The following is a 101,639-nucleotide window of genomic DNA, read 5'->3' on the forward strand; positions in this document are numbered from 1 at the left end:
CGGACCGACGCCGCGGACGCGGCCGGAGACGACAGCGCAGGCCGCGCGGAGCGGACGACGGAGGAGCCGGACGGCCCGGACGCCGCCGGTGCGGCTGCGCGCGGCGCGGGGGGCGCCCCCGGGGCGCTGCGCGGCCTGCTGCCCGTGGTGGAGTCGGCCGCGCTGGCCGCGGCGGTGACGCTGGTCGGGCTGCTGGTGCCGGTGCCCACCGACGCGGACGACCACGTGAACATCGCCGTGGTGCAGGGCAACGTGCAAAAGCCCGGCATGGACTTCCTGGGCCGCCCGATGAAGATCCTCAACAACCACGTCAACGCGACCCTGCGGCTGGCCGAGGACGTGAAGGCGGGCCGCGCGCCCAAGCCCGACCTGGTGATCTGGCCGGAAAACGCCTCCGACCTCGACCCGTACAAGCACCGCGAGGCGTACGCCCGCATCGACCTGGCGGTGAAGACGATCGGCGTGCCCGTCCTGGTGGGCGCCCTGGTCGACCATCCGACCAAGGTCGGGTACGTGGAGAACCAGGGCATCGTCTGGGACCCCGAGACCGGCCCCGGCGCCTCGTACACCAAGCAGCACCCGGTGCCGTTCGGCGAGTACGTGCCCTTCCGCGAGCAGCTCAGCAAGGTCATCTCGCGGCTCGACCGGGTCCCGCGCGACTTCTACCCCGGCGACCACTCCGGGGTCATGCAGGTCGGTCCGGCCAAGCTGGGCGACGTGATCTGCTTCGAGGTCGCCTACGACGCGATCGTGCGCGACACCGTCAAGGCCGGCGCCCGCGCCCTGGTGATCCAGACGAACAACGCCACCTACGGCCGCACCGGCCAGCCCGAGCAGCAGTTGGTGATGTCCAAGCTGCGGGCCATCGAGCACGGGCGGGCCGTGGTCACCGCGGCCCCCAGCGGGATTAGCGCTGTGGTCGCCCCCGATGGGACCATTGAACAGCGCACCAAGGAATTCACCCAGGACGTGCTCAGCGCGCGAATTCCCCTGCGCGATGACACCACCGTCGCCGACCGGCTCGGCGCTGTGCCCGAGTGGGTGCTCGCTATGGTGGGAGTTCTGTCCTGCGCCGCTGCGATCATGGTGGGCCGGCGAGGACGTACGGACGAGAAGGGGATGCAGTGAACGACGGCGTAGACGTTGCGCGTGGCGAGACTCAGGGGAGGAAGTACGGTCCGCTCGGTACGACGCTGGTGATCATTCCGACCTACAACGAGGCGGAGAACATCAAGCTGATCGTCGACCGGGTGCGCAAGGCCGTCCCCGATGCGCACGTGCTCATCGCCGACGACAACAGCCCCGACGGCACCGGCAAGATCGCCGATGAGCTCGTCGCCGCCGACGAGCAGGTGCACGTGCTGCACCGCAAGGGCAAGGAGGGGCTCGGCGCCGCCTACCTCGCCGGTTTCCGCTGGGGCATCGAGCACGACTACGGCGTGCTCGTCGAGATGGACGCGGACGGCTCCCACCAGCCCGAGGAACTGCCCCGGCTGCTGACCGCGCTGGGCGGTGCCGACCTCGTCCTCGGCTCCCGCTGGGTGCCCGGCGGTCGCGTGGTGAACTGGCCCAAGTTCCGCGAGTACATCTCCCGCGGCGGCAGCACGTACTCACGGCTGCTGCTCGACGTGCCGATCCGCGACGTCACCGGCGGTTTCCGGGCCTTCCGCAAGGAGACCCTGGAGGGCCTCGGCATGGACGCGGTGGCCTCGCAGGGCTACTGCTTCCAGGTGGACCTGGCCTGGCGCGCGGTGAAGGCCGGCTTCCACGTCGTGGAGGTGCCGATCACCTTCGTCGACCGGGAGCTCGGCGACAGCAAGATGAGCCGCGACATCCTCGTCGAGGCACTGTGGCGGGTCACGGCCTGGGGCGTGGGGTCCCGGGTCAACCGGATCACCGGCCGCAAGCACACCTAGAACAGGCACACTGGAGACATGAGCTTCGGCGCATCGCACACCCCCCAGCCGTCCGGGCGACGTTCGCGCTTCCGTCGGTTCGCCCCGCTGTCCGTCGCCGCCTGGCTGGTCCTGGAGATCTGGCTGCTGGTGGTGGTCGCTGAGGCCACCAATGCCCTGACGGTGCTGGCGCTGCTGGTGGCCGGCGCCGTACTGGGCGGCTATGTGATCAAGCGGGCGGGGCGTCGGGCCTGGCAGTCGCTGACCACCGGGCTGCGCCCCGGCGCGGGCCCCGCGAACGACGACCCGACGGCCGGCCTCGGCAACGGCCTGGTCATGCTCGGCGGACTGCTGCTGATGCTGCCCGGCCTGGTCTCCGACGCGCTGGCGCTGGTGTGCCTCTTCCCGCCGACCCGGGCGCTGCTCGGCCGCCGGGCCGAGCGCGGCCTCTCGCGCCGCATGGGGTACGCGACGAGTTCCCTGGGCGAGGCGTTCCAGCAGGCGAGCCGGGGCGGCCCGGGCCACTCCGGGGACGGCAAGGTCGTCCAGGGCGAGGTCATCCGCGACGACGTGCCGCCGACGCGGGGTGGCCAGCCCGAAGACCGGAACCCGGGGCACCAGGACCCACCGCTGCCCCGCTGACCCCGGGCCACGACCGCCCTGGCCTCCGCCTCCGCCGGCGTGCTGCCGGGGGCCGCTCGCCGTACGGGAGGGCGGGGGCAGCGCTGGCCCGGCGGGCGTGGGCCCGGCGGGGAACGAGACGTATGCGGGCGAGATCTAGACGCACGAGGGCCGGGGTCACTGCGGAACAGTGACCCCGGCCCTCGATGTGCTGCTGTGTCACCGGGCGGGCCCGGCGCTAACGCGTCCGTCAGGCGGACTTGCGGTTGTCCCGCGGATGCACGGCGATGTTCATGGCGCCGGAACGCAGGACGGCCAGCCGCTCGGCCAGCACCTCCTCCAACTCCTCGCGGGTGCGTCGCTCCATGAGCATGTCCCAGTGCGTGCGCGCAGGCTTGCCCTTCTTCTCCTCAGGCCCCTCGCCGTCCACCAGGAGCGCCTGGGCGCCGCACGCCTTGCACTCCCACTCCGGCGGAATCTCCGCCTCTACCGAGAAGGGCATCTCAAATCGATGTCCGTTCTGGCATGCGTACTCCACCGCCTGGCGCGGGGCCAGATCGATGCCGCGGTCGGTCTCGTAGCTGGTCACCACGAGTCGCGTGCCGCGGAGAGCTCGCTCACTCATGAATCGTGCCTCCCGGGCTTTGTCGCCCACAGGACAGGTGTCGCTGTCGTCGTCATCCGTTCAACGTCCGGTCGGCGGTGAAGATTCCCGTAGAGGGACATGCGTCGCCCGTCGTGCCGCCCCGTTGTTCTACCCACCGGCGCCCGGTTTGTCACATCTGACAGTAGATGTCACCCAGCGTTTGCCGTTCTTTAGCGCGCAGTAACGGTCCGCCTAGTGGGTCGAGGGCGTACACTACTCGCCCTCATGCGTCTGCTCTAAATCCGGTCCACTCTACGGTCAAAAAGTGGCGTTCTTCGATCGCGGACCTAGCTCCTTCGTACCCTAGTGCGCCCTGCTCGTATTCCTGGACGCGGCAAGTCGCTTGAAGGTTGCGCTCGCGATCGGCCCCGTTCCGCTTCGCAAGGCGTCGCCCCGCCCCGAGGGCGCCCCCCGAGGCCGCCCCGCCCCGGAGCCGTCGCATCCCGGCTGCCGCATTCCGTCGCCGGCGGCCACGGACCGGCGCGGGCCCGGCGGCTACTCGCTCGGCTGGGGTGCCGGCCGCCGCGCCGGCTGCTCGGGCACGGCCCCGGCGCCCTCCTCGCTCGCCCCGTGCGGCCGGCCCGAACTGCCGGCGACGACGCCGCGCTGCGCTTCCTCCAGGCCGGCGATGGCGAAGAGCTTCAGGAAGAACTGCGACAGCGGGCCGATCGCGACCGCGTACAGGGCCGTCCCCACGCCCACCGCGCCGCCGAGGGCGAAACCGGTGCCGAGCACGACCACCTCGATGCCGGTGCGCACCAGGCGGATCGAGCGGCCGGTGCGCCGGTGCAGGCCAGTCATCAGGCCGTCGCGCGGTCCGGGGCCGAACCGGGCGGCGATGTAGAGGCCGGTGGCCGCGCCGTTGAGCACGATGGCGAACAGCAGGAGCGGAATGCGCACCGCCAGCGGGCTCGGCTCGGGCGTGAGCGCCAAGGTGGCGTCCATCACCAGGCCGATCACCACGACGTTGGAGATGGTGCCGAGCCCCGGGCGCTGGCGGAGCGGAATCCACAGCGCCAGCACCGCGGCCCCGGCCAGGATCGTCACCGTGCCGATGGACAGCCCGACGTGCTCCGCGACCCCCTGGTGGAAGACGTCCCACGGGTCGAGCCCGAGTCCCGCTCGCAGTTGCAGGCCCATGCTGACGCCGTACAGCGTCAGGCCCACGTACAACTGCGTGAGACGGCGGACGAGGTGGGCCCCCCTTGGTATCGGCACGGTCTGCTCCTTCGTGTGGTGGCTTCTGCCGGGCGGTCGCCGTGGGCGCGCCCGGGCGGGCCGGGCGCCCACCGGTCAGGTGCCCCAGGCGGCGGGCGCCGGCCCGCGCAGCGGGGGCCGACTGGTGGCAGTGGCCCGTCTCGTGCCACTCTGTGGCCCGGGAGTAGGCCACTTCCAGTGCCAATTTCGGGAAGGTGGACTGGAGATCATGAGTGAGTGGACCTCCGCGGTGGGAGCCCCGCAGTTGGCCCGGCTGCTCGGTTCGCAGCGTGCCACGGACGCCGTGCCCGCGCCTGCTGGGCGCCGGGTGGCCGCCTACCGGGCGCTGGCCGACGGCATCCGGCTGCTGATCCTGGAGGGCCGGGTGCCGGTGGCCGCCCGGGTGCCGGCCGAGCGCGAGCTGGCCGCCGCCCTGGCCGTCAGCCGGACCACCGTCGCCGCCGCGTACGAGGCGCTGCGCGGCGAGGGGTTCCTCGCCTCCCGCCGCGGCTCGGGCAGTTGGACCGCGGTCCCGGCCGGCAACCCGTTGCCCACCCGCGGCCTGGAACCGCTGCCGCCCGAGGCCGCCGGCTCGGTCATCGACCTGGGCTGTGCGGCCCTGCCGGCGCCCGAGCCGTGGCTCACCCGCGCGGTGGCCGGCGCCATGGAGGCCCTGCCGCCGTACGCCCACACCCACGGCGACTACCCGGCCGGGCTGCCCGCGCTACGTCAGGCGCTGGCCGACCGCTACAGCGCACGCGGCATCCCCACCAGGCCCGAACAGATCATGGTCACCACCGGCGCCATGGGCGCGGTCGCGGCCATCTGCCGGCTGATGGTCAGGCCCGGCGAGCGGGTGGCCGTCGAATCGCCCTCGTACGCGAACGTCCTGCAACTGATGCGGGAGGCGGGCACCCGACTGGTGCCGGTGGCCATGGCCGACGGGCTGCGGGGGTGGGACATCGCCGGCTGGCGGCAGGTGCTGCGGGACGCGGCGCCCCGCATGGCCTACGTCGTCGCCGACTTCCACAACCCCACCGGCGCGCTCGCCCCCGACGAACAGCGCCGCGAACTGGTGGCCGCGGCCCGCTCGGCCGGCACCGTGCTCGTCGTCGACGAGACCATGGCCGACCTGCCGCTGGAGCCGGGGGCTTCGATGCCCGCGCCGGTGTGCTCCCACGACCCGGCCGGCAGCTCCGTGATCACCCTGGGCAGCGCCAGCAAGGCGTTCTGGGGCGGGCTGCGCATCGGCTGGGTACGGGCCACCCCCGATGTGATCCGCAGCCTGGTCGCCGCCCGCGCCTACGCCGACCTCGGCACCCCCGTGATCGACCAGCTCGCGGTGAACTGGCTGCTGGGCAACGGCGGCTGGGAGGAGGCGGTGGCGCTGCGCCGGGCCAGCGCGCTGGAGAACCGGGACGCCCTGGTGGCCGCGGTGCAACGACACCTGCCCGACTGGGAGTTCACCGTACCCCGCGGCGGCCTGACGCTGTGGGTGCGCACCGGCGGGCTCTCCGGGTCCCGCATCGCGCAGGCGGGGGAGCGGCTCGGCGTACGGGTCCCTTCGGGGCCGCGGTTCGGCATCGACGGGGCCTTCGAGGGTTACGTACGGCTGCCGTTCACGGTGCGCGGCGCGGTCGCCGAGGAGGCCGCCGCCCGGCTCGCGGCGGCGGCCCGCCTGGTGGCGGACGGGGTCGGCGCCGAGGTCGAGGTGCCGCGGCTGTTCGTGGCGTAGCGGCCGTTCGCGGGTTAGCCGCTCGGTGCGCGACGAGCCAGCCGCTCGGCGCGTGTCGGCCGCTCGACGCGTGTCGGCCGTCCGGCGCACGGTGGCCGGTCGGCGCTGGTGGCCGGTCAGAGCGCGGTGGCCGGGCGCTGGCCGGTGGCCCGTTCCCCGGTGTCGGGATTCGGCTCGGCCGGCGGCGCGCCGCGGCCGGGCACCGCTTCGGTCGGCGTGCCGGCCCGGCCGCCGTCGGGCAGCAGCGCGAGCACCGCCCGCCGCTCGTCCTCGCTGGTCACCTCGTCGTACGGGTCGGGAGTGGCGGGCACCTGGAGGCGCTGTACGGGGCCGTCGCCGAGGCGGGCGAAGCCGCGCCCGGGAGGCACCGCGGGCATCGGCGACGTGGGCTGCGGCGCCCCCAGCCCCCGGTGCACCACCTGTGGCGGGAGCGGGCCGAGCACCACCCGGGCGCGGGTGTGGGCCAGCACGTCGGGGCCGAGCGTTGCCAGTGCGCCGGGCTGTTCGGCGATGGCGAGCGTCAGGTGGGCGGGCCTGCCGTGCCGCAGCGGGACGCGCAGCAACTCCGCCGCACCCGGCCGGCCGTCGGTGGCCGGCCGGCCGAGCGCCGACGGCCGGTCCACCACGATCCACAGCGGCCTGAGCACGTCGCCCGGGGTCTGCCGCCCCTGCCGCCGGGCCTCGTGGGCCCGCATGAGCCGCCGCTCGGTCTCGTGCGCCACCCACTCCAGCGCGGCCCGGGCGCCCGTCGGGTCGCTCTCCACAGCGAGGACGCCACTGCGGCCGTGCAGCCACCCGTACCCACCGCTGCCCGCCGCGTCCACGACCAGCACGTCGGCCTCCGGCAGCGCCTGGAGCAGCAGCGAGCGCAGCAGGGTGGTGGTGCCGCTGCCCGGTCCGCCGAGCGCGAGCAGATGCGGTTCGGTGGACCTGGCCCCGGTGCGCCACAGCACCGGGGGCGCGTCCCCGGCGGGCCGGCCGGCCAGGTCGACCACCGGCAGGGTGCGGGGGACGGACTCCGGGTCGGTGAAGCCGAGCACCCGCTCGCCGGGCGCGGTCACGAAGCGCTGGGCGCAGCGGGTGGTGGGCAGCGGTGGCAGGGCGTGCAGAGCGAGCCGGCCGGCCTCCTCGTCCCAGTCGAAGCGGTACTCCCGGCCCCGCCCGCACTTCGCGGCCAGCAGCCACTCGACCTGGCCGCGCGCCGTGGCGTCACCGTCGGCGAAGTAGGCGGGGTAACGCAGGACGAGGCGGACCGGGCGCCCGTCGGGTGCGAAGCGGTACTCGTCGAACGCCCGCTGCCACTGCCCGTCGTACGCGTACAGCGGCTCGGGTGCGCCGGCCGCGCCGAAGTGCGGGACCAGCGCCTCGTAGAGGGTGCGCAGCCGCTCGGCCTCGTCGGTGGTGGGCGCCGGGGGCGTCGCAGCCCCGGCCCGACCCGCCCAGGCCGCCGCGGCCATCAGGGTCAGCAGCGCCAACAGCGGCCCGTACGGTGCGAGGCCGACCAGCAGGGCGCCGACCGCCAGCAGGAGCAGGGTGGGGCCGCGCCGCTCCTTGGGGGTCTGGGCCCAGTGTTGGCGGCCGATGGCGGTGAGGGCGCGCCCGCCGCGCAGGAGGAACAGGACCGGGTGGAGGACGTCGGAGGCGCCGCGGGCCGCCGTGCGCACGAGTGCGCGGCCCCGGGCGAGGCGGCCCTTGGAGGTGCGGACGAGGGGGCGGAGCGGGCGGGCCACGACGGTCTCCCGGGCTGGTGGGCGGTCAGATCCTGATGTCACCCAGCAGGTCGGCGAGGCTGGCACTGCCCGCCTGGATGCTGGGGGCGATGGCGGTGCCCGCCAGGTAGAAGCCGAACAGGGCGCAGACGATGGCGTGCGACGCCTTCAGGCCGTCCTTGCGGAAGAAGAGAAAGACGATCACGCCGAGCAGAACGACACCGGAGATGGACAGGATCATGATGGGCCTCCTGGGGGGTGGGGGCGATCACCGTATGTGGCTTAAGACTCACAGAAAGCACTAAAGGGGGAAAGTTGCGAATGGGTGATTTATCGGTCAAATCGCCCAGCATGTCGAAGGTGATCCGTCCGTAGGGTGGGGGACGGCGCGGATGCGGCCGGGTGCGTCCGGCGCGGCGATCGGCGGCCCACCCCGGACCGGGGCGGGCCCGACGGACCTGAGTGGAGGACGGTTTCCATGAGCGAACACGGCGAACACGGTGGACACGGAGAGCGGTCGGCTGGGGGCGCGCTCGGGCACGAGGGCGGCTCGACGGACGCGCCGGGCGCCGCCCAAGTGGCCGCACCCGACGGCACGCTGGGGCAGCCGGCCCCACCGGCCGACGCCGAGCCGGCGCACGACCCCGAAGTGCTGCAACTGGCGGGCAAGGTCTTCGATCTGGCCCGGCACGGCGACACCGACACGCTGGCGGCCTACGTGGACGCCGGAGTCCCGGTCAACCTCACCAACGACCGGGGCGACTCACTCCTCATGCTCGCGGCCTACCACGGCCACGCACGGTCGGTCGAGGCCCTGCTCACCCGGGGCGCCGACGCGGACCGGGCCAACGACCGGGGCCAGACGCCGCTGGCCGGCGCGGTCTTCAAGGGCGAGGACGAGGTGGTGCGCCTGCTCGTCCGACACGGCGCCGACCCCGCCGCCGGAACGCCGTCAGCGGTCGAAGCGGCCCAGGTCTTCGGCCGGCCCGACCTGTTGAAGTTGTTCGCCGAAGGGTGACGCCGGCGGGTGGGGCGGGCCCGTGGTGGGCTCGTGGGTGGTTGGTCGGGTGAGTGGGTTGTTCGTACGGTGGTGTGGGTGGGGTGCTTCGGGGGCTCGCGCTGGCGGGCGGTGACGGGTTGGGGTCGGGGCCCGTCACCCGTGGCGCGGGTCGTGCTCCGCCCCGGCTCCGCAGGGGCCGGTGGTTAACCTGTCGGCCATGGCAGACAGCGAAGAGTTGATCAGGCGTCGGCCGCTGGCGGCCGAGGCCGAGGCGCTGCGTTCGGGCAGGTGGGACCTGCTCGCCCAGATCGGTGAGACCTGCGAACGGATCGATGCGCTCGACGGTCGGATACGTGCGTTCGTCGACGAACCCGATCGGCGCGGGCGGCTATGGGCCGAGGTCGCGGCGACCCGTGCCCGCTGGCCCGAGCCCGCCACCCGGCCCGCGCTGTACGGCGTACCGGTGGGGATCAAGGACATCGTGCACGCCGACGGCCTGGCCACCGGCGGCGGATCGGCGGTGCCGGCCGCCGAGTTGACGGGGCCGCAGGCGACGGTGGTCACCCGGCTGCGGGCGGCCGGCGCGCTGGTCGCGGGCAAGACGGTGACCGCCGAGTTCGCCGTCACCGCCCCCGGCCCGACGCGCAACCCGCACCACCTGGACCACACACCGGGCGGTTCGAGCAGCGGTTCGGCCGCGGCCGTCGCCGCCGGCCTGGTGCCGCTGGCGATCGGCACCCAGACGGTGGGCTCGATGATCCGCCCGGCCGCCTACTGCGGCGTGGTCGGCTTCAAGCCCGGCTACGGCCGCATCCCGGTGGACGGCGTGATCGCCAACGCGCCCAGCCTGGACGCCCTCGGCATCTTCGCCTCCGACGTCGCCGGCGTGCTCCGTACCGCCGCGGTGCTCTGCGACGACTGGCGGCCGGAGCGGGCCACCGCCGGCCGCGCGCTGCCCGTGCTCGGCGTGCCCACGGGCCCCTACCTGGAGCGCGCGGACGAGGCCGCCCGTACGGCGTTCGACGTACAGGTCGAGCGGCTGCGGCGGGCCGGCTACCCGGTGCGCGACGTGCCGCGGCTGCTGCCGGACTTCGACACCGTCTACACCCAGCAGTTCGTGGTCAACCGGTACGAGGTGGCCCGTACGCACGCCGACTGGTTCCCCCGCTTCGGGGAGCTGTACCGGGCCCAGACGGTCGCCGCCATCCGGCAGGGCCACGAGGTCAGCGAGGCGGACTACACCGCCGCGCGCGCATACCAGCGTGACTTCCGCGACCGGGTGCACGGCACCATGGCGGACGAGCAGGTCGACCTGTGGATCACCCCGGCCGCGACCGGCACGGCGCCCCACGGCCTCACCACCACCGGCAATTCGGTGATGTGCCTGCCCTGGTCGTACGCCGGGCTGCCGGCGCTCACCGTGCCCGCCGGCAGCCTGCCGCCCGGGCTGCCGCTCGGCCTCCAGTGCGTGGCACCGTTCGGCGCCGACGAACGGCTGCTGGGGTGGGCGTCGGCGATCGAGGCGGTGCTCGCCGACACGGCCTGACCCGCGACCACCCCGGTCGACACCACAACCGACCGCGCCCTTTTTGTACGTCGCTCCCGGGCCATGGGCGCGTACGGGAGGGAGGTTGGTTCAGCCGGAGTCGTGGGGTGCTCCGGCCGCCAGCAGGACCACGTCCAGGGTGCGCGGCCCGTGGACGCCCTCCACCCGGCTGAGTTCGATGTCGCTGGTGGCCGAAGGCCCGGAGATCCAGGTCAACGGTCTGAGCGGGGACAGGAGTTCCATGGCCTGCGGCAGCGAATCCACCACCTGCTCCGGCACCCGCACGACGCACACGTGGTGGTCGGGCACCAGGGTGAGTCGGCGTCGGCCCTGGCCGGGACCGGTGTCCAGGACGAGGGTGCCGGTCTCGGCGATGGCCAGCGCGCAACCGGTGACGACGCTGTCCACCGAGTCCAGCGCGCCCGCCGACAGGTCGGGCGCGTCCGGGACGCGGCGGGCGTCCGTCGCCGACAGCCAGTCCGCCGGCAGGCCGTCGGGCACCGCGACGCTGCGCGCGCCGCGCTCGGCGAGCAACCCCGCGATGACGGCGGGCAACCCGGCCCCGTCGGCGTGGTGCACCCGGGCTCGGTAGTCCGCCAGGTGCTCGGCGAGCAGCGCGACCCGTTCGGCGGCCGTGCGCTGGCCGTGGACGCGCAGGTAGGTGCGGGCCACGGCGGTCTCAAGTCCTGCCGTACCGGGGGCAGTTCGGTCATCGGACAGTGCTCGGCGCACCCGGCCCAGGACCCGTGCCCTGCTGCTCGTACCGCCGGGGCCGGTCATGAGGTCCTCCCGTGGTCTGCCTCCGCGCCCGGCCCTGCACCTGGGGCTGTGTCCTGGCCCTGCGTGCGCTGCCACCAGTCGCGGAAGGACTCGGGTGGCACCTGTGGCAGTTCGCGGCTGCGGGTCCAGGCGCGCCCGGGGCCCGGCAGCCGGCTGGGGTGCAGCCGCCGGGTGCGGGTGAGCAGCCGCTGTCCGGCACGGAGCGCACCGGGGTGGTCGAAGGCCCAGCGCGCGGCGCGCATCGCGGCCCGCTCGGCGGCGTGTCCACGGGCCGGCCGGATCACGGCCCGGGTGCCGCGCACCGTCACCTCGCCGCCCTCCACCACCCGTTCCCTGAGTCTGACCAGCACCTCGGGAATGTCGATGGCGACCGGACACACCTCGTAACAGGCACCGCACAGCGAGGATGCGTACGGCAGGGACGCGTCGAGCGCGCTCACCGTGCCGCGCAGTTGGGGGGTGAGGATGGCGCCGATCGGGCCGGGATAGGCCGAACCGTAGGCGTGGCCGCCGGCCCGCTCGTAGACGGGGCACACGTTGAGACAGGCCGAGCAGCGGATGCAGCGCAGGGCCTGGCGGCCCACCCGGTCGGCGAGCGCGTCGGTGCGGCCGTTGTCGAGCAGCACCAGGTGGAAGGCGGCCGGGCCGTCCCCTTCGGTGGTGCCGGTCCACGTCGAGGTGTACGGGTTCATCCGCTCGGCGGTCGAGGACCGGGGCAGCAGTTGCAGGAACACCTCCAGGTCCTGCCAGCGCGGGATGACCTTCTCGATGCCGACGACGGAGATCAGCGTCTCTGGCAGGGTCAGGCACATCCGGCCGTTGCCCTCGGACTCGACGACCACCAGCGTGCCGGTCTCGGCGACCAGGAAGTTGGCGCCGGAGACGGCGACCTTGGCGGTCAGGAACTTCTCCCGCAGGTGCAGCCGCGCCGCCTCGGCCAACTCGGCCGGATCGTCGGTCAGGTCCGCCGGCGCCGGGCGGCCCGCGCGCCCCATCCGGTCCCGGAAGATGTCGCGGATCTCGGCCCGGTTGCGGTGGATGGCCGGCACCAGGATGTGGGACGGCAGGTCGTCGCCGAGCTGCACGATCAGCTCGGCCAGGTCCGTCTCGTACGCGGTGATCCCGGCCGCGGCCAGCGCCTCGTTCAGCCCGATCTCCTGGGTGGCCATCGACTTGACCTTCACCACCTCGCGCTCGCCGGTCTCCCGCACCAGCCGGGTGACGATCGCATGGGCCTCGGCGGCGTCGGCCGCCCAGTGCACCTGGCCGCCGGCCGCCGTCACCGCGGCCTCCGCCTGTTCCAGGTAGTGGTCCAGATGGTGCAGGGTGTGGTCCTTGATGGCCGCGCCCGCGGCGCGCAGTTCGGCCCAGTCGGAGAGTTCAGCGACGGCCGCGGCACGCTTGGCGCGGATGGTGTGGGTCGCGTGCCGCAGGTTCTGCCGCAGGGTGGCGTTGCGCGTCGACCGCTCGGCCGCGGCCGGGAAGGTGGGCGCCGGGCCCGGGAACGTCGGCGCGGTGCCGGCCGCGTCCGGCACCGCGCTTCCGGCCCCAGCTCCAGCCCCGCCTCGCCGCCGGCGCCCCGCCGGGTGTCTGCCCTGCTCACCACACGTCTCCTTCCGTGCTGGCCAGGATCTCCGCGAGGTGCACGGGCCGCACCGGGGAGCCCTGCCGGGCCAGGGTGCCGCCGATGTGCAACTGGCAGGAGTTGTCGACGGTGCACACCGCTTCGGCCCCGGTCGCCGTGATGGCGCGGGCCTTGTCGGCGCCCATGGCGGCGGATACGGCGGGGTTCTTGACGGCGAAGGTGCCGCCGAACCCGCAACACTCGTCGGCCCCGGCCAACTCCACCAACTCCAACCCGCGCACCTGCCGCAACAGGGCGCGCGGACGCTCACCGAGCCGCAGCATCCGCAGCCCGTGGCAGGTGGGGTGGTAAGTGACGGTGTGCGGGTAGTACGCGCCGACGTCGGTCACCCCGAGCACGTCCACCAGGAACTCCGTCAGTTCGCGCGTCCGCGGCACCACCTCGGCCGCCGCCGCGGCCAACGCGCTGCCTCGCCCGTCCGCCACGGCCCCCGCTCCCAGCCGCGGGTAGTTGTCCCGCACCATGGCGGCGCAGGAACCCGACGGCGTCACGATGTGGTCGTAACCCCGGAAGGCGTCGGCGAAGCGGCGCAGCAGCGGCTCCGTCTCGCGCCGGTACCCGGTGTTGTACTGCGGCTGGCCGCAACAGGTCTGCGCGACGGGGAAGTCGACGGCGACCCCCAGCCGTCTGAGGAGGGTGACGACGGCCCGCCCGGTGCGCGGATAGAGGGTGTCGTTGACACAGGTGACGAAGAGGGCGACACGCACGGTGCTCCTTCCGGCCCGCTCGGTCCCGGCGGGCCCGTGCGGCCCCGGCCTGACGCACCGGCCGGCTGCACCGAGCACCGCCCGCGGTGATCCACCACGCGCCATCCTGCCCCAGCCGCGCGGCCCTGGGAAGGACGACCCGGCCACACGGCACCCGACCCGGCCAGCCGTGTTCCCCCGGTCGGCGGGGCGCCGGGATCGGCCCGGCCGGCTCAGACGCCGGCCGGCGAAGGCTGCCCGAGCAACTGGTGGATCTCCCGGACCGCCGCGCCGCCGGCCCGGTTGGCGCCGATGGTGCTCGCCGACGGGCCGTACCCGACCAGGTGCACCCGTGCGTCGCGGACGGCGCGGGTGCCGTCCAGGGCGATGCCGCCGCCCTCCTCGCGCAGCCGCAGCGGGGCCAGGTGGTCGATGACGGGGCGGAAGCCGGTCGCCCACAGCACCACGTCGGCCCCGACCGTGCGGCCGTCGTCCCAGGCCACCCCGTCGGGGGTGAGGCGGTCGAACATCGGCAGCCGCTCCAGCACGCCCGCCGCGCGGGCCCGCTCCATCGCCTCCGTCATCGGCAGCCCGGTCACCGACACCACGCTGCGCGGCGGCAGCCCCTGCCGCACCCGCTCCTCGACCAGAGCCACCGCGGCCCGCCCCACCTCGGGGCTGAAGGGGCCGGTGCGGAACACCGGCGGGCGCCGGGTGACCCAGGTGGTGGCCGCCGCGACCTCGGCGACCTCCAGCAGGTGCTGCACAGCCGAGGTGCCGCCGCCGACCACGACCACCCGCTGGCCGGTGAACGGCGCGGGCCCCGGGTACTGCGCCGTGTGCAGTTGCCGGCCGGTGAACGTCTGCTGCCCCGGATAGCTGGGCCAGAACGGGCGGTCCCAGGTGCCGGTCGCATTGATCACGGCCCGCGCCGACCAGTCCCCGGCGGACGTCTGCACCAGCAGCCGGTCCCCTTCGCCCGCGCGCACCGCGACCACGTCCACGGGACGGTGCACCGGCAGCGCGAAGGACCGTTCGTAGTCCGCGAAGTACGCCCCGATGACCTCGGACGAGGGTCGCTCCGGGTCCGCCCCGACCAACTCCTTGCCGGGCAGTGCGTGCATGCCGTGCACCTTGCCGTACGTCAGGGTGGGCCAGCGGAACTGCCAGGCGCCGCCCGGCGCGGGGGAGTGGTCGAGCACCACGAACCCGTCCCCGGGCAGATAGCCGCGCCGCCGCAGGTGGTACGCGCTGGAAAGACCGGCCTGACCAGCACCGATGACCACGACGTCGACGGGGCGCGGGCCTGCTTGGCGGCCTGCCGCGGGCCCGGCGGGTGAGCCTGCCGCGGGCTGCGCGGCCGTATCCGCCGGCTGCGCAGCCCTACCCACCGGCTGCCCCGGCCGTATCGTCCGATCCTGCACCGTCGCCGCAATATCGTTCACGTTTCTACTAACCGGTGGCGTGGTGCGATTTCTTCCCGCCCGGTCTCTTCCCGGCCGGTGGTGGGAGCGCGCGGCACCGGGGGCGGGGCCCGGGCGGCCGGGATCAGCCCCCCGTCGGCTGACAGGCTCAGCCGTCAGCCGTCAGCCGTCAGCCGTCAGCCGTCAGCCGTCAGCCGTCAGCCGTCAGCCGTCGGTGTCGGGAGAGCCCGTCCGGCCCCGCTCGCGCGGGCGGGGCCGGACGGGGGCACCGCTGCCCCTCACCGCCCCCCGGCGATCAGCAGCGGTGCGCCGCCCGGCGCGGACGCCGGGCGGCCGTTGGTGGTCGGCGAGGTGTCCGGGCCCGCCACCGGCGCGAGCAACCCGCGCGCCGCGAGTTCGGGGCGCACGCCTTCACCGAACCAGTAGACCTCCTCCAGGTGCGGGTAGCCCGACAGCACGAAGTGGTCGATGCCCAGCGCGTGGTACTCCTCGATCCGGTCGGCGACCTGCGCATGGCTGCCCACCAGGGCGGTACCGGCACCGCCGCGCACCAGGCCGACGCCCGCCCACAGGTTGGGCGCGATCTCCAGCCCGTCCCGTGAACCGCCGTGCAGCGCGAGCATCCGCTGCTGGCCCACCGACTCGCTGCGCCCGAGCGCCTGCTGCGCTGCGGCCACCGTGTCCGCGTCCAGGTCGTCGAGCAGCCGCTCGGCGGTGGCCCACGCCTCCTTGGCCGAGTCCCGCGAGATGGTGTGCAGCCGGATGCCGAACCGCACCGTACGTCCCTCCGCGGCAGCCAACCCCCTGATCCACTCGACCTTCTCGCGCACCTGCGCGGGCGGCTCGCCCCAGGTCAGATAGACGTCCGCGTGCCGGGCCGCCACCGGCCCGGCAGCCGCCGACGAACCACCGAAGAAGACCTGCGGCAGCGGGTCGGGCGGCAGCGCGGTCAACCCACCCTCGATGCGGAAGTGCTCACCGGCGAAGTCGTACGGCTGCCCACCCCAGACGCCGCGGACCACCGAAAGGAACTCGGCCGTCCGCGCGTACCGCTGGTCGTGGTCCAGGTGGTCGCCGAACCTGCGCTGCTCCACCCCGTCCCCGCCGGTCACCACGTTCAGCAGCAGCCGACCGCGGGTGATCCGCTGGTAGGTGGCCGCCATCTGCGCGGCCAGCACCGGCGAGATCACCCCGGGCCGGAAGGCCACCAGGAACTTCAGCCGCTCGGTGTGCTGGGCCAGGGCGACCGTCGTCAGCCAGGCGTCCTCGCACCAGGTGCCGGTGGGCGTCAACACGGCCTCGAAGCCGAGCAGTTCGGCGGCCTTGGCAATCTGCGCCAGATAGTCGACATCGGGTGCGCGCACCCCGCTGACCGGCGCGATGCGCGAGCGCCGCACGCCGCCGTCGGTGTAGGCGTGCCGGTCCACCAGGGTACGGCCGTCGCCGCCGGTGGGCAGGAACCAGTGCAGGTGGACGGACATCAACGGCCCTTTCGGTAGGAACGCGGTGCGGTGCTTGAGGGCGGCAGGTCGCCGTTGAACCGGGTGTCCACCAGGTCCGCGAAGGAGAACCTGCGCGGGGTCAGCCCCAGGTCGGCGAAGGTGTCGGCGATCTGCTGCTCGGAGGCGACCGCCTGGTCGTCCACGGCCACCGCCACCCGGGTGCCGTGCGAGCGCCGCACCGAGTCGAGCGCCGTCTCGTACGGCAGCCCGGTCTCCTTCGACCACACCTTCGCCCACTCCTCGGGGTGCTTGAAGACCCAGTCCTGGGCCCGCCGCAACCGCCGCAGGTAGTCCCCGATCACCTTGGACTTGGCGTCGTCCGCGAGCGCGGCCGGCGCCGCGACCTGGAAGCCGAGCCCGTTGACCACTCCCTGCCCGGTGGTCAGCACCCGGGCGTCCGCCTGCCGCAGCGCCTGCGAGGTGTACGGGTCCCAGATCGCCCAGGCGTCCACCTTGCCCCGGGTGAAGGCGGCCAGCGCGTCGGCCGGCTGGAGCAGCGAGACCCGCACGTCGTTGATGGACAGGCCGGCCTTGGCCAACGACGAGGCCAACTGGTAGTGCGCCGAACTGCCCTGGGCCACCGCGACCGACTTGCCCTTCAGATCGCTGACGGTCCGCAGGTCGGAGCCCTTCTTGACCACGATGGCCTCGCCGTACGAGGTGCCGTGCGTCGCCGCCACGATCTTGATCTTGGATTTCGCGGCGCCGGCGAACACCGGCGGGGTGTTGCCCACCGCCCCGATGTCGATCGCCTTGGCGTTCACGGCCTCAAGGAGGGGCGGCCCTGAGGTGAAGGTGGACCACCGGATCTTGTACGGCAGGTCGTCCAACTCCCCGGCGGCCCGCAACACCGCCTCCGAACCCCCCTTCTGGTCACCGACGTTCAGCGTCACCGAACCCTTTCCGTCGGTGTTGCCCCCGCCTCCCGAACTGTTGGCGGACGAGGTCCCCGAGCAGCCGGCCGCCAACAGGGCCAGCGGAAGCAGCAGGGCCGAGAGGGCCGTGGTCGTGCGCGCTCTCATCGCAGCGAGTCCCCTTCTGGGAGGTGGGTGACGGTGGGTCGCGGACGGGTGGGTGGTGCGGAGCGGGTGTGCCCTGCGGTGTTCGGTGTGTTCGGTGCGTTCCGCGGGCACGACGGGTGCGGAGTGTGCGAGGTGGGTGACGGTTCCACGGGCTCAACCGTCCTTCTGGGTTACGGGGCCGGAGGCCGGGGTGGCGACCCCGAGCCGGTCGAGCAGTTCGGTGCGGAGCGCGGCGAACGCCGGGTCACCTATGTCACGCGGCCGGTCGAGCGCCACCTGCGTCTCGTACGCGATCACGCCACCGTCCATCACCAGCACCCGATCGGCCAGCAACAGTGCCTCGTCCACGTCGTGCGTCACCAGCAGCACCGCGCAGCCGCGCCGCTGCCAGACGTCGGCCACCAGCCGCTGGGCCGTGATCCGGGTCAGCGCGTCCAGCGCGCCGAACGGTTCGTCGAGCAGCAACAGGTCCGGATGGCGCACCAACGCTCTTGCCAGCGAGGCGCGTTGAGCCTCGCCGCCGGAGAGTGTCTTGGGCCAGGCGCCGGCCCGCTCGGCGAGCCCCACCTCGGCCAGCGCCCGTTCCGCGGTGGCCCGGTCAGGCCGCCCCGGCAGGCCGAGCAGCACATTGCGCCACACCCGCTTCCAGGGCATCAGCCGCGGCGCCTGGAAGGCGACGGCCCGCTGCTTCGGGACCCACACCTGGCCCTCGATCTCCCGGTCGAGCCCGGCGAGCACCCGTAGCAACGTCGACTTCCCGCAGCCGCTGCGCCCGAGCAGGGCGACGAACTCGCCGGCGCGTACGGTGAGTTGGAGGTCGTTGATCACCCGGCGCCCGTCGAAGGACCGGCTGAGCCCGACGACCCGGACGGCCGCGCCGTCTCGTGCGTCGGCCCGTGCGTCGGCCCGTGTGCTGGCCCGGGTGTCGGCCGGGGCTGCGGCACCGGTGCCGGCTGGGGCGGTGGCCGGTGATGCGGCAGTGGCCGCAGGTCCGCCCTCGGTCGCCTTCTCCAACGGACCTATGCGCCCGTGAACGTCGGTCGCCATTGCAGCAACAGCCTTTCGAGAGTGCGGACGATGAAGTCGGCGAGCAACCCGAGGACCGCGTAGACGAGCAGGCAGACCACGATCACATCGGTCTGGAAGAACTCGCGGGCCCGGTTGAGCAGGAAGCCGATCCCTTCGTCGGCGTTGATCGTCTCGCCGAAGACCAGCGCCAACCAGGCGGTGGCCAGCGAGTACCGCAACCCGGTCATCGCCCCGGGCAGCGCGCCCGGCAACACCACGTGCCGCACCAGCCCCCACCGACCGAGCCCGAGCGCGGTGCCGGCCTCGATGAGCTGGGCGTCCACACCGCGGATGCCCGCGTAGACGTTGAGGTAGAGGTGGAAGGCGACGCCGAGGGCGATCAGCGCGATCTTCGGGGCCTCGCCGATGCCCAGCCAGATGATGAAGAGCGGAATCATCCCGACCCAGGGGATGCTGCGCAACATCTGCACGGTGGCGTCGATCAGGTCCTCACCCAGTCGCGACAACCCGGACAACAACGCGAGCGCAACCCCGACCACCCCACCGAACAACAACCCGACGAGCACCCGCTGTACGGACACCGCCATGGCGTCGGGCAGGGTGCCGTCCCCGATCATGTCGGCGGCGGTACGGGCGATGGTGCCGGGCGAGGCCAGGGTGTCGGGACTGAGCGTTCCGGTGGCACTGGAGACCTGCCACAGGACGAGGAGGGCGAGCGGACCAGTAGTACGACGCAACCAGCGCGGCACGGACCGCCGACGAGCGGACAACGGAACAACCGGTTCCAGGACCGGAGACATGGGGGCTCCACGGAAGTGGGTGGGCCCGGCCGACCCCCGTACGCACGACACGACATGCGCACGGAAGGACCGGGCGAGCGGGGGCGGGGAAGCGGTGAGGCGAAGAGGTGGGGAGCGGCGAGCGGGTTGGTGACCGTGCCACCACGGGTGCTGGTGCGGCTGGCGCCGCGGCATGGCGAGGCGGAGGGGCAGGTACGACGTCGGAGCGGCCGAGGGGGAGACCACCCCGACCACCGAACGGCGAACGAGCCCGAACGGGCCGAAGAAGTCAACGGGGTGAGCTGGACCGACTGGGCTGATCAGACTGAATCGGACCCAACCCAACCCGACCCGCCCCAACCCAGCCGGTCCTAGCAGGAGCGGGAGCGAAGGTCAGCGCGAGGGGACGTACGAGCGCGAGCGCGCGAGGCGACGAACCGTCAGCAGCCGCGACAACAGGCGGCGGAGACCACCCGCAGCAGGTCGATGTGACCGCGCGTGGTGAGCAAGGCTGACGTAGACATGCGCTCGAACGTAGCGACGCATTCCACAACGGTCAACGCCCCGTCTCGCCCACCGGACCTTTGTTGCGGGGGCTTTGCGCCGACGCGTCGTGTACCGGTACGTCTGTGTGCCTGCGTGCCCGTACGCTCGTGTGTCTCCGTGCGCACGGAGGATACGGAGGGCACGGACGATGCGCGCACGGGACCGGTGACGGCACCCACGGACGCGACTCGTACGCGGAGGGGCCGTGCACCGTGCCACCGCCTCCCGGGCCCCGGGCGGCGACCCGCGTCCGACGGAGGGAACCGGCCCCACCCGGGGGACCGCTCCCCGGAGGTCGACGCGCGACAAGCCGCCGCGACCCGTCAGGATGGACCCCATGACCCCCGCCTTCGCCACCCACGTACTCGACCTGACGACCGGCTCCCGAGAGACGGTGACCGACCTGACCTCGGCCTGCGCCGACTTCCTGCGCCGGGAGACCGCCGGGCGCGACGGCCTGCTGAACGTCTTCGTCCCCCATGCGACAGCAGGCGTAGCCATCCTGGAAACCGGCGCCGGCAGCGACGACGACCTCCTAGCCACCCTCCGCGACCTCCTCCCCCCAGACAACCGCTGGCACCACCGCCACGGCACCCCCGGCCACGGCCGAGACCACGTCCTCCCCGCTCTCATCGCCCCTCACGCGACGCTGCCGGTGATCGGTGGGGAACTGGCCCTGGGGACTTGGCAGTCGGTGTGTTTGGTGGACACGAATGTCGACAACCCCAACCGTCAGGTTCGACTGAGCTTCCTGGGTTGATCAGGATCACCTTGGGCGTGGCCGTCCGATCTCCGTACTCTGCGTCTTTGACCACGCAGGTCGCGGTGGCCATGGCGAGGAGCATGGGCAGGCCCCGGTCGAGCAACCCCGTGCGTCCGGCTTTGCGGGCGGTGGCCCGCTTGGCGTGGCCGGCGAGCAGCGAACGACGCGCAGGCGCGGTTCGCGGCGGCGCTGGGAACGAACGACGCCGCGCCGCGCGGCACGGGCCGGATCGAAGTCGACTCCCACAAGTCCCTGCCGGTCTTCGTCGGCATCGAGCGCGCCAGCCGGCTCCGCGCACACATGACTCCGAGCGCGGACGACCAGTGGCTGGAGTCCTGCTCCGCCTGCAACGCCCGCTGCGACTGGCTTCTGATCAACCACCGCCGCAACAACCAGTGGCTCGAACCGGAGACCACCCGCGCCGACTTCGACGCCCTGATCGCCGTACCCGATAGCACCGTTTACCCCAGTGTCGAGCAGGACCTCGTTGCGCTCGGCTTTGAGGGGGTCTTGGCGGGCGCCTACCTGGGCTGATCGGCGCTGAGGGCGCAAGACGAAGGGGGGCGGAGGGACTGGTCGAAACACGATCGGTTTTCCTCTGCCCTCGATCGCGCTCCATGAGGGCGAGTGGCCCTGGGTTCTGCCTGTGATGGGGCACGCGATGCGTACCCGCGTTCTCACTGGGCGCCCCCGATGCGCGTCGCCCGACCGCTGGGCAGGCGTAACGGGCTGGAGTGTGGCTCGGGCATGCTTCCGGTTCGTTCGGCAGATCATGGCGGAACTTCGCCCTCCCATATCCCTGGGGCATACGCGCTTGAAAACTTCCCGTCAGACAAATAAGTGGAGATAGCCGCAGTGTGGACCTCCGGATTCAACTGGTCCGCTTTGCTGGCTTGGCATGACATCTCTTCACATTCAGGCCGTAGTCGGATGATGGTGTTGCGCGCCCGTTCGGGCCGTTGTTGTATATGGCGCAGATCGAACGACCAAAGACCCTTGAAGGGAGAGGATGCTGCTTATGGCGACGATCAAGATAAATCCCGCTCGATACAGCCAGTTCGGTTCGGCGGAAGGTAGTGTATTCTGCTTGATCACGAACCAGGAGATCGTAGGCGAACTGGAGATCGTCAAGGAGGCTCCGTACGTCGAGTACCGGACCATCCTCATCGGGCAGGGTGACGACTTCGAGGCTATGCTCGCCGCCGGAACCATCCCTCAACAGTCACATTCCTTGGTCATCTCGCCTTACAGGTTCTTTGAGTCGCCTTCGGAAGAGGCTCTCGGCCCGAATCGCAAGCTGATGGGAATGGCCTGTAATTCCACCCCTGCCGATCTCGATATCATCCGCCACTTCATCGGCGTGATCGAGAAGACCTCGGCCAAGGAGCAGGGGGAGTTCAGTGACCGCTTCTTCGAGCTCGCCGAGTCCACCGAGCATCTGATCTACGTCGACGAGCGGCACGGCACGCGCGCCACCCTCGACCACCTCGCCGACGGCTTGATCTGGAACCAGCAGGCCGGCCCCCTTGAGTGGGGTGAGCAGCAGATTGTTCCCTCCGGCGAGATCAGTGTGCTACCGATGCAGATCGTCGAGTTCGACGAGAAGCTGCATCTTCCACTGGAAGGCAGCATCGCGTTCCGTGGGTACCCCATCCTGCATAGTGGTACACCGTCGTTCATCCGCAAGGACCAGGCCCGCCTTTCCGGGAAACTTGCCGGACTGGAACACGAAGCGGTTGTCTGCGATGTCAGTAAGGGGACGATCACCTCGCTGCGTCCTTTCCGCAAGGAAGGCGCGGAGGTCGCCAAAGTCTTCGAGGCCATGTTCGAGATCGACTCGCGGTACACGCTGGTCTGGGAGATCGGACACGCCCTCAATACCAGCCTGGACATTCTTCCGGGCAACCATGCCATGAACGAGGTGTACGGAGGCGAACGCGGCTGCCTGCATTGGGGGTTGGGCCTCACTCCCTTCACCCAGTATCACCTCGACATTATCTCGCCCGACACCACCGTTCACACCGAGAGCGGCGAAGTCGTCTTGGGCGACAAAGGCGGCGCTTCCAGCGTTCGCATGGCTGCCAGTAGCTGACCGGCCAATAGCGAATGGGGCGAGCGCAGAATCCAAAAAGAAGGGAGGTGACGGCCGTGAAGAAGACCATCAAGGTTCGCAAGAACAGCAACTACCTCGGCACCCTGCTGGGCTGAGTGGGGTAGCAGGGCCGCGATGTGAGTCCTGTTGTTTGTCGGATCGAGTCTCAGCGAGGAGGTGACAGTCGTGAAGAAGACCATCAAGGTTCGCAAGAACAGCAACTACCTCGGCACCCTGCTGGGCTGAGTGGGGTAGCAGGGCCGCGATGTGAGTCCTGTTGTTTGTCGGATCGAGTCTCAGCGAGGAGGTGACGGCCGTGAAGAAGACCATCAAGGTTCGCAAGAACAGCAACTACCTCGGCACCCTGCTGGGCTGAGTGGGGTAGCAGGGCCGCGATGTGAGTCCTGTTGTTTGTCGGATCGAGTCTCAGCGAGGAGGTGACGGCCGTGAAGAAGACCATCAAGGTTCGCAAGAACAGCAACTACCTCGGCACCCTGCTGGGCTGAGCCGTATAACAGGCCCGCTTCGCGCGACAGGCTTGAGACACATCGCGCCAGGTGAGCTGGCAAGTGAGGCGGGCCGAGGTGATAGCTCGGCCCGCCTTGCTGACACAACGATCTGGGAGTGTCACCGTGATTGTCGTCCATCCCGAGGTCTATCGCCAGTACGCGGCAGGCCGGAACCGATTCACACTCGTCCTGGAGCGGCGGTTCTCCGACTCCTTTCAGATCGAGCCCCCAAGCCGCTACGAAGCGTGGGACACGGTCACGGCCGAGCCGGGTCAGTCTCTGACGGACGTACTGCGCGTCAGCGTTCCGCAGGAGAGTGACGTTCTCGTCGTGGCGCACGATGATCGGCTGTTGACAGCGCCCGCCATAGAGGTGGGACCGCACCGCACCGTCGCCACCCTCCGCGCGGGTACCGGCCCTCTTGCCCTCGATCAACTGCGCGGCCTTGTCGGTACCCTGGAAAAGACCAACCCGCACGCCCTTGGACTGACCAGCACCGTACTCAGCGAGGCTTGTGCGGAAGCCGGTGGTCTGACCATCGAAGAGACCCTGACCGGGGCCGTGGCCAAGGTGACCTTCGCCGAGCCGACCTGGTCCCGCACGGACACCGGCGCCTTCACACCCGGCGCGGTGCAGTGCGCGCTCGCCGGCTCGCAGAGGCTGGATCTGGAGAGCGCCAGCACCAGCGTCGTCGGTCAAATCGCCGTGAAGGGCTGGTGCGTCGTACGTACCCGCGTCCCCGATACGGCGCGCTGCTCGGAGATCTTCGACAAACTCTCCGGGCTCTCCCACTACCCGCTCGTCCTGACGGTGGAGAACGGGATGGTGGCCGACATCAAGGCGACCGAGTCGGGCTCGGCGACCGCCGCCACGGCTCTGGCAGACCTCCTGTCCGAGGATCCGGGCCACGCCGTGGTCACCGGACTTGAGTTCGGCCTCAACCCGGACGCCCCGCGGATGCCCTTCAACTGTGAGGCCAACGCGGTGTCGACGGGCAGGGCTGTGGCCTCCGCGCACGTGCTGCTGGGTTCGCTGCCACGAACCGAGTTCCAACTCGTCCTCGACTGCTCCACCAGCTCCGTCATGGCCCTCGGCGGCACCACGCCCATAGCGGGGGTGGGCACCGCCACGGCCCCGGCTCCCCGCCGCCGGATGAACCGTGTCATCGCGGCCAACTGTGGCTGCCACTGACATGGCCACCCAGAGCACACCACTTTGGGAACTGCGCTTCCGCACCCCGCGCTACACCCTCCCCGCCTGGGCCAAGAGTTCGCCGGAGCGCTGTGTGCTCGTCAGCGACCGTACCGGCGAAGCCCAGGTCTACTGCTGGGACCGTTCGGTCGGCACGTTGCGGCAGGTCACCGATCGTCCCGCTGGCGTCCAGCACTGCGCCATCGAGGCGTCTGGCGAGGCCGTGTGGTGGTTCGCCGACACCGGTGGAGACGAACGAGGCCAGTGGATGCGGCAGCCGTTCGATGGAGGTCTCGACGAGCCCGCCGTACGTGGTCTGGGCGCGTACTGGAACGCGGGACTCGCCGTTGGTGTGCGCGGGCACATGCTGCTCGGTCACAGCACGGAGGACGGCACCGAAGTCTCCCTCGTTCTGCCTGGTGGTGAACCGCGCCGCCTCTACCGACACAGTGAACCCGCCCTCGCCGTCGACCTGTCCCGTGACCTCACTCTCGCCGTGATCGCGCACAGCGAGCGTGGTGATCTGTGGGAGCCGGGCGTGCGCGTCCTGACGGCGGATGGCCTTGCCGTAGCGGACCTCGATGGCGAGGCCGTCGGCTTCTCCCCGGTCCCCGGCGACAACCGGTTGCTCCTCCTGGCGCCGCGCGCGGACCGCTGGGAGCCTGTCATCCATGACCCAGGCTCGGGTGAGAGCGTCGACCTCAAGCTCGACCTGCCCGGTGACATCTCCGTCGAGTGGTTCCAGGACGCCACCTCGCTCCTCGTCGTCCACGACCACCAGGCCCACTCGCAGGCATTCCGGTACGACCTGTCCACCCGCGAACGGAATCCGCTGCACATCACCGGGGGCACCATCGAGCACGCTCGCACTCGGCCTGGCGGAGACGTGTGGTTCCAGTGGTCCGACTCGGCGCACCCGCCTCTCATCCGGGCGCTCAAGAGCGACCCGAAGTTTCCGGCCGCCAGCGGGCCACCAGCGAGTGCGCTCGTCCGCGACGTGTGGGTCGACGGCCCCGGCGGTCGCGTCCACGCCCTGTTGAGCGTGCCTCGGGCCGTTGCCGAGCCGCATCCGGCGGTGTTCCTGTTGCACGGCGGACCCGACGAGCACGACAGAGACGCCTTCGATCCCGAAGTCGCGGCCTGGGTGGACGAGGGGTTCGCCGTCGTACGCGTCAACTATCGCGGTTCGACAGGTTACGGGAGGGCATGGACCGACGCTTTGCGACGTCGGGTAGGCCACACCGAACTCGCGGACGTGAACGCGGTACGCCAATGGGCCATCGACCACGGGATCGTCGATCCCGACCGGCTCGTCCTGTCCGGCTGGTCCTGGGGCGGCTACCTGACCCTGTTGGCCCTCGGTGTCGGGCCGGACGACTGGACAGTCGGCCTAGCCGGCGCCCCGGTCGCCGACTGCGTCGCCGCCCACCACCAGGCCAAGGACGACATCAAGGCGCTCGACCGCAGCCTCTTCGGCGGTACACCAGAGGAAGTTCCCGAGCGCTACCGCGATTCCTCGCCCACCACGTATGCCGACGCCGTCCGCGCTCCGGTCTTCGTCTGCGTCGGCGTCAACGACGCGCGCTGCCCCGTCGACCAGGCCCGTGCCTACGCCGACCGTCTCGGAGCCCGCGGCCTGCCGGTCGAGTTCCACACCACGGACGAGGGCCATAGTCGGACGTCCGTGCGAGAACGGGTCGCGATCTTCAGTCGGCAGATCGAGTTCACTCGCACGCACATCCACGCCGCAAGGAGACGCCCATGACCGGCCTGTGCGCCCCCGGGGAAACACGTCGCCAGGAGATCGTCGTCCATCGCCCGCCACGGCGCCGCGACCTCCTACTGCGCTGGTAAGCACTCGCCTGGTACGCCGGTGGGGCATCGTCGTAGCGGAAGACTCCGTCCACCGCCCGACACGAGCCGGCACGATGGGCCGTGCCAGCGACGCCGGTGTCAACCGGCGCGCGGGCGAGGCGCCTGTCACCATCAAGGAATCCGGAGCCGTTTCCGGCGTCGTGCGGTGCGCGGAGATCGGTTGGCCGCCTGCCCGGCCGGTGACCTGTGCGGGACGAGTGCGCCGTGGGGCGCGCCCACAGGCCGGTCGGGCCGCGGGGAGGGAAACGCGGTGGCTACGAGCCTGAATCGTGGTGGTCCACGGAGGCGGCTCGGTGGCGGGCGCGGTGAGCTGCGGCACTCGCACGGTTTCCACATATTTGCGGGCTGCAGTAGCGGCGGGACTGGTTGCGGGAGACGTCCACGAACACCTCTTCGCAGCGGTTGCCGTCACAAACGTGCAGGCGGCTCATGCCGGTGGTGGTGATGACGCCGAGGAGGCCCATGGCGGCGTTCACGGCGTACTGATCGACAGGCGGGGCCTGGGGGGTGGCGACGTGCAGATGCCAGGGTTGACCGTCGTGGTTGGTGTAGTGCGGCACCGCGTGGTGATCGGCGAGGACCCGGTTGAGTAGGGCGACAGCGGCCTCCTCGGCAGGGGCGCAGAAGACCTCCCGTAGGGCCGTTCGCAGGGCGCGAGCCGTGTCGAGCTCCTTGCTGGTGAGCGCGTCCTTGAGGCGTATTCCGTGGGCGGTGAGCAGGTCCGCCAAGGCCGTGGTGTCGGGCATCTTCTCCACGGCGCGGACCACGTTATAGGTGTTCACCAAGTCCTCAGCCCAGGTCGCCGTATCCTCGGAGTAACTAGTAAACTTCATTATGGCTCCGTACTATCTGCTGCGTCGGTTCGTCTCGTCGAGATGGAGGGTCGATGGACTCCCAAGAGGCTTTACCTCCGCCCGCCGCCGCATCTGAAGGGTATTCTTCCCCGGAGGACTTCCAGGAAGAGTGGTTACGCGGACTGCGTATGGCCATCCCGCTGGCAATCGCAGTCTTCGGCTTCGCCGTCTCCTTCGGCGTCGTGGCCCGGTCCGTCGACATGGGGATCATGGCGCCCATAGCCATGTCCCTGACGACCTTTGCTGGTTCGGCCCAGTTCGCGGCAGCGTCCGTACTGGGCACGGGAGGGGGCATCGCCGCAGCGATCGTGGCCGCGGTCCTGCTCAACTCCCGCTACCTGCCGATCGGGATCAGTGTGGCGCCAGCCATGACGGGCAATGGAGTCAAGCGGTTCCTCTCCGCGCAACTGGTGGTGGACGAATCTTGGGCCGTAGGGCATCTAGGCGAGGGCCGCTACTCGCGCGGCCGGCTGCTGGGTGCAGGCGTCGTCGTCTACTGCGCCTGGGTGGGGGGTACGACGGTCGGTGTGCTGGGGGCGGAGTACGTCGGAGACCCGCTGCGTTTCGGATTGGACGTGGTGTCGCCCGTCCTCTTCCTTGCCCTGCTCAAGGGGCAGATCGCTGACCGACGCGCGCTTGTGTGCGCGATTCTCGGCGTCACCATCGCGCTGACACTCACACCATTCGCATCACCGGGCGTGCCGTTGATCGCGTCCACGGTTGCCTGCCTCCTGGGACTGAGGAAGTCATGAGCGGAGTATGGCTGGCGGTGCTCCTCGTGGGCGCCGTGTCGATCGCGCTCAAGGCCGTCGGGCCGGTGTTGTTGGGTGGGCAGGAGCTGCCGGCCAGCATGCAGCGCGTGGTGGCCCTCATGGCACCGACACTGCTGGCAGCGCTGATCTCGACACAGATCTTCGCCGATGACCAGGCACTAACGGTCGACGCCCGGGTGGTAGGCCTGGCCGTGGGAGCGTTCGGGGTCTGGCGGAACTGGCCCACGTTGCTTGTGGTGTTCCTGGGAGCTGCTGCGGCGGCTGTGACCCGGCTGATCGTGGGATGAGAGGAGCTGTGGTCATGAGTGGAGAATCGACCGAAGAGTACGACGTATGGCCCACGGCGGCGCTGTGGGACGCGGGAATCCGGTTGGGGCGTCGGCTCAGACTCCCCCCGTTGCCCCTGCGGCCCGTGTCGCTGGGGATGAGGCTTGCTGGCCCCCTCTTTCGGGTCCGGCATACCGAAGGTGTCGTCTCGATCTTCGAGGGCTTGGACGCGGCGCGCGAGGGCGACGTGCTTTTCATCGACAACGAGGCCCGTGTGGACGAGGCGTGCGTGGGCGACCTAGTCGCCATCGAAGCGAGGTTGGCGGGAATGGCAGGCCTGGTGGTGTGGGGGTGCCATCGGGACACCGACGAACTGGCTGCCATCGGGCTGCCGGTGTTCAGCCTGGGGCCGTGCCCGTCCTCACCCACCCAGCACCCAGCCGTCGAGGACGCCGCGGAACAGCTCTTCCCGTTCGAGGCGGGTGACATCGCGGTGGGGGACTCCGACGGCCTTGTCGTCGTGCCTGCCAAGGCGTACTCGGAAGTGGTGGATGTCGCCCGGGTGATCGCGGAAGCCGAGCAGCGGCAAGCTGACGAGGCGCGTCGCGGGTTGAGCCTGCGCGAGCAGTTGGGCTGGGCGGAGTTCAAGAAGCGACGACAGGCTGACTCGTCGTACACCTTCCGCGCGCATCTGGCCCGAGAGGGCGGGGCCCTGGAGTAGGGGGTCGACGTCGTGTCAGGCGACGCCGGCCCACCAGTCGGGTCCGCGCTGGTGGTCCCCGGCGCGGGCCGGTCCGTACTGGCGGCAGGCCCGCCAGCGTCGTCAAAATAGACAGCTCAGGGTAAAATATTAGGTTTTGCTCATTCGTCAGGTAGGGCGCGTGTACTGCCCAACGGAGTGGCCCGGAGGCCGCCCCACCTGGTTGAGGCGAGACCACCAAGGTGCTCGTCAGGCTTCGGTAAGGCGATTCGAAAGGCTGAGGGCGGCTGTGGCGACCGCCAGGGCGGCGCACAGGCCGCGCACTTCGTAGAGCGTTGGGCGGATCGGGCTGGGCCGGTTGTCGGGTGCGCCGGGCCAGGAGGCGAGGTGGACTTCGGTGGTGGGCGGGCGCCGCAGGCGCGTAGGCCGAGATGGGCGGTGACGTCCCAACCTGTGGTGGAGCCTGGTTCCCAGCCGAGGCGGATGCGGCCACGGGGGAGCCTCGGGGTTTCGGCGGGTAGCCAGGTGACGTCGAGTGGCCCGTCGGGTTGGGCGGAGAGGCGCTGGGCCAGCGCGCCCTGTACGCCGTTCAGCATGGGCCGTATGGCGAGGGTGTGCAGCGGAAGGGGCCGCGGCGGGATGGGAGTTCCTCCGATGTCGTCAGGGTGGCTCAGTGCCAGCCGAGGGCGTTGCGGGGGAGCGGTTCGGTAGTGGGGTTGACCGGGGTGAGGGTGACCAGGTGCTGCATCGTGCGGTGGAGCTGGTGGCGCTCTCGTACGACCGGGGTGGGGTCGACCATGGCGGCGGCGGTCGTGGCGATCAGGTGGTCGGGTGTACGGGCGGAGAAGAGGACCTCCGCGCGGGTGCCCCAGCCGGGTGGCCCAGCCCAAAGCTCTACGGCCGCAGCGTCCGAGCGGGAGCGGTGGTTGTCGACGAGGATGCCCCGCGTCTGATGCGTCGTGGTGTGCTTAGGGGTTCATCTGACGGTGACGGGCCAGGTGTCTGGCTGGGTGATTGGTGATGGTGGCTTCCGCTCCTCAGGCGCGGAGTGCGGGCAGGCGTACTGCCAGTCCGAAGTTGGGTCAGGCGGGGTTGGTTCAGAGGCAAGGCGTTGTGCGCCGCCCGTGCTTCGATGGGGTCGACTGCTCGATCAGGTAGTGGATCACGGCTTTGACCCGATTAACTGACTGACAATCAGCCCTCTGGAGGCGGTGTCACTTGTGTGGATGCTCGACTGCGTCGTGGCGCGGCAGTGGGGTTCGGAGGCTGTGTGGGTGTGGGGGCGGGGGTGGCACGGCCGGGATCAGTATCGGGTCTTTCTTCTTCATTCGACCGCCTCCGCACTTGCTCCTGCCATTGCTTTTCCAAATCGAAAACTTCATCAGTGTCCGGAACTCCGAAACGTTCGGCCAGCACTCGACGTCGCTTCCATCTTGAGATGTGCTTGTCGAGGCTTACGCGCATTAAGGCTGCAGCTACGAAGTAGATGATCGACAGAACGTAAATGGCCTTGATGATGCCAGGAAACATTTCATTCCAGAAGATGCCACCCCGATCTCGCTCTTTGAGTGATGACCAATGAAGCAGTAGGCCGATCGACACGGCCAGCATTGTAGAGAGTGCAACCCACCACACAATGTGTCTTCTGTGGCGGGACTTCAGGAATTCGATTCGGTCTGCGTAATCCTGGATGCTGGATGCGTCACCCGAGTCCACTGTTCGACCGGCAGCGGATGCAGCGATGCTCCTCGCTATGTCCGCATGATGTAGCTCTTCGACATGGGCTTTGTCTTCGGTGTCCTTGCGTAGCGATGTGAAGAGTTCCACGAAGGATGCCAGTAAAAGAGTGGAGAACACTCCTAGAGTCGCAGCGGCGAATTCCTGCGACATTTCTGTCATCCATTGCTTAAAGGACCATGCGATCCCAGTCACCGCAGTCGCCGTCGTCAGGATTGCCCCGATGACGTCGGGTAGGATTCGGGCAATGTCGTCAAATTCCCCGATCGTGCTGGCCAGATTCATGTGCGAGATTTCATTCATCTGTTGCATTTCGGGTGTCATCCAAGTTTCCAACTCCCTTTTTAATCAGGATGGTTGGGGTGGTCAGACGAGTCTAGACTTGGTGCCGCTGTGAGCGCTGGCTAAAGGGAGAATCCAGGCTTCCCGCTCGGCGAGCGAGTGAAGGCGCGCGAAGTGGTCCTGTGCCTCCGGTTCGGAGCTGTACCGGCGCCTCGCTCGGCAGCGAGTTCGCGGCTGATCGTGATGGGCGACGGCGCCGACTGACTGCCAGGGCGGCGGTGCTCGCCTGCCCGGGGGGCGGCGGACGGCGGCGCCGGGGTGCCGCACCAACTACTACTGACCGCCGTGTGCGGCGGACCCGACCGGCGAGCCGGCCGACTGAGCCATCGGCCCCTCCCACGGCGGACTGACCACAAGAATCCATCTCATCTGCATCCGACGGTCGTTGCCGGCCTGCGCAGACGCGGCATCCAGAGGTGATGGGGACTCCGGCGGACCAGCTTCGCCCTCGTACGCTTTCGAGGCGGCACCGGCGGCAGGTCGCCCTGCCTCGACCCCGAAGCGTATAAGCAGGCGTAACACTGTCGAAGAGTGCATCAACTGCCACAAGTAGCAACGCCATCTTCCATGCCGTCACCGTACGGGTACGCACGGAGCCCCATCGGACGAGGAGTCGGTGAACGGCGGTCACCAGACAGACGACGTCGACCCGCCGATGCCGTAGAGATCCAAGACTGTGTGTCCCGTCGTGATCGAGCAGCCCTTGCGGCCAGAGCGTGAGCATTGCCTTGTTGCCGGGTGGGTCGCCTACGAGGCGGTCCGCGGCGCCAAGAAGGTGGGGGAGACTGCACCGCACCGGAGGTCTTCGTATCTCACCGTAATGCCCGGCTGGCCCGGCCCGGTCGAGCCGGGCCGGAAACTGAAGAGCGAAGCCGTCTGGCTCCGGCTCCGGCTTCGACGCCGTCTCCGCCGGTTCGCTGCCCCCACCGCGCGCTGACCAGGCACCTGCGCATACTGATCATCAATTCCCCAACAAAGGAGGCATCGTGGCCAAGGGTTACTGGGTCAGCGCCTACCGCACCATCGCGGACCCCGAGAAGCTGGCTGCCTACAACGAACTGGCCGCTCCGGCCGTCGCAGCCGGGGGCGGGCGGCTGCTCGCCATCGACGGCCGTGTCGTGGCACACGATGCCGGAATCGTCGAGCGCACCATCCTGATCGAGTTCGACAGCTTCGAGCAGGCGGTCGCCGCACACGCGAGTGATGCCTACCAGAAGGCGCTGGCCGCACTTGCTGACGGCGTCGAGCGCGACTTCCGCATCATCGAAGGTCTCGACGACTGACGATGGAGCCGGTACGGCCCAGGCCGTACGGTTCCCGGGTGCCGCTCGGGCCAACGGCCATGCCGCGTAAGGGTTAATACGCTCTTATGTGGCATGGCCGTTGCACAGGTTGTCGAGCGTTCGAAAGATGACCGCGGTGAACGACCCGCCTCGACGCGACGCCCTGCGACGCGATGCGCGGCCTGAGCCACCCTGCCCCACGCCCTACCCCCCCTCGCCATCTGGCCCGCACTGCCAATCGGAGTACACCACGGGGGTCTTCAGGGGGCTTCGCGCCCGAACACGTGCCAGGGGCCGTCCAGAGGGCTGACGAACCGGTTTCCTCGGGCCATGAGCACACTCATGGCAGCCGCCGACACCGGTCTGAAGATCGACTGGACGCGCATGCCCACCTACAACACCATCATGTCCCTCGCCGCCGGGGCCGGCCTGCTGCTGATCGTTGCCCTCGGGTTCCGGCTCGTCAACGGTCACCCCGTCGTCTCCGAGAGCTGGGCCCTGGCTTTCGGGGTGCTGGGAATCATCCTGTTCACCACCGGTCTCCACATGACCCTGACCTGGCCGCTCGCCGGGCAGGGCTTCCCCTTCGACAACATCATCTTCGGGGAACCCTCCCTCGCCTTCGGCGTCCTGCTGTTGGCCGCCTCCTTCTACCTCTGGAAGCGCGGAACCCAGTTCGACACCGAGCCCGACCGCGAGCGCACCGCCGCCGTCCTCACCGGGCCCATCTCCGTCTTCGTCTTCGGCCTGGGCCTCGCCTGCCTCGGGATCGCCGCCGCCGGGTGGAAGTACACCCTCTTCGCGGCCCCTCCGGAGGAGCCGATCTCCGGGGAGTTCGCCGATCACCCGATGCTGGAGGCGAGCTTCATGTCGGGCCTCTACGTCCTCGTCGGCGTCGGCGCCCTCGTCTTCCCCGCCCTGCTGCGCCGTCGTACCAAGGCCACCACCTGGATCGTTGGCGTCTGCTGGGCCCTCAGCGGGCTCGCGTTCCTCGCGTTCGGTGCGCTCAACTACTTCACGCACATCGGGCTCATCGTCAACACGATGTAGTTGACGGCGCGGGGCGCCTACCCCGCCCGCCCGCTGGGTGGGGGCGGAGCGGGCAGGGGCGGTTGATCGGTATGCGGGGCAGGGGGTGGTGGGCAGGGCCTCGGGGGTGGCGGGGCTGAGGAACGGACACGGCCCGTCCCGCGGCGGAGGCTGGTGCCCGGCCAAGGCCGCTCGCTGGCCCGCGATGCCTTCGCCCAGCCGCCCCACGACCCGCCAAAACCGACGTCAACACCCTTTTCCCTTACGCGGGCATGACGGCCATAAAGCGGTACCAGGGAAGTTGAAGAGGCATGAGCGGGACGAAGGAGATGGCGTAGACGCGAGCGTCAGGGCCGCGGAGTCGGCGCGTTGTTTCGGCCGCTGGATAGGAGAGGGAAGGCAGGTTCGGGGAGTTCCACAGGCGTCGGCCTGCTGCCGTCGAGAGTATGGATTGGGTGACGGCCTGCATGCGCGTGTCGTCTTTCCATTGCGCGTCGTGCAGGCGGAGTTGGGCCATCATCGGTAGGGCCCAGTCCGATTCCCAGCGGATTAGGCTTTTGGGGGCTTCGGGGTTGGTCAGGGCCCATTCCATGACGTTGGTGCCTTCCCGGAGCCAGGGGAAGAGGCGGGTGATCGCGCGGTTGTGTGCGAGTACGTCCCAGCGGTAGTCGCAGAGGTACGCGCCCCAGGGTTCTAGGCCCTCGACGAAGGTGCGGATACGGGGCGGTATCGGATTATTGCTGGTGGGGGCCATGATCTCGTCGGGGAGGTCCTGTGCGCCGATGAGGCGGTAGAGGACGAGCCATTCCTCCTCGCTCAGGCCCAGAGCGCTTCTGATCTTGGTCAGGAGGGCGTTCGAGTGCCGGCCCGAGTTTCCGTTCTCCAGCGCGCGGTACCAGCGGCCGGAGACGCCGCAGAGTTCGGCGGCCTGGTCCGTGGAGAGGCCGTTGCGTTCGCGGGCGGCGCGGAGCACACGCGTGATCATGTTCGGGGTTCCAGGTCGAGCATTCATGGCAGAAGACAATGGAGAGATCGTGAATTGGGTCACACCCCGGACGTGTCCCAAATCGCAAGCGCTCGCTCGCGCCTTTCCTTCTGTGACGGCATTGGCTGGCGGAATTATACGGCGCTTGTGTGATCGGCCCGTGCGGCGTGGAACCGCTGTTCCCCGTCGCGTAAAGAGCGGGTCGGAATGCTCGCGGTAGGGGTCTCATACCGCAGCGGTTTGTCCAGGGTGACGAGGGGGTCGGTCGGGTTCGCCCGTAGGCGGTGCAGGGCTTTTGGGTGCTGGAGGGGCGCCAGGCCGGTGACCAGGTAGCCGGTGTGGCCAGGGGAGCCGGTGGCCACCGGCTGCACGGGGCAGGCGGAGCGCAGCGCCGCGTACGTGGGATATGGGATAGGGGTCCCGCAGGAAGCCTGGGGCATCAGCCGGGGTCGGGCACCTTCAGTGTTCTACGGGTTCCGGCCGCCGCGTGCCGGCCTCGCGTGCCGGATGGGCGGCGTAGGCGGCGGCCACCAGGAGCAGCCACTCCGGGTCCGCGCGGCGATCCGTACGGGGGCCGGCCGCCGGGAGGGGCGGGGCGACCTCGTCGGGGAGCGCGCCGGCGTCGCGGGCGGTCAGGGCCGCGTACACGACGGCCGCCTCTACCCCGGCGTTCCCCACCTCACTCGTGGTGTCGAAGATCCGCAGGGCGGCTTCCTGGACCGTGCGTGATCGGTACGGCCGGAGCGCGCGGATGCCATCGCTGATCTCGGTGACCCGCCGTTGGAGCAGGAGGTGCGAGTCGTGGTCGGCCGGGCGCGGGGGCGGCAGGTCGGTCTCGGGAACCGCGCCGGTCACATCGCGCCACAGGGCGCCGAGCGCCTCGTAGGACCGCGACTCCCAGCGCCGGCGCCGGAGTTGACCGATGGGGTACGCGATGGCGGGCAACACGAGCCCGAGGCAGAACAGCAGGTCGGCCGGCGCCGGCGACGTCACACCGGAGACGCACGACGCGGCCACGGGCGACGAACACGTCGAGCTCTCGGGCGCGAGACGGACACCCAGGTCGGGCGAGACCAGGGCCGTCAGCCTGTACGCCACGTAGACCAGCGCGAGGACACAGCCTGCTGCTGCCGTGCGTAGCCCCATCCGTACGCTGACACGCCGATTCGACCGCGCCTGACGCATGGCTTGGAGGAGGAAGTCGCCTGCGGTGAGGCCGAGTTGGGAGGCGAAGAGGAGCGTGTACGGGGCGTGTGCCCGGGCTGGGCCGTGCGACATCTGTGCGTAGCCGAAGAGCGCGGCCATCGCGCAGACGGTCACGGCGAGGAGTGCGAGGCGCGGCCGAATGTGCCGCCGGGCTGGGACCGTCCCCAGGTTGCACTGGAGCGCGAGAGCCACGAGCGCGGTGGCAGTGGTCAGCGAGGCGCAGTCGTGCAGGAACCGGGCGAGGTGCGGTACGAGGGCTTCGCCGGCGCTCTCACCCAGCGGTGCGTGGCAGGCGAAGACCAGCGCCAAGGAGCCGAGGAGGGCGCCCATGGCCCAGGCGCCGGTCGGCCGGGGAGCGCGCCGGCCGATGTACCAGTAGAGGGCAGCCGCCGCGAGCAGACCCGCCATGCCGAGGAATGCGACGTTCATCGCGAACGGGATGGACCTCTCTCGAAGGGCTGGGCGAATGGCGTGCCCCAGCTATCCGTTCCCCTCTCCAGTTGGCGGGAGAGGGGTGTGCGTGCGCAGGAGATGCGGAGGCGGGTGGCCGTGGCTTGCGCCAGCATCTCCGCCGCGCGTTCGTCGGCTGATGGATAACCCGTGAGTCCTGACAGGCGCGTCACCGGTGAGGGCGGGCGGAACGGTGACGGGCACAGGCACGACACCAACCTCCCGCTTCGGCTACGCCTCACCCTTTTGTTGTGGGCGACAGTCGGGAGGATGCCAAAGGTGGGTGGAAACCTCACGCTCGGTGGAACTCGGAGTTCCAGGGACGCTCCCGTACCGCCGCCGCGGACCCCCGAGAGCCCTCCCGGGCCGGGGTGGCCTGGGAGGGCTCTCGGGCAGTGGTGGCGCGGGTGATGCGTCGGGTGGACGGTTACCGCGCCGAGTGGCCGAAGCGGTCGCCGACCGGCGGGAGACCGCCCGTACCGGGTTGGTAGGTGGTCACCTGGGCGACCGTGCCGCCTGCGATCGCATTGGACATCGGCAGGGCGTGCAGCGAGCCGTAGGGGGAGGGGCCGTACGGCATGCCGACGTACAGCTTCGTTCCGGTGAAGTGGATGTTGTGGCCCACGTACTGGTCGGCCCCGGGGGAGCCGGGTATGCCGGCGCTGCCCGGTGCGATCCACAGGTCGGAGTCGCCAGGCGCGCTCAGCAGGGAGAACGTCTGGACCGCGCCCGCGTCGGGGGCGCTGCCGATGTCCTCGCCGGAGACACCCACGGCGATCCGCAGGGTGGCCGCGGTGCTCTGTGCGCGCGGTGCGGTGTTCACGACGGCGATCTGGTCGCCGAAGTGGTCGCCGGGTTCGCTGGCGCCCGAGACGCCGTCCTCGTTGGTTCCCTGCCAGAAGCTGTTGAGCTGGCTGTAGGCGCCGGTGGCGGTGATGCGGACGGCGATGACGCGGCCGGTCTCGGCCCGGTTGACGTTGTCCACGCTCAGCCCCTCACCCGGCGAGCCGATCGCGAGGACCGACTCGGTCGCGGTCGCGGGGCCCGCCGTGGTGAAGTCGACCATGGCCAGCGTGGCGCCGAACTTGTCGCCCGCTTCGGAGCCGCCGCTGAGCGCGTCGGAGTCCTGTGTGATGCCGGCCAGCGGAGTGGGGACGCCGTCGGTGCCCACCGTGTGCCCGAAGGTCCACACGCTGCCCGCGCCGGCCTGCCCGCCGACGGTCTCGGCTGGCGCGCCGACGGCGAGGTGGCTGCCGTCGGCGGCGACGCTGGTGCCGAATCCGTCGCCGGCCTCGTCACCGCCGGGGACGTTGGGGCTGTTCTGGGTGACGGACGTGTTCGTCTTGCCCCGCAGATAGAAGACCATGCCGGCCTTGGCGAGGCTGCCGGAGTTCTGCCCGGGCACGCCGATCAGCAGGTACGGCTCGCCCGCGGAGGTGCGGCCGGCGGCGACCGCGTGCCCCATGCGGTCGCCGGACTGCGAGGCCGCGGCGGCGAGCGCCCCGGCGCCGGTGCCCTGTTCCAGGTGCAGGGTGGCGGCCCCGGTCCCGATGCCGCCCCGCGCGCCGTGGAGCACGTCGACCACGCCGGCGTCGACGGCGCTGCCGAGGTCTTCGGCGGGAACGCCGACCACCAGGTCGGTGCAACCGTCCTCGTTGTGGTCGACGGTGTCGATCACCTCGCCGAACCAGTCGTCAGATTCCGAGTCACCCGGCACCCAGTCGAGGTCCTGGGTGATCTCGGCCGTGCCCTTGCCGTCGCCGTACACCACCCGGATCACGCCCGCCGATGCCTTGCCGCCGACGGTCGCCTTGGGGTCGCCGATCGCGATGTCCTGGGCTCCGTCGCAGTTGAAGTCGGTGATGGGGGTGGCGACGACCTTCGACTCCACCCAGGAAGCCAGGTCGTCGACGCGGGTGACGACTCCGCCGGTACGGGTCTCGGTCGAGGCGATGCCGAAGCAACCCCCTTGGTATGAGCGGCTGCTGAGGGCCACCAGTTGGTGGCTGCCGTTGACTGTGCGCACCACCGGGCCGCCCGCGTCACCCATGCATGCAGCCGCGCCGTCCTTGCCCGTGTAGGTGGCGGAGGTGGCGGTGGGTGCGTCCACGGCGAGCGCGCCGGTGTGCAGCTTCACCGGCGCCCAGTCGGTGGCCGTACGGCCGTAACCGGCGAACCGCAACTCCTCACCCGCGGCGGGGGCGGTGCTGGCCAGCGAGATCGGAGTGACCTCGGTGACGGGCCGGGACAGCCGGGCCAGAACCAGGTCGCGGTCGGTGCGCGGCACCAGTTCCACGACGTCGCGAACCGCTCCCTGGTTGGTGCCCAGGTCGGTGCGGCCGATGGTTGCGGTCGTTTTCAGTCGTGGTTTGCCGGGCGGGACGGCGAGGCTCTGTGCGGGTGCTTCGGCGAAACAACTGGCCGCGCTCAGCAGCCAGTCCCGGTCCACCAGGACGGCGGAGCAGCCACGCATGGCGTCACCCACGACCACCTGCGCGGTGTAGGTGTAACCGTTGGTGGAGTCGGGAGTTCCGGTGACGGCGTACGTGGACGCGGGAGTCACCGCGAGCGAGCCCGTGAGCAGCGCCGCGGTCACCGCGAATCGGGCGACGGGTCTGCTGTGCCGGGCGGCCCCGGAGCGCTCGGGGCGCGGGGTGGTGGGCATGATGCGGCCTCCGGTCACTTGCTCGTACGGATCTCGACCAGGACGAATTCACGGGTCTGTGGGTCGGTGGCTTCGCCGACCGGAGTCCAGGTGTCCTTGGGCACCTCGACTTCCTGCGAGGCGTTCTCCGCCGCGGTGAGGGTGACGTCGGCGGTGTGCACTGCCGAGCCCTTGACGGCGAACACCGAGGGAATCTCCAGGGAGAGGTAGCCCGTGGTGCCCACGGTGCGGAAGCAGACCCGGTCCTTGGACCGCGACCACACCTCAAGGAGTCCGGTGGCCGAGTCGCAGGTGGCCAGGGTGATGTGGCCGTCACCGCGCTTGAGGACGATGCCCGTCTCTTCCTTGATCTTGTCGGCGTTCGGGTAGAGATAGTCCTCGACCGCGTAGCCGGGCTGGTCATCGGCCACCGTCACGGTGGCGTGTGGTGGGTTGGACGCGCTGTCGTGCGGGATGGCGTTGGTGGCGGCCACGAGCGCGGTGACGCACGCCGCTACGGCCACACAGACGCCGGCTGTCCGCCGGGCCAGCTTCATGGAGTCTCCCTCTGGGTCCAGACGATCGGGTGGACGTGGCACGCGTGCCCGTCCCGAGCAGGCGGTGCACCGGCACGCGAACGCTCGGCCATGGCGGCGCGGGGCAAGGCACCCGCGTCGCTCCCGGGGCGGCTGCACGGCTGCATCGACGAGAGCCCGACGACACAACTGCCGTTAAACGTCCGGAAGTTCATGGCTCCACGGCGTACCGACAGCTAGCAGCAGAGTCGGGGGGAGTCTAGGATCACACTCGCGAAATTGTCATGCCTTCGATCAATTTGTGTGCAGTCCGCAGGTGCGCGCGAGGCCCACGGGGCAGTTCGTTCGGCGGAGCGTCGCCGGCTGCGTCGCCACCGGACGACGACAACGGAGGGACATTTTGGACGTCACGTTCTGGAGTAGACGCCGCGTTCTCGGTGCCATAGCGGCCACTGCAACCGCCACTGCGACCTCAAGTCTCGTACTGAGCAACACAGTTGCCTGGGCCGATCCGCCGCCGGACGACGACAGCGACCCCTTCGCCCTGCCCGACACCGACCGGGCGAAGGTCATCAAGGAGTGGATGGTGGGCGGCAAGGCCGTCCACGCCGCCGCGGAAGTGGCACTGACCGGCTCCGACGCCGACGTCCAGGACTTCCTGGCCACCGGGCTCGCCCAGGCCACTGCCGAGGACAACCGGGTCGCCGTCATGACGTCCCTCGCCGCAGGCGGGAAGGGCACCCGGCGCGAGGCGACCGCCGCGCTGAACGGTGGCGACCCCGCCATCGCCGCGTATCTGGGCGGCGGCTTCAAGTCCGCGATCGTCGAGGACCTCCAGGTCGCCACCGCGGCCGTGATGTCCACCGGAGGCAGGGCCGTCAACCGGGACGGCGGCACCGCCCTGGAGGCGGGCACCCAACAGGCGCTGGAAACCTTCCTCACCGACGGGCAGTACACCGCGCGCCTCCAGGACCTACGGGTGGAGGTGTCCACCCTGATGGTGAAGGCGGGCCCCGAGGTGCAGAAGTACGCCTCCCGGGCCCTGTCGGGTGGCGCGGCCGACGTCGAGTGGTTCCTCGACACCGGCCAGCACATCGCCCGCGCCCGTGACCAGGAAGCCGCGACGATCGAAGAGCTGGTCGCAGTCGTCGAGCGCGAGGGCAGGAAGGCCGACGCGAAGACCAAACAGGCGGAAGAGGCCGCGGCGCGCGCCGTGGACGCCGCCGCGAAGGCCAGAGAGGCGGCGGAGAAGGCCGCGGCCGAGGCCCAGGCCGCCCAGGACGACGTGGTGAAGTCAGGGAAGGCGGCCCGTAAGGCGGCCGAATCCGCGAAGGGCGCAGCCGACTCGGCCCGCGCCGCCATCTTCGCCTCCCACGCAGCCGTTCAGGCGTCCCGCCGCGCCGCCTACGCCGCCACTGCCGCGAGCCAGGCCGCTGCCACCGCGGGTTCCGCCGCGGCCCGCGCGTACCACGCCGCCATCGCCGCATCGAAGGACGCGTCCCAGGCGTCCGCCGCCAAGAACGCCGCCGTCGCCGCCCGCAACGCCGCTGCGAAGGCCCGCAGCGCGGCCAAGGCCGCCGACCACGCCGCGACTGCCTCGGCGCAGGCCGCGAACGCCGGGTCCGCCGCGGCCTCGGCAGCGCGCAACGCTGCGGCTGCCGCGAACGCCTCCGCTACCGCAGCCGCCGCCGCTGGCCGGGCCCAGGCCGCGGCTGCCGAGGCCAAGCGACAGGCGCAGATCGCGAACAGCAACGCCCGGATCGCGACCAACGCGGCGGGAACGGCCCAGGCGCTGGCCAACACGGCGGCCACCGCCGCCCGTACCGCACGCGACGCCGCCAACAGTGCTGCCGGCCATGCGGAGAAGGCCGCTGACGCCGCCGAGTGGGCCGCCACCTACGCCGGTCAGGCCATCGAGTACGCGAAGAAGTCGACCGAGTTCGCCAACGAGGCGACCAAGGCCGCCAATGTCGCCATCGATGCCGTCAACCGAGCGGTCGAAGTGGAGAAGCAGGCACGCGAGGCGGAGTGGCAGCGGCTGGACGAGGACGCGGAGCAGGCCGTCGAGGAAGCTCGGCTACTCGCGTCGTTGGAGAAGCAGCAGAAGGCCGACGCCGCTGACCGGCGGACCCAGGCCCAGCGCCTGGACCAGGCGACGAAGGACCTGATCGCGCAGGCCGAGGCGGCGCTGCGGGGTGGCGATACGGCGGGTGCCACTGCCCTCGGGCGCCAGGCCGCCGTCGCCCTGATGAACTCAGAAGGCACGTGGTCGCGCGAGGCAGCCACGTTCGCGCTGGCCGGCGCGGACGCCGACCTGCACGCCTGGATCGAAGCCGACCGGCAGTTCGCCCAGCACCAGGACGACCGGGAAAGCACCCTCTACCTCGCCCAGGTCGCCTCCCCCAATGTCGCCGACGCCGCGACGTCGGCGCTGGAGAGCGACGACGCGGCTACGGTCACGGCCTTCCTCAGCACCGGCGCGATAGAAGCCGCCGCCATGGACAACCGCGTCCTGACCGCCTCCCTGCTGGCCAACGACCCCGGCAGCGCGGTGAAGAAGGCAGCCAGTAGCGCCCTGGACGCCGGCACGGCGCGGGCCCTGTACGACTTCTTGACCACCGAGTACGACGTCGCGCTGCGCGAGGACGATGCGGTGGCCACCGCCGCGATCCTCGCCACGGCAGGTCCCTATACGAAGGCGCACGCCCGGGCCGCGCTGGAGGGCCCGGTGTGGATGCGGCGCAACTTCGTCGCCTCGGTGCAGTACAAGACCGCCCAACTCGACCAGGACTCCGCCAGCCACATCGCCGCGATGCAGGGCGCGATCGCCGCCGCCGCGAAGATCGCCCACAAGGCGCAGGAGGACGCCGCGCGGGCGCAGGAGGCGGCGGCCAAGGCCCGTAACGCCGCTGCCGAGGCGCAGGAGTGGGCGGACAAGGCGCAGAAGTCGGCTGCTCAGGCGGTCCAGTTCGCGCGGCAGGCGGATGCCCATGCGGACGCCGCCGAGCAGTCGGCCAAGGAGGCACAGGCGTCGGCCGACCGGGCGAAGAAGGCGGCGGCCACCGCCCGCCAGGCCGCCCGCTCGGCCAACTACTCCGCCAACCGTGCGGTGGACGCCGCCGACCGTGCGGCTGCGTCCGCCGACTGGGCCCAGGCGTCGGCCACGTCCGCCCGGGCGTCGGCGATCCAGGCAGGCCAGGACGCGAAGACCGCGGCAGCCGCAGCGAGCCAGGCGCACCGGATCGCCGTGGCGAAGCGGCAGGCCGAGGTTGCGGCTGCGGCCAGGAGGGCGGCCGAGGCGGCCCGCAAGGCCATGCAATCCGGTACGAACCCTGCTGACACGCCCGACAACGACGATGTCAAGGGTGGCCTGCCCTGGTGGAAGGAGGGCGCTCGGTGGTTGGCCAAATGGACCAGGAGAGGCAGTATTGCAACCTCACTGGTCTCCGGCGGTTGTGGCCTTCTCGGCACGCTGGCTCTCATGGGCGGGGCCACCGCACCTGCGGCGCCGGTGCTTGGCCAGTTCGCCATCTTTTTCGGGAACATGTCGATCGGGCTGTCTGGTCTCAACGTCGTGTTCACCGCGATCGGTTACGGATGGGGTAGCGAACTCAAGAAGTCGCTGTATCGCTTCAGCCTCAGCGTGATCACCTTCGGTCAGGGCCCCGCGGTCAAGGCCGTCTTCAACCCCATTACCTTGGGGACGATTGCGTCAACTACGCGTGACCTCTTCTCACCGATCACCAGTGTGTTGGGAGGCTGGTGACCTACCTCGCAGACCTCGCACCCTCATGACGGGGGTGAGGCGTGAGGTTGGGTGTGCCGACCGTCCAACAGGTGGAGTCGGACGGTCGGCATCCCCGTGCAGGGCCACGACGTTCAGGCCCGCCCGCTCCGGCCGGGAATTCCGGTGCGCTTACCCGCGTACGGGGGCGAGGCAAGCCCGGCCCGTCAGGCGTTGAAAACCACCTCGGAGCGGTCGCGGTTTTCGTGCAGGTCCCAGTAGAGCGGGGCGATCTGTTCGGGCGTGGCCTTCGGGCCGTCTGTCGGGCCGTTCTCGCCTATCCAGACGTTGATCGCCACATGGGCCGCGTGCACGCCGCTGCCCGCCAGTTCGTTGTTGAGGTTGATCACCCAGTTACGCAGGGCCGCCTGGGCCGCGTTGGCGTTGCCGAACATCGGCACCGGGTCCACGGAGCCCCCGCCGGTGGTGAACAGCAGGGTTCCGGCGCCCGCCGCGCGCATCGCGGGCAGGACCGTCCGGGCTGCCGCGACGGCGCCGTACAAGGCGTACTCGATGACGGGTTGCAGGTTGTCCACCGTGACCTCCGACGGAGTGGCCAGGGTGAGGCCCGGCACGGGGGAGTGCGGGGCCGGCGAATACTCCAGTACGTCGATGCCGCCGAAGTGGGCCCCGGCCGCGGCCAGGGCGTCGGCCAGGGCGGCGCGGTCCAGGATGTCGGCGGGGAACGCGGCGGCCCTGATGCCTTCCTGGCCGAGCTCGGCGACCAACGTCTCCAGCTTCTCCCGGGTACGGGCGATCAGGGCGACGTCGAAGCCGCGGCTGCCGAAGGTGCGGGCGATGGTCAGGCCCAGGCCGGGGCCGGCGCCGACGATGGCGAGAGTGGGCACGGTGAGACCTCTTCTGTGCTGTGGCCGCCGGGGCGTGCCGGGGCCCTGCCCCGCTGGCGTGCCGATCGGGTGTGTGGGTCGGGCGTGGGTGTGTACGTGAGGTGTGGGTGTGTCGGTCGCCGAGGAGGTGAACGGTGGTTCGGTCGGCGAACTGCCGTGTCCTGTGAGCGACTTGGGGCGCCCGTCGGCGTCGGCGTTGGCCACCTTCGGTGGTGGTGGGGGCCGGGGGGCCGCGGGTTGGGTGGGAGTTCTCGGTCTGGACGCCCAGGTCCTGGCCGGGAGGGACACCCTGGGCCGCGGTCCTGCCTTCGCCGGTTCGGTACCGCCACTATGGGCCAGGATGAAAGGCGATACAAAAGGCACATCGGTGTGCGCGACGGAGGGGGACGGGTGCCATGCAGGACAGTGCTGGTATCGAGATGGCGGCTTCGGCCGGGCCGTGCGCGAACGTCCCCGTGGAGCACATGGACTTCGTCCGACAGGTGCTCGACCGGGTGGGTGACAAGTGGAGCATGTTGGTCATCGCCGTCCTGGAGGGCGGCCCGGTGCGGTACACGGACTTGCAGCGGCAGGTCCCGGGCATCTCCCAGCGCATGTTGACCCGCACCCTGCGCCAACTCGCGGAGGACGGGTTGGTCACCCGTACCGCCCACGCCGAGGTGCCGCCGCGCGTCGAGTACGCGCTCACCCCGCTCGCCAGTGGACTGATCGACGTCGTCACGCAGTTGATCGGGTGGGCCGTCGAGCACCATGACGAGGTCCGGGCCAACCGTTCCCGCGCCGCCGCCACCGGGCCCTCCACGTAGCGGAGTTGAGGGCGGCGCGCCTCCGCGCGCCGGAGTGCCGGAGTGCCGGAGTGCCGGAGCGGCGGGGGGCGGGGCGGGGACGTCTGAGGGGACGCGGACGTCGCCGGGTTGTGTTCGATTCGCCGTGGGAGTGGATCGGCGCGCGGTGGGTTTCCTCGACGTGATGTACGTACATCAATGTGCCTTTTGTAAGGCCCCGGTTACCTCCCTACGGTGAGGCCACGCACTATTCGTAACCAAGCGAGGAGTGGCATGCCGATCCAACGTCTCAACCACGCCGTGCTCTACGTCCGCGACGTCGAACGCAGCGTCGCCTTCTACTCCGACCTCTTGAACTTCCGTCTCGATCACCGCCTCCACGCGGACGGCGACGTGCCCGAGGCCGCGTTCCTCCAGGCCGAGGGCTCGACCAACGACCACGACCTGGCCCTGATGCAGATCGAAGGTCCGGTCTCCCCGCCGGGGCCTGGGCGACGCCCCGGGCTGGCGCACCTGGCGTGGGAGGTGGACACCCTGGCCGAGCTCCGGCGCATTCGCGGCAGGCTGCTGCGGTGGGGTGGGTTGACCCGGGAACTCGACCACGGCACCACCAAGTCGCTGTACGCGAACGACCCGGACGGCCTGCCGTTCGAAGTGTGCTGGGTGGTGCCCGCCGACCGGGTCGGCGGGGTGGCCCGCGAGGCCCTGGCGCCGCTCGACCTGGATGCGGTCATCGCGCAGTTCGGTGCGGACCTCCCTGGCGGGATCGGGATATCGGTTCCGGCCCACCACTGAACTGGCAGGTGCCGTTCCTCTCCGGCGATCCGCCGCCCCGACCTGCCGGGGCCCCTCGATGTCGTACGGGCCTGCCGGCACCTTGAGGCCCGTACGACGGTGACGGTGCCCACCCACAGGCCCTCCGCCTGCTGGCTCTCCACCCACAGGCCCCACGGGCCACCCACAGCCCATCCGCCAGGGTCGCCGCACGCTCTCTCGAATACCCCCCTGGGTATATCTGTTACCGTGGATTGACATACCCCGGGGGGTAAATTTCGCAAGGGAGAGCAAGCCGTGTTCCACATCCACGTCCTGGAAACCGAAGGTCTGGGCAACCGCAGCTACCTGGCGGGTGGCGGCCGGGCGGCGGTGGTGGTGGACCCGCCGCGGGACGTCGACCGGGTGATCGCCGCTGCCGCCCGGCGCGGGGTGCGGATCGTGGCGGTGGCGGAGACCCACGTACACAACGACTACGTCACCGGCGGGCTTGAGCTGGCCCGGCTGACCGGCGCCCGCTACCTGGTGCCCGCCGGGGCCCTCGTGGACTATGCCCGGGTCGCCGTGGCCGACGGCGACGTCGAGGAGATCGAGGCGGGGCTCGGGCTCCGTGCCGTGGCCACGCCCGGGCACACGCCGCACCACACCTCGTACGTACTGGAGGAGGACGGCCGGGCGGTCGCCGCGTTCACCGGCGGTTCGCTGCTGCTCGGCGGCGTGGGCCGGCCGGACCTGGTCGAGCCGCGGCTGACCGATCGACTGGCCCGCGCCCAGCACGCTTCCGTGCGCCGGCTGGCCACCGAGTTGGACGACGAGGTGGCCGTGCTGCCCACGCACGGGTTCGGCAGCTTCTGTTCCGCCGGCCAGAGCGGTGGCGGGCATGCCACGATCGGGGCGGCGAAGGCGACCAACCCTGCGCTGCTGAAGGACGTGGAGACGTTCGTCGCCGAACTGCTGGCAGGGTTGGACGACGTGCCGGCCTACTACGCGCACATGGGCCCGGCCAACTCCGCAGGACCCGCGCCGATGGACCTGACGGCGCCGGAGCGGGCGGACGCCATCGAGATCGCCCGCCGCCTGGCTGCCGGTGAGTGGGTCATTGACCTGCGCGATCGCCGGGCGTACGCGCAGGGACACGTCGCGGGCTCGTTGAACATCGAGGTGGCGGGACAGTTGGCCACCTACCTGGCGTGGCTGATCCCGTGGGGCAAGCCGGTCACCCTGCTCGCCGAGACCGCCGACGAGATCACCCGGGCGCAGCGCGAACTGGCCCGGGTGGGCATCGACCGCCCGGCCGCGGCGGCCGTCGGCTCACCCGCCGACTGGGCCGGCGACGGGGTGCCGCTCGCCAGCTTCCCGAGGGCCACCTTCGCCGACCTGGCCGCTGCCCGCGAGCGCGGTGCGGAACCGGTCGTACTGGACGTCCGGCGGGAGGCCGAGCGGTCGCAGGGTTGGATCGAGGGCAGCGTGCACGTCCCTGTCCACCAGGTGCATCAGCGGCTGGACGAGGTGCCTGCGGGCACGGTGTGGGTGCACTGCGCGGGCGGTATGCGCGCCGCGATCGCGGCATCCGCCCTGGACGCGGCCGGACGCGAGGTCGTCGCCGTCGACGACGGCTACGCCGCAGCCGCCGCAGCCGGCCTCACCCTCGTCACCCCCGCACAGCACTGACCACGCCCCACCCGCGCCGGCCACCCGCAAGGGCCCGGGCCCGGGTGGCCGGCGCCAGAGGAAGCACCATGTTCTCGCCGTTGAGCGGCCCTGCCCGCATGACTCCCGCAAGGGGCGGACGACTGACTCCCTCAGGGGGTGGCCGACAGACTCCCGTACGGAGCTCCCACCCGGCTTCCGTACGGGGTGACGGACCCGCCTGCGTACGGGGTGGCCGCACGGCTCCCGTACAGGGCGGTCGGGCGGCAGGTGGCGTCGGATGACCGCGCTCCTGTTCGCCCTCCTCGCCGGGGCCCTCGTCGGTCTCGCGCTGGGCTCGCTCGGCGCCGGCGGCAGCATCCTGGCCGTGCCCGCCCTGATCTACCTGCTCGGGTTCAGCCCGCCCGAGGCCACCACCGCCAGCCTGATCATCGTCATCGTCACCTCGCTGACCGCCCTGGTGGCGCACGCCTGGGCGGGGGCGGTGCGCTGGCGGGCCGGCCTGTCGTTCGCCGCTGCCGGGCTGCTGCCCGCGGCCGTGGCCGGCTCGTTGTCCGTACGGGTTCCCGCCACGGTGCTCACCCTGTGCTTCGCCGCGGTGGCGGTGGCCGCGGGCCTACGGATGCTGCGCCGTCGCACGCCCGTGGAGCGGGCGGCGGTGTCGATGCCCCGCGCGGCCGGGGCCGGGGCCGCACTCGGCGCGGTGACCGGCTTCCTCGGGGTCGGCGGCGGTTTCCTCGCCGTACCGGCCCTGGTGACGGCGCTGGCGATGCCCATGGGTGTGGCCGTCGGCACCAGTCTGCTGGTGATCGCCACCAATGCCCTGGTCGCCCTCGGGGCCCGCGCATCCGCCGAGGTCAGCCTGGACTGGGCCGTGCTCCTGCCGTTCATCGCGACGGCGGTGCTGGGGGCCTGGGACGGCAGGCGGCTGGCGGCGAAGGTCCGGCCCGCCGTCTTGCGACGGGTCTTCGGAGGGTTGCTGCTGGGCGTCGCCGTGGCGATGGCGGTCGGCACCGCGCTGTGAAGGGTGTGCGGGGGTGCTGCACTGCGGATCGGCGCCGCATGGGGAAGGGGGCGCGCCCTTGGGTAGGGGCACCGCGCTGTGAACCGGCACCGCGCTGTGAACGGGCGCCACCTCGTGAACGGGCGTCCCGCCGTGCACCGGCACCACACCCTGAACGGGCCGGCGCCCCCGTCGCGGGTGGCCGAGCACCCCGGCGGGTGGTTGCACGCCCCGGGCGGGCCCTGCGGCGGACCGCAGGGGAGAGCAGGGTTCTCAGGCCAGCGAAAGGAACAGCTTCTCCAGCCGGGCACGCATCTGGGCCGAGTCCCGTACCTGCGGATCCTCGCTGGTCAGGCACTGTTGCAGACCGGTCGCGATGATCGAGAAACCGGCCCGATCGAGCGCCTTGGAGACCGCCGACAACTGCGTGACGACGTCCTCGCAGTCCCGGCCCTCCTCCAGCATCTTGATCACCCCGGCGAGCTGACCCTGTGCCCGCCGCAGCCGGTTCAGCGCCGACTTCAGTTCCTCGGCACTCATGTCGAGTTGCACACCAACCTCCTCGTATACCCCCACGGGTATCTTACCCTCGGGGGAGCACACCAGAAAGGCACCCGAACCATGACCGCCACCGCGCTCACCCCCCACCAGGCCGCCTCCCGCTTCGGGGAATGCACCGTGATCGACGTCCGCGCCCCGGGCGAGTACGCCGCCGGCCATCTGCCCGGCGCCCACAACATCCCGCTGGACCGCCTGGGCGACGCCGCGGCGGCCCTGACGGAGGCCGCGCGGCGCACTCCGCTCCTCCTCGTCTGCGCCTCCGGAGCCCGGTCCGCCAAGGGCTGTGACCAGTTGGCGAGCTATGGCATCGAGGCCAGCACGCTGGAAGGCGGCACCCATGCCTGGGCCTCCATAGGCTACGAGATCGAGCGGCCCCAGGGTGGCCGCGCGACCTGGCCCATGGACCGGCAGGTCCGTCTCGTCGCCGGCACCCTGGTCCTGATCGGTTTCGTCGTCGGCCTCGCCTGGTCACCCGCGCACTGGCTGTCCGGTGCCATCGGCGCCGGGCTCCTCTTCTCCGGCGTGACCAACACCTGCGGCATGGCCACGCTCCTGGCCAAGCTGCCCCACAACCGCGCTCCCAAGAGTGCCGTCACCTTCGACGAGACCCTGCGCCGCCTGACCGCCTGACCGCCTGACCGCCTGACCGCCTGACGCCGCCCCGCCGCCCGGGTGCCCCATTCCGCGTGCCCGCCGATCCGCCGCAGCGGCCGGGCCGGCGCGGCGATCGGCGGGGCCGGTGCGGCGACCAGCACGCCCCCCCACAAGGTCAGGACGGGGCGGAACCGCCATCGGTCACCGTGCGCTGACGCCGGTAGTGGCGGGCCGCCCGGGCCCGGTTCCCGCAGGACGGCTTGCACCACTCCTGCCGCCCGTGGCTCTTGAGGAAGTAACGCACACAGCGGGGCGCGGTGCAGGCGCGCAACTGCGTGTGCTGCGGCCCGCTGAGGAAGTCGATCGCGGCCCTGGCCAGGACCGCGACGAGTCGTACGCGCGGCTCCTCTTCCGCGGACAACAGCCGGATGCCGGGTGCTCCACCGGCGGGCCAGTCGAGCTGCGGGGCGACCGGTTCCCGCGCGGCGCTCGCGTTGAGGTGGGCCACGGCCCGGTCGGCGGGCATCAGGCGATGGGCGTCCGCCGGACTGGGGGGAGCGGGGCTGACCACCCGGGCGAACAGGGCCCGTACCGCCTGCCGAAGCTCGATGACCGCCAGCCTGAGGTCTTCGTCCACCGTGAGCGCGCCGGCCGGAACGTGGTCGGCCAGCAGGTCCGCCTGTTCCTTGAGCCAGTGCGCCGTCCCCCGGATCGTGGCGAGGTCGTCGGTGACGCCGCCGTCCCCGTCGTGGCGAACCGTGCTCGCCAGTTCCAGTGCAAGCCAGCGCTCCACGCGGCATCCCCTTCCATCTCGGTGCCAGGTTGCCAGCCACTTGATCACATCGCCGCACGCACCCTAGGGTCCCTAACGGTAAATGAAAATCTTCCGTTAGGAGTCGGGGCGGGTGGTGGCGCCAGCCTCGGCACGGGACGGCGGCCCCGGCCGTCATGGGAGGCGACTGCGGCATGACGCTGCTTGCGCAGATCAGCGACCTACACCTGGACGGCAGCGAGCGGGCGACCCGCCGCGCCATCCGCGTCATGGATTACCTGCGGGCCCTGCCCCGCCCGGTCGACGCGCTACTGGTCACCGGGGACATCGCCGACCACGGCGAGGAGGCCGAGTACGAGGAGGCGGCGCGGATCCTGGCCGCCCCCTTCCCCGTACTCACCTGCCCCGGGAACCACGACGTACGAGCGGCCTACCGCAAGGCCCTGCTCGGCCAGGCGCCCGACCCCGGCCCCGTCAACCAGGTCCACCACATCGCCGGCACCACCGTCCTGATGTGCGACTCCACCATCCCGGGCCGCGACGAGGGACGGCTGGACGCCCAGACGCTCGGCTGGATCGACGCCACCCTCACCGCGCTGCCGCAGGACGCCGCGGCACTGATCGCCTTCCACCAGCCGCCGGTCGTACTCCACCACCCCCTGCCCGACGCGGGCAGGCTCCAAGAGCCGCACCGGCTGGCCGAGTTGATCCACGCACACCCGCAGGTCGTCGCCGTCCTCACGGGCCACGCCCACACCGCGGCCACCTCGACCTTCGCCGCCCGTCCGCTGATCGTCGGCCCGGCCGTCACCTGGACCCTGCGCATGCCCTGGGAGGGCGAGGGGGCCGCGGACCGGGACCAGCCACCCGGCCTCGCCTTCCACGTCGTGGACGACGAACGGCGCCTGACCACCCACTACCGCGTCGTGCTCTGATCACCCACCCGCACGATCCGGAGGCACCGTGGTCCACCCCTACGCCGTCGCCGGGTTCCTGGTGGCGGTCCTTCCGCTGATCGCCACCCCCGGCGCCAGCCTGGCCCTGTTGATCCAGCACGTCACCGACGGCGGTCGCCGGCAGGCCCTCCCCGTCGTCCTCGGCACGGTCACCGGCCTGTACGTCCACGCCGCACTCGCCGTGGCCGGCCTGTCGGCCCTGGTCATGCACTCCAGCGTGGCCTTCACCGCCGTCAAGCTCGCCGGCGCCGGCTACCTCATCGGCCTCGGCATCTGGACCTGGCGCTCCGCCGCCCCCACCACGACGTCCAACCCGACCACGACACCCGCCCCGCGGACGACATCCACCCTGGCCGGGACACCCACACCAGCCACGACACCCACCCCGCGCCGGCAACGTCCGGCCAAGCGCGCGGAATCCGTCTACGCGCAGGCGCTGCTGGCCAACGTCCTCAACCCGAAGGCAGCGGCCATCTACCTGACTCTGGCCCCCCAGTTCATCGCGCCCCGCCAGCCCTTCGGCGGCCAGATCCTGACCCTGGCCACCGCCCATGCCCTGCTCATCGCGCTCTGGCTCACTGCCTGGACCGTACTCGTCCGCCGCGCCTCCCGCGCCCTGCGAACACCCTCGTTCCAACGCGCGGCAGCCAGGATCACATCGGTGGTCCTTCTCGCCCTCGGCGTGCGGAGCGCTGTGGCGTAGGGCTCGGGAGGGTTGGCGGATGGGGGGCGACGTGCGACACAAGCGGGCCACATGCGGCACCCCCTGCCGACGGTTGAGTGCTCGATCGGGGAGCAACTCGCCCCACTCGGTGGGCAGCGAGTGCGCTACTCGCCGGCTACGGACACGGGGTGCCGGGCTGTGTCACGTGCAGCTTGATCTCTCCCTCGGCCTGCCAGCGGCTGTCCAGGGGGGTTCCGGTCGCGGGCTGTTGGGAGCAGACCAGCCAAGAATCGGGTTCGCCGTCGGCTGGGTTCGCGTATGGGTTGACGTCAGGGCGGGCGCCGACGAGGCGGGAACCCTTGGTCAGCGATTTCTCCACATCGGCGAGAGCCGATCGCGCGCCGGACACCGTCAACCCGGTGACCTTGGGCATCTTCAGCCACGGGGCCGGGCTGCCGTCCTTGCCCGGGCAGGGCTCAGCCTTGTGGACGGCGGCGAACTCAACCGACTTTTCCTGTTGCGACTGGAAACACACGGACCAGTCGGCACGGGGCGCCCGATCGCTATCAGTGGCGTCGTGGGCCGATGAGGAAAGGCCGGCGAGACGCGCTTGCTCCTGGGCGGCTGCGAGGGCCTGTCCTTTCTGGGGCGCGAGATCCGGTGATGACTCTGCATCGCTGCCACAGCCAACGGCCATCGTCGCGCCGATTATGGCCAGCGAGATCGTACGGAGGGAAAATCTCATTGTTGGTCGACTTTCTGCCTCCTGTTCTGACACTGCAACAGGTGTGGCATTCATCGGTGGCTGCGTAGGGCGAACCCGTACGTCAGCCGGCTCCAGTGCGTGATTCCCGTAGCGCCTCTCTGCTCAGCTCAGCCAGGGGTTCGAGGCCAAACGGACAGGGCCTTTGATATTGAAGGCAATCAGGTCAACAAGTCGCACTGATGCTGGCAGTGTCGCAATGAAGTGTCAAGAAATATCGGGTAGTTGGTGGGGTCGTCCCGCACTTCGGTGAGTCTTGAAAGCGATGCTCTGGCTTGACTCATCCCTCCCCTTTTGTAGGTCGGGCGGTCGAACTCATCGACCGCCGCAAGGGAAGGTGGCGCATGTCCCGCCACCCTTGCTGGCGCCGGCAAGGCCCTACCTCAGCAAGCCCCCGCCCCAGCCAGGCCCACGACTCAGCCGTTCCCCGGCCGGGCGGTGAAGTCGCGCGCCCCGTGCAGCCAGGCCACGTACCCGTGCAGGTCGTCCTCGCTGAGGGAGCGCAGCATCGCGTTGCGGGCCCGGGCTTCCTCGCCTGCGGGGTGGAAGAGTTGCTCGCCCATCTGGCGGGCGAGCAGTTGGACGCGCGCGGTCCGATCCCGTCGTACGGCGTTGTACTCGGCCAGCCGCCGCGGCACATCCGCGGCGGCGCCCGCGAGTACGTCGCCGAGGACGACCGCGTCCTCCAGTGCCTGGCACGCGCCCTGCGCGGCGTACTGGAGCATGGCGTGGGCCGCGTCACCCATCAGCGTCACCCGGCCGTCGGACCAGACGGCCACCGGATCGCGGTCGCACAGCACCCACTCGTGCCAGTCTTCGCCCAGGTCGAGGAGTTGCCTGGCGCTGTGCCCGAGGTGCCGGAAGCGGTGTCGTACGAGGTGCCGGGGCACGCGCCGCCCGGCGACCGGATCGCGGGCGCCGTCGTCCAGGGTCGCGGCGAGGTTGAGGTAGCGGCCGTTGCCGATGGCGTAGTGGACGAAGTGCCACTTCGGGCCCGCCCACAGCGTCACGGCGTTCCACCGCAGCCCCGGAGGCACCCGCTCGATGGGGATGACCGAACGGTAGATGGTGTGACCGGAGATCCTGGGCGCGCCGTCGCCCACCAGTCGCGCCCGTACCGTCGACCGGATGCCGTCGGCTCCGACGAGCAGGTCGCCGGCGAAGCTCCGGCCGTCCGCCGTGCGCACCGTGACGCCCGTCGGGTGTTGGGCGTACGACTCGACGCAGGCACCGGAGACCAACTCGACACCGGGCGCCGCGCGGCAGGCCGAGAGCAGCGGCTCGTACAGGTCGACGCGCTGCACCACGGCGTACGGGTTCTTGAACCGCGCGCGGTAGCGCCCGGTGAGCGGCAGGGTGACGACGGTCTCGCCCGTGACGCCGTCCATGAGGCGCAGTTCGTCGATGAACACCGCCCGGCCCTGCACCTGGTCGCTCACCCCCAGCAGGTCGAGGGCGTGGAAGGCGTTCGGGCCGAGTTGGATGCCGGCGCCCATCTCGGTGAAGGCGTCCCGGCGTTCGAGGACGGTGGCCCGGTGCCCCTGCCTGGCCAGGGACAGCGCGGTCGCGAGGCCACCGATGCCACCGCCGGAGACGAGCGCGTGTGCCATGTCGGCGCCCTCCCTCAGGCCGGGGCGACCGGGGCGGTCAACGGCCCGCCCGCCCGGTCGCCGCCCGCCGCGCGGCCCGATCGGATGCGGGCAGGTCGTCCGGGTCGCGCAGGGCCGCGATCTTCATCTGGCGCACCAGCATGAACAGGCCGTAACTGGCGATCAGGGCCAGCAGCGGAGCGCCGACGATGTACGCCCACACGTGCCGGATGCCGAACCTCCGCCCTTCGACGATCATGTAGGCGCCGAGCGCGGCCCAGGTCAGTACCAGGTCGGCGTAGATGAACTGGGCGGCCAGGTTGGTGGTCGCGTCCCGGAGGAAGTGGGTGACGACCCCGCCGGGGCCGGCGTCCGCGTTGCGCACCACGAACAGCACGGCCAGTGTGCCCATGACGGCCGTACCGACGAGGGCGGAAGTCCCGTACAGCACGCACAGGGCGCGGTCCCTGGCTGGCAATTCACGAAGGCGCATCGCCTCGTCCCCCTGGGAAGTGGTCGCCCCGCGGTCGACAGCACGCGGGATCATCGTTCGTACCGGTAGTCATCGAGGTCGAAGTGGCTGGCGCGCCAGGCCGCCTCGAAGGTGGAGGCCGGGCGGACGGCGGGAGCGTCGCCGCGCTCGTCGAGGTAGTAGGTGTTGGTCCCCCGGCAACTGGGGTCGAGGAACACCGTCTGCTGCTGCCGGCGCAGCGTCCTGCGGAAGGACTCGTCGTGCTTGTCGGCACGGACGACGGCCTCCGTGGCCCGTCGGCGCCGCGCTTCCTTGATGACGCGCAGGGCGTGGGTCACCTGGTAGTCGATCATTCCGAACCACGAACCGCCGGTGAAGGAGTACGGGCCGACGATGAACCACAGGTTCGGATAACCCTTGACGGACGTGCCCTCGTACGACTGGAAGCGCTCCGTCCGCCAGAACTCCCCGAGGTCGCGGCCACCCCTGCCGTGCATCGGGAACGGCGGCAGGTTGTCCAGGACGTGGAAGCCGGTGGCCAGGATCAGTACGTCGAACTCCTGCGTGTGGCCGTCCGCGGTGCGGATGCCCGTCTCGGTGACCTCCGCGATGGGCTCGGTGACGAGGTCGACGTTCTCCCGGGTGAAGGCGCGCCAGTAACCCTTGGCCAGCGACGGCCGCTTGCAACCCACCCGGTAGGACGGCGTGAGCTTGCGGATCAGCTCGCGGTCCCCGCCTACCTGTCGGCGCAGATAGAGCTTGGAGGCGGCCTCGCCCGCCCGCACCAGGAACGGGAAGCGGCGGTAGTGGACCATGGCGAGGACGAAGCTGACCTCCGTCGCCACGTCCGTGAGCAGTCGTACGGTCCGCTGGGTCCACGGGGCCGTCGCGAACATCCGGCGGACGGCCTGCGGCACCGCGAGGTCGGGCTTGGGCAGCAGCCAGATGGGCGTGCGCTGGTAGATGTGCAGGTGTGCCACGCGCGGGGCGATCTCCGGCACCACCTGCACGCCCGACGCGCCGGTGCCGATCACCGCCACCCGCCGGCCGTCCACCTTCAGCGCGTGGTCCCACTCCGCGGTGTGCACGACGTCACCCTTGAACCGGTCGAGACCGGGGATGGCGGGCCTCTTGGGCTTGGTGAGCCACCCGGTGGCGCAGATCACGAACCGCGCCGAAAGCCAGGTCCCGTCGCTCAGGGACACCCGCCACAGGTGCGCCGACTCGTCGTAACGCGCTTGCTGCACCGCCGTGTTGAGGCGCAGTTTGGGGCGGAGGCGGTACTTGTCGACGCAGTGGTCCGCGTACGCCTTCAGCTCCTCGCCCGGCGGGAACAGCCGGGACCAGGCGGGGGAGGGGTCCGAGGCGAAGGAGTAGGAGAAGGCCGAGATGTCCACGGCGATGCCGGGATACCGGTTGGCGTGCCAACTGCCGCCGACGTCGTCGCGCTCCTCCACGAGCACGAAGTCGTCGATGCCGGCCCGCCGGAGGCCGATGGCGGTCCCGATGCCGGAGAACCCCGCGCCGATCACCAGCACCTCGTGGTCCGGCCCCACCGTTCCCCTCCCCGGTTTCACAGCGCCACCCCGATCGCCTGGAGGGTTCCGAAGACGAGGAGCAGCAGACAGGTGTGCTCCAGCGCCGGGATCAGCTCCCGACCGCCCGCCTTGCTGAGCACCCTGCGCAGTGGGAAGACGGCGAGTGGCGCGGCGCCGATGACCAGCAGCGTCCAGGGGCGGGCGGTGGCCGTGGCAAGCGCGGTCACGAAGGCGCCCACCACACAGCACACGTAGAACCGGCGCGTCCGCGCGGCGCTCAGCCGCACCGCGAGGGTGATCTTCCCGGTGACGGCGTCGGTGGGGAGGTCGCGGAGGTTGTTCGTGGTCAGCAGCGCACACGCGAGCAGGCCGATGGGTACGGACGCGGCCAGGGCCGCCCCGGGGACGCCGCCGGTCTGTACGAAGACGGGCGTGCAGACGAAGACGACGCCGTGGTAGCAGAAGATGCTGATCTCGCCGAAGCCGTGGTAGCCGTACGGTCGGGGGCCACCGGTGTAGAACCAGCCGCCGAGCCCGACCAGTACGGTCACCGGGAGGAGCCACCAGGAGACCGTCACGGCCAGCGCCACACCGGCCAGCGCGCCGATGCCGTACAGCACCGCCCCGTGCCGGAAGACCTGCTCTGGCGTGGCCCGCCCCGAGCCGACCACCCGGGTGGGGCCCTCACGGTGGTCGTCCACCCCGCGGATGCCGTCGCTGTAGTCGTTGAAGAAGTTCGTGCCGAGGACGAAGCCGAGTACGAAGACCACGGTCAGGGCCGCGTGCCACCAGTCGACGGGGCCGGCGGAGTGGGCGAGCGCGAGACCGACGGCCAGCGGTGCGTAGGTGACGGGGAGCGTCTTGAGTCGGGCGCCGATCACCCAGTTGCGCACGGCGCCGCGAACGGGTTCCTGTTGCAGGGTCACTTCTTGGTCCCCACACCCAGGAAGAGGACCGCCGTCGACCGCGTCCGCACCATGCGGACTTCGTCGAGCCGTTTGACGGCGTACCTGGCCATCTCCCGCAGGCGCGGACGCAGCCCGACCAGGCGCAGGTCAACGCCGTGTTCCCGGGCGACCCGGGTCAGCCGCTCCCGGTTGACGAAGAGCCGGTGGTCGTGGGTTCCGCGCGGTGGGCGGCCGGCGATCGGGACGTTCTCGGCCAGGGTGATGGAGACGAAGCGGGCCACTGCGGTGTCGGCGATGGTGTCCACCACGAGCGTGCCGCCCGGGCGCAGCACCCGGCACGCCTCGGCGACCACCGCGTAGGGGCCGGGCACGTGTTCGAGACACTGCCCCGCGGTGACCACGTCGAAGGCGGCGTCATCGAACGGCAGGTCGGCGACGTCGGCCCGGACGACCTCGTCGAAGCCGTGCCGGAGCGCCTCGCGCAGCGACAGCTCAGAGAGGTCGACGCCGACCGTGCGGTACCCCTTGCCGGCCGCGTACGGGCCGAACAGACCGCCGCCGCAGGCGACGTCGAGCAGCGCGGCCCGCCCGTGGCCGGCGGCGGGAACGAAGTCGGAGCGCGCGCGGGCGATCCAACCCAGCGGCGCCAGCGCTCCGCGCGGGTCCCACCACTGGTCGGCGAGTCCGTCGTAGTCGGAGATGAAGTCCTTCCTGATCCCTGCCACGTCCCCTTGCCGCCCACGCATCGGGCTGCCCCCTTCGTGCGGTCTTCCGGCTTCGTGCGGTCCGCCGGCCGCGGCCCCGTCGATCGGCGCACGCGTGAGTTCCGGGCACGCCTGCGGCAGATCCGGGCACACCCGTGAGAGATCCGGGCACGCCCCGTGCAGGGGGCAATCCCGGCGTCGGTGATTCTTCACACCTCATGCACGGTGGGGCCAGGGACGTTCCCGTCCGGCTGGCGTGCGCAGAGGAATTACTGAAGCGTATGCGGCATGTGAATGCGGAAGTTCACCCACTCGAATGCGAGCAGGTGCGGATGTCCGCCCTAGTTCTCCATGAATCGGGCTGCGTTGCGGACGGCTGGAGTTGCCGACCGTCCGTTTCTCAGTGCACGTCCGGAGACGACGTTCACCGATGCCCCCTTACCCGTTGGTTCGCGCAGATGACCGCACGAGCTGTAAACCACGTTAGGAAGCGGGGCGCTGTCGCGCAATAGTCGAGAATAGGGCGAGCGTGAGGTTGTCTTGAACCCGGTGAACCCTTTCCGGCCTGCTGGGCTCTTCCTCGGTGGTGATCTATGGTGGCGGCCACCACGGCCGGAGACCAGCTAGGAATGTAACTGGTGTTGCATCAAAGGACTTGTGAGCAGTGGTGGGTGATGCCTCACGAGCGTTCCCTCTGGTTCGCCGTCGGCCGGCTCCCGGCTCAGCGCAGGCGCGATCTCCCTGCTGCTGCACGGCCGCAGGTCGATGCGGAATGCCGACGGTGCAAATAGGGCGGACCCGAATGGAGGATTTCAGCCGGGACTTTGGGCGTACTTTAGTCATCGCCCCGAATGCGTACTCGGCGGCGTGGGGCAGGTGGGATTCATTGGGCCGGTGGTGCTGCGGACCATTGCGTGCGAGACCGGCACCCCGTCTCTCGAACCCGCACACAGCGATCTTCTCGACCTGGTGGCGTGCCGGCCGCGCCTCACTCGGGGGCCCGTGCGGGGGGAGCGGCCATTTCGGCATGGACGACCGGGCCGCCTGATATTCACAGGCGTTCAGGCTGGCCGAAAACAGCAAGCTACCGACCCCGGAACGGGCGCATCCGGTGCCCGATTGCGCGCTCCGGCGGCACGAGGGGAGGGAATAGAGGTTTTGTGGCCCGCCCGCCCTACGCGGCCTCGAAGAGCTGCGCGGGCGGTACGGGCTGACCCGCTTCAACCGGCGGGCGGGCGGTGGACTCCAGCCGTGAGGCCCGGACTTGGGGCCCCGAGTCGGGGCCTGGGTCTGGGTCCCGGGTTCGGGGCCCTACTCCAGCCACCCCGGGTCCGCGACGAGGTCCTGGAGCTCGTTGACGAGCCGTGCGGAGTGGAACCCGTCCGCGGCGGCGTGGTGTATCTGCACGGCGAGCGGGAGCAGGACCCGGCCGTCCCGCTCCACGTAGCGGCCGAGCGTGAAGATGGGCGCGAGGTGGTCCCAACTGTTGTCGATGTTGAGGTTGAACCCGGTGAAGGACGCCCAGGGCAGGCTGGACACGTCGAAGGTGTTGGCCGGCGGCTGGCCCTGCGGGAAGAAGTCGGCGGCGCGAGCATGCTCCGCGAGCAGCGGGGCGGCGGCGTCGTGGAAGGCGCCGAAGTCGGATTCGTAGGGCGACCACACGCACGCGAACGTCTCGCGCTCCGGGTTGAACACCGTGAAGGCGGGGTGGACGACGGGCCAGACGGCTGGTTCGCCCGTCGGGGTGAGGCACATTCTGAACTCGTCGTGCCGGTTGACGACCGTGGCGAGTGCCCAGACCTGCGCGAGGTAGGACTTGCGCCGCGACTGGCGCAGCGCCGCGGCGAGTGTGGTGACGTCCACCTCCACCGTCAGCGAGTACGTGCAGGGAACACGCCGGCGGTAGTGCTCGAAGTGCTGTCGGCGCGGCCAGGTGTCGAGGTCGATCGGGGTGGGGGCAGTCATCCGGTCATCATGCCGGGTGGTGCGCGTTGGGTGGGAACTGTTTTCGCCCGGAGGCGGTGGGCCGGCCGGCTGGCTCCGTACCGGGTGACCCGCTCCGCACCCACCAACCCCGCAGCGCGGACCAAGCCACCGGCCGCACGCCGAGCCGCCGGTCCCACGGCACGGCCACCGGCCTCCACCAGGTCCCGTGGTCCCGTACGGGGCGAGTAGCCGCCACCACGCACCCCGGGCCACTCGTGGGACCCAGCCACCCCAGGGGCCCAGGCACCCCCGGGCCGTGCCACCCACCCACCCGACCAGCCGGCGTGGGTGGGACGGCCCGGGGGTGGGCCGTCAGCACGCGCAGGTGGGTGAGTCGATCGGGGCGGTCAACGGGTCCGGCTCGTGCTGCGCCGTGCCGGTGGGTGTGGCGGTGGGGAATCCCTCACGGATCCAGTACTCGATGCCGCCGATCATCTCCTTGACGCGGTAGCCGAGTTGACTGAGCGCCAGCGCCGCGCGGGTGGCTCCGTCACAGCCCGGCCCCCAGCAGTAGGTGATGACCGGCACTTCGGGATCCAGCAGGTCCGCTGCTCGGGTCGGGATGTCGGCGGTGGGCAGGTGGATCGCTCCCGGTACGTGGCCCTGTCGCCAGCCGGCGTCCCCACGCGAGTCGAGCAGGACGAATCCGGGGTCGGCCGAGTCGAGCGAGGCGCGGACGTCGGAGACGTCGGCCTGGAAGGTGAGGCGGGCGGCGAAGAAGGCGGCGGCCTCCGCGGGCGGCGCCGGGGGCACGTGCAGGGCGGGGCTTGGAGAAGGGTTACTCATGCGGAAGACACTACGGAGCGTAGCCGTGGTCGGGAACCGATGATCCCCGGTGGTTGTCGGGGATCGCCGCGGATCACGTGGTAATTCTTGTCCATGGCCGATGATTCCCTGGACGAGATCGATGTGCGCATCCTGGAAGCCCTCCAGCAGCACGGGCGGGCCAGCTACGCGGAGCTGGCCCGGACCGTTTCCATGTCGGCCAGTGCCGTCACCGAGCGGGTGCGGCGTCTGGAGGAGAGCGGGGTGATCCGCGGGTACGCGGCGGTGGTGGACCCGCAACGGCTGGGCCTCGACATCCTGGCCTTCGTCCGGCTCCGGTACCCCACCGGCAACTACAAGCCGTTCCACGACCTGGTGGCGGCCATGCCCGAGATCGTGGAGGCCCACCACGTCACGGGTGAGGACTGCTTCGTCCTCAAGGTCGTCGCACGGTCCATGCGCCACCTCGAAACGACGACGGGCCGCATCGCCGGGCTCGGCTCCATCACGACCAGCGTCGTCTACTCCAGCCCCCTCGTGCGTCGCGCGATCACCACGACGGTTCCGTAACCGGTGGGGCGGGGCGGCGAGGCGGGAGGGCCGGTCGCCGTCGACGAACACCGTGACGTTCGCGCGGTGCGGCTTCGTGCGCGCGACATGCGAGGGCGACGGTGGGCCACCCCGTCGCGCGAGCGAGTCATCCCACCCCGGAGCAACACCACGCAAAAGCCCAGCACGGTGATCCGTTCCGGGCTTTTCGTATTGCGCCGGACGTCGTTCTGAGCGAAGTCGGATGGAATTGCCGTGGTGGCATACCTGCGCCACGCACTCGGTTCCGCTGCCGGCCTCCGGGCGGCAATCAAGATCCAGCGGTTCGACCTTGCGTGACGGGCGTAGTGAGACCCTGGAATAGTGGCCTAGACCACCTATGGGTGTCAAGGCCCCGAACCCGGGTCTGCACCTGCGAACAGTCCATGGATACAGGCGTGTTGACCTTTGTGCTCGGTGAGCCGAGTATCGGTTGACAGTGGTGGCGTACGCACGCCACGATGCGACGGATTGCTCCACGAATTCGCTTTGCCTTGCCAGTCGAACCGAGGAGTGAGATGTCTCCCAGGACGAGTCGTAAGCTCACCGCAAAAGAATTCGCAGAGATCAAGCATACGGTCGCAATTCGCTCCCAGTCCCGGGCCGGGTTACGCACCGACGAGGCCTATGCGGCAGATATTCCGCGTGAAGTGAGTCTCCAACTCACCTATAAGTGCAACTTACGCTGCACGCACTGCTACCAGTGGAACGAGCAGGGGTTCTTCCGGGACTGGGGAATCGACAAGCAGCGGCAGGAACTCGATCCCAAGCTGATCGAAAACATCCTCCAGGAGACCTCCGGAGTGCCCGGGCGGCTGTACATCTGGGGCGGCGAGCCCCTGATGCACAGCCGCTTCGACGAGGTGTCACGCCTGATCGAACGCCATCCGCGCACCGTGACCATGTGCACCAACGGCCTGCTCTTCCAGCGCCACATGGACGACCTGCTGCGCATCGGCGAACACCTCAACCTCCTCGTCAGCCTGGACGGACTCGACTCCGACCACGACGAACTGCGCGGTCGCGGCACGTTCAAGCGGACGATGAAGAACATGGAGGCCATGCTCGACCTCCAGCGCAAGGGCGATTTCCGCGGTCAGGTATCGGTCGGCTGCATGGTCTCGCACGTCACCGTGCACCGCATGTACGAGTTCATGGAGTGGGCGGAGGAGGTCGGCGTCAACACCGTCTACTTCCAGTTCCCCTGGTACATCAGCCCGCAGGTCGCCGAGGCGATGGACGAGGTCTACCGCGAACACTTCACCTGGCTTGAGCCCGACACCGGGACGGCCCGCCCCACCTGGCACTCCTACACCTACCGGCTGCCCGAGGAGTTGCTGCCGGTGCTTCGGGACTCCATGGCCAGGCTCGCCTCCCGCACCTGGTCGCCGCGCATCCGCTACCAGCCGGAACTGGCGGAGGACGAGGTCGAGTCGTTCATCCTCGGCACCTCGGAGCCGGCCCAGCGGCGCACCCGCTGCCTGGCCGTCACCAACCGCATGGAGGTCCATGCGGACGGAAACGTGAGTTCCTGCAAGTTCTTTCCCGAGTTCGTCGTCGGGAACCTGTACGAGACGCCGACGCTGCAACTGTGGCAGAGCGAGAAGTTCCGCCGCGTCCGGACGATCCTGGCAGAAACGGGAATGATGCCGGTCTGCTCGAAGTGCATTCTCCTCTACATGAACGGGGTGTGAAAGGTGCAGGAGATGACCGACACCGAGACGCGGGTGATGAAGGTGTTGGCCAACGTGCTCAGCCGTCGGCTTGAGCCCGCCCAGATCTCGCCCGACGTCGACATGGTGGCCATGCTCGGCCTGGATTCGCTGGAGGCCATCGAATTCCTGCTCCAGATCGAGGACGAATTCGACATCGAGCTGGATTTCGAGAACCTGAGCCTGCAACACCTCAAGTCGGTCCGTACGTTCAGTGCGGAGGTCGTCGCACGCCGGGAACCCGCCCCGTGACGCTCGGAACCGGCCCGGCGCGGCGCCTGGGCACCGCTCGCTTCGGCACCTTCGACGCGGAGCGGTTCTGGTGCCCGCCCGCCCGCACCCGACTGCCCAGCCTGGTGGGTGCCGAGGCGCACGCGGTGGTGGCCGGCCTGGACGAGGCCCTCGCCGTGGCCTGCCAACCCGATGACCTGCTGGTCACCCGCGGCGCTCTGGCCCCGGCCCACCTCGAAGCGCTCGGCGCGGCGGGCATCACCTTCCGGTCCCTCGCGGCCGGGCCCGCCGCGCCGGGCGCGGCCGACACGCCGGTGGAAGAGGCGATCGCCGACGACCCCGCGCTGTGCCGTGCCCTGGCCGAGGTCGCCCACCTCCAGCCGTACGCGGTCATCCCGGCGACCACCCCCCTGCTGGAACGGGTTCCGGACAGCAAGGCCGAACTGCCACCACCCGCCGTCGTACAGGAGGTCAACGGCAAGGCGTGGTCATCCGATTTGACGGCGGAGCTCGGACTGCCGGGAGCGGGCACTGTGGTCCGCTCGGCGGACGAACTCGCCGCGGCAGTCGAGCAGTTGGCGGGCACCGTCCTGGTGAAGGACCCCTACGGCGTGGCCGGCCGCGGCACCGTCGAGGTCACCGGCCCTGGAGCGCTGCGCCGACTCGTACGCCGCATCAAGGCCCAGGAGGACACGGGGCTGCACACCGAACTGGTGGTGCAACCCCGCTACGAGCGGGCCCTGGACTTCTCCGCCCACCTCCAGGTGCGCCCGGACGGCACCTGGTCGCTGCGCGGCCTCCAGGGCATGACCAACGGCGGCTACCGGCACGCGGTCTCCCGCCCGGTGCCACCCGGCCTGCCGGCCGAACTCGACCGGCGCGGCTACCCGGCCGTCCTGGAACAGGTGGCCCGCGCGCTGGCGGCGGCGGGCTACACGGGCCCCGCCGGCATCGACTCCATGCTGCTCGCCGACGGTGGCTGGCTGCCCGTCCTTGAGGTCAACGCCCGTATGTCCATGGGGTTGTTGACGCTGGAGCTCGACACCCGCGTCCGGTCCCACGGCCTCCGGGCCCACCTGTGGCAACAGGACGTCTTCGTGGCGGAGGGAACCGACGTGACCACCCTGCTGTCCGCCCTGCGCGCGGCGGGACTGCTGTACGACGGCGGCGCACGGCCCGGCGTACTGCCCCTCTCCGGCGGCAGCCTGTGCACCCCGCGGGGCCGGCTCGTCTGCGCGGCCTTCTGCACGCCGGAGGAGTTCCCGGCGTTGCGGGCCCGCACCGAGCACTGCGCGGCGGCCACCGGGATCGGCACGACCCGCGCGGAGGTGCCGACCGGATGATCGCCGTCCTCACCTCAGGAGTGGCGCTCGGCGCGCACGTGCCGGGCGTGCGCCTCGCCCAGCGGCTGCGCGAACGCGGCGCCGACGTCGTGGTCGACGTACTGGAACGCTGGCTGCCGGCCGACCGGCTGGCGGCCGTGGTCGACTCCCGCCGGCGCTTCCAGCGCAACCTGCGGTTCGCGGTGGCCGCCCAGGGCCTGGCGACCGACCCGGTCGACGACCTCACACCCGAGGCCGTGGCGGCGCTCGAAGCACACTGGACGGAGCAGGAGGTGGACACCTTCGTGGTGTTCTCCGGCTTCTGGCTGCGGCTGCTCGACAGCTACCTCACCCGTCGGCCGACGCGTACGATCGCCTGCCACGTCGACGCCGTGATCTCACCCTCCTACCGTCGCGCGGGCCGCTACGCACCCGGGGCCGAGCACGTCTGGCTGGCCCGCGCGGACGGCACCCTGCCCTGGACCATCCCCGTCGACCCGCGCCCGCCGCTGCCGTGGGCCGCGCGCGGGGACCGGCTGCTGGTGCACGGCGGCGGCTGGGCCATCGGCAGCTACCGGGACCGGGCGCGACAGCTAACCGATGCCGCCCTGCCCCTCGACCTGATCGTGCCGCAGGCGTCCGCGGCGATCGACGGGGCCCGCTGCTTCACCCTCGACCCCGACTGGCACCCCTGGCACGATGACGGCCTGCCACCGCTGCTGCCCGTACCGACGAACACCGCCAGCCCTGGGCACACCGGCACTTCTGCGGGCGCCGCCGCTTCTCCGCACACCGGCCCTTCCACGATTGCCGCCACCTCTCCGAGCACCGGCACCCCCACCACCCCTCCGCGTACCGCCACCCCCGCGGACGCCGCCACCCCCGCGACGTCCACCGCTCCCACGGTCCCGGGCGGCGCCGCTCCCGCGGGCCCCGGAACGCAGGGGCGGCACCTGCCGTACGAGCTGGCCAGGTCGGCGCGGGCCATCGTCAGCAAGCCCGGCGGCGGCACCCTGCTCGACAGCCTGTGGACGGCCACCCCGCTGGTTCTGCTGGAGCCGGCGGGCAGCCACGAGGCCGCCAACGGGAAGCTGTGGCGGCAACTCGGCTTTGCCCTGTCCTACGACGAGTGGAGCGCGTGCGGCTTCGCCCCCGAACGCCTGGAGCCCCTGCACCGGGCGCTCCTCGGCGCCGCCCGGCCGCGCAACCTGCTCGACGCCCTGCTCACCCGCGAAACCGAGGCGAAGGTGGAACACCCGTGACCGTCACCATCCACGACCAGGACCTGCACGCCGCCCAGCAGATGTGGGACTACCTGCTCCTGAACCGCCAGGCCCGCCCCTGCTCGGTGGCGATCGGCCTGGGCAGCCACGACCTCGGGGTGGCGACCGCCGCGGCCGACCACTACCGCGCCGGGCTCTTCCCCACCCTCGTGTTCACCGGCGGCAACAGCCCCACCACCAAGGACCGCTTCCCGCGCGGCGAGGCGGTCCACTACCGGGAGCACGCCATCGCGCTCGGCGTGCCCGATGACGCCGTACTGGTCGAGCCGCGCGCCGCCAACACCGGGCAGAACATCACCTACACCCGGGCCCTGCTCGACCAGCAGGGCCTGGCCGTCGACTCCGTCATGCTCATCTGCAAGCCGTACATGGAACGCCGGGCCTACGCCACCTGCCGCAAGCTGTGGCCCGAGGTCGCCGTGCAGTGCGCGTCCGAACGCATCGACCTGGACGCGTACCTGGAGTCCATCGGGGACCGCAAGCTCGTCATCGACATGCTCGTCGGTGAACTGCTGCGGATCCAGGAGTACCCGCGGCTCGGTTTCGCCACCGAGCAGCACGTGCCGGCCCCGGTGCTCGGGGCCTGCGACCACCTGGTGCGGGCCGGCTTCGACAGCCGCCTGGTCAAGCGGTAGCGGGGCGGCCGGCACCCGGCGGGCCTCAACCCTGGTCGTCCACCCGGCGCAGCCTGCGGATCGCCGGCACGCTGAGCAGCGCCACCGAGACGGCCAGGGTGCACGCCGCGCCGGCCAGCAGCATGGCGCGCCGGCCGACCAACCCCGCCGCAGGCCCGGCCAGCGCCTCGCCGACCGGCAGGAAGGCGATCGAGCCGGCGATGTCGTAGGCGTACACCCGGTTCAACACCTCGTGCGGCACCTGGGTCTGGATGCTGGTCGCCCACATCACGCCCCAGAACGCCATGCCAAGACCGGCGACGACCGCGCCCACGGCGATCACCGGCACCGGCTGCCCGCTGCCCACCGCGAGGGGGAAGGCGGCGAACGCCGCCACCCCCACGGCCCCGGCGCGTAGCTGGAAGGCGGGCCGGAGCCGCATGGCCAGGAGCCCGCCGAGCACGGTGCCGCAGCCAAGCGCCGAGTTGACCAGGCCGAAGGCGGTCACGTCGTGCTCCTTGACCATCTCCGTCGCGATCAGCGGGGCGGCGGGCCCGCGCGCGGTGAGCGCGAAGAAGCCCCACAGCGCCAGCACGCCCCACAGCCAGGGCCGCACCCGCACCGCCGACCAACCCTCCCGCAGGCCCTGCCGCATGCCACCACCCGCGGCCGACTTCGTACGGGACTCAGTTGTGGCTGTCGTGGTCCCCGCTGTGGCTGTCGCCGATTCCGGTGTCGCCGGTTTCTGTGCTGCCGGCCGGCCGGGCAGCCGCAGCGCCCACAGGAACAGGGCGCTGGCCGCGTAGGTGCCGGCGTGCACGGCGAAGACGCTGCCGGCCGACGTCACGGCCACCAGCAGCCCGGCGACCGTCGGGCCGACGAGCGACATCACCGCCTCGACGGTACGGACGGCGCCGTTGCCCTGCTGGGCGTCCGCGGACAACTGGCGCACCGTGCTGGCCACGCCGGGTTGGAAGACCGCCGCGGCGCCACCGTTGACGAGCCCGATGACCAGCACCTGCCAGAGCGCCACGTGCCCGGCGAAGAAGATGCCGGCCGCGCAGGACTGGCTGACCAACCGGACCAGATCGGCCCCGATCATGAGCCGCCGCGGATCGACCCGGTCGGCGATCACCCCCGCGAAGATCACCAGGACGGCCCAGGACACAGTGGGAACCGCCATGGCCACACCGACCGAGGTGGCGCTGTGCCCGTCCTGGAGCAGCCCCGCGGCCAGCGCCACCGGCAGCATCGTGTCGCCGAGCCTGGCCACGGCGCGGGAGAGGAAGAACAGCGAGAAGTCCCTCGTCCACAGCCGCCGCTCCGGCTGCCGCGCCAGCACGGTGTCGCCGTGCCCGCCGCGCGCGCGTGCTCTCACCGCGGCAACGAGTTCTCGACCAGGGCCGCGACGGTGGCCTCCGGGGCGCGCCGGACGCCGGCGAGGAGCGCCAGTACGTCATCGGCCAGGCCCTCGGCCACGGCCAACCCGCCGGGCGGGCCCCCGCAGAAGGCCCGCGCGGTCGTCGCGGCGGCCGTGAACTCGAAGCGCAGGGTGGTGACGGTCAGGTCCCGGGCCGGCCGGAAGGGCCCCAGGTCACGGGGGGTGCGCTCGTCGGGAACCGGCACGGCTGCGGTCGGTCCGGCGGCATCGGCTGGCCGCGCGGCCGGCCCGGTGGCAGCGGCGTGCTCCGGGGCGACCGCAGGACCGGCCGCAGCCGCGGCCTCGGCCTCCATCCCGACGTGCAGTTGTACGTAGTCGATGCCGTCGGAGAGCAGCGCCGCGCCCAACGGCGGTACGGCGCAGGCGAGGTCGGGGACGCTCAGCGTGGAGAAGCGGAGGGCTGCCAGGTTCTGGCTCATGACGGAGGCGAAGCAGGCCGACAGGGGCCGGTCCGGATCGACGTGGCAGACCACCGGGCGGTCGTGCACGAAGCAGCCGGCCGCGACGTCGAACCCGGCCCGCTGCCGGGTCGACACCGGCGTGAACAGCGCGAGCGTACGGGGCCCGCCGCGGTGCCAGATCGCCGCCGCGGTGAGCGCCGCCACCACGGCGAAGGCGGTGGCCCCGTGGGCCCGACCGACGGCGCCGACGAGGGTGTGCAGGGCCGCCCCGCGGTAGAGCTTCTGCACCTGACCCAGTACGAGGTCGGCGTCGCCCGGCGGCCCGACGGTCGGCCGGCCGGGCCGGGGGACCAGTCCCGAAACCGGTTCGACCCGGTCCAGGGTGCGGGACCAGTACCGCGTCTCGCGCTCGGCCCGCGCCGTGGCCGCCACCCGCTGCTCGCACAGCTCCCGGTAGCTCACCGGCAGGTCGTCGGCCCCGCTCCCGGCCGTCCCGGACGCGTCCTCCAACAGGGCCGCCAACTCGGCCGCAAGGACCCGCTCGGCATGCCCGTCGCACACGAGGTGGTCCAAGGTCACCAGCAGGAACCGCTCCCGCCCCGCCGCGTCCTCGATCAACTCGTACGCGGCACGCCCGGGCACCTCCCGCTGCTGCACCGCCCCCAGGCAGGCGGCCTTCCTGGCGGCCAGCAACTCCTCCGCACGCTCCCCGGGGCGCGCGAGCACGACCCGCACCTCGGGCGCGTCCACGTCCTCGACCCGTTGCAGGTAGGGCGCCCGCCCGACCAGGGCAGTCCGCAGCCCCTCCTGCCGCCGCTCCAAACGCGCGACGGCGGACCGGACCTGAGCCCTCGTCAGCTCTGGCCTGACCGGGACGGAGACGAGTGTGTTGCGGAAGATCCCGGGGCCGAAGAGGCCCTCAAGGAAGAGCATGCTCCGCTGTTCCGGAGCGAGCGGGAACGGGGCCAACAGGACTCTCCCGACGTGGCGTTCAGTCTCGAACCCGACTGGACTGGACCAATTTGCCGATCGAAACGGGATGCTAGGTCCCTGGCCGGAGGGCGGGCAAGGGGCCGGAGGGGCAGAGGGGGTGGGGCGTTCGGGTGGTGGGTGGGGCGGTGGGTCTACTGGCGGGGCAGGCGGCACGCCACCCCAGCCCCCACAACGCCGCCCCACCGACACGCCCGCCTCACCGACACCCGCCCACCGCCCCACCCGGCAGCGTCCCCAGGTCCCCGTACCGCCCGGAGCTCAGACCAGGATCACGGTCTTCCCCCGGGTGTGGCCGCGTTCGGCGTACGTGTGGGCCGCTGCGAGGTGTTCGAGTGGGTAGGTTCGGTCGATGCGCGGGGTGTAGTGGCCCTGTTGGCCGAGTTCCGCTGCTTCGGCCAGGAGCGCGGGGTCGTTCTCCGCGTTGGCCAGGTGGATGCCGAGGCGCGATGCGTTGGTGTAGTCGGCGATCGTGGCGACTCGGCTGGGGTCGCCCACGAGGGCGATGAGGTCGGGCAGCGAACCGGAGGCCGCGGTGTCGAGTACGAGGTCCACGCCGGTCGGAGCCAGCGGCGCCAGGCGCTCCGCGAGGCCGGGGCCGTAGGTGGTGGGGACGGCGCCGAGGGAGGTGAGGAACGCGTGGTTGCGTTCGCTGGCCGTGCCGATCACGAGGGCGCCCCGGGCCACCGCGAGTTCGACCGCGGCGCTGCCCACGCCTCCGGCGGCGCCCTCGACGAGCAGGGTGCGCCCGCGCAGCGGACCGAGTGCCTTGAGCCCGCCCAGCGCGGTCACGGACGCCAGCCCGGCGCCCGCCGCCTCCGCGTCGCTCCAGGTGCAGGGGGCCGGCGCCCACGCCGAGAGCACCGCCAACTCCGCCGTCGCGCCGGTCACACCGCCCAGACCGAAGACGCGGTCGCCGACCCGTACCCCCGGTACGTCCGTACCGATCGCGTCGACCACGCCGACGGCGTCCCGTCCGGGGATCGCGGGCAGGTCCACCGGAAGCACCTTGCGCACCGCACCGGAACGCACCTTCCAGTCCACCGGGTTGACGCTGGCCGCAGCGACGCGGATGCGGATCTCGCCGGGGCCCGGGTGGGGTTCGGGCACCTGCTCGACCACCAGGGTCTCCACACCGCCGTACTCGTGATAGCGGACTGCGCGCATGACGTTCTGCCTTTCCGTACGGCCTGGTGCGGCCGTACGTGACCTCGCTGGGATGCCTCGCCGGGCGCCACGTGTGCCACGGATGGACGGAGCCGGGTGACACCGGTGGGTGAGGGTGCGGCGAGCGCCGACGGTTGCCACGCTAAAAGCTGACGTTGGCGTGAGCTGCAAGTCGAAGTCGGTTGGGTGAGACGGTCGGTGGGGGAGTGGCGCGCCCTGTGTTACGGTCGCGGAGCCCCTCACCTCGGTGCGGTCGGGCCTGCGCACGGGTGGGTTGCCGGTGCCCCCGTGAGCCCGCCGGTGGCGTACGTACGAGGACGTTCGGTGAGCAACCCTCGTCGTCTTGGCCCTCTGCTACTTTCCCGTGCCGGGTCACACCGAGCCCTGCCGCTCCTCATCTCCTGCGCCCCTCCATCTCCCCTCCGCAGCAGCACCCTGTCTTCGGGTGCCCCTTCCGCTGCACCCCCTCTCCTCCTTCGTCACACCCGTCGCCGTACGCCCGTACGACGACGCCAAGAAAACCCCCATCGCGGGGCCGAACACCAGGGAGCGGGCGACGTGGGTGAGGACGTGCACGTGAGGGGCAGCGTCGGGGGTGGGCCGGTGTCGGCGGGGGCTCGGCGGTGGGCGCTGCTCGCCGTCGCCGTGGCTGTGTTCTGCGTTCAGCTCGACGCGTTCGGCCTGAACCTCGCCCTGCCGCAGATCGGCCGTGACCTGCATGCGGGTGGTGCCGGTCTGCCCTGGGTGGTGAGTGCGTACCTGCTGTCCACCGGCGCGTTGATGTGGGGGGCGGGGAGGCTTGGCGACCTGTTCGGGCGGCGCCGGTCGTTGGTCGTGGGGCTCGTCGTGTTCGGGGTGGCCTCGCTGGCCTGTGCGCTCGCCCCGACGCTGGCCGTCCTCGTCGGCGCGCGGGTGGTACAGGGGGTCGGCGCGGCCCTGGCCATGCCGGTGGGGTTGGCCCTGCTGAGCAATGCCTACCCGACCGAGCTGCGCGGCCGGGCCATCGGCTGGGCGCTGGGCATCGGCGGAACCGCCACCGCCTGCGGCCCGTTCATCGGCGGCGCGCTGACCGACGCGGTCTCCTGGCGCGCCGTGTTCTGGCTCAACGTGCCGCTCGCCCTGCTCGGCGCGGCCTGTGCCGCGCGTACCGCCGAGAGCCACGGCGCCGGCGGCTCCCGCACCGTCGACGTGGGCGGCCTGGTGGGTGTCACGGCCGCGCTCGCCGGGCTCTGCGTTCTCATCGACCGCGCACCGCACTGGCCACGGTCCGCGGTGCTGGCGGGCGCGGTGTCGGTGGCGGCGCTGCTGACCCTGCTCGTGCGGCGGGCGCGGGCCGCGGGGAAGCCACTCGTGGGGCCCGAACTCTCCAGCAACGGGCGGTACTTGGTGCTCACCCTGGCGGGCGCGGTGGCGAACACCGCCACCGTGCTGTTCCTGTTCGTCGTGCCGCTGACCCTCCAGGAACAGTGGGACCTACCGGTGGTACGCGCGGGCGCAGCCTTCCTCGCCCCGGCGCTGGCCATGGCGCTGGCCGGGCCAGTGGCCGGCCGGGTGCCGCCGCGGGCCGCGGCAGGGGTGATGGCGGGTTGCCTGTGCGCGGGAGCGCTGGTCCTCGGCTGTCTCGCCGTGGCGTCCTCGCTCACCGCGTACGTGTGCGTGGCCGCCGCGGGCGGCGCGGTCCTCGGCATGTCCAACGCGTTGACGCTCATCGCCACCCAGGCCGCGGTCAGGCCGGAGCGGGCCGGCGAGGCGTCGGGCGTCACCAAGACGGTCATCACCCTCGCCGCCGGCCTCGGCGTTGCACTGGCCGGGCCCGTCACCGACCGGGGCGGCGACGTGGGCGCGGAATCCGCAGCCGACACGGTGCTGCTGATCACCGCGTCGGCCGGGCTGACCGCGGGCGTGGCGCTCGCGGTGTGGATCGGGTTGCGGCCGGGGGTGGGGCCGGCCGGGCGGGAGGAGTCCGGTGGGTGATGCGGCCCCGCGGAGTCGGTGCGTCGGGGGCCGGGTCGTCGGCGTTGGTTGGGCGGGTGCGGGTACGGGTGCGTGTACGGGGGCGTGGGTGTGTGGCGCATTTGGCGCGACCGGTACGCCCTGCCCGCAGGGCCCCGGGGGGGCTCTGCGGTGGGTCGGGCTTGCTCCCCGCCTTGCGGGGACCACTCCGTAGGTGATCGTCTTCGACAACCTGATGGACGGATCAACCTCGCGCGTACGAGGACGACCACGGCCGAGCCTTGGCCGACAGCCCGACAGCCCGACAGCCCGACAGCCCGACAGCCCGACAGCCCGACAGCCGAGGGGGTGAACGGTCGTGCGGGGCGTGCGGAGCGACCTCGCGGCGGGACGGGACGTGTCGGGACCACCACGGTACGGCGAGCGCCCGCCCGTTCTGCACGGGGCCTGGAGCCGGGCGCCCGCAGGTGCGGTGGTCCAGTCGGTCCGCGGTCCGCGGTCCTCAGTCCTCGGTCGCCTCGGGGTTACGCCGTACGCACCCCGCGGCGAGCAGCGCACCGACCACCGCCAGCGTGCCGGATACCAGGGCGGCCGTGTGCACGCCGTTCATGAAGGCGTGGTGGCTGCCTTCCAGGATCGCCGTCCTGAGGTGTTCAGGGGTCTCGTCCGACACCGGGGCGACGCCCATGGACACCGCGTCCTTCGCCGCGCCCAACTCCGTGGCGGCGGCCGACGGCACCCCGGCCGAGGTCAGCTCTCCGGTCAGGGTGGAGCCGACCCGGGTGCCGATGAGCGAGACCAGCACGGAGGTGCCGAGTGCACCGCCGACCTGGAGGGCCGTGGCCTGGAGGCCACCGGCGACGCCGCCGTCCTTGACGGGTGCGTTGCCCACGATGGCGTCCGAAGACGCCGCCATGACGATGCCGACCCCAAGGCCGAGGGCGATGAAGGGCGGCCACAGCAGGGCGTACGAGGAACTCGCGCTCCACCCCGTCATGACGAAGCAGGCCACGGCCTGGAGCGCCATGCCCAGCGGCATGGTCAGGCGGGGCCCGAACCTTTGGGTGAGCGCGGCCCCCAGGGGCGAGGCGACGACGGAGGCGAGGCTGAGCGGCAGGGTGCGCACACCGGCCTCGACGGGCGAGTAGCCGCGTACGTTCTGGAGGTAGAGCATCACGAAGAAGATCACGCCGAGCAGGACGAAGAAGTTCAGCGCGGTGATGACGGTGCCGACGGACAACGCCGGGTTGCGGAACAGCCGCATGGGCAGGAGCGGGTGCGCCACGCGCGTCTCGTACCAGCCGAACAGCACGATCAGCAGCACGCCGGCGATGATGGCACCGAGGGTGCCGCCCGCGGCCCAGCCCCAGGTCTCGCCCTTGACGACGCCGAACACCACGGCGATCAGACCGGCGGTCAACAACGCCAGGCCCGGGATGTCGAACTTCTCCTGCGCCGCGGCCTCGTTCTTGCTCTGTGGCAGGACGAGGACGCTGAAGACGAGGGCGACGGCGCCGACGGGTGCATTGAGGTAGAAGACCGACTCCCAGTTCACGTGCTGGACCAACAGCCCGCCCACGATGGGGCCGAGCGCCGTGGAGACGGAGGAGACCATGGCCCAGATGCCGACGGCCATCCCGAACTTCCGCGGCGGGAAGACGGCGCGCAGCATCCCCAGGGTGTTGGGCATCAACAGGGCACCGAAGAAGCCCTGTACGGCGCGGAAGGCGATGACTCCCTCGATGGAGTCCGACAGGCCGATCGCGACGGACGCGAGGGTGAAGCCGGCGACGCCGATGAGGTAGAGGGTGCGGCGTCCGAACCGGTCGCCGAGCTTGCCCCCGAGGATCAGGGCCGCCGCGAGCGCCAACAGGTAGGAGTTGGTCACCCACTGGAGGTCCGCGGTGGTGGCGTGGAGGTCCCGGCCGATCTCGGGGTTGGCGATGGCCACGACCGAGCCGTCGAGCCCGACCATGAACAAGCCGAAGGCGACGGCGATCAGGGTCAGCCACGGGTTGGAGCGCGGGCCGTGCGCAGGGCGTGCGTGCTCGTCCCCGGGAGCGGGGGAGCGGAGGACTTCGGTGGGCATGGAGTTCGATCCTCGTCAGGGAGCAGGGAGCAGGGAGCAGGGAGCAGGGAGCAGGGGCAGCACGGAGCAGCCGACAGAGGGGTGGAAGTCCCGGACGGTCGGAAAGCGTCCGTACACGGGGGAAAGTGGGCGGCGTCCGATGGGACAGGCGCCACGGTGGAGCACCGCGCCTCGGGCCGAGGCCCGCGGGCGAGGGGTTCCGCAAGGATGCGCGTATCCGGCCGTCAGCGGTCGGTACGCGCCGTCACTTGGTGGCGGTGAGGCGCTCCGAGAGCCGGTGGAACGCGCCCAGGGCCGCACCGAGGGCGTTCAGATCGCCTTCGGTCAGGGTGCGCAGCGCGTCGGTGACGTGCGTGCTCATCAAGTGGTGGACCTGCGCCAACCCGTGCCGCGCCGTGGCGGTCAGGTGCAGGTGGGCGACCCGTCTGTCGGCGGCGTCCTGCCGGCGTTCCAACAGGCCCTGCTCGGTGAGCTGGGTTACCAGCGCACTGACGTTGCTGGGCTGCATCGACAGGGCTTCGGCGGCTGCGCGCACCGTCACACCGTCGTGCTCCGCGACGTGCCGGAGCAGCGCCCGCTGGGCCTCGGACGGCTTGGGCTGCGGGTGGTCCCGCTCGACGTGCCGGTCAAGGGCACGGAACAGCACGGGCAAGGAGGCCACGAGCCCGGCGGCTACGTGGTCAATGTCCTGGTCGGACGGCCGGTGCTGGGGCATGGCCAGAGCTTATGTATGAAGAAATAGCTATGTCAATATAGGCAACTCGGCTGCTGTGGGGCGGCTCGCTTCCCCGCGATTCCGTAGTCGGCGCGGGGTGAGTGCCAGCCCCGTCCCCGCCCCGTCCTGGCGCGGCCGGGGGCGTAGCGGTGGCCGGGCGGTCCGGCGGACCGGGTGCGGCACGGTCCCAGAAGAGATGGTCAGCACCTCCAGGGAGCACCGCCCCGCACCCGATCGCGCGCCCCGTGGCGGGCGGCGCCCCGCGCCTTAGATGATTCCCTGCGCCAGCATCGCGTCGGCCACCCGCTCGAAGCCGGCGATGTTGGCGCCCGTCACGTAGTCGCCGGGGGCGCCGTAGCGGGCGGCTGTTTCGTGGCAGGTGGCGTGGATGTCGTTCATGATGTGGGTCAGTTCGTCTTCCACCCGCTGGGCCGACCACGACGTGCGGGCGTGGTTCTGTGCCATTTCCAGGGCGCTCACCGCCACGCCGCCCGCATTGGCCGCCTTGCCCGGGCCGAAGGCGACGTTCGCCTGCTGGAAGACGTGCACGGCGGCGGGGGTGGTGGGCATGTTCGCGCCCTCCGAGACGGCCTTGACGCCGTTGCGGACCAGGGTGGTGGCGGCGTTCTCGTCCAGTTCGTTCTGGGTGGCGGACGGCAGGGCGACGTCGGCGGGGACGTCCCAGACGGAGCCGCCCGGTACGAAGCGGGCGGAGGGGCCGCGGCGCTGGGCGTAGGTCTCGACGCGGCCCCGCTCGACCTCCTTGATCTGCCGCAGCAGCTCCAGGTCGATGCCCTTCTCGTCCACGATGTAGCCGGAGGAGTCGGAGCAGGTCACCGGGTTGGCGCCGAGGGCGCGCAGCTTCGCGATGGTGTGGATGGCCACGTTGCCCGAGCCGGAGACCGCCGCCGTCTGGCCTTCGAGGTCCTCGCCGCGCTCGCGCAGCATCGCCTCGGCGAACAGCACGCTGCCGTAGCCGGTCGCCTCCGGGCGGATCAGCGAACCGCCCCAACCCTGGCCCTTGCCGGTGAGGACGCCGGCCTCCCAGCGATTGGTGATGCGTCGGTACTGGCCGAAGAGGTAGCCGATCTCCCGGCCGCCGACGCCGATGTCGCCGGCGGGCACGTCGGTGTGTTCGCCGATGTGCCGGTACAGCTCCGTCATGAAGGACTGGCAGAACCGCATGACCTCGGCGTCGCTGCGCCCGTGCGGGTCGAAGTCGCTGCCGCCCTTGCCGCCGCCGATGCCGAGGCCGGTCAGTGCGTTCTTGAAGATCTGCTCGAAGCCCAGGAACTTGATGACCCCGAGGTTGACCGAGGAGTGGAAGCGCAGCCCACCCTTGTACGGCCCGAGTGCGCTGTTGAACTCGACCCGGAAGCCCCGGTTGACCTGGACGCGGCCCCGGTCGTCCTGCCACGGCACCCGGAACATGACCTGCCGCTCCGGCTCACACAGCCGCTCGATGAGACCCGCCTCGGCGTACTCGGGGCGCGCCGCGAGCACCGGTGCGAGCGTCTCCAGGACCTCGTGTACGGCCTGGTGGAACTCCGGCTGGGCGGGGTTGCGCTGTTCGATCTCGGTGAGGATCTTGCCGAGTACGTCCTGCATGTCGGATCGCGTCGTCACAGAAATGCCTTTCTGGCGCGGCTGTCACCGGATCGATCCTGCACGGATGTGGCTCGCTCGGGCCCGGTTCAGCGTTGAGCGCTCGGCGCCGTTGCCGCACGCGGGGCAAAGTAAGTGTGGCGCCCATATAAACATCTTGACCAGTACGCAGGTCGGCGTCTCAATATGCGAGACGTTGAGGGTGTGGTACGGGCCAGTGCGATGACTGGCGAGGCTCGTCGCCGGCGTCCGCCCCGGGTTGCTCTTGGTGTCTGCCCGGGCACTCTCCGTGTCGTGCGGGGTCGGGGTGTGGGTGGGTCCGGTTGGTGGGGGTGAGCGGTCTGGGCCGGCAGGGGTGGGCCGGGGAGCCGTCCGGGTTGGTGGCGCGGGCCCGGACGGGGGTGGCGCGGCTCCGTGGCCCGGCCCTCAAATCAGCCCCGTACGCGCCGACTTGAGGCCCGCTTCGAAGCGGCTGCGGGCGCCGAGGCGGTCCATGATGGCCGCCATCATGCGGCGCGCCGTACGGGGTGAAATGTGGAGGCGGGAGGCGGCGGACGCGTCGGTGAGGCCCTGGGCGATGAGGCGGAGCAGATCGCGTTCCAGGTCGCTCAGGTCGACGCGCGGGGTGTCGAGCGGGCGGGCCGTCGCCCACATCTGCTCGAACAGGGTGAGCAGGGGAGCGACCAACCCCTTGTCGGTCAGGTGCAGGAACTCCTGACCGGCTGGTGCGGGGTCGGTCGCGTGCGCCGGGTCCGTCGGGTCCACCGGGTCCCGCGGGTCCGCGGGGATCAAGGCGGACCGGCGATCGGCGATGATCATGGAGAGCGGTGCGTCGGCGACCGTGCGGAACTCGCCGCCGCGGGTGCTGAGCCAGTGCCCGTACTCCCGGTGTGCGTCGTCACCCGAACCGGCCGCGTGGCCGATCATCGTGCGGACCGACCCGCCGCGGTCCAGGGTGCGGGCTGCTGCGCGGCGCGCGGTGTGCAGGGCCTGTCCCGGTCGCAGGTCGCCCGGCAGTAGGGAGAGCACCTCGTGACCGGCCCCGCCGACAAGTTGCCGCACCCGCTGCTGGACGGCGTGCGTGCCCGTCAGCCGCTCCACACCCGCCGTGGCTGCCGGTTGTCGCGAGCCGCCCGCGAGCGTGCGCAGTAGGGCGGACGAGGCGCCGGACGCAGTGCGCTGGCCGGGCGGCAGTGCGGCGTTCTGCCGGGGCACCACCTGCCTGAGCCCGGCGGTCGGGTCCACGGCGACGTACGCACCGGGTACGTCGAAGGACTCCTGGAGCAGGTTTCTCCGCAACAACTCGGGCAGGCACGCCTGGACCTCGGCCGTTTCGATGTCGAGCCGGGCGGCGATGTCCCCGGCTCGCGCGGCCGGCGTCCCCAGCATCGACTGGTAGACCCTCTCCTGCGTCGAACCCGGTTCAAGTGTCGCGAGCATGGCGATTCCCCAACGTTCCTGACGGTGCTGCGTAGTGGCCGGTACACCTTGTTGGATGCGTGGCCACCCTGTCTGGATGCGTAGTTGTGCGGATCTTGGACGGTACGGGCACACCCCGGGGCACCGGAGAGGGTGGCCCGGGGTGTGCCGGAGTGCCCGTTCGGCCCGTTCGTGGCCTGCTGGTTGTGCGTCTCGCGGCTGGGTGCTGGGTGCTGGGTGCTGGGCGTCGGGCGTCGGGTGGGGCGGGGGTGTGCCGGTGGCTGGGGTGGCTGGCACGTGGTTGTCGCGTCGGCCGGCCGTGCCCCGGTGTCGCCCGTTGGTGTCACCCGGTCGGCGACTGGCTGGCCGACCGGCATCGGATGGGTGGGTGGGTCAGGCCGCCGCGGGCAGTTCTGCGAGGAACGAACGCATCGCGCCGGCGACCGTGTCCAGATGGCTTTCGAGGAGGAAGTGCCCGCCGCCCGGGACCAGTTGGACCCGCGCGTGGGGCAAGTCCCGCGCGAACGCCCGGGCGCCTTCGGGGCCGAAGATCTCGTCCTCCGCGCCCCAGACGGCGAGCAGCGGTACCTGGCTGGTGCGGAAGTACGCGTGGAGCTTCGGGTAGAGGGGCGGGTTGGTGGCGTAGTCGCGGATGAGGGCGAGTTGGATCTCGGCGCCGCCGGGTCGGGAGATCTCGCGGTGGTCGGTGGCCCAGGTGTCCGGGTCGACCAGCTCGGGTTCGGCGACGCCGTGCAGGTACTGCCACCGGATGGCTTCCTCGGTCAGGCCGGCCCGCATGTCGGCCTCCGCCGACGGGGTGGGGGACTGCGCGTAGGCCCAGATCGGGGCCCAGAAGTCGGGGACGAACCCGTCGTCGTAGCCGTTGCCGTTCTGGCTGACGATCGCGGTGATCGCCTGCGGCTGGCGCAGGGCGAGGCGCCACCCGATGGGGGCGCCGTAGTCCTGCACGTACAGCGCGTACCGGGTGAGGCCCAACTCGGCTAGGAGCGCCGCGGTCACGTCGGTGAGCGCGTCGAAGGTGTAGTCGAAGGCGTCCGCGGGCGGCGTGTCGGACTGCCCGAACCCGAGGTGGTCGGGGGCGATCACATGGAACCGGTCCGCCAGGGCGGGGATGAGCTGCCGGAACATGCGTGAGCTGGTCGGGAACCCGTGCAGCAGGACGACGGTGGGAGCGTCGGCGGGCCCCGCCTCCCGGTAGAACACGCGGTGCCCGAGCACGGAGGCGTGGCGGTGGCGCACCTCGGCCATGAGTAACCCCTTTGAATGCTTTATCTGGTTAGGTCGACTGCTCCAGGTTGATCCGCAGCCTGTAACCTGTCAAGTGCTTCAATCTGGTTATCGATGGTGGGAGGGGCGCGATGCTCGGCGAAGAGGCGCTGCTCGAAGCGCTCAACAGCACGCCCGTACTGGACGGGGTGCCGCACGATCTGTGGCAGGACGACGCCACACTGCGGCAGTGGGCGGTGCACCACGGCTCCACGGGCGGGCCGGCGGAACGGGAGTGGCTGCGGCGGGCCCGGGCGGCGCTCCAGGCGGTGGCGCGCGGCGAACGGGGACCGCAGGCGCTGGCCGACTGTGTCGCCGACGTCCGTCAGGTGCCCCTGCTGCGCGCGGAGGGCCTGGAGTGGGTGCTTGAGGTGGCGGACGAGCGGCGCCTCGCCGTCGAACTCGTCCTGGCGTGGGCCCGCCTCGCGGAGACGTCGCCCGGCAGGCTGCGGCCGTGCGCCAACGGCGACTGCCGCCTGTTCCTGGTGGACCACAGCCGCGCCAACTCCGCGCGGTGGTGCTCGATGCGGACCTGCGGCAACCGTCTCAAGGCCCGCCGCCACCACGAGCGACAGCGCCGGGCCGACGCGGCAACGACCCCTGATGCCCCCGGCGCGACCTCGCCCGAAGCTCCCTGAGCGGCCCTGCCGGGCCCGCGTAACCCTGAGCGGCCTGGGCAGCCCGAAGTGACCCGCGTAACCCTGAGCAGTCTGGGCAACCCCGGGCAGTCCGCGTAGCCCCGAGTGGTCCGAGCGGGCAACCCTGTGCAGTCCCGGTCGACCAACCCCGAGCGGCGCGAGCAACCTTGAGCGACCCGAGCGGACTTGTGCCGCCCGGGCCGGGATTTTCCTGCCGTGCCGCCCGGTTGCCACCCGTGGCGAGCAACGTGGCTTTCGCCCGCCCCCGAGGGGCGCAGGACCAGTGGAACAGGGAGTCGTCGTGACGTTAGCGGACAGGGTCAGCACGCACCACGAGGTACGGCGAGCGGAACACACCACCATTCGGTACACGGCCAGCGGACCGGTCGGCGGACCCACCCTGCTGCTCATCCACGGGTGGGCGTGTTCCCGCAGCGACTTCGACGGGGTGACCCGTCACCTGCCGGCGGGGCAGCGGGTCCTGGCGGTCGACCTCGCCGAGCACGGTGCGTCGCGGTCGGTGCGGGAGGTGTGGACGATGGAGGAGTTCGCCCACGACGTGGCCGCGGTGCTCGCGGCCGAGTCGGTGTCCACGGCGGTGGTGGCCGGGCACTCGTTGGGCGGGGCGGTCGCCGTGGAGGTGGCCCGGCTGCTGCCGGAGGTGGTCACCCGGGTCGTCGCGCTGGACGCGCTCACCTTCCTGCCGCTGTTCCCGGCGATGGACGAAGAGCGGGCCGAGGCGACGATGCGCGGCTACCACACGGACTTCGCCACCGCGGTGCGGCGAGCCGTCGAGGACGGCTCGCCCGCGGGGACCGACCCCGAGCGCGTCACCGCCTACTACGAGAAGATGGTCGCGGTGCGCCAGCCCGCCGGCACCCGTGCGTTGGAGGGCCTGGTGCGCTGGGACATGGATGCGGCACTGCGGGCCACGCGGCAACCGATCACCGTGTTCGCGGTACGCGCCCTGCTGGCGCAGGAGGCCGTCGACCGCTACCGGGACCGCCTCACCATCGTCCCCGTCGACTTGGGGAGCCACCACTTCCCGGTGGAAGCCCCCGAAGCCACGGCGGAACTGCTGGTCAGCGTGGTGGGCTGACCGGCATCGACCGGGGGCCGCGGAGCCGTGCCGATTCCGCGGCCCCGCCGTACGACCCGTACGACGCCAGGTCCACCCACCGGGCGGCGTCTGGTGCGCCGGGTGGGCCCTGGCCACCTCGGCGTACGGACCGGGCGCCCCGGGCCGGCGCTCACGCCGACCGGCCTCGAAGCCCACGGGCCCCGAGGCGCCCAAGCCCAGCACGGTCGGTGAGTCGCGGCGCCCGGCGCAACCGTCACGGTGTCAGGACCAACCGGCCGAAGACCCGTCCCGCCGCCATCTCCTCGTGCGCCAACACCGCCTGATCCAGGGGGAGTACGGCATGGACGACGGTGCGCAGGTCCCCGCGGGCGGCGGCGTGAAAGTGGGCCGTGCGGACGGCCCGTACGTCGGGAACCGGGACCGTGTCGGTGCTGAAGGTGGCGAAGGTGAGCGACTTGCGGAAGCCCTCAAGGAGGTGGGTGCCGAAGTCGGCCGGGGGGTGCCCGCCGACCACGCCGACTGCCAGATAGCGGCCGTTGGGCCGCAACCTGTCGATGAAGAGTGGGAGCCCGGGGCCGCCGACGACGTCGATGACCACGTCGAAGGAGGTGGGTGCGGCCGGGTCGCCCGCGCCGGAGCGGTCCAGTACGTGGGTCGCGCCCAGCTCGCGCAACCGGGCGCCGCGCTCCGGTGCGGAGGTGGTCACCGCCACGGCACCGGCACCGCCGCCGGCCGCGAGTTGGACCGCCGCGATGCCGATGCTGCCGGCCGCGCCGCGTATCAGCACCGACTCGCCCGGTGTCAGCCCGGCGCGCGCCAGGGCGAAGTGGGCAACCGCCCCCGAACCGCCCAGGGTTACTGCATCGGCGCAGGTCAGACCGGCTGGTAGCGGGAGGGTGTCGGCCAGGGTGGCGACGGCCCGTTCGGCGTACCCACCCGACAGGCCGGTGAAGGCCCACACCCGTCGCCCGAGCCAGGCCGGGTCCACCCCCGCCCCCAGTGCGGTGACCCGGCCGGCGACCTCGCTGCCGAGCACCTGTCCCTCCCGGAAGGCGCCGCGCCCGAGCATCCCCCTGCGCAGTACGGCGTCCACGCCGCCCACGCCGATCGCCTCCGGGGCGATCTGCACCTGCCCGGGCGCGGGGGCGGGCGCGGGCAACTCGACGACCTCCAACCCCTCGGGTCCACCGAACCTACTGATCACGACAGCTTTCATCTTCTGACTCCCGGGGTGGGTGAGGGGTGGTGCACGGCGGGGTGGGGCGGTGCACGGCAACGGTGGCCGCGGTGAGGGTGGCGGTGGTGTCGGGCCCTGCGGCCCGAGGCGGGGCACACGGCACGGGGCCGGTGCGCCGAGCCGCCATCGCCTTCGGACCGTAACGGGCACCCGCGCCCGGATGGCTAAAGTGAGAAGGCATGAACCACCCTTTGCCTCACTCCCTGCGCTCCGACGCGCGGGACAACCGGATGCGCATCCTGCGAGCCGCTCGCGCGGTCTTCGGTGAGGAAGGGTTGGGCGCCCCCGTCCGCGCAGTGGCCCGGCGGGCGAGCGTCGGGCCCGCCACGCTCTACCGGCACTTTCCGACCAAGGGCGAGCTGACCGCGGCTGCCTTCGCCGAGCAGCGGCGGGAGTGCCGGGCCATCGTCCACGAGGCCGGTGCGGACCCGGACCCCTGGCGCGGCTTCCGCCGGCTGGTCGAGCAGACGTGTGAACTGCACGCCCACAGCAGCGGGTTCGCCGACGCCTTCATCGCCTCCCGCCCCGATGCCGCGGACTTCACGGCCGACCGGGAACACGCCCTGCGCGCGGTCGCCGCACTGGCCCGCCGCGCCCAGCGCGCCGGCCGGTTGCGCTCCGGCTTCGTCGTCGACGACCTGGTCCTGATGCTGATGGCCCACCGGGGTGTCCAGGAGGTGCCGCATCCGGACCGGCTGCCCGCCTCCCGCCGCTTCGCCGCCTACGTGATCGAGGCGTTCCGGGCCGCGCCCGCGCCGGGGGCGCCCGAGCCGCTGCCGGCCGCGCCACGGCTGGGACCCGTACGATCGCCGTACGGTACGGGGCCGTAGGCGCGTACGCCGCGGTGCCGACCCCATCAGTACGCGACCCCGCCAGTACGCGCCCCCCACCTGGATGTGACCCCGAGCAGGGCGTGACCGCGAGCCTCCGCAACCGAGCCGGGCGCTCCACTTCGTGCCGGCCGTGGGGTCGGTTGGGCAACTCCCCGTGCAGACAAGCCGAACGGCGCCGAATCTCCCCTCGGCGCCGTTCGACTTCGTCACACACCCACGCTGGTCCCGCCCTGCGAACCCCCGGCCGACCCCGTCAGCTCGACCGATCGGACGGGTGCGGGCCCGCGGCGGTGCGGGGACCGGCTCACCCGGGAGGCCGCAGCCCGGCGAACGCCGCTTCCAGGACGGCGTCCACGAAGGTGGCGTCGTACTGGCCGGGAATGAGCAGGAAGCGGTAGTACAGCGGGCCGTAGAGCAACGCGATGACCACTTCGAGATCGACGTCCGACCGCAGTTGGCCCGCCTCCTGCGCCTTGCGGAGCCGGTCGCGGGTGCCGACCGTCAGCGGTTCGATCCAGCGTTCGTGCAGGGCCCGCGCGATCGCCGGGTCGTGCTGTGCCTCACCGACGAGCGCGGCGTACAGCGTGCCGAACTTCTCCTCGCCGAGCAGTGACCGCGCGGCGTTCATCTGGGTCCGCAGGTCGGCCACGACGTCGCCGGTGTCGGGGTAGCTCAGGTTGGTTTGCAGCTTGGAGAGCAGGGCGTCGAGGAAGACGTGCCCCTTGGACGGCCAGCGTCGGTACACGGTGTGTTTGCCGACGCCGGCGCGGGCGGTGATCGCCTCGATGCTGAGTTTGGCGTAGCCGACCTCCTGGGCGAGGTCGAGCGTGGCCTGGAGAACGGCTTGGGTGCGGTCGGGGCGACCGCTCGGTGGTGGTTGAGGAGCTGTAGTCACCCAACCACGCTAACGGTTGGGCACGGCACGTGCCGTCTTGACGTGGCCGACCGGATGGTGCACGATCACGTCGTCCGAACGGCACGGCACGTGCCGTTACGTTTTTGGGGCGCACCACAGCACTGCGAACGGAGTCAGATTGTGAATGCGATGCTGCACCTGGATACCAGCGCCCGCCGTCGCTCGATGAGCCGCGAGGTGGGCGACGCCTTCGCCGCCTCCTGGCGCGCGGCCCACCCGGGCGGCAGCTACGTCCACCGGGACCTGGCGGCCGACCCGGTGCCCTTCATCGACGAGGCGTGGACCGAACTGTGCGACTACGTGATCGAGCAGGGCATCACGGAGATCGACCGGCTGCACGAGGCGGCGCGCACCCCGGCCCAGCGCGCGGCCTGGGCGGTGGTGGAGCCGCTGATCGGCCAACTCGTCGCGGCGGACACCATCCTGATCGCCACGCCGATGTACAACTTCTCGATCCCGGCTCCGCTCAAGGCGTGGCTGGACCAGGTGACCTTCCCCCGGATGTCGCTCGCGCCCCGGCGCTTCGTGGTGGCCACCGCGCGCGGTGGCGCCTACTCGCCGGGCGCCCCGAAGGAGAAGTTCGACTACCAGGAGCGCTACCTGCGCGACTTCTTCGCCGGGCACTTCGCAGTGGAGGACACCGTCTTCATCAACGCGGAGTTGGCCAACACGCGGCTCGACCCGAACATGGCCCACCTGCGGGACAAGCACGAGGAGTCGTACGCCCGGGCGCTGGAGACGGCCCGGATGCTGGGCGCGGAGTACTGAGATGGCCTGGTACCTGCTCGGCCTGGCGAGCCTGGTGGAGATCGCCTGGTCGCAGTCGATCAAGCCGACGCATAACTTCACCAGGCCGCTGCCCACCCTGCTGTGCTTCGTGCTGATGTCGGTGGCGGTCTACTTCCTGTCGCGCGCCATGCAGACGCTGCCGGTGGGGACCGCGTACGCCGTCTTCACCGGGGTGGGTGCGCTCGGCGCCATCGCCCTGGGCATCGTGGTCCACAAGGACCCGTTCACCGCGGGTCGGGCCATCGCGCTCGCCCTCATCCTCGGCGGCGTCGTCCTCGCCAGGGTGACCAACCCGGAGTAGGGAGCGGTCGCGGCCGGGGGGAGTGGCCGCGACCGAAGACCCTGCCCGACGGACTGACAGCCCGCGGCGCCCCCCGGCGCCCGGCCCGCTGTCAGTCCGTTTCGTGTGAGGTGGGTGTGTGCGGGTGTGGACGTGTGAGTGGTGTGCGGGGTGGGTGGGAGTGCCCGCGGTGCGCGCAGGCTGTGCCGGGTGCGTCGGTCGCCGCCACCACCGCCGGCAGTCGTACGCCGTTTCGCGCCTGTCGGCGGCCGGACCGGTGTGTTCAGTGGTCCCCGGTGAGGTTGAGGAGGACGACTCCGCCGATGATCAGGGCGATCCCGAAGACCTTGGCCATGGTCGCCCGTTCCTCCATGAACATCATGCCGATGAGTGCGATCGCGGCGGTGCCGAGCCCGGACCAGATCGCGTACGCGATGCCCAGCTCCATCTTCTTGAGCGCCTGCGCCAACAGGGTGAACGAAGCGATGTAGCAGACCGCCACGACCAAGCTCGGCAACAGCTTGGTCAACCCCTCGCTCAACTTCAGGAACGAGGTGGCGGTGACCTCAGCGGTGATGGCACTGATCAGCAGCACCCAGACCATGGCCGCCCCAATCTGTCGTTCGGTCAGGAGAATCGGTCAGAAGAGTCGCCAATTGCTCGTCATGTGCTCGTACCGGCCACTGCCGCGGCGGGTCGACCGCCTCGATCGGCCCGGCGGCGAACCGTGGCGACGATGCCAGTCGCGGAGGTCAGCAGGTAGTGCGCGTCGACCGGTGGCGCGTGCCGTCCCCCAGGGTGGTGACCCGCGGGCCGCGGCGCGGGGTGAGTCTAGGGTCCCGGCGGGGTCCGGCGGTGAGCGTGTCGCCTGCGTACGAGTCGGGTGGCGTGGGTGCCTCGAAGGGGGAGCGCCGGTCGGGGTAGGGGTGCGCAGACGGCGCGCCGACCGCGGCTGCCCACCCAACGGCCGTGCTCGTACGGCTGGTTCGGCGCGGGGCGGCGGGACATCGAGCATCCGATCACCCGGTGCGGCCCCGTGTCCAGGGTGCCGTCCAGATGCAGTCAACTGGGGCCGCGACCACCCAACCGGTCGCCACGCGCTCCCCCTCCGGATGGCCCGACCGGCGGCGCCGGTTGATGGTCACGTCAGGTTCGGCGGAGGGTGGCCGGGCCCGCGCGGCAAGGCGTGTGCGGGCCGAGAACTTCCGATGGCCATCCCGGCACCTGTCGATGACATCGCTTCGCCGACCGGAGCGATCAATGCAGAAATAGCCAGGTAATCGTCATCATTGGGGCAGTCGAGGCTTATGTGCGCCTGAAGGGAATGTGCACCTTGACGACTGTTCGTAGAATACCCCCTGGTCAGGAAGGGAATTGCGGGATCGCGCCAACGGTGGCTCACATGATCTGCCCGGCGGGCCGCGGTGGGGTTTTCGGACAGCGCGATGACCTTGGTTCGGGCCGGTCGAAAGAGCGCGCGATGGCGGAGACTTTCCGATGCTGAAAGGGATTCCGGAAGAGCTGCCGGAAGGTTCCGCGTGCGCTGGGGAGATTCGATGTCCCCGGCCTCGGCGAGCCCCGGTAGGCCGCTGCGAAAGGCGTCGACTCTTGCTCTCGTGCGGCGTACGGGGAACAGCGGCCCGGGCGTCGACCGGACGTGCGCCGACGGCGGGAGAGTCGCCCTGGCGATGCGGACCGCCCGGCCGATGCGCGGGGACGGAGCGATGTGACCGGCGTCCCCAAGGTCGCGGCGCACGGCTGGCTCGGGCCAGGAAACTACTGGTCGCCGGCGTGTATGTGGAAGGCGGTGAGCGTGGTGGGCGAGTCCCGCGCCAGGCGTTTCGCCCGAACGCCCGGAGCCCGCGCGGAGTCCGGCCGGTGCTCCGGTGGGCGAGCCGGCAGGTGGCCGACGCGCCTGGGGGAGCGGTGCCGCCGATCCGGTGCGGCCTGGCGGGACGGGCAGGGCACGCCGGCGCGCCGATCGTGTACGAGCGACCCGTCCCCCGCCCGTGCCGCCGACCGTGAAACAGAAAAGCGCCGCCTCCACTTGTCGATCTTCACGGAAACAGAAATTCCCGCCGAAGGGCCGGTCTATTTCGCTGCTAAATGCAGGGTCAGCACCCTGTCCGAAAAGCGCGGTCGGGTCGCGGGAATGAGTACTTGATGGACTGTGCCGGTGGCCTGTTGCAGTGCGATCGATGCTGGGTACGCTCGCTGCCAGGTGATCCGCCGGGGAAAGATGTTGAGCCCGCAACGGGTCGAGGCTGCGCTGTTGCTGAAATCGCTCCTGGGTATCACGGACGGAGGCCCCTGTTGTGAGCGTTTCGCGGACGACGTTACCGGTGCTGTTCGAGGCGTGTGCTGAAACGAGTCCTGGCGCGGTGGCGCTGCTCGTGGGAGACGACACGTACACCTACGCCGAGCTCAACTCCTCAGCCAGTCGACTGGCCCGCGCCCTGGTGGCACGCGGCATCGGACCCGAGGACTTCGTGGCGATCGCGCTGCCGCGTACCGAAGAGATGGTCGTGGCGCTCCTCGCGGTGCTCAAGGCGGGCGCCGCGTACTTCGCGATCGACCCCCACCACCCGGCCGAGCGGGTCGCGTTCATGGTCGCCGAGGTGCGCCCCGCGCTGGCGCTTGTGGCCGCGGGTGCGGTCCCGGCCGGGCTCGCCGACGCCGCCGTACCGACCGCGACCCTCGAAGAACTCGCCCGGGGCGCCGCCGACACCGAGGGGCCCGCCGGCGACCTGCGCGACGCGGAGCGCAGCACACCGCTCCACGCCGACCACCCGATCTACGTCATCTACACCTCGGGCTCCACCGGCAGGCCCAAGGGCGTCGTCGTCACCCACGGCAACCTCGTCAACCTCCTCACCGACCTCGGAGAACGTCTCGACCTCAAGCCCACGGACCGGATGCTGGCCACCTCGGTGCTCGGCTTCGACATGTCCGGCGTGGAACTCTTCCTGCCGCTGATCCGGGGCGCCGGCATCGTGCTCGCGCCGGCCGGGGCCAACCGGGAACCGGCGACCGTGGCGGCACTCCTGCGCCACGGCGTGACCCTCGCCCAGGGCACCCCGACCTGGTGGGGCATGCTCGTCGAACAGATCCCGGACAGCCTGCGCGGGCTGCGCATGCTGGTCGGCGGCGAGGCGCTGCCGCCCGCGGTCGCCAGCGCGATGCTCGCCCTCGGCCGCGAGGTGGTGAACCTGTACGGGCCGACCGAGACCACCGTCTGGTCGACCATCGCACCGCTGCGCGAGGTCAGTGGACCGCCACCGATCGGGCGCCCGCTCGCGGGCACCGCGGTCCACGTGCTCGACGCCGACGGCGCCGCCGTACCACAGGGCGAGGTCGGCGAGCTGTACATCGCCGGCGCCGGCGTCGCGCGCGGCTATCTCAACCGGCCCGCGCTGACCGAGGAGCGCTTCGTCACCAACCCGTTCGACCCGCGCGGCGGCCGGATGTACCGCACCGGCGACCTGGTGCGCGTGACGGCCGCCGGCGACCTGGAGTTCGTCGGCCGGGCCGACCGCCAGGTCAAGCTCCGCGGCCACCGCATCGAACTCGGTGAGGTGGAGAGCGCGGTCACCGACCATCCGCTGGTCGGCCAGGCCGCCGTCATGGTCCGCGAGGACCGGCCGGGCGACCACCAACTGGTGGCGTACGTGGTGCCGGCCGGCCAGGTGGAGTCCGAGGCGGCGGCCCGCGAGAAGGTCGAGGAGTGGCAGCAGGTGTACGACTCGGTCTACACCGGCGCCGAGACCGAGACCGAGACCGCGCCGCCCCCGCTGGGCCAGGACTTCGGGGTGTGGAAGAGCAGCTACGACGGGCGCCTGCTGCCGATGGAGCAGCTCACCGAGATCCAGGACGACACCGCGGAACGGATCAGGGAGCTGCGCGCCCGCCGCGTCCTGGACATCGGGGTGGGCGCCGGGCTCACCCTCGCCCGGGTGGCGCCGAGCTGCGAGGCGTACTGGGGCACGGACTTCTCCGCCCCCGTCATCGACAGCCTGCGCGCCCAGGTGGCCCGCGACACTGCCCTGGCCGACAAGGTCGAGCTGCGCTGTCAGCCGGCGGACAACCTGGACGGGCTGCCCAAGGACTTCTTCGACCTGGTCGTCATCAACTCCGTCATCCAGCACTTCCCGACCGTCGACTACCTGGTCCGCGTACTGACCAACGCCCTGGACCTCATCCGGCCCGGCGGCGTCGTCTTCGTCGGGGACGTCCGCCACCTCGGCCTGCTCCGGAGTCTGAAGACCGCCATCCAACTGCACCGCTTCGACGCCCGGGCGGACGCGGACGAGGTACGGCGCAGCGTCGACCACGCGCTGGCGCTGGAGAAGGACCTCATGCTCCACCCCGAGTTCTTCCTCGCCCTCGTCGACCGGCTCGAACCGGCCGCCGCCGCGGACATCCGCCTCAAGCCCGGCCGGCACCACAACGAGTTCACCCGCTACCGGTACGACGTCGTCCTGCACAAGCGGTCCGGCCAGCACCAGACCCTGGGCGAGCTGCCGGAACTGCGCTGGGGCGAAGACGTCGACACCCTCGACCAGCTCGCCCCCCGACTCGCGGAAGCCACCGGGACGCCCCTGCGCGTCACCGGAATACCCAACGCGCGCATCATCAACGAGACGACCGCGGCCGAGCACCTGGTGGCGGGCGCGGACCTGCCGACGGTACTGGCCGCACTGCACGCAGGCGCGCGCGGCGTCGACCCCGAAGAGCTGCGGCAACACGCCGAACGGCTCGGCCACCGGGCGCTGCTCACCTACTCCGGGTCGGCCGACGGCAGCTTCGACTGCGTCCTGGTCCCAGCCGACGGACCACGGCTGCCGGTCCTCGCCGACCTCTACCGGCCGGCCAGTGCGGCGACCGCCCCGCTCACCGCGTACGCCAACGCCCCGATGGCGGTCAGCGCGGCCGGCCTGCCCACCGCGTCGCTCCGCAGCCACCTGGCCAAGACGCTGCCCGACTACATGGTCCCGGCCGCCTTCGTCCAGTTGGACGCGCTGCCGTTGACCACCAACGGCAAGCTCGACCGGGCGGCGCTGCCGGCGCCCCGGCTTGCCACCGACGGGGCGGGGCGCGCTCCGGGCAACGCGACCGAGGAACTGCTGCGCGAACTGTTCAGCCATGTGCTCGGCGTGCCGCAGGTGGGCGTCGACGACGACTTCTTCGAGCTGTACGGCAACAGCATCCTCGCGGTTCGGCTGGCCAGCGAGGTCCGTCAGCGCACCGGCATCGACCTGCCGGTCCACGAGATCTTCAACCGGCCGACCGTGGCCGCCCTCGCCGACCTGCTCACCCGACCGGACTCCGGTACGGAACCCACCGCGCGGGTGGACCTCGTCGCGGAGGCGTTCTTGGACCCGGACATCACGACCGCGAGCAGTCAGCCGCTGGACGCGGACCGGGTCCGCGCCCCGCGCCACGTCCTGCTCACCGGGGCGACCGGCTTCCTCGGCTCGTTCGTCCTGCGGGAACTCCTCGACCGCACCGACGCCCGCATCCACTGCCTGGTGCGCGCGGGCGACGACGCCGAGGCCACCGCCCGGGTGCACGCGAGCCTGCGCGGCTACGGTCTCGCCGCGGACCTCGCCCCCGACCGCATCGTGGCCATCGCCGCGGACCTCGGCAAACCGCTGTGCGGGCTGACCCAACCGCAGTTCGACACACTGGCCGAACAGGTCGACCTGGTATTGCACAACGGCGCCCGGGTCAACCTGGTCGACGCGTACGACCGGCTGCGGGCGACCAACGTCGGCGGGACCCGGGAACTGCTGCGGCTCGCGGCGCACCGGCGGGTCAAGCCGCTGCACTACGTCTCCGCGACCAGCGTGCTGATCGGGACGGGCGACAACCCGGAGCCGCTGGCGGAACACCGCAGGGTCGACCCCGAGGAGATGCCCGGCGAGGGCTACGTGTGCACCAAGTGGGTGGGGGAGGAGATGCTGCGCATCGCGCGCGTGCGCGGCGTTCCCTCGGCGGTGTACCGGCCCGCGCAGATCGGCGGGCACACCGCGACCGGCGCGGTCGGCGGCGACGACGGCCTGTGGCACTACATCAGGGCCTGTGTGGAGGTCGGCGCGGTGCCGGACGCCGGCGCCGACTGGACGGAGGTCAACCTGGTGCCGGTCGACTACGTCGCCCGCGCCTACGTCCACCTCGCGCTGCGCCCGGAGTCCATCGGCGGCGAGTTCAACCTGACCAGCACGGGCACCGTCCGGATCGACGCCATCGCCGACCGCCTCCGGGCGGCCGGCCACCGCATCGACCCCGTGCCGTACGCGGAGTGGGTGCGCCGGCTGCACCAGCACGCCGAGTCCGCCGCCGAGTCCGCCACCGAGCCCGCAGCAGATGCCGCGGCGCCCGCCCTCGCCCCCGGCGGCGGGGCCACGGGCCGGGTCAGCTCGGTACAGGCGACGCTGGTCCTGGTCAGCGCGGCCGTCGAATCGCTCCAACTCGACGACTACCGCTACGACCAGCGCCACACCGCGCGCGCCCTGGCCACATCGGGCATCGACTGCCCCGACATCGACGGCCCGCTGCTCGACCGGTACGTGAAGTACCTCGTCGACTCCGGCTTCCTGCCCGCGCCCCACGCCGAGCGGGCGTCCTGACCGAAGTTCGCCCGGCGTGGGGCGACGCGTTCGAGGAGAAGTGATGGAACACCGGCACGTCGGAACCAGCGGCCTGATGGTCAGCGAGATCGCGTACGGCAACTGGCTCACCCACGGCCACCAGATCGACGAACCCACCGCGACCTCCTGCGTCCGGACGGCGCTCGACCTGGGCATCACCACCTTCGACACCGCCGACATGTACGCCGATACCCGTGCCGAAGAGGTGCTGGGCCGGGCGCTGGCCGGGGAGCGGCGGGCCGGACTTGAGATCTGCACCAAGGTGTACTGGCCGACCGGCCCCGGGCCCAACGACCGCGGTCTGTCCCGCAAACACATCCTGGACTCCATCGACGGATCACTGCGTCGGTTGCGCACCGACTACGTGGACATCTACTGGGCGCACCAGTACGACGTTCAGACGCCCATCGAGGAGACGATGGAGGCGTTCTACGACGTGGTGCGGTCCGGCAAGGCCCGCTACATCGGGGTTTCCGAATGGCCCGCCGACGACATCCGCGTCGCACACCGGCTGGCCAGGGAGCTGCGCATCCCCCTCATCGCCAACCAGCCGCAGTACTCCATGCTGTGGCGGGTCATCGAATCCGAGGTGGTCCCGGCCTGTGCCGAACTCGGCATCGGGCAGATCATCTGGTCGCCGATCGCCCAGGGAGTGCTGACCGGCAAGTACCTGCCCGGGGGCGAGCCGCCGGTGGGGTCGCGCGCCGCGGACGATGAGGGGCGCGACTGGGTGCGCCCCTTCCTGCGCGACGAGGTGCTGAGCCGGGTGCAGCGGCTGCGGCCGGTGGCCGATGCGGCCGGGCTGACGATGGCGCAGCTCGCGGTGGCCTGGACGTTGCAGAACCCGCAGGTCGCCGCCGCGATCGTCGGGGCCTCCCACCCCAAACAACTCATCGAGAACAGCGCGGTCTCCGGAGTCGTCCTGGACGGCGAGTTGTCGGCGCAGATCGACGCCGTGCTCCAGCCGGTCATCGAACGCGACCCGGCCCGCACCGCCCGCCAGGACCCCCGCCCGTGACCCCGCCGCTGCCACGGCTCCAGCCGGTGTCGGCGGTGGCGCCGTTGCCGAGGGTGGGGCCGCTGCCGCACGGTGGTTGTGGCGGGGGTCCGGCGCGCGCCGCCAGCGGGCGCGGGGCCGGCGGCACGGCCCGGAGGTGGCCCGGCCCCAAAGGAAGCAGCACAGCCAGCGGGAACCCCGCACCGCACCATCGAGATTTCGCTCGCCCGACTGCCGGAGGGGACGCCTGATGACCATGACCACACCGGCCGATTGGCCGCACGCGCCACTGCCGCTCGACGAACTGGAGAACGTGACGGGCCCGTTCGGGGAGTCGGCCATGCTCCCCGCGGCGGCCTACACCGCCCCCGAGGTGTTCGCCTGGGAACAGCGGCACCTGTTCGCCGGCACCTGGAGCTGTCTCGGCAGGGTGGACGACATCTTCACCGATGGCACCACCCAGCACGCCCGCCAGGTGGGCACCGTTCCCGTATTGCTGACCAGGGACGGCGACCGCATCGCCGCCTTCGCCAACACCTGTCGGCACCGCGGCCACGAGCTGCTGGCCGGCGGCACCTCGTCGGCCAAGCGCGTGGTGCACTGCCCCTACCACGCCTGGACGTTCACCATGGACGGCGCGCTGCGCACCGCGCCCAGGTTCCCCGAACTGCCCACCGACCACGGGCTGATCGAGCTGCCGGCCGAGGTCTGGCACGGTTGGATCTTCGTCAACGCCAGCGCCGACGCCGCACCCTTCGCCGAGTACCTGGGTTCGCTCGCGGGCTACGTCGCGCCGTACGCACCCGAGCGGCTGAAGCTCGCCGCGAGCCGTGCGTACGAGGTGGCCGCGAACTGGAAGGTCATCGTCGAGAACTACCAGGAGTGCTACCACTGCCCGCACATCCACCCCGAGCTCAGCTACGTCGCCCCGCCCAACAGCGCCGAGTACTTCGCCGACGAACCCGGCGCCTGGGTCGGCGGCACCATGGACCTGGAGGAGGGCGCCCAGACCATGTCGATGGACGGGCGGGCCGGGGCACCGATCTTGCCCGGCGTCGACCTGCGGAAGGTCTTCTACGCCGCGCTCGCCCCCAACCTGCTCATCTCGCTCCACCCCGACTACGTGCTGATCCATCAGCTCACCCCCACCTCTCCCGGGCACTCCAGGGTCGAGTGCTTCTGGTACACCCTGGACGGGGCGATCGAGGACAGCCCCGTGGACTTCTGGCACCGCATCAACGAGCAGGACTGGTCGGCCTGCGAGTCCGTCCAGCGCGGGCTCACCTCGCCGCACTACCGGCCCGGCCCCTTCGCCCCGATCGAGGACTCGGTGCACCGCTGGGTGGCCCTCATCGGTCGCGCCTACGGCGGCATGCAGCCGTGGAAACGTCCGCCGACCGAGGCGTGATCGCCAGTCCCGCAGTCCCTCAGTCCCGCAGTCCCGATCAGGGCTGGTCACCCCTATCTCACCCCTGACCAGCCCTGATCGGCGGCGGGCATGGCCGGAGGCGGTACGGGGCGACAGGGGCTGATACGGACCGGCACGGCCTGCTCCGGGGTCAGCCCGTCCCGGGGTCAGCCCGCCCCGGGGTCAGCGCGGGCCGGCACAGCTCGGCGCGATTCGTGCTGTGCCCAGCACCACCCCATGGGGCGTCCCCGCCGCCCGGATGCGGGGCCCGGGCAGCCGCGCCCCCTATGCATGGCGGCGGTAGCGGTTTCGGTTTCGGATTCAGCGGGGAGCGGGCGAGGGCGAGTCGCCCGGCCGCGCCCCTCCCCGCCCGGCCGGATTTTCCGCCCGTCAGGCCGGTTCCGGCGACGCGAGCGCGGCTATCTCCTCCAGCGACATGTCGAGTTGGTGGTGGAGGAAGCGCACGATCGTCCAGTGGGGGACGGCCTCCTCGTCGAAGGGGCCGAACTCCCGGCAGTAGAGCGGAATCCAGCGCAGCGCCTCTTCCACGGCCTGCTCCCGGCCGGGCTCGCGCTGATAGGTGTCGTAGCCGACGCTGCGGTGGTGGATGAAGAACCGTCCGGGCAACCGGTCCTCGCACAGCGCGCGGTACTCGCGGGTCTGGAGGATGAGGTAGTGCCAGATCTCGTCGATGTCCTGCTCGACGGGGAGGAACAATCCGCTGAGCCGATCGCGGTGGCGTGACACCAGGTAGAGGTAGCGCAGGCACTCGGTGACCTGACGCTCCACCAGGCGCTGTGGCTGCCTGCCCGCTTCGGTGAAGTGCGCCACCACTTCGGCGTGCAGCTCCTGGCCGAGTAACTGCCTCAGGCCGTCGGCGGTCGGCGCGGTGGTCCGCGCGGTGGGTAAGGGGTGCTGGGTGGTCATGGTTCTCCCCCTGCGGAGGGTCGGTGGGCCGGGGCCGGGTCAGTCCTTGGCCAGCCAGGCGTACTTGCCGGAGGTGCCGATGGGCAGGTGGTTGCCGTGCGCTATCTGGCAGCGGCGGCCGATCAGTTCGCCCACGGCGGTGGCCAGGGCGTCGGCCTGCGGTGCGTCGAGGGCCAGGCCGTCGAAGGTCGTGAACCGCAGCTTGGCCGACCGGTCGTCCAACACCTGGAGCTGGTGCAGGAAGACGCCCGGGGCGCTGGCGCTGATGCACTGGTCGAGGTCGCCCTGGGCGATGGGCTCTGCGGAGCCGGCCGACGCACCAGGCGTGAGCAACTCCTTCTCCCGGCCGCAGAATCGGGTGATGCGGCTCGGGTCAGGTGAACCGTCCGCGGTGCGGACGCAGTCTCCGGAGCGGTAGCGGATCAGCGGCATGTACGGGTTGCGCACGCTCGACACGATGAGGCCGAAGAGCTGGCTGCCCGGGGCGACCGGATGCAACTCGACGCTCATCTGGTCGAGGTAGGGGTGGTACCGGCCCTGTCGGTCGCTGTAGTAGAGGTAGCCGAGCTCGGTGCTGCCGAACAGGTCGATGATCGGGCAGGTGAAGTGCTCGTGCAGGAAGCGGCGGACGTTCCCCGGGGTGTACTCATAGGCGTGCACGATGCTGGCGGGGTGCGGGAACTCCTCCCACAACCCCCACTGCCGGGTCTTGAGCACCAGGTGCGCCAGGTGGTAGCTGGAGCAGTCCAGGTGATAGTGGCCCTCCGGGTGGGTCCGGCGGGTCTCCTCGATCTCGTCGAGCATGCGGATGACGTCCGCGCGCTGCCACCGTGCCGGATCGAGGGTGAGGTTGACGTACACCGTGCGGCTGTCCAGCCGCCGGTCGGCCAGGCCGGGCAGCGGGTCAGGCTGCCCCCCGCGCTTGCGCGCGTTCACCCGCGCGACGTGCTCGGTGGCCAACACCGTGGTGAGCGAGACGCGCTGGCAGCCCTGCTCCCAGGTGACGGCGATGTCGGGGTGCTCGCTCCACAGTCGGTAGTAGGAGTGGAGCAGGAAGTACGGGGGCCGGATGATCTGCATGCGGGCGTGGTTGGTGCCGGTGGACAGCACGTACTCCGCATCGCCGGACCGCAGAGCGGCGGCGAGCCTGGGCGTCATCCAGTTGTCCGGGAAGCCGCGTGCGATCTCGGGTTTGTCGAGCACGGGGAAGTGTCCCTGCTCGATCGATGTGCGGTAGATCGGAATGTCCTTGACCTGGGCGACGACCTCGGCCGTCGGCTGACCCTGCATGAGATGAGCACCCTTGTGTGCGCTAGGCGGAGGCGACCCCGGAGCGGGCCCGGGCGATTGGCGGTGCGGGGGAGACGGGTCGGGGTGGTGTGCGGCACACACCCCGACCCGCTCCGCCAGTTCAGTCAGCGGCCGTTCAGGATATGCAGCCGGACTTCGCGGTCGCGCTGATGCAGCCGGACTTGGGGGCCGCGCTGATGCACCCGTCCTTCGCGGCGGCGCCCGCCGAATTGGCGGCCACCCAACGCTGCCAGACGTCGTCTCGTGCCATCTTCTTGATCAACTTTTCCATCGTGGACCTCCGAGAAAGGTGACCTACGGGGTGGATGATCACGCAAGGTCTTGCGTCGTCCGACGGTAAAGCGATTACCAAGCGAGTGTCAAGGGTAAGCAAAAAGCGAAGGCGGGGTCGGGACGGCGAAGCGGGGTGAAGCGAGTGTCTTCTTACGGGACGGCGGCCGTGGGCGTGGTCCGCCCGGTGCTCAAATGCCGCGAGGGACAAGCTCCCCGGCCGCCAGGCACGGTATGCGGACGAGCAGGCCCAAGATTTTTCCGGGGCGGTGTCGATCGGGCGGCCCCCCGATCGTCGTCTAGACGTACGGCGACCCGCCGGGCACCACGACAGTTCAACCGCACGGGAGTGACCATGAAGTACATGCTGCTGATCAACGCCGGCTCGATCGACCAAGGCGGTGGGGCCGCCGAATGCACCGTCGAGGAGTGGATGGCGTACGACAAGGAGGTGCGCGACGCCGGGATCTTCGTCTCGGGGGAGTCGCTGGCTGACTTGGTCACCGCCACCACGGTGCACGTTGACGAGGCGGGCAAGCGGACCGTCACGGACGGCCCGTTCGCGGAGGCGCGTGAGGTGCTCGGCGGTTTCTACGTCATCGACGTGCCCGACCTGGACGTCGCACTGGACTGGGCCGCCCGCTGTCCCGGCGCCCGGGGCAGCGGCTCGATGGTCGTGCGCCCGATCGCCGACTTCGGGGCCTGAGCCATGGGAGACGAGCAGCGGGCCGTGCCCGGCACACCGACCGGCGCCCCCGGGCCCTCCCCTGCGCGCGCATCCGTCGAAGCGGTGTTCCGGGAGGAGCGCGGCCGGCTGCTCGCCTCCCTCGTCCGCCGGTTCGGCGACCTCGACCTGGCCGAGGAGGTCACCTCCGAGGCCGTCGAAGCGGCGCTGGTGCGCTGGCCCGTCGACGGCGTCCCGGACCGGCCCGGGGCCTGGCTGCTCACCACGGCCCGACGCCGGGCCGTCGACCGGCTGCGCCGCGACCAGGCGTACGCGGCCCGGCTGGCCGTGATGCAGGTGGAGGCCGACCGCTCCGATCCGGCCCCGGCGGCCGACGCCGAAGGGGAGCTGCCCGACGAGCGGTTGCAGATGTTCTTCACCTGCGCCCACCCCGCGCTCGCGGCCGACGACCGCATCGCGTTGACCCTCCGCTGCCTGGCCGGACTGTCCACGCCCGAAGTGGCACGGGCCTTCCTCGTCCCACCGGCGACGATGGCCCAGCGCATCGTGCGGGCCAAGAAGAAGATCCGCGAGGCCCGCATCCCGTTCCGGGTGCCCGGCGCGGACGAGCTGCCCGAGCGTCTGCCCGGGGTGCTCCAAGTGGTGTACTCGGTCTTCACCGAGGGGTACGCGGCCAGTTCGGGCGTGCACCTCCAGCGGTGGGACCTGGCGACCGAAGCCCTGCGGCTGGCCCGCATCCTGCACCGACTGCTGCCGGCCGAGCGCGAGGTCACCGGGCTGCTCGCGCTGATGCTGCTGGTCCATGCGCGGCGCGCGGCGCGTACGGGCCCGGGAGGCGAGATCGTCCTCCTCGAAGACCAGGACCGTGCCCGCTGGGACCGCCCGATGATCGAGGAGGGCAGCGCGCTGGTGGTGACGGCCCTGACCGGCGGGCCACCGGGGGCGTACGGCGTGCAGGCCGCCATCGCCGCCCTGCACGCCGAGGCCCCCGACCTGACCAGCACGGACTGGCCGCAGGTGGTGGCGCTCTACGAGGTCCTACTCGCGCTCACGCCCTCTCCCGTGGTCGCGTTCAACCGGGCGGTGGCGGTGGCGATGCGCGACGGCCCGCAGGCGGGCCTGACCCTCCTGGACGACCTGGTGGGGGAGCGGCAGCTTCGCGACTACCACCCCTACTCGACCGCGCGCGGCGACCTGTTGCAGCGCCTCGGCCGGCTGCCCGAGGCCGCCGCTGCCTACCGGAAGGCCCTGACCCTGGCCGGTACCGAACCCGAGCGCGCCCATCTGCGCCGCAGACTGGCGGAGGTCACGGAGGTCACGGAGGTCACGGAGATCATGGGGGTCACCGAGCCCGGATCTGAGCCGCGCCCGTGAACCTACGACGGGGGAGCGGGACACGGCGGACACCGGCCGCCGGCGGTTGGCCCCCGCCGCTCCGGCCGTACCACCAACGCCCTGGTCACACGCAAGGCGGCGGCGCGTTAGCGGCGCGCCAGCCGAACGTGAGAGGCGGGGGCGAAACTCGGCAGACCGTATTGACCACGGCACGTCGGGAGTCCTCCCCGACCCCTGCCGTCCCGCCCGACCGCGCCCGGCTCGCCCGCTGCCCGGCCGGGGGCCCGGCGGCCCCGCCCCCGTGGGCCGCCGAGCACCCCGGCGCGCACCGTGCGACCGGCCGGACGCACGGGCCGGCCGGGGCGCGGGCGAGGGCCGCACGCGGCGCCGCGCGTGGTATCGCGTTCTTCACCGGAGGCATCATGCAACGACGTACGTTTCTCAGCGGCACCGTGCTCGGCGCGGCGTTCGCCGCGCTGCCGGCCAGCGCGCTGACCGCCACGACCGCAGCCGCTGCCGCTCCGAAGGCGCCCGTCACCTCGGTCGACGCGTTGCAGAAGGCGATCGACCGAGCCGTGCCCGGCGACCGGATCGTGGTGGCCGACGGCACGTACACCATCTCCGGCAAGAGCGCCATCAAGGTGACGGGCAAGAACGGCACCACCAGCGCACCGATCACCATCGTGGCGGCCTCGCGCGGCGGCGTCGTGCTGCGCGGCGAGCGCAGCTTCGTCTTCAGTAAGTCGACCAACATCGTGATCAGCGGATTCGCGTTCCGGCAGAGCACCACGCTGGAGATTCCGGCGGACTGCTCGCGCATCCGGCTGACCCGCAACGACTTCCAGTTCGCGGACATCACCAAGCTGAGCTGGGTGCTGGTGCGGGGCGACGACGTCAAGATCGACCGGAACCGCTTCCACCACAAGACCACCGCCGGCCTCTTCATCGTGGTGGACGGCCCGGGCGCCGACGCCATGGCGCAGCGGCTCCAGGTCGTCAAGAACCACTTCTCCGACCACAGCTTCACCGGCGACAACGGCGGCGAGCCGATCCGGATCGGCTTCAGCGGCCGAGCGCTCTCGGCGGCCCACGCGACCGTGGAGCACAACCTGTTCGAGCGGTGCAACGGCGACCCCGAGACCATCTCGGTGAAGTCATCGAACAACATCATCCGGTACAACACGATCCGCGACAGCCGCGGCGGCATCGTGCTCCGGCACGGCAACGGTTCCACGGTGGAGGGCAACTACCTGCTCGGCGGCCGTGAGGGGCTGCGCGTGTACGGCAACGACCACGTGCTGGTCAACAACTACGTCAGCGGACTCTCCGGGCACGGCCTGGTGATCGGCAGCGGCAGCACCCGGGACCACCACGCGGGCGAGACCGAGAAGCAGCGCCGCGGCAACGACGCCTGCGACCGCGCGGTGATCGCCCACAACACCCTGGTGGACAACAAGAAGGGCGCGCTGGCCGGCGAGTCGCGGACCTACGAGCCGCGCAACGTGGTCGTCGCCGACAACCTGCTGGTCGGCAAGGCGGGCCAACTGGTCGCCATGGACAAGACCACCGGTTTCACCTGGCGCAGCAACATCCTGTGGGGCGCGGCCTCCAACGGCAACATCCCCGCCGGTGGCTTCACCCGGGTCGACCCGCGGCTCCGTCGCGAGTCCGACGGCGTGTACCGGCTGTCGGCCGGTAGCCCGGCGATCGGCGCCGCGACGCTGAAGAGCCCCGTCGTCACCGAGGACATCGACGGCCACCAGCGCGGCAGTCGCCGTGACATCGGCGCCGACGAGTACGCGACGACGGCCCCGCTGCGCCGCCCGCTGACCACGGCGGACGTCGGCCCCGACGCCGCCTGACGCCATGCGCCCGCCGGTGCGACGGGGCCGTGTACCCGTCGCACCGGCAGCCGCCGTAACCCCGGCGGGCGCCGCCGCCCCTGTCTGCCCGTACGCAACGCTCGTGGCACTGGCACACGCCGTCGCCTCGGCTCGTACGGCTCGTACGCAGCAACCCGTCGCGCCGGCGTGTGCCGTGGCACCGGCGGACGCCCCTGCCTTGCCCTCGGCGTCTCACCCGACGGGCTGGTCTGCATCGATGTGCAAGGTCGTCCCGCCGGGCAACGCGTGCTCGTGCGCGTACCGCGGCACGCTCCGCGTCCAGCGCAGGAGTCCGGTCACCAGATGGCGCATCGCCCCGAGCCACCAGGCGTCCGCGGGCGCCACGCGGGTCCGCAGCCGCGACTCCACCAGCACGTACCGTGCCACCTGGGCGGCGTGCAGCCGGGCCAGTTCGCGGCAGGCAGCCAACTCGGGCACGTCCCGCTCGTCCGCCAGTGAGAAGACCCCGTTGAGCCAGTCGTTGCCCCGGTCCTTGCTGATGCTGTGCAGGTCGTTGTCGATGGTGGCCAGGGTGCGGGCGAGCTGCTGCAACTCCTGTACGTACGGGTCGGCCAGGAAGTCGGGGGACAGCTCGCGGTCCATCGCGTACTCGACGAGGTCGGCCAGCACGTCCACCCCGATGGTCTGGGTGCGCACCGCGAGGTACCCGGCCAGCGGCGGCTGGCCGCCGCCCGACCTGGCCAGCAGCGCCTCGTCCCCCACCCCGTACATCCACGCCTCGAAGTGCTTGCCGAAGCGGTCGCGCCAGCGCGGGCTCATGGTGCGGCTGAACTCCTGACCGAGGTCCCACCAGGCGCGCAGTTGGTCGTCCCGGCAGCGTTCGACGGCCAGCGTGCCGGCGAGTGCCTGGCCCGCGGCGGTCTCCCGGCCGTCGATGCCCGCGCCCTCGGCCGCGTCGTCGTACAGGAACCAGCAGCCCAGGAAGTGGACGACGGTGGGGAGGCGGGCGGGGAGCGCGGCGGGCATGGAGTAGACGATCGCCCGCGCGGCGCTGGTGCTGCGGACCGTGGCCAGGGTGCCGGGTGCGCGCGCCAGCCCGTGCCCCGTGAGCCAGGACACCAGGTGGTCCTGGAGGGTGGTGCACTGCTCCGGTGTGGGCAGGGCGGTGGCCGGCGGCCACCAGTCCGTGGGATAGGAAAGCTCGATGCGCTGCATCGTGGCCCCTCGTGACGCTCGACGGTGGGATGTCCGACGGCGGCTGGGCGTGCTACCCGGCGCGGGCGCCGCGCCGACCGGTCGGGCCTGGGGGAGCCGCCCCGTACGGCCGGCTCCTTCCCTGCCCAGTACAACGTCGCGCACCGGTGCGGAGAAGCGCCCGGGACCGCGCAGGAGGGCACCGCGGGGGCGTGCGCGGCGCGGGTCGCCCACGGGGTGGCCGCCGGCACGCGCCAGCGCCACCGGGCGCGGGGGAGCGGCCGGTGGCGCCGTGCCGAGCTGGGCGTGGGGG

General features: G+C 71.3%; 87 protein-coding genes (1 of these 87 only partly in view). 42 read left to right on the top strand and 45 right to left on the bottom strand.

The annotated features are described in order from the left end of the window. The 3 genes in view from lnt to fxsA are tightly spaced (at most 18 nt apart) and all read left to right on the top strand, a layout consistent with a single transcriptional unit that may run on beyond the window. A protein-coding gene (lnt, locus tag ACMA1D_RS05295) for an apolipoprotein N-acyltransferase (RefSeq protein ID WP_414722682.1) crosses the window boundary here: on the top strand, positions 1 to 1,128 show its 3' portion. It extends 753 nt beyond the left edge of the window; only the last 1,128 of its 1,881 coding nucleotides appear in the window; the start codon falls outside the window, past its left edge; the stop codon is at positions 1,126 to 1,128. Further along, positions 1,125 to 1,916: a polyprenol monophosphomannose synthase gene (locus ACMA1D_RS05300; RefSeq protein ID WP_414722683.1), complete on the top strand. Its 792-nt coding sequence runs from the start codon at positions 1,125 to 1,127 to the stop codon at positions 1,914 to 1,916. Before lnt ends, ACMA1D_RS05300 begins: the two co-directional genes overlap by 4 nt. A gap of 18 nt (positions 1,917 to 1,934) precedes the next feature. Further along, a complete protein-coding gene (fxsA, locus tag ACMA1D_RS05305; RefSeq protein ID WP_414722684.1) occupies positions 1,935 to 2,537 on the top strand; it encodes an FxsA family membrane protein in 603 nt (200 codons plus the stop codon). Between the two features lie 229 nt (positions 2,538 to 2,766). On the opposite strand, the gene ACMA1D_RS05310 is transcribed toward fxsA, so the two are convergent. Next, positions 2,767 to 3,141, bottom strand: a complete 375-nt coding sequence (locus ACMA1D_RS05310; RefSeq protein ID WP_176160397.1) for an RNA polymerase-binding protein RbpA — start codon at positions 3,139 to 3,141, stop codon at positions 2,767 to 2,769. Between the two features lie 516 nt (positions 3,142 to 3,657). Beyond that, positions 3,658 to 4,302 carry a YczE/YyaS/YitT family protein gene (locus tag ACMA1D_RS05315; RefSeq protein ID WP_414722810.1) on the bottom strand — a complete coding sequence of 215 codons (645 nt, stop codon included), beginning with the start codon at positions 4,300 to 4,302 and terminating at the stop codon, positions 3,658 to 3,660. Between the two features lie 286 nt (positions 4,303 to 4,588). Here ACMA1D_RS05315 and ACMA1D_RS05320 point away from each other — a divergent pair, with 286 nt between their 5' ends. Next, entirely contained in the window at positions 4,589 to 6,094 is a 1,506-nt protein-coding gene (locus ACMA1D_RS05320) for a PLP-dependent aminotransferase family protein (protein WP_414722685.1), read from the top strand. Positions 6,095 to 6,210: 116 nt separating this feature from the next. Here the strand turns inward: ACMA1D_RS05320 and ACMA1D_RS05325 are convergent, their stop codons facing one another. Further along, the gene (locus ACMA1D_RS05325) at positions 6,211 to 7,824 is read right to left on the bottom strand and encodes a hypothetical protein (protein WP_414722686.1); all 1,614 of its coding nucleotides are present in this window, start codon (positions 7,822 to 7,824) and stop codon (positions 6,211 to 6,213) included. Between the two features lie 25 nt (positions 7,825 to 7,849). Then, positions 7,850 to 8,044 carry a hypothetical protein gene (locus ACMA1D_RS05330; RefSeq protein ID WP_349989866.1) on the bottom strand — a complete coding sequence of 65 codons (195 nt, stop codon included), beginning with the start codon at positions 8,042 to 8,044 and terminating at the stop codon, positions 7,850 to 7,852. Between the two features lie 357 nt (positions 8,045 to 8,401). Between ACMA1D_RS05330 and ACMA1D_RS05335 the strand changes: the two genes are divergently transcribed. Both ACMA1D_RS05335 and ACMA1D_RS05340 read left to right on the top strand, forming a co-directional pair. Further along, positions 8,402 to 8,821 carry an ankyrin repeat domain-containing protein gene (locus ACMA1D_RS05335; RefSeq protein WP_414722811.1) on the top strand — a complete coding sequence of 140 codons (420 nt, stop codon included), beginning with the start codon at positions 8,402 to 8,404 and terminating at the stop codon, positions 8,819 to 8,821. A 199-nt stretch (positions 8,822 to 9,020) separates the two neighbouring features. Further along, a complete protein-coding gene (locus ACMA1D_RS05340; protein WP_414722687.1) occupies positions 9,021 to 10,349 on the top strand; it encodes an amidase in 1,329 nt (442 codons plus the stop codon). Between the two features lie 90 nt (positions 10,350 to 10,439). On the opposite strand, the gene ACMA1D_RS05345 is transcribed toward ACMA1D_RS05340, so the two are convergent. The 8 genes from ACMA1D_RS05345 to ACMA1D_RS05380 all read right to left on the bottom strand — a co-directional run bounded on the left by ACMA1D_RS05345 (position 10,440) and on the right by ACMA1D_RS05380 (position 19,237). Continuing rightward, positions 10,440 to 11,129: a LutC/YkgG family protein gene (locus ACMA1D_RS05345; RefSeq protein WP_414722688.1), complete on the bottom strand. Its 690-nt coding sequence runs from the start codon at positions 11,127 to 11,129 to the stop codon at positions 10,440 to 10,442. Next, the gene (locus ACMA1D_RS05350; protein ID WP_414722689.1) at positions 11,126 to 12,664 is read right to left on the bottom strand and encodes a lactate utilization protein B; all 1,539 of its coding nucleotides are present in this window, start codon (positions 12,662 to 12,664) and stop codon (positions 11,126 to 11,128) included. The genes ACMA1D_RS05345 and ACMA1D_RS05350 overlap by 4 nt, the downstream gene beginning before the upstream one ends. Before the next feature lie 64 nt (positions 12,665 to 12,728). Further along, positions 12,729 to 13,481 (bottom strand): (Fe-S)-binding protein, encoded by a 753-nt coding sequence (locus ACMA1D_RS05355; protein ID WP_414722690.1) that lies wholly within the window; start codon positions 13,479 to 13,481, stop codon positions 12,729 to 12,731. Between the two features lie 212 nt (positions 13,482 to 13,693). Further along, a complete protein-coding gene (locus ACMA1D_RS05360) occupies positions 13,694 to 14,746 on the bottom strand; it encodes an NAD(P)-binding domain-containing protein (RefSeq protein WP_414722691.1) in 1,053 nt (350 codons plus the stop codon). 416 nt (positions 14,747 to 15,162) lie between these two features. After that, positions 15,163 to 16,365 carry an LLM class flavin-dependent oxidoreductase gene (locus tag ACMA1D_RS05365; protein ID WP_414722692.1) on the bottom strand — a complete coding sequence of 401 codons (1,203 nt, stop codon included), beginning with the start codon at positions 16,363 to 16,365 and terminating at the stop codon, positions 15,163 to 15,165. Further along, a complete protein-coding gene (locus tag ACMA1D_RS05370) occupies positions 16,365 to 17,408 on the bottom strand; it encodes an ABC transporter substrate-binding protein (RefSeq protein WP_414722693.1) in 1,044 nt (347 codons plus the stop codon). Before ACMA1D_RS05370 ends, ACMA1D_RS05365 begins: the two co-directional genes overlap by 1 nt. Before the next feature lie 153 nt (positions 17,409 to 17,561). Beyond that, positions 17,562 to 18,455, bottom strand: a complete 894-nt coding sequence (locus tag ACMA1D_RS05375) for an ABC transporter ATP-binding protein (protein ID WP_414722694.1) — start codon at positions 18,453 to 18,455, stop codon at positions 17,562 to 17,564. Beyond that, complete coding sequence (locus ACMA1D_RS05380) at positions 18,428 to 19,237, bottom strand: ABC transporter permease (protein WP_414722695.1); 810 nt, start codon at positions 19,235 to 19,237, stop codon at positions 18,428 to 18,430. Before ACMA1D_RS05380 ends, ACMA1D_RS05375 begins: the two co-directional genes overlap by 28 nt. Before the next feature lie 862 nt (positions 19,238 to 20,099). Between ACMA1D_RS05380 and ACMA1D_RS05385 the strand changes: the two genes are divergently transcribed. The 5 genes from ACMA1D_RS05385 to ACMA1D_RS05405 all read left to right on the top strand — a co-directional run bounded on the left by ACMA1D_RS05385 (position 20,100) and on the right by ACMA1D_RS05405 (position 26,082). After that, entirely contained in the window at positions 20,100 to 20,522 is a 423-nt protein-coding gene (locus ACMA1D_RS05385) for a YjbQ family protein (RefSeq protein WP_414722696.1), read from the top strand. Positions 20,523 to 20,825: 303 nt separating this feature from the next. Continuing rightward, positions 20,826 to 21,059 (top strand): hypothetical protein, encoded by a 234-nt coding sequence (locus tag ACMA1D_RS05390; protein WP_414722697.1) that lies wholly within the window; start codon positions 20,826 to 20,828, stop codon positions 21,057 to 21,059. 484 nt (positions 21,060 to 21,543) lie between these two features. Next, positions 21,544 to 22,617 carry a hypothetical protein gene (locus ACMA1D_RS05395; RefSeq protein WP_414722698.1) on the top strand — a complete coding sequence of 358 codons (1,074 nt, stop codon included), beginning with the start codon at positions 21,544 to 21,546 and terminating at the stop codon, positions 22,615 to 22,617. A gap of 632 nt (positions 22,618 to 23,249) precedes the next feature. Then, complete coding sequence (locus ACMA1D_RS05400; RefSeq protein ID WP_414722699.1) at positions 23,250 to 24,317, top strand: hypothetical protein; 1,068 nt, start codon at positions 23,250 to 23,252, stop codon at positions 24,315 to 24,317. A gap of 1 nt (position 24,318) precedes the next feature. Further along, positions 24,319 to 26,082: a prolyl oligopeptidase family serine peptidase gene (locus ACMA1D_RS05405; RefSeq protein ID WP_414722700.1), complete on the top strand. Its 1,764-nt coding sequence runs from the start codon at positions 24,319 to 24,321 to the stop codon at positions 26,080 to 26,082. Between the two features lie 364 nt (positions 26,083 to 26,446). Here the strand turns inward: ACMA1D_RS05405 and ACMA1D_RS05410 are convergent, their stop codons facing one another. Beyond that, positions 26,447 to 27,025, bottom strand: coding sequence for a CGNR zinc finger domain-containing protein (locus tag ACMA1D_RS05410; RefSeq protein ID WP_414722701.1), 579 nt, complete (start codon positions 27,023 to 27,025; stop codon positions 26,447 to 26,449). Between the two features lie 53 nt (positions 27,026 to 27,078). Between ACMA1D_RS05410 and ACMA1D_RS05415 the strand changes: the two genes are divergently transcribed. Genes ACMA1D_RS05415 through ACMA1D_RS05425 form a run of 3 tightly spaced genes read left to right on the top strand, consistent with a single transcriptional unit; the run spans position 27,079 to position 28,807 of the window. Continuing rightward, complete coding sequence (locus ACMA1D_RS05415) at positions 27,079 to 27,798, top strand: AzlC family ABC transporter permease (RefSeq protein ID WP_414722702.1); 720 nt, start codon at positions 27,079 to 27,081, stop codon at positions 27,796 to 27,798. Continuing rightward, positions 27,795 to 28,106, top strand: a complete 312-nt coding sequence (locus ACMA1D_RS05420; RefSeq protein WP_414722703.1) for an AzlD domain-containing protein — start codon at positions 27,795 to 27,797, stop codon at positions 28,104 to 28,106. The genes ACMA1D_RS05415 and ACMA1D_RS05420 overlap by 4 nt, the downstream gene beginning before the upstream one ends. Before the next feature lie 14 nt (positions 28,107 to 28,120). Beyond that, complete coding sequence (locus ACMA1D_RS05425; RefSeq protein WP_414722704.1) at positions 28,121 to 28,807, top strand: RraA family protein; 687 nt, start codon at positions 28,121 to 28,123, stop codon at positions 28,805 to 28,807. A 649-nt stretch (positions 28,808 to 29,456) separates the two neighbouring features. On the opposite strand, the gene ACMA1D_RS05430 is transcribed toward ACMA1D_RS05425, so the two are convergent. Then, positions 29,457 to 29,585: a hypothetical protein gene (locus ACMA1D_RS05430; RefSeq protein WP_414722705.1), complete on the bottom strand. Its 129-nt coding sequence runs from the start codon at positions 29,583 to 29,585 to the stop codon at positions 29,457 to 29,459. A gap of 395 nt (positions 29,586 to 29,980) precedes the next feature. Continuing rightward, positions 29,981 to 30,826: a hypothetical protein gene (locus tag ACMA1D_RS05435; protein WP_414722706.1), complete on the bottom strand. Its 846-nt coding sequence runs from the start codon at positions 30,824 to 30,826 to the stop codon at positions 29,981 to 29,983. A 1,025-nt stretch (positions 30,827 to 31,851) separates the two neighbouring features. Between ACMA1D_RS05435 and ACMA1D_RS05440 the strand changes: the two genes are divergently transcribed. Both ACMA1D_RS05440 and ACMA1D_RS05445 read left to right on the top strand, forming a co-directional pair. After that, positions 31,852 to 32,148, top strand: a complete 297-nt coding sequence (locus ACMA1D_RS05440; RefSeq protein ID WP_414722707.1) for a DUF1330 domain-containing protein — start codon at positions 31,852 to 31,854, stop codon at positions 32,146 to 32,148. 330 nt (positions 32,149 to 32,478) lie between these two features. Continuing rightward, on the top strand, positions 32,479 to 33,198 hold the full coding sequence (locus ACMA1D_RS05445) for a DUF981 domain-containing protein (protein WP_414722708.1): 720 nt from the start codon (positions 32,479 to 32,481) through the stop codon (positions 33,196 to 33,198). A gap of 241 nt (positions 33,199 to 33,439) precedes the next feature. Here ACMA1D_RS05445 and ACMA1D_RS05450 read toward each other — a convergent pair whose 3' ends face one another. The 4 genes from ACMA1D_RS05450 to ACMA1D_RS05465 form a co-directional block, all read right to left on the bottom strand. Continuing rightward, positions 33,440 to 34,162, bottom strand: coding sequence for a helix-turn-helix domain-containing protein (locus tag ACMA1D_RS05450; protein ID WP_414722709.1), 723 nt, complete (start codon positions 34,160 to 34,162; stop codon positions 33,440 to 33,442). A 459-nt stretch (positions 34,163 to 34,621) separates the two neighbouring features. Further along, the gene (locus ACMA1D_RS05455) at positions 34,622 to 35,797 is read right to left on the bottom strand and encodes an MAB_1171c family putative transporter (RefSeq protein ID WP_414722710.1); all 1,176 of its coding nucleotides are present in this window, start codon (positions 35,795 to 35,797) and stop codon (positions 34,622 to 34,624) included. A gap of 448 nt (positions 35,798 to 36,245) precedes the next feature. After that, positions 36,246 to 38,483 (bottom strand): S1 family peptidase, encoded by a 2,238-nt coding sequence (locus tag ACMA1D_RS05460; protein WP_414722711.1) that lies wholly within the window; start codon positions 38,481 to 38,483, stop codon positions 36,246 to 36,248. Between the two features lie 14 nt (positions 38,484 to 38,497). Further along, positions 38,498 to 39,019, bottom strand: coding sequence for a hypothetical protein (locus ACMA1D_RS05465; RefSeq protein ID WP_414722712.1), 522 nt, complete (start codon positions 39,017 to 39,019; stop codon positions 38,498 to 38,500). 379 nt (positions 39,020 to 39,398) lie between these two features. Here ACMA1D_RS05465 and ACMA1D_RS05470 point away from each other — a divergent pair, with 379 nt between their 5' ends. Beyond that, the gene (locus ACMA1D_RS05470; protein ID WP_414722713.1) at positions 39,399 to 42,764 is read left to right on the top strand and encodes a hypothetical protein; all 3,366 of its coding nucleotides are present in this window, start codon (positions 39,399 to 39,401) and stop codon (positions 42,762 to 42,764) included. Between the two features lie 185 nt (positions 42,765 to 42,949). Here ACMA1D_RS05470 and ACMA1D_RS05475 read toward each other — a convergent pair whose 3' ends face one another. Beyond that, the gene (locus tag ACMA1D_RS05475; RefSeq protein ID WP_414722714.1) at positions 42,950 to 43,630 is read right to left on the bottom strand and encodes an SDR family NAD(P)-dependent oxidoreductase; all 681 of its coding nucleotides are present in this window, start codon (positions 43,628 to 43,630) and stop codon (positions 42,950 to 42,952) included. A gap of 395 nt (positions 43,631 to 44,025) precedes the next feature. On the opposite strand from ACMA1D_RS05475, the gene ACMA1D_RS05480 reads away from it, so the two are divergent. The 4 genes from ACMA1D_RS05480 to ACMA1D_RS05495 all read left to right on the top strand — a co-directional run bounded on the left by ACMA1D_RS05480 (position 44,026) and on the right by ACMA1D_RS05495 (position 47,863). Next, positions 44,026 to 44,436 carry a winged helix-turn-helix transcriptional regulator gene (locus tag ACMA1D_RS05480; protein WP_414722715.1) on the top strand — a complete coding sequence of 137 codons (411 nt, stop codon included), beginning with the start codon at positions 44,026 to 44,028 and terminating at the stop codon, positions 44,434 to 44,436. A gap of 252 nt (positions 44,437 to 44,688) precedes the next feature. Continuing rightward, positions 44,689 to 45,210, top strand: coding sequence for a VOC family protein (locus ACMA1D_RS05485; protein WP_414722716.1), 522 nt, complete (start codon positions 44,689 to 44,691; stop codon positions 45,208 to 45,210). A 276-nt stretch (positions 45,211 to 45,486) separates the two neighbouring features. Further along, positions 45,487 to 46,860, top strand: coding sequence for an MBL fold metallo-hydrolase (locus ACMA1D_RS05490; RefSeq protein WP_414722717.1), 1,374 nt, complete (start codon positions 45,487 to 45,489; stop codon positions 46,858 to 46,860). A gap of 259 nt (positions 46,861 to 47,119) precedes the next feature. Further along, a complete protein-coding gene (locus ACMA1D_RS05495; protein WP_414722718.1) occupies positions 47,120 to 47,863 on the top strand; it encodes a sulfite exporter TauE/SafE family protein in 744 nt (247 codons plus the stop codon). A 252-nt stretch (positions 47,864 to 48,115) separates the two neighbouring features. On the opposite strand, the gene ACMA1D_RS05500 is transcribed toward ACMA1D_RS05495, so the two are convergent. Beyond that, positions 48,116 to 48,394 carry a metal-sensitive transcriptional regulator gene (locus tag ACMA1D_RS05500; protein ID WP_349990413.1) on the bottom strand — a complete coding sequence of 93 codons (279 nt, stop codon included), beginning with the start codon at positions 48,392 to 48,394 and terminating at the stop codon, positions 48,116 to 48,118. A gap of 69 nt (positions 48,395 to 48,463) precedes the next feature. On the opposite strand from ACMA1D_RS05500, the gene ACMA1D_RS05505 reads away from it, so the two are divergent. Beyond that, entirely contained in the window at positions 48,464 to 49,033 is a 570-nt protein-coding gene (locus tag ACMA1D_RS05505) for a rhodanese-like domain-containing protein (protein WP_414722719.1), read from the top strand. A gap of 139 nt (positions 49,034 to 49,172) precedes the next feature. Here ACMA1D_RS05505 and ACMA1D_RS05510 read toward each other — a convergent pair whose 3' ends face one another. After that, complete coding sequence (locus tag ACMA1D_RS05510) at positions 49,173 to 49,790, bottom strand: CGNR zinc finger domain-containing protein (RefSeq protein WP_414722720.1); 618 nt, start codon at positions 49,788 to 49,790, stop codon at positions 49,173 to 49,175. 173 nt (positions 49,791 to 49,963) lie between these two features. Here ACMA1D_RS05510 and ACMA1D_RS05515 point away from each other — a divergent pair, with 173 nt between their 5' ends. Together ACMA1D_RS05515 and ACMA1D_RS05520 are read left to right on the top strand one after the other, a co-directional pair. Continuing rightward, the gene (locus tag ACMA1D_RS05515; RefSeq protein ID WP_414722721.1) at positions 49,964 to 50,704 is read left to right on the top strand and encodes a metallophosphoesterase; all 741 of its coding nucleotides are present in this window, start codon (positions 49,964 to 49,966) and stop codon (positions 50,702 to 50,704) included. A gap of 28 nt (positions 50,705 to 50,732) precedes the next feature. Continuing rightward, positions 50,733 to 51,428 (top strand): LysE family translocator, encoded by a 696-nt coding sequence (locus ACMA1D_RS05520; protein WP_414722722.1) that lies wholly within the window; start codon positions 50,733 to 50,735, stop codon positions 51,426 to 51,428. Positions 51,429 to 51,564: 136 nt separating this feature from the next. On the opposite strand, the gene ACMA1D_RS05525 is transcribed toward ACMA1D_RS05520, so the two are convergent. From ACMA1D_RS05525 to ACMA1D_RS05560, 8 genes are all read right to left on the bottom strand, one after another. Further along, positions 51,565 to 51,924, bottom strand: coding sequence for a hypothetical protein (locus ACMA1D_RS05525; protein WP_414722723.1), 360 nt, complete (start codon positions 51,922 to 51,924; stop codon positions 51,565 to 51,567). 644 nt (positions 51,925 to 52,568) lie between these two features. Next, positions 52,569 to 53,762 (bottom strand): 3-hydroxybenzoate 6-monooxygenase, encoded by a 1,194-nt coding sequence (locus tag ACMA1D_RS05530; RefSeq protein ID WP_414722724.1) that lies wholly within the window; start codon positions 53,760 to 53,762, stop codon positions 52,569 to 52,571. A 37-nt stretch (positions 53,763 to 53,799) separates the two neighbouring features. Further along, positions 53,800 to 54,234, bottom strand: a complete 435-nt coding sequence (locus ACMA1D_RS05535; RefSeq protein ID WP_414722725.1) for a DUF2834 domain-containing protein — start codon at positions 54,232 to 54,234, stop codon at positions 53,800 to 53,802. 50 nt (positions 54,235 to 54,284) lie between these two features. Then, entirely contained in the window at positions 54,285 to 55,769 is a 1,485-nt protein-coding gene (locus ACMA1D_RS05540; protein WP_414722726.1) for a flavin-containing monooxygenase, read from the bottom strand. Positions 55,770 to 55,786: 17 nt separating this feature from the next. Continuing rightward, complete coding sequence (locus ACMA1D_RS05545) at positions 55,787 to 56,677, bottom strand: 1,4-dihydroxy-2-naphthoate polyprenyltransferase (protein WP_414722727.1); 891 nt, start codon at positions 56,675 to 56,677, stop codon at positions 55,787 to 55,789. Further along, positions 56,674 to 57,384 carry a methyltransferase domain-containing protein gene (locus ACMA1D_RS05550; protein WP_414722728.1) on the bottom strand — a complete coding sequence of 237 codons (711 nt, stop codon included), beginning with the start codon at positions 57,382 to 57,384 and terminating at the stop codon, positions 56,674 to 56,676. The genes ACMA1D_RS05545 and ACMA1D_RS05550 overlap by 4 nt, the downstream gene beginning before the upstream one ends. Positions 57,385 to 58,674: 1,290 nt before the next feature. After that, positions 58,675 to 59,328 carry a type A chloramphenicol O-acetyltransferase gene (gene catA / locus ACMA1D_RS05555; RefSeq protein WP_414722729.1) on the bottom strand — a complete coding sequence of 218 codons (654 nt, stop codon included), beginning with the start codon at positions 59,326 to 59,328 and terminating at the stop codon, positions 58,675 to 58,677. A 333-nt stretch (positions 59,329 to 59,661) separates the two neighbouring features. Further along, positions 59,662 to 60,135, bottom strand: coding sequence for a rhodanese-like domain-containing protein (locus ACMA1D_RS05560; protein ID WP_414722730.1), 474 nt, complete (start codon positions 60,133 to 60,135; stop codon positions 59,662 to 59,664). Between the two features lie 93 nt (positions 60,136 to 60,228). Between ACMA1D_RS05560 and ACMA1D_RS05565 the strand changes: the two genes are divergently transcribed. From ACMA1D_RS05565 to ACMA1D_RS05590, 6 genes are all read left to right on the top strand, one after another. Beyond that, entirely contained in the window at positions 60,229 to 60,684 is a 456-nt protein-coding gene (locus ACMA1D_RS05565; RefSeq protein WP_414722731.1) for an Lrp/AsnC family transcriptional regulator, read from the top strand. Positions 60,685 to 61,352: 668 nt separating this feature from the next. Further along, entirely contained in the window at positions 61,353 to 62,396 is a 1,044-nt protein-coding gene (locus tag ACMA1D_RS05570; protein WP_414722732.1) for a radical SAM protein, read from the top strand. A gap of 12 nt (positions 62,397 to 62,408) precedes the next feature. Continuing rightward, positions 62,409 to 62,666 (top strand): acyl carrier protein, encoded by a 258-nt coding sequence (locus ACMA1D_RS05575; protein ID WP_414722733.1) that lies wholly within the window; start codon positions 62,409 to 62,411, stop codon positions 62,664 to 62,666. After that, complete coding sequence (locus tag ACMA1D_RS05580; protein ID WP_414722734.1) at positions 62,663 to 63,988, top strand: hypothetical protein; 1,326 nt, start codon at positions 62,663 to 62,665, stop codon at positions 63,986 to 63,988. Before ACMA1D_RS05575 ends, ACMA1D_RS05580 begins: the two co-directional genes overlap by 4 nt. Continuing rightward, a complete protein-coding gene (locus ACMA1D_RS05585) occupies positions 63,985 to 65,229 on the top strand; it encodes a hypothetical protein (RefSeq protein WP_414722735.1) in 1,245 nt (414 codons plus the stop codon). Before ACMA1D_RS05580 ends, ACMA1D_RS05585 begins: the two co-directional genes overlap by 4 nt. A 41-nt stretch (positions 65,230 to 65,270) precedes the next feature. Next, on the top strand, positions 65,271 to 65,885 hold the full coding sequence (locus ACMA1D_RS05590) for a YdcF family protein (protein WP_414722812.1): 615 nt from the start codon (positions 65,271 to 65,273) through the stop codon (positions 65,883 to 65,885). Positions 65,886 to 65,910: 25 nt separating this feature from the next. On the opposite strand, the gene ACMA1D_RS05595 is transcribed toward ACMA1D_RS05590, so the two are convergent. The 3 genes from ACMA1D_RS05595 to ACMA1D_RS05605 form a co-directional block, all read right to left on the bottom strand. Next, positions 65,911 to 67,242: an MFS transporter gene (locus ACMA1D_RS05595; protein WP_414722736.1), complete on the bottom strand. Its 1,332-nt coding sequence runs from the start codon at positions 67,240 to 67,242 to the stop codon at positions 65,911 to 65,913. Then, a complete protein-coding gene (locus tag ACMA1D_RS05600) occupies positions 67,239 to 68,675 on the bottom strand; it encodes a condensation domain-containing protein (RefSeq protein ID WP_414722737.1) in 1,437 nt (478 codons plus the stop codon). Before ACMA1D_RS05600 ends, ACMA1D_RS05595 begins: the two co-directional genes overlap by 4 nt. 282 nt (positions 68,676 to 68,957) lie before the next feature. Beyond that, positions 68,958 to 69,863: an NADP-dependent oxidoreductase gene (locus tag ACMA1D_RS05605; RefSeq protein ID WP_414722738.1), complete on the bottom strand. Its 906-nt coding sequence runs from the start codon at positions 69,861 to 69,863 to the stop codon at positions 68,958 to 68,960. 576 nt (positions 69,864 to 70,439) lie between these two features. Here ACMA1D_RS05605 and ACMA1D_RS05610 point away from each other — a divergent pair. After that, positions 70,440 to 71,837 carry an MFS transporter gene (locus tag ACMA1D_RS05610; protein ID WP_414722739.1) on the top strand — a complete coding sequence of 466 codons (1,398 nt, stop codon included), beginning with the start codon at positions 70,440 to 70,442 and terminating at the stop codon, positions 71,835 to 71,837. Between the two features lie 481 nt (positions 71,838 to 72,318). Here the strand turns inward: ACMA1D_RS05610 and ACMA1D_RS05615 are convergent, their stop codons facing one another. From ACMA1D_RS05615 to ACMA1D_RS05635, 5 genes are all read right to left on the bottom strand, one after another. Further along, positions 72,319 to 73,905: an MFS transporter gene (locus ACMA1D_RS05615; RefSeq protein WP_414722740.1), complete on the bottom strand. Its 1,587-nt coding sequence runs from the start codon at positions 73,903 to 73,905 to the stop codon at positions 72,319 to 72,321. Between the two features lie 244 nt (positions 73,906 to 74,149). Further along, positions 74,150 to 74,620, bottom strand: a complete 471-nt coding sequence (locus ACMA1D_RS05620; protein WP_414722741.1) for a MarR family winged helix-turn-helix transcriptional regulator — start codon at positions 74,618 to 74,620, stop codon at positions 74,150 to 74,152. A gap of 267 nt (positions 74,621 to 74,887) precedes the next feature. Continuing rightward, positions 74,888 to 76,246 carry an NADP-specific glutamate dehydrogenase gene (gene gdhA, locus ACMA1D_RS05625; RefSeq protein WP_414722742.1) on the bottom strand — a complete coding sequence of 453 codons (1,359 nt, stop codon included), beginning with the start codon at positions 76,244 to 76,246 and terminating at the stop codon, positions 74,888 to 74,890. Between the two features lie 405 nt (positions 76,247 to 76,651). Then, positions 76,652 to 77,665: a helix-turn-helix transcriptional regulator gene (locus ACMA1D_RS05630; RefSeq protein ID WP_414722743.1), complete on the bottom strand. Its 1,014-nt coding sequence runs from the start codon at positions 77,663 to 77,665 to the stop codon at positions 76,652 to 76,654. Positions 77,666 to 78,037: 372 nt separating this feature from the next. After that, complete coding sequence (locus ACMA1D_RS05635; protein WP_414722744.1) at positions 78,038 to 78,913, bottom strand: alpha/beta fold hydrolase; 876 nt, start codon at positions 78,911 to 78,913, stop codon at positions 78,038 to 78,040. Between the two features lie 110 nt (positions 78,914 to 79,023). Here ACMA1D_RS05635 and ACMA1D_RS05640 point away from each other — a divergent pair, with 110 nt between their 5' ends. Continuing rightward, a complete protein-coding gene (locus ACMA1D_RS05640) occupies positions 79,024 to 79,569 on the top strand; it encodes a CGNR zinc finger domain-containing protein (RefSeq protein WP_414722745.1) in 546 nt (181 codons plus the stop codon). Positions 79,570 to 79,870: 301 nt separating this feature from the next. Continuing rightward, the gene (locus tag ACMA1D_RS05645; RefSeq protein WP_414722746.1) at positions 79,871 to 80,668 is read left to right on the top strand and encodes an alpha/beta fold hydrolase; all 798 of its coding nucleotides are present in this window, start codon (positions 79,871 to 79,873) and stop codon (positions 80,666 to 80,668) included. A gap of 235 nt (positions 80,669 to 80,903) precedes the next feature. Here ACMA1D_RS05645 and ACMA1D_RS05650 read toward each other — a convergent pair whose 3' ends face one another. Continuing rightward, a complete protein-coding gene (locus ACMA1D_RS05650; protein WP_414722747.1) occupies positions 80,904 to 81,866 on the bottom strand; it encodes a zinc-binding dehydrogenase in 963 nt (320 codons plus the stop codon). A 200-nt stretch (positions 81,867 to 82,066) separates the two neighbouring features. Here ACMA1D_RS05650 and ACMA1D_RS05655 point away from each other — a divergent pair, with 200 nt between their 5' ends. Next, positions 82,067 to 82,717: a TetR/AcrR family transcriptional regulator gene (locus tag ACMA1D_RS05655; protein ID WP_414722748.1), complete on the top strand. Its 651-nt coding sequence runs from the start codon at positions 82,067 to 82,069 to the stop codon at positions 82,715 to 82,717. A 307-nt stretch (positions 82,718 to 83,024) separates the two neighbouring features. Here the strand turns inward: ACMA1D_RS05655 and ACMA1D_RS05660 are convergent, their stop codons facing one another. Next, a complete protein-coding gene (locus ACMA1D_RS05660) occupies positions 83,025 to 83,615 on the bottom strand; it encodes a TetR/AcrR family transcriptional regulator (RefSeq protein ID WP_414722749.1) in 591 nt (196 codons plus the stop codon). A gap of 150 nt (positions 83,616 to 83,765) precedes the next feature. Between ACMA1D_RS05660 and ACMA1D_RS05665 the strand changes: the two genes are divergently transcribed. Next, positions 83,766 to 84,404 (top strand): FMN-dependent NADH-azoreductase, encoded by a 639-nt coding sequence (locus ACMA1D_RS05665; RefSeq protein WP_414722750.1) that lies wholly within the window; start codon positions 83,766 to 83,768, stop codon positions 84,402 to 84,404. A gap of 1 nt (position 84,405) precedes the next feature. Continuing rightward, positions 84,406 to 84,726, top strand: a complete 321-nt coding sequence (locus tag ACMA1D_RS05670) for a multidrug efflux SMR transporter (protein ID WP_349991371.1) — start codon at positions 84,406 to 84,408, stop codon at positions 84,724 to 84,726. Between the two features lie 262 nt (positions 84,727 to 84,988). Here the strand turns inward: ACMA1D_RS05670 and ACMA1D_RS05675 are convergent, their stop codons facing one another. Further along, positions 84,989 to 85,309, bottom strand: coding sequence for a DMT family transporter (locus tag ACMA1D_RS05675; RefSeq protein ID WP_414722751.1), 321 nt, complete (start codon positions 85,307 to 85,309; stop codon positions 84,989 to 84,991). Between the two features lie 1,711 nt (positions 85,310 to 87,020). On the opposite strand from ACMA1D_RS05675, the gene ACMA1D_RS05680 reads away from it, so the two are divergent. The 3 genes from ACMA1D_RS05680 to ACMA1D_RS05690 all read left to right on the top strand — a co-directional run bounded on the left by ACMA1D_RS05680 (position 87,021) and on the right by ACMA1D_RS05690 (position 93,760). Then, positions 87,021 to 91,334: an amino acid adenylation domain-containing protein gene (locus tag ACMA1D_RS05680; RefSeq protein WP_414722752.1), complete on the top strand. Its 4,314-nt coding sequence runs from the start codon at positions 87,021 to 87,023 to the stop codon at positions 91,332 to 91,334. 43 nt (positions 91,335 to 91,377) lie between these two features. Further along, complete coding sequence (locus ACMA1D_RS05685; protein ID WP_414722753.1) at positions 91,378 to 92,373, top strand: aldo/keto reductase family protein; 996 nt, start codon at positions 91,378 to 91,380, stop codon at positions 92,371 to 92,373. A 229-nt stretch (positions 92,374 to 92,602) separates the two neighbouring features. After that, on the top strand, positions 92,603 to 93,760 hold the full coding sequence (locus tag ACMA1D_RS05690) for an aromatic ring-hydroxylating oxygenase subunit alpha (RefSeq protein WP_414722754.1): 1,158 nt from the start codon (positions 92,603 to 92,605) through the stop codon (positions 93,758 to 93,760). A gap of 390 nt (positions 93,761 to 94,150) precedes the next feature. On the opposite strand, the gene ACMA1D_RS05695 is transcribed toward ACMA1D_RS05690, so the two are convergent. The 3 genes from ACMA1D_RS05695 to ACMA1D_RS05705 form a co-directional block, all read right to left on the bottom strand. Beyond that, on the bottom strand, positions 94,151 to 94,687 hold the full coding sequence (locus ACMA1D_RS05695; protein ID WP_414722755.1) for a hypothetical protein: 537 nt from the start codon (positions 94,685 to 94,687) through the stop codon (positions 94,151 to 94,153). Positions 94,688 to 94,726: 39 nt separating this feature from the next. Next, on the bottom strand, positions 94,727 to 95,977 hold the full coding sequence (locus tag ACMA1D_RS05700; protein ID WP_414722756.1) for a hypothetical protein: 1,251 nt from the start codon (positions 95,975 to 95,977) through the stop codon (positions 94,727 to 94,729). A gap of 136 nt (positions 95,978 to 96,113) precedes the next feature. Next, positions 96,114 to 96,269: a hypothetical protein gene (locus ACMA1D_RS05705; protein ID WP_414722757.1), complete on the bottom strand. Its 156-nt coding sequence runs from the start codon at positions 96,267 to 96,269 to the stop codon at positions 96,114 to 96,116. Between the two features lie 354 nt (positions 96,270 to 96,623). On the opposite strand from ACMA1D_RS05705, the gene ACMA1D_RS05710 reads away from it, so the two are divergent. From ACMA1D_RS05710 to ACMA1D_RS05720, 3 genes are all read left to right on the top strand, one after another. Next, positions 96,624 to 96,974, top strand: coding sequence for a YciI family protein (locus ACMA1D_RS05710; RefSeq protein ID WP_414722758.1), 351 nt, complete (start codon positions 96,624 to 96,626; stop codon positions 96,972 to 96,974). Between the two features lie 3 nt (positions 96,975 to 96,977). Beyond that, positions 96,978 to 98,327: an RNA polymerase sigma factor gene (locus tag ACMA1D_RS05715; protein WP_414722759.1), complete on the top strand. Its 1,350-nt coding sequence runs from the start codon at positions 96,978 to 96,980 to the stop codon at positions 98,325 to 98,327. 383 nt (positions 98,328 to 98,710) lie between these two features. After that, positions 98,711 to 100,150: a polysaccharide lyase 6 family protein gene (locus tag ACMA1D_RS05720; RefSeq protein WP_414722760.1), complete on the top strand. Its 1,440-nt coding sequence runs from the start codon at positions 98,711 to 98,713 to the stop codon at positions 100,148 to 100,150. A 213-nt stretch (positions 100,151 to 100,363) separates the two neighbouring features. Here the strand turns inward: ACMA1D_RS05720 and ACMA1D_RS05725 are convergent, their stop codons facing one another. Further along, positions 100,364 to 101,347: a terpene synthase family protein gene (locus tag ACMA1D_RS05725; protein ID WP_414722761.1), complete on the bottom strand. Its 984-nt coding sequence runs from the start codon at positions 101,345 to 101,347 to the stop codon at positions 100,364 to 100,366. Positions 101,348 to 101,639 lie beyond the last annotated feature (292 nt).

The organism is Streptomyces sp. 796.1 (genome assembly GCF_047525675.1).
Lineage (GTDB): Bacteria > Actinomycetota > Actinomycetes > Streptomycetales > Streptomycetaceae > Streptomyces.

What these genes read in the sequence shown, in the direction of transcription:
- ACMA1D_RS05505 (WP_414722719.1), top strand. Translation starts at nt 48,464, where the DNA reads ATGACCGCCACCGCGCTCACCCCCCACCAGGCCGCCTCCCGCTTCGGG.
- ACMA1D_RS05710 (WP_414722758.1), top strand. Translation starts at nt 96,624, where the DNA reads ATGAAGTACATGCTGCTGATCAACGCCGGCTCGATCGACCAAGGCGGT.
- ACMA1D_RS05690 (WP_414722754.1), top strand. Translation starts at nt 92,603, where the DNA reads ATGACCATGACCACACCGGCCGATTGGCCGCACGCGCCACTGCCGCTC.
- ACMA1D_RS05630 (WP_414722743.1), bottom strand. Translation starts at nt 77,665, where the DNA reads ATGCTCGCGACACTTGAACCGGGTTCGACGCAGGAGAGGGTCTACCAG.
- ACMA1D_RS05665 (WP_414722750.1), top strand. Translation starts at nt 83,766, where the DNA reads ATGCTGCACCTGGATACCAGCGCCCGCCGTCGCTCGATGAGCCGCGAG.
- ACMA1D_RS05425 (WP_414722704.1), top strand. Translation starts at nt 28,121, where the DNA reads ATGAGTGGAGAATCGACCGAAGAGTACGACGTATGGCCCACGGCGGCG.
- ACMA1D_RS05725 (WP_414722761.1), bottom strand. Translation starts at nt 101,347, where the DNA reads ATGCAGCGCATCGAGCTTTCCTATCCCACGGACTGGTGGCCGCCGGCC.
- ACMA1D_RS05575 (WP_414722733.1), top strand. Translation starts at nt 62,409, where the DNA reads ATGACCGACACCGAGACGCGGGTGATGAAGGTGTTGGCCAACGTGCTC.
- ACMA1D_RS05455 (WP_414722710.1), bottom strand. Translation starts at nt 35,797, where the DNA reads ATGAACGTCGCATTCCTCGGCATGGCGGGTCTGCTCGCGGCGGCTGCC.
- ACMA1D_RS05410 (WP_414722701.1), bottom strand. Translation starts at nt 27,025, where the DNA reads ATGAAGTTTACTAGTTACTCCGAGGATACGGCGACCTGGGCTGAGGAC.
- ACMA1D_RS05365 (WP_414722692.1), bottom strand. Translation starts at nt 16,365, where the DNA reads ATGTCCGTCCACCTGCACTGGTTCCTGCCCACCGGCGGCGACGGCCGT.
- ACMA1D_RS05450 (WP_414722709.1), bottom strand. Translation starts at nt 34,162, where the DNA reads ATGATCACGCGTGTGCTCCGCGCCGCCCGCGAACGCAACGGCCTCTCC.
- ACMA1D_RS05390 (WP_414722697.1), top strand. Translation starts at nt 20,826, where the DNA reads ATGACTCCGAGCGCGGACGACCAGTGGCTGGAGTCCTGCTCCGCCTGC.
- ACMA1D_RS05445 (WP_414722708.1), top strand. Translation starts at nt 32,479, where the DNA reads ATGAGCACACTCATGGCAGCCGCCGACACCGGTCTGAAGATCGACTGG.
- ACMA1D_RS05565 (WP_414722731.1), top strand. Translation starts at nt 60,229, where the DNA reads ATGGCCGATGATTCCCTGGACGAGATCGATGTGCGCATCCTGGAAGCC.
- ACMA1D_RS05535 (WP_414722725.1), bottom strand. Translation starts at nt 54,234, where the DNA reads ATGCGCCTTCGTGAATTGCCAGCCAGGGACCGCGCCCTGTGCGTGCTG.
- ACMA1D_RS05590 (WP_414722812.1), top strand. Translation starts at nt 65,271, where the DNA reads ATGTGGGACTACCTGCTCCTGAACCGCCAGGCCCGCCCCTGCTCGGTG.
- ACMA1D_RS05615 (WP_414722740.1), bottom strand. Translation starts at nt 73,905, where the DNA reads ATGCCCACCGAAGTCCTCCGCTCCCCCGCTCCCGGGGACGAGCACGCA.
- ACMA1D_RS05655 (WP_414722748.1), top strand. Translation starts at nt 82,067, where the DNA reads ATGAACCACCCTTTGCCTCACTCCCTGCGCTCCGACGCGCGGGACAAC.
- ACMA1D_RS05640 (WP_414722745.1), top strand. Translation starts at nt 79,024, where the DNA reads ATGCTCGGCGAAGAGGCGCTGCTCGAAGCGCTCAACAGCACGCCCGTA.
- ACMA1D_RS05650 (WP_414722747.1), bottom strand. Translation starts at nt 81,866, where the DNA reads ATGAAAGCTGTCGTGATCAGTAGGTTCGGTGGACCCGAGGGGTTGGAG.
- ACMA1D_RS05480 (WP_414722715.1), top strand. Translation starts at nt 44,026, where the DNA reads ATGCAGGACAGTGCTGGTATCGAGATGGCGGCTTCGGCCGGGCCGTGC.
- ACMA1D_RS05620 (WP_414722741.1), bottom strand. Translation starts at nt 74,620, where the DNA reads ATGCCCCAGCACCGGCCGTCCGACCAGGACATTGACCACGTAGCCGCC.
- ACMA1D_RS05310 (WP_176160397.1), bottom strand. Translation starts at nt 3,141, where the DNA reads ATGAGTGAGCGAGCTCTCCGCGGCACGCGACTCGTGGTGACCAGCTAC.
- ACMA1D_RS05370 (WP_414722693.1), bottom strand. Translation starts at nt 17,408, where the DNA reads ATGAGAGCGCGCACGACCACGGCCCTCTCGGCCCTGCTGCTTCCGCTG.
- ACMA1D_RS05515 (WP_414722721.1), top strand. Translation starts at nt 49,964, where the DNA reads ATGACGCTGCTTGCGCAGATCAGCGACCTACACCTGGACGGCAGCGAG.
- catA (WP_414722729.1), bottom strand. Translation starts at nt 59,328, where the DNA reads ATGACTGCCCCCACCCCGATCGACCTCGACACCTGGCCGCGCCGACAG.
- ACMA1D_RS05485 (WP_414722716.1), top strand. Translation starts at nt 44,689, where the DNA reads ATGCCGATCCAACGTCTCAACCACGCCGTGCTCTACGTCCGCGACGTC.
- ACMA1D_RS05530 (WP_414722724.1), bottom strand. Translation starts at nt 53,762, where the DNA reads ATGGCACACGCGCTCGTCTCCGGCGGTGGCATCGGTGGCCTCGCGACC.
- ACMA1D_RS05340 (WP_414722687.1), top strand. Translation starts at nt 9,021, where the DNA reads ATGGCAGACAGCGAAGAGTTGATCAGGCGTCGGCCGCTGGCGGCCGAG.
- ACMA1D_RS05700 (WP_414722756.1), bottom strand. Translation starts at nt 95,977, where the DNA reads ATGCAGGGTCAGCCGACGGCCGAGGTCGTCGCCCAGGTCAAGGACATT.
- ACMA1D_RS05385 (WP_414722696.1), top strand. Translation starts at nt 20,100, where the DNA reads ATGACCCCCGCCTTCGCCACCCACGTACTCGACCTGACGACCGGCTCC.
- ACMA1D_RS05585 (WP_414722735.1), top strand. Translation starts at nt 63,985, where the DNA reads ATGATCGCCGTCCTCACCTCAGGAGTGGCGCTCGGCGCGCACGTGCCG.
- ACMA1D_RS05375 (WP_414722694.1), bottom strand. Translation starts at nt 18,455, where the DNA reads ATGGCGACCGACGTTCACGGGCGCATAGGTCCGTTGGAGAAGGCGACC.
- ACMA1D_RS05715 (WP_414722759.1), top strand. Translation starts at nt 96,978, where the DNA reads ATGGGAGACGAGCAGCGGGCCGTGCCCGGCACACCGACCGGCGCCCCC.
- ACMA1D_RS05495 (WP_414722718.1), top strand. Translation starts at nt 47,120, where the DNA reads ATGACCGCGCTCCTGTTCGCCCTCCTCGCCGGGGCCCTCGTCGGTCTC.
- ACMA1D_RS05420 (WP_414722703.1), top strand. Translation starts at nt 27,795, where the DNA reads ATGAGCGGAGTATGGCTGGCGGTGCTCCTCGTGGGCGCCGTGTCGATC.
- ACMA1D_RS05695 (WP_414722755.1), bottom strand. Translation starts at nt 94,687, where the DNA reads ATGACCACCCAGCACCCCTTACCCACCGCGCGGACCACCGCGCCGACC.
- ACMA1D_RS05720 (WP_414722760.1), top strand. Translation starts at nt 98,711, where the DNA reads ATGCAACGACGTACGTTTCTCAGCGGCACCGTGCTCGGCGCGGCGTTC.
- ACMA1D_RS05430 (WP_414722705.1), bottom strand. Translation starts at nt 29,585, where the DNA reads ATGGTCGACCCCACCCCGGTCGTACGAGAGCGCCACCAGCTCCACCGC.
- ACMA1D_RS05435 (WP_414722706.1), bottom strand. Translation starts at nt 30,826, where the DNA reads ATGAATGAAATCTCGCACATGAATCTGGCCAGCACGATCGGGGAATTT.
- ACMA1D_RS05605 (WP_414722738.1), bottom strand. Translation starts at nt 69,863, where the DNA reads ATGCGCGCAGTCCGCTATCACGAGTACGGCGGTGTGGAGACCCTGGTG.
- ACMA1D_RS05315 (WP_414722810.1), bottom strand. Translation starts at nt 4,302, where the DNA reads ATGGGCCTGCAACTGCGAGCGGGACTCGGGCTCGACCCGTGGGACGTC.
- ACMA1D_RS05380 (WP_414722695.1), bottom strand. Translation starts at nt 19,237, where the DNA reads ATGTCTCCGGTCCTGGAACCGGTTGTTCCGTTGTCCGCTCGTCGGCGG.
- ACMA1D_RS05460 (WP_414722711.1), bottom strand. Translation starts at nt 38,483, where the DNA reads ATGCCCACCACCCCGCGCCCCGAGCGCTCCGGGGCCGCCCGGCACAGC.
- ACMA1D_RS05345 (WP_414722688.1), bottom strand. Translation starts at nt 11,129, where the DNA reads ATGACCGGCCCCGGCGGTACGAGCAGCAGGGCACGGGTCCTGGGCCGG.
- ACMA1D_RS05635 (WP_414722744.1), bottom strand. Translation starts at nt 78,913, where the DNA reads ATGGCCGAGGTGCGCCACCGCCACGCCTCCGTGCTCGGGCACCGCGTG.
- ACMA1D_RS05330 (WP_349989866.1), bottom strand. Translation starts at nt 8,044, where the DNA reads ATGATCCTGTCCATCTCCGGTGTCGTTCTGCTCGGCGTGATCGTCTTT.
- ACMA1D_RS05685 (WP_414722753.1), top strand. Translation starts at nt 91,378, where the DNA reads ATGGAACACCGGCACGTCGGAACCAGCGGCCTGATGGTCAGCGAGATC.
- ACMA1D_RS05395 (WP_414722698.1), top strand. Translation starts at nt 21,544, where the DNA reads ATGGCGACGATCAAGATAAATCCCGCTCGATACAGCCAGTTCGGTTCG.
- ACMA1D_RS05320 (WP_414722685.1), top strand. Translation starts at nt 4,589, where the DNA reads ATGAGTGAGTGGACCTCCGCGGTGGGAGCCCCGCAGTTGGCCCGGCTG.
- ACMA1D_RS05415 (WP_414722702.1), top strand. Translation starts at nt 27,079, where the DNA reads ATGGACTCCCAAGAGGCTTTACCTCCGCCCGCCGCCGCATCTGAAGGG.
- ACMA1D_RS05675 (WP_414722751.1), bottom strand. Translation starts at nt 85,309, where the DNA reads ATGGTCTGGGTGCTGCTGATCAGTGCCATCACCGCTGAGGTCACCGCC.
- ACMA1D_RS05405 (WP_414722700.1), top strand. Translation starts at nt 24,319, where the DNA reads ATGGCCACCCAGAGCACACCACTTTGGGAACTGCGCTTCCGCACCCCG.
- ACMA1D_RS05465 (WP_414722712.1), bottom strand. Translation starts at nt 39,019, where the DNA reads ATGAAGCTGGCCCGGCGGACAGCCGGCGTCTGTGTGGCCGTAGCGGCG.
- fxsA (WP_414722684.1), top strand. Translation starts at nt 1,935, where the DNA reads ATGAGCTTCGGCGCATCGCACACCCCCCAGCCGTCCGGGCGACGTTCG.
- ACMA1D_RS05705 (WP_414722757.1), bottom strand. Translation starts at nt 96,269, where the DNA reads ATGGAAAAGTTGATCAAGAAGATGGCACGAGACGACGTCTGGCAGCGT.
- ACMA1D_RS05670 (WP_349991371.1), top strand. Translation starts at nt 84,406, where the DNA reads ATGGCCTGGTACCTGCTCGGCCTGGCGAGCCTGGTGGAGATCGCCTGG.
- ACMA1D_RS05560 (WP_414722730.1), bottom strand. Translation starts at nt 60,135, where the DNA reads ATGAGTAACCCTTCTCCAAGCCCCGCCCTGCACGTGCCCCCGGCGCCG.